Genomic DNA, 100,452 nt, shown 5'->3' with positions numbered 1-100,452 from the left:
GGCTTAACCGGAGCAACAGGTCCGCAAGGAATACAGGGAGATCCAGGACCGCAAGGGCCAATAGGTTTAACCGGAGCTGATGGTCCACAGGGACCAATAGGCTTAACCGGAGCAACAGGTCCGCAAGGAATACAGGGAGATCCAGGACCGCAAGGGCCAATAGGTTTAACCGGTGCGGATGGTCCACAGGGACCCATAGGTTTGACTGGTGCAACCGGACCTCAAGGAATACAAGGAGATCCAGGACCAACAGGACCGCAGGGGCCTATTGGTTTGACCGGTCCGCAAGGACCACAAGGCATACAGGGTGTCCCCGGGGCTGATGGAACGGATGTAAGCGGTACAGCTGGATCTATATTCTTTGCTGGCAGTGATGGTCTTATTACGGAAAATAACAACCAACTTTTTTGGGATAACACCAACTCCAGATTGGGAATTGGGACTACTTCCCCTTCCGCAACTTTGGATATAAATGGTAACACCCGAATAAGAACGCTAACTACGGCGGATAATACAGACAATATCATGTCGGTAGATGCTACTGGTGTTTTAAAAAGATCGAAGGTTAATTTCGGTGCAAGATGGTTAAACTCAAATACTACTACAAATCTAAATGTCAACAATACCCTTGCTCCAATTTTTGGAAATCTTTCTTATCGAGATGATGGCACCAATTTATATCAAAATACGACAACGACCTTGACTGTGTTAGAAGCAGGGAGGTACGACATAAGGGCAAATTTGTCTTTGGAAGGCATCAATTCCGGAGGAAACAGACAAAGAACTAATGTAAATGCAAGGATTGCCGTAAATGGAACTCCAGTAGGAGCCATAGGTGCTAGTGGGTATATAAGATGGAATAGTGGGCATGATCATTCTAGTATCCATATTAGTGAAATCCTAGAATTACCCGCCAATGCAGTTATAACAATTATTACATACAGAGAAGCAAATAGCGGTACGGTAAGATTTAGTGCAGCAAATGAATCTAGTTTTATGATTAATAAATTAAAATAATCATGAAGAATAAATTCGTATTCTTATTATTTATTAACTATTGCTCTTTAATAGTTGCACAGGAAGCCTTCCACAACTTCGGTTCTGTCCAAATTCATGAAACTGCACAAGTAGGATTACACTTAGACTTAATAAATGATGGCGTTTTTGATCAAAACCTAGGACTATTAGGGCTATATGGTATAGGAAAGTCACTGAGAATTTCAGGAGCAAACGTTGCTATTTTCAACGATATTGAAATAATCGTGGACGAAACACTAAATCTCGACACCTCCCTAGGTGCCCAAAATAATGTCAACTTTATCAGTGGAAATATAATAACACAAAAAGATATTTCTAACAATTCTTTAGACTTTTTGGATGTATCATTCTACAATGGGGCTGGTACTTCTAGCATGGTAGATGGGTTTTCTGGAATAATTAACAAAGAGACTTTTACTTTCCCAGTAGGTGATAATACCAGATATAGTCCTCTAACCATTAACTCTATTGCCATAAATTCCTCAGCCAAATGTGCCTACTATTATGAAGATCCTAATAACCCTGATTCCTTGCCTTCACAATTTGACACACAAAACACCTCTACCGAATTTCTAAGCATTAGCAATAATGAATTTTGGAAATTAGAAGGTGATCTCCCATCATATGTTACCTTACTTTGGGACTCTATGAGTAACATAGAAACTCTAGGTGAAACCCTCTCCGATTTAAAAGTAGTGGGATGGAGCAAAGCAGACAACCTTTGGGTTAACCTAGGTAATACAGAGGTTAATGGCAGCATATCTAGTGGATCTATAACTTCTGATTTATTTATACCTAATGATTATAATATTATTACCCTTGGTGGAAACAGAGATGATGACGAGGATTTAGAAGATTTAGAGCTTGGGAATTATTATGTGAATCCAAATGGAGATGGTGAAAATGATTTTCTAGTTATTGAAGGAATTGAAGAATATCCCGACAATAATATCGAAATATATAATCGTTACGGGGTCTTGGTTTATAAATTAGAAAACTATGCTAACCAGTTTGATGGGCGAGCTAATGTTAGTCTAACCATCAAGAGAGATTCGGGATTAGAATCAGGTGTCTATTTTTATATTTTGACTTTAAATGAATTAAGAAAGAAACACCAAGGATATTTATATTTAGCCAATCCCAAATAAGAAATATAATTTAAGACTAGGAGAAAAGCCACTTTCAAGGCTTCTATTTATATTGAAATACTTAGTAACTTTGAGAAGTCTTGGTTATTAAAAATTACTGATTTCCTGCATTGGTGTTTACGAAATTTTTAACTGAGTTAGAACTTTACAAGATTTCATCTAAGAAAAACGTAATGAAAAGAAGATCTTTTATTAAAAATAGCAGTTTCGCCTCACTGGCATTAACCACAACTCCTATTTCTATATTCCAACATAATTTAGACTATACCATTGAAGAATTAATGGGTAAAGCAGATATAGAATTGTTTGGTGAAGATATCAATCTGAAAGAAGAGGCCTATGATGCTTTCTTAAATATGAGGGATGTTGCTTTAGATAGTGGAATAGATATTAAAATTGTCTCGAGCTATAGAAGCTTTGAAAGACAAGCCCAAATATTCGAAAGAAAGTACTTAAGTTATACAGAAGAAAGCAATATGATTCCTCTCGATGCCATTGACAAAATAGTTGAATATTCAACAATTCCTGGCACAAGCAGACATCATTGGGGGACCGACATGGATATTATTGATGGTACAGTAGAACCACAGGGTGATGTTTTGGTAACCGAAAAATTCGAAGGCAAGGGACCTTATTCGCCTTTGAAAGAGTGGATGGATAAAAATTCTGAAAGTTTTGGTTTTTATTTAGTTTATACCGACGACCCGAAAAGAAGAGGGTTCAAATATGAACCATGGCATTATAGCTATGCGCCTCTTTCTAAACCTATGCTAACTGCTTTCCGCAGTAAGAATATTATGAAGCAATTAGAAAAAGAAGAATTTATAGGTAGCGATCAATTTACCTCGGGTTTTCTTAAAAGCTATATTGAAGATAATGTCTTGGATATTAACCCCTATTTATTATAAGAATTATTTTTTCTAGTAAGAAGCACTCCATTTAGTCTAAAAAGCATAAGATTTTTACATACTTTTTAAACACCCTAAAAGTCATAAATAATTCAAACAGCAAGCAAGAATTATTAGAAAAAGTGTTCTAAAAAGGTAAAAGTGTTCGTTAATCAGATTTCTAAAGGGACATTACCTTTTTTTTGTATATTTGATTCTACTCCAAATCTTAATACTACATATTACTTAACCCTTATAGCTTTGATTTATCACTGTAAAATGAAACTATATGGGAACGCTATTGCATTTTAAAAGTCTTTATATTGAAGCTTTTGATAATTGTAAGCCAGAGTTTGTAGTCATTCTTTTAAAGATATACTCCTTATTTTGTGTTGTTTTGTTATCAATGGCTATTTACGCATTTATCTATAGAGCCTTTACTGGATTTGAATTTTAATTTTCTATTGTTTACTCTTTTACCAGAACACTATAAGAAGTAAATCTGTTTAAATTGAAAAACCCCGGTGTTACGCCGGGGTTTTTTTGATTGATGAATAAACTTATTTTAGGTGGTAGTTTTTAAAACTGCCAATGCGTCTTGTGCATTTGATAATTCTGCAATTTTTTTAGCTGTATATCCTTTATCGCTTTTCATTTTTAAGTTTGCGCCGTTTTCAATTAATAATTCTAAAATTTCAGCCTTGTTATATCTGGCTGCAAACATTGCTGGTGTCATGCCCAAAGATTTTTGGTTTACATCTTCACCTAAGTCTATTAATTTTTTTACGGTCTCAATATCTCCCTGTAAAATAGCCTTACAAAAAGAATTTAATGCCAAAGCTTTAACCTCCGTAAATACCGTAGTTGAGGTATCGGAATAGTTTAAATCTTTTGCTTGAACTGCTGACACTACCATTAAAAATGCAGCGGACATTGTTAAAATTGTTTTTCTCATGATGATTGTTTTTAATTTGATGAATAGATTTTGTTTATATTTTAATAGACGCCTTCAATCGCATATTGTTTCAGCTTTAACACTTATATAACGAAACTTTAACAAAGTCTGCTGTTTTTAGGAGATGTTCAAACTGTGATTTCTAGTTGAAAATATCTAAAATCAAACATAGTTTATTGGTATAGCATTGTAAATCACTGTATTTTAGTGCCCAAATAATTTTGATGATATGAGCAAAAAAACCATCCTAATGATTCTAGATGGATGGGGTAAATCTCCAGACCCCTCAGTATCCGCAATTGAGAATGCAAATACACCATATATTGACTCGCTTTATAAAAAGTATCCGAACGCCAATCTTCTCACAGATGGTATGAACGTAGGCCTGCCAGAAGGCCAGATGGGTAACAGTGAAGTTGGGCATATGAATTTGGGAGCTGGTAGAATTGTATACCAAGATCTGGCTAAAATAAATCTAGCTGTGGAACAGAATACATTAAAAGAGGAGAAAGCACTTCAGGATGCATTTCAATATGCCAAAAAGAATAACAAAGATGTACATTTTCTTGGTCTGTTAAGCGATGGAGGGGTTCATAGTCATATAAATCATTTAAAAGGGCTTATTGAAGTCTGTGAAAGTTTTGGCATAGAAAACTCTTATATACATGCCTTTACGGATGGAAGAGATGTTGATCCACATAGCGGTAAACAGTTTGTAGAAGATTTGATTGATTTTTGCTCTTCGAAGAACACAAAGTTGGCATCCATTGTTGGCAGATATTTCGCTATGGATCGAGACAAAAGATGGGAGCGCGTAAAACTGGCGTACGATTTACTGGTAAATGGTAATGGCGAGAAATCAACCGATCTTCCTTTAGCCTTGGAAAATAGCTATGAAAATAATATTACCGACGAATTTATTAAACCACTATATAAGTCCGATGAAAAAGGCAACCCCTTAGCCGTTATCAAGGACGGAGACGTAGTAATTTTCTTTAATTTCCGAACCGATAGAGGCAGGGAATTAACCGAGGTGCTAAGTCAATATGACCTGCACGAGCAAAACATGCACAAGCTCAATTTATACTATGTTACCCTTACCAATTATGATGATTCTTATGAGAATATACATGTAGTTTACGATAAAGAAAATATAAAAGAAACTTTAGGGGAAGTACTGGCTAAAGCGAATAAAAAACAAATTAGAATAGCAGAGACAGAGAAATATCCGCATGTCACGTTTTTCTTTAATGGAGGCAGAGAAATTCCATTTGAAGGAGAAAACAGAATTTTATGCCCCTCACCTAAAGTTGCCACCTATGACTTAAAACCGGAGATGAGCGCCTATGAAATAAGAGATGCCATTATTCCCGAACTAAAAAAAGAAGAAGTAGATTTTGTATGTCTAAATTTTGCCAATCCCGACATGGTTGGGCATACAGGGGATATGCAGGCTGCCATAAAAGCTTGTGAAACGGTCGACGTTTGTGCCAAAGAAGTAATTGAAGTAGGTTTGAAACACAATTATACTACGATTGTTATAGCCGATCATGGAAACTGCGAAACCATGGTAAACTCTGATGGTTCACCAAATACCGCACATACCACAAATCCTGTACCCTTAATATTAGTTGACCCAGAAATTGATCACATTAATGATGGGGTTCTAGGAGATATTGCACCAACTATTTTAAAATTATTGGATATAGAAAAGCCAGCCGCAATGACTAGAAATTCTCTTATTTAAAACCTTAAGCAGAAGAAAGTGTTATGGTAATTTTAAAAACATTAGAAGAAATTGAATTATTGCGAGAAAGTGCTTTGATAGTCTCAAAGACTTTAGGAATGTTGGCTTCGGAAATTAAGCCAGGAGTAGATGGATTATATTTAGACAAATTGGCTGAGGAGTTTATTCGGGATCAGAATGCCGAACCAGGATTTTTAGGCATGTACGATTTTCCAAACACCCTTAATTTAAGCCCCAATGCCCAAGTAGTTCACGGTATTCCCAACAAGGAACCTTTAAAAGAAGGGGATATTATCTCTGTAGACTGTGGAGCTCTGAAAAATGGATACTACGGTGATCATGCCTATACTTTTGCCGTGGGTGAAATTTCACCCGAGGTTAAACAACTTCTGGAAGTAACCAAAACTTCTCTTTACAAAGGAATTGCCGAGTTTAAGGTAGGGAATCGAGTAGGTGATGTTGGCTTTGCTATTCAAAACTATTGTGAAGGGCATGGCTATGGAGTTGTTAGGGAATTAGTTGGTCACGGACTTGGCAAGAAATTACATGAAGGTCCTGAAATGCCTAATTATGGAAAAAGAGGAAGGGGTAAAAAATTTGTAAATGGAATGGTTGTTGCCATTGAACCTATGATTAATATGGGGACTAAAAGAATAAAACAACTGAGAGATGGCTGGACTATTCTAACTGCCGATAAGATGCCCAGTGCACATTTTGAACACGATGTTGCACTTATTGATGGCAAACCCCAACTTTTATCAACCTTTGATTATATCTACGAGGCTTTAGGCATAACTTCTGACGAAGAATTACCCTTTAAACAAACAAAGACATCCACATAGAACCATTGTTGAACAATATTCTGAAATCAGCCCTTAATACTATCCCAAGACCAGTTTTAATAAAATTGAGTTATTTGGCAAGGCCTTTTTTCGAACTATTCCTCAAAGGTAACAAGTATACAGATCCAATAGATGGAAAACATTTCCGGAAATTTTTACCCTATGGTTACGAATCTCCCAGAGAAAACGTGCTTTCCCCTTCTACCCTATCTTTAGAGCGTCATAGGCTTCTCTGGTTATATTTAAAAAGGGAGACTGATTTTTTTACGAAGGATTATGAGGTACTTCATTTTGCGCCAGAGCAAGCTTTCTATAAAAGATTTAAAAAATTACCTTTTAAAACCTACACCACTACAGATCTTAATTCACCTTTGGCCGAGGTTAAGGCCGATATATGTGCCCTGCCTTTTGAAGATAACTCTTTCGATATTATCCTCTGTAATCATGTCTTGGAACATATCCCAGATGACAAAAAGGCGATGTCAGAATTATATAGAGTAATGAAACCAAGTGGATGGGGAATAGTTCAAATCCCGCAAGACCTAAAAAGAGAAACCACCTACGAAGATAATTCTATAACGGATAGAAAAGAACGGGCTAAAATATTTGGGCAATACGATCACGTAAGAGTATACGGTAGAGATTATTTTGATCGCTTAAGGAATGTAGGTTTTACGGTAAATGAGGTAGACTATACCAATTTCTTAAGTCCAGAAGAAGTAGATAATTATAGACTAGCGAAAGGAGAAATTATTCCTTTAATTTTAAAATAGCTATGGCAGAATAAGCTTTTTAAAACCCCCTGTCATATATTCTGCAACAGTATTTTCATTGGTTAAATAGATAATATAGACTTCTAAATCTCTATTATTTTTTATGATTTCTTTTGACTGCTCCAAACTCATAGCCATAAATGCTGTTGCATAAGCATCTGCCTCAGCACAAGTATTAGAAATAACACTTGTAGCTAAAATTTTTCCATTCTTTGTATAACCAGTTTTCGGATCTATAGTATGTACATACTTTTCTCCTGTAAGAGAATCTATTCTATACTTCCGATAATTTCCAGAAGAGGCCATAGCTTTATCTTTCAGTTGCAGAGTTATTTTAAGCCTTCTGCCCTGTTCTATTTGTGGATCATCAATACCAACAACCCAAGGTTTTTGTTTAATTTTATTAGTTCCCTTCGCCACAATTTCTCCCCCAACTTCAATCAAATAATTCTCTATATGCGAAACCTCCATCAGCTTCGCTATTTGGTCTATGGCATAGCCTTTTGCAATGGCATTAAAATCTAAATAAATTCTTGGATCCTTTTTTACTATTCTGCCATTGTCTAAAAGTTCTACCTTATTAAAACCAGTTATCTGCAGAAGACTGTCTACCTGAGTACTGTCCATATGTATAGCAACTCCCGGACCAAATCCCCATGCATTTACCAAGCTTCCAACAGTGGGATCAAAATATCCGTTTGTTTCTTTGTATACTTTTTCAGCTAAAACAAAAACATCACGAAATAGGTCATCCACCTCTACTGTAGAATCTCCCCTATTTATTCGGGAAATATCCGAACTAGCTAAATAAGTTGACATGGAGTTATTGATGACCACAAATACAGAATCAATCTCAGTGTCCATATTTAATTCATTGCTACTGAGAAAAGTAATACTATAAGAAGTACCTAGAGCACCTCCACTGGCAACATTCTTAATATAGCTGGTTGGTGTAGTTTGGCAGGCGACGACCATAAGGGCAAAGGCCAATGTAGTCAAAGCTTTAGTACTATATTTCAATAAGTCCCTCATAATCCACAATATATGACTGGTTTAAAAAAACAGGTAAATTCTGATCTTCTGCGTTAGACAATCCAACTCCTGCATAATATGTTCTGGCTTCAAACTTCGTTGCCTGTTTCTTAACTTTTAGCATCAATTCTAAATCATATTCCTTAGGGTTTTTTGGGAACCCAATATTTCTTACTACAATAAAGTGTAAGGTCTTATCCTTTAAGCAGACAAATTGTGGATTTTTCTTAGGTTTACTATTAACACCCATAAACTCAAAACCCTCTGCCTCTAATTGTTTACCAACAATATTCATCGCTAAATTGTGCAATTCTTGTTCTGTCAGAGCCTTCATAAAACTAATATCAAAAAAACCGATATGTTGGATATCGGCTTTTTAGTGTATTTATAATGATGAAATGGTATTATCCACCGAAATCGTCAAAACGTATATGTTCGTCTGGGATACCAAAATCTTCTCCCATTTTCTGTACTGCCTTGTTCATTAATGGAGGGCCACAAAAATAAAGTTCAATATCTTCCGGAGATTCATGCGTACTTAAATAATTATCAATTACACAGTTGTGGATAAACCCAACAAATCCATCTCCAGGAGCATCAAGATTTTCTTTCACCTTCCAGTTATCCTCTTCTAATGGTTCCGAAAGGGCCATATAGAATTTAAAATTTGGGAATTCCTTTTCCAACCTTTCAAAGTGATCTATGTAGAACAATTCTCGTTTAGACCTTCCTCCATACCAATAGGTAACCTTCCTATTTGTCTTTAAAGTCTTGAATAAGTGATATAAATGTGAGCGCATTGGAGCCATTCCAGCACCTCCACCAACATATAGCATTTCGGAATCAGATTCATTTATAAAAAACTCTCCGTAAGGTCCTGAAATAGTAACCTTGTCTCCTGGTTTTTGTGCAAAAATATATGAAGAGGCTATTCCCGGATTTACATTCATCCAACCATTCTTTGAACGATCCCACGGGGGGGTTGCTATTCGAACATTTAACATTATTTCTCGTCCTTCCGCAGGGTAAGAAGCCATGGAATAAGCACGTTCAACCACCTCATTATTCTTCATAACCAGTGGCCATAAATTAAACTTATCCCATTCGTTTTGAAACTTATCAGGTGTTTCATGTTCTTCAGGGTGCGCAGTGATATCTATATCGGCATATTTAATCTCGCAAGGAGGAATTTCTATCTGTATATATCCTCCGGCTTTGTAACCCATATCTTCAGGAATTTCTACAACAAACTCTTTAATAAAGGAAGCCACATTATAATTTCGTACCACCGTACCTTCCCATTTCTTAATCCCAAATACTTCTTCAGGAATGGTTATGTCCATATCTTGTTTAACCTTAACCTGGCATGCAAGACGAGCCCCTTCATTTAATTCTCTTTTGGAGAAGTGCGGGGTTTCTGTTGGCAAGGCTTCACCTCCTCCTGCCAATACATGGCATTCGCATTGGATACAAGTTCCACCTCCACCACATGCCGAGGGAAGGAAAACCTTTTGATTCCCTAAGGTAGAAAGCAAAGAACTACCCGAGGCAACTTCTATTTTTTTCTCTCCATTTATCGTGATCGTAACAGGCCCTGAAGGAGAAAGTTTTTCTTTGGTGAAAAGCAACAAAGCAACTAATAGTAGTAATAACAACATAAAAGCAATCACCGTAATAGTAATTGTTCCAAGAGTACTGGTAGCTAAAATCATTCTTTTTCTTTTAATAAATTATTATATGACACCTCTTTCTCTTCTGGTTTGTCTCCAGCGCTTTTGTCTGCCTCATTTAACTTAGTAGCTGTAGAAGTAACTTCTTCTTCTACGGCTTCTTCCCCTCCTCCGGTTAACATTCCACCAAAACTCTGAAAACCTATTCCCATAAGTCCAGTGATAATAAATGTAATCCCCAAACCTCTCAGAGGAGCTGGCACATTTGAATATCTGATTTTTTCTCGAATTGCGGCAATGGCAAGAATTGCCAAAAACCACCCAATACCCGAGCTAATTCCATAATTTAGGGCTAAACCTAAGGTTTCTATTTCTCTAGACTGCATAAACAGTGATCCTCCTAAAATTGCACAATTCACGGCAATAAGCGGTAAAAATATACCCAGAGAATTATATAAGGAAGGGGAGAATTTTTCTACCACTATTTCAACCAACTGAACCATGGTAGCAATGGTTGCGATAAATAGAATAAAGGATAGAAAACTAAGATTATAATCTGCATATTCCGGCCCTAACCATACTAAAGCACCATCTTGCAATAAGTATTGGTCTAATAACCAGTTAAGTGGCACGGTAACGGCCAAAACAAAAATTACAGCTGCTCCTAATCCTACTGCTGTAGCAACCTTTTTAGACACCGCAAGGTAAGAGCACATGCCCAGAAATACGGCAAATACCATATTGTCTATAAAAATCGATTTGAAAAATAATTCTATATGTTCTAACATGATTCTACGAGAATTGGAGATTAATTTTCTTCTATTAGCGCCTTATTTTTGGATCGCTGTACCCATATTATTATACCGACAACAATTAAGGCTGCAGGTGGTATAATCATAAACCCATTGTTTTCGTAACCAGTTGCATAAAGTCCGGTCTTTGTAACCGGATCTCCCAAAACCTTGTATCCAAACAAAGTTCCAGAACCAAACAACTCTCTAAAAAAACCAACAATTATCAGGATAACGCCATAACCCAAGGCATTTCCAATACCATCCAGAAAAGAACGCCAAGGTCCGTTACCCAAAGCAAAAGCTTCAAACCTTCCCATGATAATACAATTGGTAATTATTAATCCAACAAAAACTGAAAGTGTTTTACTAAGCTCGTATGCAAAAGCCTTCAAAACCTGATCAACTATAATAACCAAGGTAGCAACAACTATAAGCTGTACTATTATCCTAATCTTGGAGGGAATAATATTCCTCATAAGAGAAATTACAACGTTTCCGACTCCTAACACAAAAAGCACAGAAATCGCCATTACCACAGATGCTTTTAGCTCAGCGGTAATTGCAAGTGCAGAACAAATACCTAGTACCTGTATGGTAATAGGATTATTATCCGCCAAGGGATCTAATATAAGACTGGTATCTTTCTTTGTAAGTAGTGCCATATTATTTTGCTCTTATCGATTCTAAGTAATCTCTATATAAATTTATACTCTCACTAATCATTGCCGAAACGCCATTTCCTGTAATCGTGGCTCCTGCTAAAGCGTCTACTTCATTATCGTCCTTGATTTTGTTGGCTGGGTCGTTATTCCCTTTTGCCACAGATACCCCAACAATCCTATCACTGCTTAATACGGATTCTCCTATAAAATCGTCCATGAAATAGCGCTGCTTTATATTCGCCCCTAGTCCCGGAGTTTCTCCTTTATGATCAAAGTATACGCCTTGAATTGTAAGTTCATCATCCAAAGCCATAAAGCCCCAAATGGCATCCCATAGTCCCTTTCCATACATTGGAAGGATGTAATACTTTTTACCTTCCTTCTCTCCAATAAAAACAGGAAGCTCTGCTGTTTCCCCTTTTTTTATAGCAGCGATTTGCTTTTTAAGATCTATAAGGTAGGCCTCGTCGTTCTGTGTAATTTGATCCCCACTTATAACCAACTGCTCCGTAATATATTCAGAGAAAACACCTTCCACCTCATTGGCAGGTATAAAATCAACACTACCTGAATCACTGTTTTCGTTTACCCCCATTGCATAGAGAATATTTTGCTGCTTTTCAAAACGCTCATTCTCTTTTATTTTGTCACTTAGACTAGAAGCCAGATAGGCTAGTATAGATCCTACTACCACTACCATTACTGCTGCAAAAATTACAGTATAGCCGTTATTATCCTTATTTACTGCCATATCTAAATAGTTTCAACCTTAAGTTCTTTTGCTTCTTCCCCAGAATTTGTTGGGAGGACTGTTGCATTTTTTAAACGATTCAATCTTCTTCTAATATTTCCACGAACCACATAATGATCAATTGTTGGCGCAAAAACATTCATCAGAAGTATTGCCAGAAATACACCTTCGGGATATGCCGGATTAAACACTCTAATCATTACCGAAATAAATCCTATAAAAAATCCATAAATCCATTTACCTCTATTGGTCTGTGATCCAGTCACTGGATCTGTAGCCATGTAAACTATACCAAATGCAAGACCCCCTACTAATAGATGTTTCCAAAATTCAAAACTCATTAAGCCATAAAATCCGCTACTTTGACCAATCCAACCAGCTTCTACAACACCATTGAAAATCAAGCCCATCACCAAGGCACCAATTACCGCCGAAACCATTATTCTCCAACTTGCAATTTTAGTAAAGACTAAAAATAAGCCCCCCAATAAAATTAAAAGTACAGAGGTTTCACCAACGGATCCGGGAATAAAACCAAAGAACATATCTGAAACAGTGTAAGCCATTTCATCTCCTTTGTTTTGAGCTAAATATCCTAATACTGTCTCACCGGATATTGCATCTGGTGTGCCTGCCCTTTCTACTGCTCCCTGCACCCAAACTTTATCCCCACTCATCCAAGTAGGATAGGCAAAAAACAAAAACGCCCTTATAGTTAAGGCAGGGTTTAAAATGTTCATTCCAGTACCTCCAAAAACTTCTTTGCCAATAACCACACCAAAAACCACAGCCACGGCTAACATCCAGAGGGGAGTGTCTATTGGAACAATTAAGGGAACCAACATTCCTGTAACCAAATAACCTTCTTCTACTTCATGCCCTTTAATAACAGCAAAAATAAATTCAATTAATAAACCCACTCCGTAGGAAACTATTACCAGGGGCATCACCTTTATAAAACCCAGCCAAAAGTTATCCCAGTTTAGAAAATCGTTTACTAAAGAAAAATTATCTGGAAAGCCATTAATTGCTGAATAATGCTGGTAGCCTGTATTGAAAAAAGAGAAAACAAGGACTGGTATCAGTGCCATGATCACCGTATTCATCGTACGTTTCAAATCATCTGCTACTCTTATGTGAGAGCCAGAATGTGTAGTTTCATCAGGTGCGAATAAAAAGGTATGGATTGCATTAAAAGCAGGAGCCATTTTTTTCCCTCGGAAACGATGCTTAAGAATATGTAATCTCTTCTTCAAAGTTAATTTTTTATCGCTCATATTATCCTATTTCTTTTTGTAATAAATCTAATCCTTCACGAATTATTTGCTGGTGTGGCTGTTTGGATATACACACAAACTCTGTAAGGGAAAAATCTTCGGGAATCACTTCGTATAACCCAAGTTGCTCCATTTCATCCAAGTCTTTTACCATACAAGCTTTTAGAAGTTGCATTGGATATATATCGAGTGGAAAGACCTTCTCGTACATTCCAGTAACCACAAACGCCCTGTGCTCTCCATTTGTATTAGTAGTAAGATCATATTTCTTATTAGGCTGTAACCATGAAAATGTCAACGCTCTAGTAATAGAGATTTTATCAAAAACAGGTTTATTCCATCCAAAAAATTCGTAATCATCTCCTTCTGGAATAATACTGACCGTATTATTGTAGAACCCCAAATGTCCGTCTGGTTTAGACCGTTTACCGGTTAACACATCCCCATTTATAACTCTTATCTTCTCTTCTTTTACACCACTGGCATATAAGAAGGTTGCAATTTCTGAACCTATTTTGGCGACGTAGTATTTTGGTTTTTTTACGGAAGAACCTACCAGCGCCAAGGTCCGGTCTGCATTGAATATACCCGTAAGCAGAAACTCTCCAATGATTACCAAGTCTTGGGGAGTTACTGTCCAAACAGTTTCTCCTTTATTTATGGGATCAATCTTATTTATTTGTGTTCCTACTAAACCTGCTGGATGTGGTCCGGAGACCTTATGCATCTCTATATCTTTCATTTTATCAAACATAGAGGGTACACCCTTCCCAACGGACACATGAACCTTACCCGGAGTAAGTTTAGAAAGGGCTGTCAACGCACTCTGAATTTCTTTTTCTTTCCCAACCAGGGAATAAGATATTTCAGCAGCCAAAGGAGCAGTAACATATGCAGAAATAAAAATGGCCTTCGGTGTGGCATTTGGATCTGCAATACAGTCGTAAGGTCTTTGTTTAATAAACGGCCAACATCCCGATTTTAATATGGCTTGTCGTATTTCAACTGCATCAGCATCTGCAGATACAGGGGACGTCTCAAGCACTTCTTGTGTCTTATCTGCTAAAATCTTTAATGTTAAAATTTTCCTTCTGGCTCCACGCAGAATCTCAACCAGTTCGCCGCTAACCGGAGAAACAAATAACATTTCAGAATTGTCCTTACTGTAAAAAAGTGGTTCTCCGGCCTTAACCTCAGCACCCTGTTTTACTAGCATTTTAGGGGTTATTCCATGAAAATCCTCTAAATTGATGGCGTAGACGTTACTTAAAATTGCTTTGGAGGTAGTTTGCTCTGCTGCACCAACAAGATTGATGTTTAAGCCTTTATTAATGCGGATGTCTTTAGACATAAATTATAAACCTTTAGTTTATCAAAATTTCGAGCAAAAATAGCACTTATGACACTGTTTTCATAATTATTAACCATAATTTTAGGCTTTATAACGATAGGAATTTCCTCCCTCTTCATTTTGTTTACCTTTACCGGAAAAATATGCAAAGAATGCGTTTTTTCCTTAAACATTTTTTTCTACTACTTGCGTGCCTCCAAATCTCTGCTCAGGTCCAGGAGGAAGTTAATCCGCCGGACCATATTAAAACCATAATTTTTAAAGGGCCTACAGACGATCAATTTCCTGTAATAAAGCTTGGGGATCAGATTTTTCTGCAATTTGATGACTTAACCGCAAGCGAACAAGACTACTATTATAAAATTGTCCATTGCGATTATGACTGGACGCCATCGCAATTATTAAAATCTCAATATTTAAGAGGAACGGACAATCAAAGAATAATTAACTATGAAAATAGCTATAATACTCTTGCCGCCTATTCAACCTACAAATTAAGAATCCCAAATAAAGCTTTAAGCCTAAGAGTCAGCGGAAACTATGTTTTAGAAATTTATAATGATAGAAATGAAATGCAGTTTTCAAGAAGATTTGTCGTTTTCAAGGATTTAGTAACTGTAGGAGCGACAACAAAAAATGCAAGAGATTTTACCTATATCAATAAAAAACAATCCGTACAGTTTACTATAAATGGCTCTAATTTCCAACTCATTAATCCGAAGCAAGAAGTAAAAGTTGCCATATTACAAAATTATCAATGGTCCAATGCCATTACCAATGTTCCACCCCAATTTACTGTTGGAGCTTCACTTGGCTATAAATATGATGCAGAGACCAGTTTTTTCGGAGGTAATGAATTCTTGAACTTCGATACCAGTGATTTAAGAGCCCCTACTTCCGCGGTCTCCAGAATTGAATACAAAGAACTATACCATCATTACTTATTTAGAGACGTCTATAGATATGATAGAGAATACACTTATTTCCCAGATATAAATGGCGATTTTGTTATCCGAACATTGCAAGGGGAAGATCAGGACAGGGAAGCAGAATATACCATGATTCACTTCAGTCTACCGTATACCGAGGACATAGGTTTAAGTGAAGTCTATGTTTATGGAAAATTCAACAATTATGCATTAGAGGAGCAGAATAAAATGGTATATAACGAGGGAAATGGGAACTTAGAAGCTATCATTAAATTAAAACAAGGATTTTACAACTATAAGTATGTTTTAAAAGATCCCGACGGCTTGGTTGAATTAAATGCAGTTGGAGGTAATTTTCATTTCACTGAAAATCAATATCTGATACTGGTATACTACAGAAATTTTGGAGATTTATATGATAGCATAATAGGAATAGGCTCTACTAATTCGGAAAATATTACAAACTAAAAACCTTTTTTGAGCAAACTCTATTTCTAGGTTTGCGTAGGCCTGATTACAGATTTCTCCTTTTATGCCCTAACATATCAGATCACTTTTGGGTTAGTTCATCTAAAACTTTCTATTTACATCAGAAAAATATATCGCAACAACGAAATTGAAGCATAAAGTTTTATAAATCAATTGCTTTGCAATATCTTGCCCGCAAATTGTAATTAGTACTTCTAGAAATGTCCCGATTAATACTAGATAGTATCTGAACAAAACCAAAATTGAGGCAAGAGTTTAAAAGTATTGTTAAATAGATACTTATTGAAGCCTTTTTAATTATTTTAGCTGGCACGACGGTTCGTCCGCGCCATTGTGGAAAAACCCGCGTTATGAGTACCAAAAAAATGATTACACAAGTTACCAAAGGCATAAAGATTTCAGTAAACACCAGTTTTGAAGGCACTTTCTTTAAAAACTACAAAATGCATTTTGCTTTTGGCTATACTATATCCATAGAAAACCAGAGTAAAGATTCTGTACAGTTAACTTCCAGACATTGGCAAATTTATGATGCCTTAAATGATTTTGAAGTTTTAGACGGTGAGGGTGTTATCGGAAAAAAGCCAGTAATAAAACCTGGGGAATCACACACCTACAGCTCAGGATGTCTACTTGCCTCCCCCATTGGAGCCATGAAGGGACATTACAACATGGTAAACTTTAGTACTACAGAAAAATTTAGAGTTTATATTCCTTCTTTTAAGTTTAGTGCTCCGTTTGCATTAAACTAGACTTTCTTTGTGTTTTTTTTAGCAAATTATAGCAGGTCGTTTTAGTACCTTTGCACATATTTTTAACATAATTTGTGCATTATGAACAAAGGTTTTTTTGAAGTACCGATGGCTATTAACGAACCAATAAAAAGTTATGCTCCTGGTTCCCCAGAGCGAGATGAGGTTCTAGAGCAATACAAAGAATTCTACAATGGCTCTCTGGAAGTCCCATTATACATAGGAAATAGAGAAGTTAAAACTGGGAATACCAGCACTATGGCTCCTCCGCATGATCATCAACATATTGTTGGTCATTACCATTTAGCCTCCGAAAAAGAGGTTACGGCTGCAATCAAGAATGCTTTGGAAGCAAAAGAAAAGTGGGAGACTATGGCTTGGGAGCAAAGAGCAGCCATATTTCTGAAAGCTGCAGAATTAATTGCCGGACCATACAGAGCCAAAATCAATGCGGCAACTATGCTCGCTCAATCTAAGACCATTCATCAGGCAGAAATTGATGCCGCCTGTGAATTGATAGACTTTCTTAGGTTTAATGTGTCCTACATGGCTCAAATTTACGCCGAACAACCAGATTCGGCTGAAGGTATTTGGAATAGGGTTGAATACAGACCTTTAGAAGGTTTTGTGTACGCAATAACACCTTTCAACTTTACGGCAATAGCTGGTAATTTGCCTGCAAGCGCAGCTTTAATGGGCAATGTTGTAGTCTGGAAGCCAAGCGATAGCCAAATATTCTCTACCAAAATTATAGTGGATGTTTTTAAAGAAGCTGGAGTACCTGATGGGGTTATAAATGTAGTTTATGGAGATCCAGTGATGATTACTTCTAAAGTATTAGAAAGTCCAGATTTTGCGGGTATACATTTTACTGGTAGCACCCACGTTTTTAAGTCTTTATGGAAACAAATAGGAAATAACATAGATAAGTACAAAACCTATCCAAAAATTGTTGGGGAAACAGGGGGTAAAGACTTCATAATTGCCCATCCTTCTGCCAATTCAAAACAGGTAGCGACTGCCATTACCAGAGGAGCCTTTGAATTCCAAGGTCAGAAATGTAGCGCCGCTTCCAGAGTATATTTACCGGCGTCTAAAGCTGATCAGATTCTGGAGTTTGTAAAAGAAGATTTGCAATCCTTCAACCAACCAGGATCACCTGAGGATATGGGTAATTTTATAACAGCAGTCATTCATGAGGCGTCTTTCGATAAATTAGCCTCTTTTATCGATCAGGCGAAAAATGACGTAGATGCATCTATATTCGCTGGGGGTGGGTACGATAAATCGAAAGGGTTCTTTATTGAACCAACTGTCATCTTAACCACTAATGCGCACTACAAGACAATGGAAACCGAATTATTCGGGCCAGTGGTGACAGTTTATGTTTATAAAGATTCGGATTGGGCTGAAACACTCCAATTAGTAGACTCTACCTCTGAATACGCATTAACCGGAGCGGTTTTGTCTGCCGATCGTTACGCGATAGAAGAAGCCACTATCGCCCTCAGAAATTGTGCTGGAAATTTCTATATAAACGACAAACCCACGGGTGCTGTTGTTGGACAACAACCTTTTGGGGGTGCAAGGGCCTCGGGAACAAATGACAAGGCAGGTTCTGCTCAGAATTTATTGCGATGGGTTTCTCCAAGGCTTATCAAAGAAACCTTTGTTACACCTGAAGATTATCGATATCCTTTTCTTGGATAAGAAATAATGCATTATACTATTCTAACCCCCATGCCCTCTATAGCTTGGGGGTTTTTTTAGCAAATAAGAGTTGTTTTACTATAAACCCAAAATAATGTTATATCTTTTGTATCCATTTTACTGACTCGAGAATGCGTTGTTTTATACTCTTTTTACTTACTGTCATCTGTTCACAGTTAAATTCCCAGACTACCAATTTAAAACTGGCTTCTGATATTTGGCCACCCTTCACTAATGTTGTTTCTGAAAAGGCCTTTGCCCTAGAATTGGTACAAGAAGCCTTTAAAAGAGGGAATGTCGATGTAATTACATCCATCGGGAGTTTCGAAGAAGTCTTAGACGGAATCAATTCAAAAAAATACGACGGGAGTGCTGCCTTATGGAAGACAAAAGACAGAGAAGAGTACTTACTATACTCTGAACCATATCTAGAAAACCGACTTGTTTTAGTAGGCAGAAAAGGAAGTGATGTAAGTGCAACCTCCTTTGAAGAACTAAAAAATAAAAGAATTGCGATAATTGGGGGCTATGCTTATGGGGCCTCGGTGTATACGTCACTAGACATCGTCATTATGCCAGGAAAAAGTGACCAGGAGAATTTAGAGAAACTACTCAGTTTTAAAACAGACTACATGCTGGTAGATGAACTTTTAATCTCCTATCTATTAACATATCAACTAAATGACATAACAGAATTTCTTGAAATTGGCAATACTGCTCTTATTACGAAACCCTTACATGTTGCAGTAAGAAAGAGCACACCCAATGCAGAGCAAATTATTGATGATTTTAATCAGAATATTAAAGCAATGATTAAAGATGGGAGTTACCATGAAATATTAGAATTAAATTGGATTCAATACGATGTGGATGGAGATGGCACACTGGAGCTTGTATCTAATGGCGACAATTCAGGAAAAGAGGCACCTGTTCATTATTATAGAATTATGACAACTAATTCTGTTGCAAGTGATTCAGAACATTATTTGATTGATGGTGAAATGTATAATTCATGGCAGGGTGTACCTGAGAAATATAAGAAAGATATTATGGATGCCGCAAAATTGAACAGTACTAGCGACAGTGGCTTAAAACTCAAGTTCTAATCCCTTATTTACCTTTGTATTTTACAGGCAAATAAACTAATTTTTTAGTGTTAAAAAAGTCTTCCTTAAAATAGTCCGATAAAGGTATTATTTCTGCATTTTTATACTGTTTTAACTCCTCCGACAAATCGCCTCCCTTTAAATATAGAATACCATTTTTCCTAGCATAGGACGATTTTTTCTTAATTCTACCCTGAATCCACCTTACAAAAGTGGGCATTGCGGCTACAGCTCTACTCACTACAAAATCGTATTGCTGCCCTAAATCTTCTACCCTCCCATGAATACAAACAACATTTGTAAGTCCAAGACCCGTAACAACTTCTTCTACCACTCTTATCTTTTTTCCAATGGCATCGATCAAAGTAAAGCTACAGCCTGGAAATAAAATTGCCAAAGGTATCCCAGGAAACCCGCCTCCAGTGCCTACATCCAAAACCGTAGTTCCTTCAGCAAAGGAATATACTTTAGCTATTCCCAAGGAGTGTAGTACATGTCTTAAATACAATTCGTCGATATCCTTTCTTGAAACAACGTTGATTTTTGAATTCCAATCTTTATACAAATCCTCAAGCTTTATGAATTGATCTTTTTGAATATCTGTTAAATTTGGAAAATATTTAAATATTATTTCGGCTTGCATACGTATCTTTGCATTTCATCAAATGTAAGACATTAGACCATATTTTCTTTTGTATGCATTGTTATAACGTATTATTTCATAATATTTTTCGTTATTAGTTAAAAGAATATATTTATATGGATGCACCCACAATTAAATTCTCCCGTAAAGATTCGGCACAGTTTTTTAAAACACTAAACAAAAGGGTCAATGATTATTTCAGAGAGAATAAAATAAAGAAAACCGGCAATTGGAAGCTTTATCTGAAATCAGGGGTGATGTTTGCTCTTTTTTTGGCTCCATATTTCTTAATATTAACCCTCAACCTGCCAAATTGGGCTAACCTATTGCTCACTATTACCATGGGTGTTGGCATGGCAGGTGTTGGCATGAATGTAATGCATGATGGAAACCATGGTTCTTATTCAACCAAAAAATGGGTGAATAAATTAATGGGAAGTAGCATTTATATCTTAGCAGGCAATGTTTATAATTGGCAAGTTCAGCACAATGTCCTTCACCATACCTATACCAATATTCACCATCATGATGAAGATCTTGAAGCAGGAAGAATCCTTAGGTTTTCTAAGCACGCAAAGTGGCATAGGTTCCATAAGTTTCAGCACTACTACTCTATTTTCCTCTATGGCCTGTTAACTTTTAATTGGGCCATAACTACTGACTTTCAGCAGATGTACCGATATACCAAAAGAAAATTATCTTATGGTAAATTTCCGAATCCCTTTCTTAATTGGAGTGTTCTTGTTGCAACCAAACTTACCTATATCACCATTTGGATTATTATTCCTATGGTATTTCTAGACATCGCCTGGTGGAAAATTCTGATTGGCTTTTTTATAATGCATTATGTTGCAGGGGTTATCCTGAGTGTAGTGTTTCAATTAGCGCATGTAGTGGATGAGGCAGAAACGCCTCTTCCTAATGAAGATGGAACCATGAAAAATACTTGGGCAATTCATCAGCTGGCTACTACCGTAAATTTCGGAACAAAAAATAGATTGGTAAATTGGTTTACTGGGGGACTTAACCACCAAGTAGAACACCACATATTTCCAAACATTAGTCATATTCATTATACAAAAATTGCTCAAATTGTTAAACAAACCGCGAAGGAGTTTAATTTGCCGTATAACGAATACAAAACAACTAGAAAAGCCATAATTTCGCATTTTCAACATTTAAAAGAACTGGGGAAGAAACCTAGCCTTCAATACCAATAAATTTACTGCTACAATGAGCGATTTTTTATCCGATAGAATTAAAAACATGTCTACTTCGGCTACTTTGGCAATGGCTGCCAAGGCAAGAGAGCTAAGAAACGAAGGAAAAGATATAATTGGACTTAGCCTTGGCGAGCCAGATTTTAATATTCCAGATTTTATTAAAGAAGCTGCAAAACAAGCGGTTGACGACAATTATAGCAGTTATTCTCCCGTAGATGGCTACGCAGATCTAAAACAAGCCATTTCCGACAAATTTAGAAGAGATAACAATTTAAATTACAATCTCAGTCAGATAGTTGTGTCTACCGGAGCTAAACAGTCCCTGGCTAATGTGGCAATGGTGATTTTAAATAAAGGAGATGAAGTAATTTTACCTGCTCCGTACTGGGTAAGTTACAGCGACATTGTTAAATTGGCCGAAGGTGTACCCGTAGAAGTCCCTACTACAATTGATACGGATTTTAAAATTACCCCAGATCAGTTAGAAAATGCCATTACCCCTAAAACCAAAATGTTGTGGTTTAGCTCTCCATGTAATCCCAGTGGTTCTGTTTACAGTCAAAAAGAACTAGAAGAAATTGCAGCTGTCCTTAAAAAGAATCCTGGAATTTTAGTGGTTTCGGATGAAATTTATGAGCATATCAATTTTAGGGAAAAACATGCGAGCATTGCAGGAATTGATGGAATGTATGATCGCACGGTTACCGTTAATGGTGTCTCTAAGGCCTTTGCTATGACTGGCTGGAGAATAGGCTACATAGGTGCTCCGGAATGGCTTGCAAAAGCTTGCACTAAATTTCAAGGGCAAATAACTAGTGGCGCAAACGCCATTGGCCAAAGGGCAACTATTGAAGCATTAAAGGCACCAGTGAGCAAGATACAGTATATGATAGACGAGTTTCACAAACGACGTGATATCTTGCTAGATTTACTAGGATCCATTGATGGATTTAAACTGAATATTCCGGAAGGTGCATTTTATGTTTTTCCTGATATTTCCTCTTTTTTCGGCAAAACTATTAAGGATACTACCATAAATAATGCCTCTGATTTCGCCCTCTTTCTCTTAGAAAAAGCACATGTTGCAACAGTAACTGGAGAAGCCTTTGGGAATCCTAATTGTATTCGGATTTCTTACGCTGCCTCGGAAAAAGAACTATTAGAAGCGGTAACTAGAATAAAGGCTGCTTTATCTGAGGACTAAAAACTGTTTTCAAATCCTTTTCCAAAAGTAAGGATTAAACAGTATTAGCACGGTAAAAAGCTCTAGTCTTCCAGCGAGCATAAGGAAGCCACACCACCATTTACCAAGGTCAGGCAGACCATTAAAATTACTTACTGGGTTAAGATCGCCAAAGGCTGGACCCACATTTCCTAAGGAAGATGCTGCTCCTCCAACTGCTGTTATAAAATCAAGCCCCATGGCGCTTAAGACCAAGGCCCCTATGATAAACAATAGCATATAGAGAACAAAAAAGGCAATAACATTATAGACTATATGTTCACTTACCGTTTTACCATTAAATCGAACCGGAATAATCGCACTGGGATGAAGAGTTCTTTTAAACTCTAATAGTCCATTTTTGATTATTAATATGTGTCGCATAACTTTTATGCCCCCTGCCGTAGACCCGGCAGATCCACCAATAAACATTAACCCAAAAAAGAATACCGTTAAGAAGGAAGTCCATGCGGTAAAATCCGCAGTAACAAAACCCGTAGTTGTAATTACTGCAATTACCTGAAATAGTCCATGTCTAAAGGAGCTTTCTGCAGCCCCGAAAGGCATAGGATGAAACTCTGAAATCTCCACATTAGCATTATAATAGATTACAACAGCTGTCATAGCAACAAATAGAAGTATAAATCCTGCATAGAATTTAAATTCCTCGTCCTGTAATATTCTTTGGACTTTTCCCTTAAAGGCGAAGTAACTCAATACAAAGTTAGAACCCGCCAAAAACATGAAAAAGATAACGATATATTGAATAAGTGGTTGATTGTTCCAGTGCGCAAGGCTTGCATTTTTCGTAGAAAACCCACCTGTAGACAGGGTGGCCATAGAGTGGTTTATGGCATCAAAAAAGCTCATTCCTGCCAAGCTTAAGAAAAGGGTCTCGGCTGCAGTATAACCCACATAAATTAACCAAAGCCTTTTCGCAGTATCCGTAATCCTTGGATGAAGTTTATCTGCGTTAGGTCCGGGCGCCTCTGCAGAGAACAATTGCATTCCCCCAATTCCTAAAAGAGGTAAAATAGCAATCGCCAAAACAATAATACCCATACCTCCAATCCAATGCGTAAGACTCCTCCAAAACAAAATTCCTTTAGGCAATACTTCTATATCATCTAGAATAGAAGCACCTGTGGTTGTATATCCTGAAATAGTTTCAAAAAAAGCATTTGTAAAGTCGGGTATGGCCCCACTTAGCAAGTAGGGTAAGACACCCGAAGCTGACATTACTATCCATCCTAATGTCACAATAATATAACCCTCTTTCCTTTTTACCTCTTTTTTATGCCCTCTTGTGTAAAACATGCAGAGTATTCCCAATAATTGGGTTAGAATGGCGGAAAGGGTAAGTTCCAGGGTAACACCATCGGCATAAATTCCACTTACCAGAGCGGCCATTAACATAAAGCTACCATTGAATAATAATAGTAACCCCATCAAATGGATAATGATCCTGTAGTTAAACCCCATTTTCAATCGTATAAATGGTACATAAATACGTAGATTTTTGCATATTATTTTCCAATAAAGTATACCTATATAAAGAGTCGCTCAATTTTACTAATAGAATCTGGTAAGCAACACACCACCACTCTGTCACCTTCAAGAATCTTGAAATCTCCCAGTGCTATATTACCCATATCGTTCCTTACAATTCCTCCGATAATAGCAGCTCTAGGAAAGGCTATTTCTTTTATTAATTGACCATTTACCTTAGAAGACTCTTTTACCTCAAATTCTAATATTTCTGCATTCAAATTATTAAGTCTTGTTAGTGCAACAACTTCACCTCTTCGTATATATCTAAAAATATTATTCGCCGCTAATAATTTTTTATTAATCAACGTATCTACTCCAATAGACTGAGATAGTTGAAAATAGTCCATATTCTCTACAAGAGCAATGGTCTTTTTGATATTCTTGGACCTCGCCATTAGACAAGACATAATATTGGTTTCCGAATTACCCGTAACGGCTATAAAGGCATCCATAGATTCCAAGCTTTCTTCTTCCAATAATTCCACATTCCTTCCATCCCCATTAATTACCAATGCATTAGGTAACCTATCTGCCAAATCAAAAGCCTTTTCTTTGTTCTTTTCTAGAAGTTTTACATTGAACTTTTTACCACATAAATCTCGTGCGGCATTATATCCAACCTTACTACCTCCCAATATCATTACATTCTTTATTTCTTCTTTCTTCTTTCCTGTGAGCTTGTATAGTTCATCTACACCCTTTCGGTCCGTTACAAAGTACACCTGATCTTTATCCTTGAACACCGTATCCCCTCGCGGAATAAGCGTAAATTGTGTTCCGACCCTTTGCATGGCAATAGGCATAAAATGTAATTCCGGATATATTTTTGCGGCCCCTTTTACGGTTTTTCCGATAAAGGGAGCGCCCTTGGGTAAGGTTACACCCACCATAATAAGTGCTCCATCTTCGAACTCGTAGGTATCAAAAAAGGCAGATTGATTTAGTAAGAGTTGTATTTCACTAGCTGCTAATTCTTCAGGCGAGATTAACTCATCTATTCCTAATTCATCGAACTGAATCAAATCTTTATTTACAATAAATTCCGTATTAGAAATTCGGGCAATGGTTTGTTTACAGCCCAATTGCTTAGCTAAGAGACAAAGTGTAATATTTGTAGTCTCCGAGGAAGTAACCCCAATAACCAAGTCAGATTCTTCAACTTTCGCTTCTTTTAATACGGAAATAGATGTTGCATCACCTTTTAAAACCTTAATATCTAAATGATTATCGGCATAGGTTAAGCTCTCTTTTTTTGAATCAATAAGAATAATATTCTGTGATTCATAAGACAACAATTTTGCTAAGTGAAATCCAACTTCACCAGCCCCCGCAATGATTATTCTCATCTGTAGTATTTAAATAATAAGCGTAAGTATGACGTAAAGGAGAATTGCATCTTACTGATAAGCCATCAATGCTCATAATTGTTTTATTGCAAAGTTTGCATGGACAAAATTACACAATTTTATTTTGAAAGGTCTAGGCATACCTCCCTAAATTTAAGTTGGTTATTACGCTATTATCCTGACTTCTTTAAAATTCTGTAGCAGCATTGTACTATCTTTGTCCTAAAAAATAGACGATGTCTAAAAAAGTAAAACCATATAAATCCTCTGATCTTGGCAAAAAGGAACAGGTCACCAAAATGTTCGACAACATTTCTTCTAATTACGACGGATTAAATAGGGTAATTTCTTTTGGAATAGACATTAAATGGAGAAAACGTCTGGTTAACCTTTTAAAGGCCAAAAAGCCGAATAGAATTCTTGATATTGCAACTGGAACCGGCGATTTAGCCATTCAATTAGTGGATACCGGCGCTAAAGAAATAATTGGCTTAGATATTTCTAGCGGGATGCTGGAAATAGGAAAGAAAAAAATCGCTGATAAAGAATTAGCTTCACAGATAAAGATGGTAATCGGAGATAGCGAGGACCTACCTTTTTCAGACAATTATTTTGACGCCATTACGGTAGCCTTTGGGGTACGTAACTTTGAAAACCTTGAAATAGGACTGTCTGAGATCTATAGGGTTCTGAAACCCAACGGAAATTTAGCCATTTTAGAAACCTCTGTACCAACGAAGTTTCCTTTTAAACAAGGCTATTCTATATATTCAAAATATCTACTTCCCACTATAGGACGCTTATTTTCCAATGACCGTTCTGCCTACACTTATCTCTCAGAATCCGCCGCGGCTTTCCCTTATGGTAAAGACTTCAACAATATTTTAGGCAAAATAGGGTTTATAGCTATGGAGAACCAACCTCAGACTTTTGGGGTGGCTTCCATTTACATAGCTACAAAGTAGAAAAATGAAATATTTCTTAGTTTTTTTGATTGGTTTTACCCTGGTAAAAACCCAAACTTTACAGGCTCAGTTTAACGAGAAACCGATAATTAATCTCGAAAATGAAGACAAGGCATTTTTAAACTGGGGGTATTATTTGGGATTTAATCAGTTCGATTTCAAATTTGATTATAAAAACGATTTAGACGATATTCTGGTGGAGAAATCCGTTGGTTTTAATGTTGGTCTTATTGGAGAAATGCGCATAAATGAGTTTTTTGATCTGCGTTTTGAGCCTGGCTTGTTTTATACAACAAGAACTCTAGGATATACGGGATTTGCGGAATCCAACGACGCAATTAGAGAAGTAAAATCAACCTATATTAATTTTCCACTACTCCTTAAGGCGAGCGCCAAAAGGCTAGGTAACTGGAAACCATTTATCATTGGTGGAGCTTCTGCCTCCTTAAACCTGGGAAGCAACGAAAAAAGTCTGGACGACAATAGCAGTGGTACTTTTAGAATGAAACAAACTGTTTATAACTGGGAGATTGGTTTCGGTATTGACTTCTATACAGAATATTTTAAATTCTCCCCCTCCGTGCGCGGTATATTTGCTATTACAGATGAGCTAGTTCCAGATAATGATCCTAATAGCCCGTGGACTGGAAATATTGATGGCCTAAGAACAAGGGGTGTTTTTGTGAATTTTACTTTTGAATAGTTAAAAAATGTAATTAGGATTTAGGCTGTCTTCTTATTTCATTTAAAAAAATTGCGGTGGCCGAGGCTACATTAAGACTTTCCGCTGTGGCATTTCCAAATTGGGGAATAGAAATTTCATGATCTATTTCACTGCGAAGTTCTTGAGAAATTCCATGACCTTCATTTCCGAGAATTAAGATTCCTTTTTTAGGCAGGCTTGTGTCATAAACAGACTTCCCGTCCGTAAATGTACCAAATACTTCAGAATTTCCGTTAGATCCAATCCCGGGTAAGTTCCGGTAAGAAATATTTACTCTGGCAATGGAACCCATGGTTGCTTGCAATACTTTGGGGTTAAAGCAATCTACGGTATCGTTGGAACAAACTATACTGGGAATATTAAACCAATCGCATAGTCGTATTATGGTTCCTAAGTTTCCTGGGTCTTGCAGTTTGTCCAGGACCACCACCCAATCGGAAAAATCCACGGCTTGTGGTTTTGGAATTTCGAAAACAGCTAAAATTTCGGATGGTGTTTTTAAAGAACTCATCATGCCTATTTCTCTCGAATTAACATTGAACACAGGCAGATCTTTGTCTAAAACAAGAGCTGGATTAGTACAATAAATAGCCTGAGGAACCAAGACGGAATTTAAAAGTTCAAAAACCATCTTCCTACCCTCCACTACAAATAGGCCATTTTCAATTCTACTTTTTTTTTGTTGTAGGCTTTTTATAAATTTTATTTGACTTTTTACAACCATTCAAATAATGTATTTTTGGCTCTTATGAAGACCCCTTGGTATTGTGTTAATAGTTATGCTAAAATAGGCTTATTCTTGCTTGTTACTGTATTTACTTCCTGTAATACCTTAAAGCGGGTAGATGAGGATCAACTTCTTCTTTCCAAAAATAATATTTTTGTCAATGAAGAAAAGGTAAATTCTGTCGATATAGAAAGTCTGCTTCTCCAGGAGCCTAATAGCACCTTGTTGGGTTACCCACTTCGTCTTAACTTATATAATCTGGCAAAAGAAAACCCGGATTCTACCTATCAAATATGGTTACATAAAAAACCCAATAGAGAGGAAAATTTAGCCAAGATCTTATCGCAAAAGCAAGTAAATAGACTAGGAGAATCTTTTTTGGTTAAGGGCTATAGTGATTGGTTAAAGAAAATTGGTGAGGAGCCTTCTCTGATTGATACTACAAGAGCAGTTAAGTCTTTGGAGCGATTAAGTGTTTATTATGGAAGTAAGGGTTATTTTAATAACTCAACTACTTACGACATAGATAGCACCAATAAAAAACAAAGGGCCGAAATAAATTATAGAATTAGTCTGGGCAAACCCTTTATGGTAGATACTCTTCTCAAAGATATAAGTTCAGCAGCTATCGACTCTCTATATGTAATTCATGAAGCCGAATCATATATAAAAGAAAAGAAACAATTTGATCTTGTTGACTTTAATAAAGAAAGGGAACGTTTGGCAGATTTATTTAGAGATTCTGGAGTTTACAATTTTCAGGAAAGTTCCATTTCCTATGACATCCTGAGAGATACCACTACTACCAATGATGATCAAAAAATGGAAGTTGAATTAAATATTGGGGACTTGAGAAGACGGGGAGATAGTCTTATTACCACTACAGAGTACAAGGTATTTAAAATGGGTAAAATCAATATATATGCAGATTATGCTTTTGACGACGACAAATCTACCCTTAACTCTATAGAATACGACAACTATACCATCTTTTATAAAGACAAGCTCCGGTACAAACCAAAAGCACTGACCGATGCCGTTTTTCTCCAAAAGGATAGTCTATATAGAGAAATCGATAAAACTCGGACCTATAGGCAAATAACCAATCTTAATACTTTTAAGTATCCGAATATTCTTTTTTCTGAAGACAGCACAAGAACAAAACTAAATACAGATATCTATTTGGCTACAAGGCCTAAATTCTCATGGGCTTTCGATTTTGATGTTACACATTCTAATATCCAGTCTATTGGTGTTGGCTTCAGTTCGTCTCTTATTTCTAGGAATATTTTTGGCGGAGCAGAAACACTCAGTCTTTCTGCAGGGGGTACCTTTGGTCTTTTGAGCGATGATAGCTCTACAGAAGATTTTTTTACAGAAGTAGGTGCAGATATCAATATAACCTTTCCAAGAATCTGGTTTCCCCTTGTAAATTGGAAAAAAGTAATCCCTTATTATATGCTCCCACAGACCAGAGTTTCTGTAGGAACAAGTTTTCAAAAAAATATTGGATTAGACAAGCAGACATTTAATACCATATTAGGCTACAACTGGAATTCTAAAATTTCCAGTAAAAACTCTGTAGAATTACTCAATATTCAATTTGTTAATAATCTAAATCCAGACCGCTACTACAATGTATATCAAAGTAGTTATGAGCAATTAAATGATATTGCCTCGGATCCCCTTTATGCCGACAATCCGGACCTTGGGGATTTTTATGAAATGCCAGAAGGACCAAACGGACCTGCATTAACAATTCCAGACGGAACAACCGGTTTTACAGATGCGATTTTAACAGACCAGGTACCTTCAGAGCCTGATGATCAGGACGACGTAGCCAGTATAGAGGAAAGAAGAATTAGACTTACAGAAAACAATTTAATTTTTGCCAGTAATTATACCTTTACAAAAAACAATCGACTAAATATTTTGGATGAAAACTTCTATTCATTCAGATTTAAAGTTGAAAGTGCAGGGGCATTACTCTCTGGAATTTCTAACATTATAGAATTTGATAAAAACGATAATGGGGATAGAACGGTTTTTGGCGTTCCCTTTTCCCAATACTTTAAAACGGAATTCGAATATATTAAACATTGGGACCTTTCCCGGTCTAATGTTCTAGCATTTAGAAGTTTTGCGGGTATTGCAATTCCATATGGTAATTCTAACAGTGTGCCATTTGTTCGAAGTTATTTCGGAGGAGGATCTAATGATAATAGAGCGTGGTTTCCGTATTCCCTAGGTCCTGGATCAACCAATAACATCAATGACTTTAACGAGGCAAACTTCAAAATTGCCCTCAATCTAGAATATAGATTTCCTATCGTAGGGGATTTTAAAGGTGCTATTTTTGCTGATGCTGGAAATATTTGGAACGTTTGGGATAACATAACCGATCCGGCAGCCGTGTTTGAAGGTTTTAAGTCCTTGTCTGAAATTGCCCTTGGAACAGGAATGGGGGTTCGATATGATTTTACATATTTCGTATTTAGAGTAGACATGGGATTTAAAACTCATAACCCTGCCAATTTGCCCGGTGAAAGATGGTTTCGAGAATATAACTTTTCTAATGCTGTAATCCAAATTGGTATTAATTATCCTTTTTAGTCCTTTGATTTATTTACTACATTTGCCACATCTCATATAAAAAATAAGACTTTAATTATGTCCCACAATATCAAAGCAGGAGTTGCCACAGGCGACGAAGTACAAGAAATTTTCAACTATGCCAAGCAGAAGGGTTTTGCGCTGCCAGCAGTAAACGTTACTGGCTCTAATACAATTAATGCAGTGTTAGAAACAGCGGCTTCCTTAAACTCGCCCGTGATAATTCAATTCTCGAACGGGGGAGCACAGTTTAATGCGGGTAAAGGTTTGGCCAATGAAAATCAAATTTCAGCCATCGAAGGAGCCATTGCGGGAGCAAAGCATATCCACCAGTTAGCTGAAGCATATGGCGCTACAGTAATTTTACATACAGATCATTGCGCGAAAAAATTACTTCCTTGGATTGACGGTCTTTTAGACGCAAGTGAAAAGCACTATAAAGAAACTGGGAAGTCCTTATTTAGCTCGCATATGATAGATCTTTCTGAAGAACCTATTGAAGAGAATATTGCAATATGCAAGGAATATCTCGAAAGGATGAGCAAAATGGAAATGACCTTGGAAATAGAATTGGGCATAACTGGAGGTGAAGAAGATGGTGTAGATAACACGGATGTTGATGATTCCAAATTATATACTCAACCTGAAGAAGTTGCCTACGCTTATGAAGAACTATCCAAAGTGAGTCCCAGATTCACCATAGCTGCGGCATTTGGTAATGTCCATGGGGTTTATAAACCAGGAAATGTAAAGCTAACTCCTAAAATTTTACGCAATTCACAAGATTTTATTACGGAAAAATATGGGGTTGAGGAAAATCATATCGACTTTGTATTCCACGGAGGATCCGGATCTACAGTAGAGGAAATTAGAGAAGGAATTGGATATGGGGTAATTAAAATGAATATAGATACCGACCTTCAGTATGCTTTTATGGAAGGTATAAGAGATTATTTTGATGCTAAAAGCGACTATTTAAAGGGTCAGATTGGCAATCCTGATGGAGCCGATCAACCGAACAAGAAGTATTACGATCCAAGAGTGTGGTTGCGTGAAGGTGAAAAAACATTTGTATCTCGATTAAAAAAGGCTTTTGAAGATTTAAACAATATTAATACGTTATAATATTTTGGGATCAGAATCTAAAGAAATTCCTATGACAGCTTGGTTTAAAAGAAAAGAAAAAGGCATACAGACCGCCACCGATCAAAAAAAAGATACTCCTCGAGGTCTTTGGTATAAATCGCCAACGGGTAAAATTGTTGAATCAGAAGAACTGGCTAAGAATTTTTATGTAAGTCCTGAAGACGACTACCACGTAAGAATTGGGAGTAAGGAATATTTTGAAATACTCTTTGACGACAATAAGTTTACAGAGCTAGATCCCAAATTAACTTCTAAAGATCCTCTTAAATTTGAGGATACAAAAAAATATAGCGAAAGGCTAAAGGCCGCTCAGAAGAAAACAGGCCTTAAGGATGCCGTGCGAACAGCAGTAGGAAAGTCTCTGGGTAAGGACTTGGTAATCTGCTGTATGGATTTTAGTTTTATTGGAGGTTCTATGGGCAGTGTTGTAGGCGAGAAGATTGCAAGAGGCATTGACTACTCGATAAAAAATGGATTGCCTTTTGTAATGATTTCAAAATCTGGAGGAGCAAGAATGATGGAAGCGGCTTTATCCCTGATGCAACTAGCCAAAACATCCGCCAAACTGGCACAGTTAGCAGAAGCAAAATTGCCTTATATTTCATTAAGTACTGATCCCACCACTGGAGGTACTACTGCTTCCTATGCCATGTTAGGAGACATTAATATTTCTGAACCAGGTGCCCTAATTGGTTTTGCAGGGCCCCGAGTTGTAAAAGAAGCCACTGGTAAAGATTTACCAAAAGGATTTCAAACATCAGAGTTTGTCTTAGAGAATGGTTTTCTAGATTTTATATCTCATCGCAGGGATTTAAAGACGAAAATAAATCTTTACATTGACCTTATTCAAAACAATCCAATAAGAAAGTAAAAAAAGCCTGCTGTAAAAGCAGGCTTTTTTTATTATTGAAAAAATCTCCTAAGAAATATTTCTGTTGTACTGCCATCTGGCTTTGTGATTACACCTTTAGCATCGCATGTCCCGTCACCAAAATCAATACTGTATTTAAGGTCTTTCTTATCTACCTCAATTATTCCGCTTACTAAGAAACGACAAGACCATTCTCTACGAAGGGGAGAAGTAATCATTCTATTAAAGACCTCCCCATCGGCGGTGGTAAACTGACTTTCACCAGTAATACTTACAACGTTGTCTCCCCAAAATCCATTTCCAAATCCTGCAATCCATTGTCGTGTTCTTTGCCCTTCCATTTTTCTGCTCAATCCATCCGGCCAACTACCAATAAAAGAATAATCAATAACAGAAAGAGGACCGCCACTTTCTTGCGCAGTTCTCAAAATACTGGCATAGCCTTCTACTTCTACCTCATTAAAACGAAAATTGCTAAGGTCCATTTCTATACTTTTATTTAATGCTTCAGGATTTAGAATAACATTGAAAATAATAGTCCCTGAAAGTATATTCCCTCCTGCAAATTCGCATCCATCCCCAAACGCAATACTAATTTCTTTACTATTATCACTTACAATTGTCGTTATTGTTGCGCAGTCAGGTATATATCCCGAAGTGCTGTAGGCTTTGTTTAATAAAAAAACATCTTTAGAAGCAAAAATGTCGTCTCCTATATTTACTAACTCTTCCAAAACCAGCTCGGTTTCATCGCTCAGTTGTAGTTGAACACTGGATATTTCTTCCGATTCAATTATATTATCGTCTTCTGTCTCTTCACAACCCGTTAAAAAAGACAACAATAAACTCATTGACATTAGTAACAACCAAGTCCTTTTCTCTTTATTTTTCATAGTTTGTTTATTTAAAGTTACTCCTCTAAGACCATTCTTTTTCGCAATGGTTTAATAAGGCATTAAAAAAAACTATTCTAATGAAGTCAATACAAATTATTTGCTATCTTTGCGCTCGATTGAAAATCAATCAGATACATAAAAATCATTTAAAATAATATTGGAATGTATTTAACGACAGAAGTGAAGAAGGAAATCTTCAAGAAACATGGCGGTTCGGAAGGCAATACTGGGTCTACAGAAGGACAAATTGCTCTATTTACGCATCGTATTAACCACTTAACAGGACATCTTAAAAACAATCAAAAAGACTATAATACTGAAAGATCTTTGGTAAGATTAGTTGGTAAAAGAAGAAGTTTACTTGATTATTTAAAGAAAAAAGATATCGAAAAATATCGTGTCTTAATAAAAGAATTGAATATTAGAAAGTAATTTATTGGGGAAGCTATGCTTCCCCTTTTTTTTAAAGCAAAGTCCCGGTACAGGGCAACAAAAAGCTTACACATAGTTTTTCATTGGTCTACACAACAACACAACACAAGCCATTATTTATGGCTGACCATTGTTTAACAACCTGAAAAAAATTCAGGTCTAATAAAAATTTATGATTCCAAAAACTTTTAAAGAGGTCATTGACCTTGGGGACGGTAGAGAAATTTCTATTGAAACCGGAAAACTTGCAAAACAGGCACATGGCTCTGTTGTTGTACAGTCAGGCAACTGCATGTTGTTATGTACTGTCGTATCCAATTACAAATCTAGTGACGTAGACTTTTTACCACTAACTGTAGACTACCGTGAAAAGTTTGCAGCTTCTGGGAGATATCCAGGTGGATTCTTTAAGCGAGAAGCAAGACCTAGTGACGGGGAAGTACTTACTATGCGACTGGTAGACAGGGTACTTAGACCCCTTTTCCCGAAAGATTATCACGCAGAAACGCAGGTGATGATCCAATTAATGTCTCATGATGAGAATGTTATGCCAGATGCGATGGCAGGACTAGCTGCTTCTGCAGCTATTCAATTATCTGACTTTCCTTTTGAATGTGCCATCTCTGAGGTTAGAGTTGGGCGTCTTGATGGGAAGTTTATTATTAACCCTACAAGAGCTCAGTTAGAAGATTCCGACATCGATATGGTTATTGGAGCTTCTGAAGATTCTGTGATGATGGTTGAAGGGGAAATGAGTGAAATTTCTGAAGAAGAAATGGTAGAAGCGATTAAATTTGCGCATGAAGCCATTAAAGTTCAGTGCCAGGCTCAGATTAAACTTGCAGAGGCTTTTGGAAAAAAAGAAGTTAGAGAATACCAAGGAGAAGAAGAAGATGAAGCTTTAGAAAACAAAGTACGTGAAGCTGTTTATGACAAGGTTTATGCTATTGCGAAAGCTGGATCAGCGAAACACGAGCGCAGCGAGGCCTTTGGTAGTATTAAAGATGAAATACTAGCATCGTATGATGAAGAAGAAATCCAAGAAATAGGAGATCTAGTAAAGAAATATTATTACAAGGCTGAAAAAGCCGCCGTGCGCGACTTGACTCTAAAAGAAGGCTTAAGGTTAGATGGACGTAAAACAGATGAAATACGTCCTATATGGTGTGAGGTAGACTATTTACCCTCTACTCATGGATCTGCTATCTTCACAAGAGGAGAAACTCAGGCCCTGGCTACGGTAACTTTAGGTACCTCAAGAGAGGCAAATCAGATAGACATGCCTTCGTATGAAGGAGAAGAAACTTTTTACTTACATTATAATTTCCCACCCTTTTCAACCGGAGAAGCTAGACCAATCAGAGGTACTTCTAGACGTGAGGTTGGACACGGAAATCTCGCCCAAAGAGCACTTAAGGGTATGATTCCTGCAGACTGCCCTTATACAGTAAGGGTAGTATCTGAAGTACTCGAGAGTAATGGCTCTTCTTCCATGGCTACTGTTTGTTCTGGGACCATGGCGCTTATGGATGCCGGAGTTCAACTTAAAAAACCAGTTTCTGGAATAGCAATGGGATTAATTTCTGATGCAGATTCTGGAAATTATGCAGTACTATCAGATATTCTTGGTGATGAAGATCATTTAGGAGATATGGACTTTAAAGTTACTGGAACATCAGACGGTATAACAGCCTGTCAAATGGATATTAAGGTAAAAGGTCTTTCTTATGAAATTCTAGTAAAAGCCTTGATGCAAGCCAGAGCCGGCAGACTACATATTCTGGAAAAGCTTACAGATACTATCGCCTCTCCTAATGATACTGTAAAAGCCCATGCACCTAAAATGGTTACAGCCACAATTCCTGGTGAATATATAGGTGCACTTATTGGACCGGGTGGTAAAGTTATTCAGGAACTTCAAAAAACAACAGGAACTACAATAGTCATAAATGAAGATCCTGTAACGGAAGAAGGTTTAGTGGAAATTCTTGGGACTAGTCAAGACGGGATAGATGCCGTATTAGCAAAAATAGACTCTATTACTTTTAAACCTGTAGTAGGAAGCGTTTATGAGGTTAAGGTAATTAAAATGCTAGATTTTGGAGCTGTTGTTGAATATGTTGAAGCTCCTGGAAACGAAGTGTTATTACATGTATCTGAATTGGCATGGGAGAGAACAGAAAATGTTTCGGATGTAGTTAATATGGGAGATATTTTTGATGTAAAATATTTCGGTATCGATTCACGTACAAGAAAGGAAAAAGTTTCTCGTAAGGCACTTTTAGATAAGCCAGAAGGCTATAAAGAGCGCCCCCCAAGAGAAAAAAGAGACCGAGATAGAGGCCGAAATGATCGAAATAGAGATCGAAAACCTCGAAGAGATTAAATTCTTAGACCGTCTACAAACCCCCTGAATATAGGGGGTTTTTTAATATCCAATAGTTCAGAGTTAATTTTATATTAGCTAATTGTAACATTTGAGTGATTTTTACGTATAAGTATATGCAGCCTATGCATTTTTGAACTTAATTAAAAGGAAAAACCCAAATGAGACAGCTTAAGATCACAAAACAGGTTACCAATAGGGAAACCGCTTCGTTAGACAAGTACTTGCAAGAAATTGGGAAAGTAGATCTGATTACTGCAGATGAAGAAGTAGAATTAGCACAACGCATAAAAGCCGGAGATCAAATCGCCTTGGAAAAACTTACCAAAGCTAATCTTCGTTTTGTTGTATCGGTGGCTAAACAATATCAAAACCAAGGCCTAACCCTACCCGATCTGATAAATGAAGGTAATTTAGGGCTTATCAAAGCTGCACAACGATTTGATGAAACAAGAGGATTTAAATTTATCTCTTACGCTGTATGGTGGATTCGTCAATCTATATTACAGGCCTTAGCGGAGCAATCACGTATAGTAAGACTACCCCTAAATAAAATTGGTTCCATTAATAAAATAAACAAGACTTTCGCCTTCTTAGAGCAGGCTCATGAAAGAATTCCTTCCGCAGAGGAAATTGCAAAGGAACTTGATATGACAGTAGAGGACGTAAAACAGTCTCTCAAAAATTCTGGACGACACGTATCTATGGATGCGCCGTTAATTGATGGAGAAGATTCTAATTTGTACGACGTATTACGAAGTGGAGAATCACCAAATCCAGACAAAGAACTATTACATGAATCCTTGCGTACGGAGATTGAAAGAGCGTTGGAAACTCTAACCCCAAGAGAGGCAGATGTAATCCGTCTGTATTTTGGCTTGGCTGGGCAACACTCTATGACATTGGAGGAAATTGGGGAGACGTTTGATCTAACCAGAGAGAGGGTCCGACAAATTAAAGAGAAGGCTATAAGAAGGTTAAAACACACTTCCAGAAGTAAAATATTAAAGACATATCTCGGCTAAATAGTCGAGCATCAAGTTACACAGCATTTAATTTCCCAAATTGGAAATTAATTTTAAAAATTGTAATTTGTGACTCTTAACAACAGTTTATCATGACTGTTCGTTTTTTGATTGATGAATAAACTCCGGCTGATTACCGGAGTTTTTTCATTTACACTATTTTCTTTCTAAACATCCTTTTTTCATTATTCATTTATAGTTTTGGCCTAATTAGTACTACCTTATATTACAATATATGGGAAATAAGTGCTCTTTTTTAATTAGTATAGTGACAAATCTATTCTGTATATTTATAAAAGCCGAGATACTAAACTTTACAAAATACTCTAAATCATGCACTTTACGTCTAAGATCCAGTTTGCCTTATTAACCACTCTTTCCCTTTTTTTGGTTATTTCTTGTAGTCCAAAGAAAGTAGCTGAAATGACAGGAGATGGTAATGAAGTGAAATTTAATATCCCTAAAGACTTTACGCTAACAGAAATATACCACCAAAGTGAAGAAAAACAGGGTTCTTGGGTTGCCCTTGCCGAAGATGATAAAGGAATTATATATGCCTGTGATCAAAGAGGTAAAATATATTTTTTTAAACGTCCAGAAAAAGATGGAACAGTTAATAGTAAACAAGTTGACAGTCTCAATTTAAACATTGGAGAGGCACACGGTCTTTTGTGGGCTTTTAATAGCCTTTATGTAGCCGTAAATAAAAATTGGGAAGACGCTTCAGGAGACAAAACCATTAGAGGAAGTGGCATTTACCGTATAACAGATAGCACGGGAGATGGAGCACTAAATGATGTACAAATGCTACTAAAACTAGAGGGCGCAGGAGAACATGGACCCCATAGTTTTGTCCTAAGTCCGGATGGTAGTGAAATCTATTTTATTGCAGGAAACCATGTTTTAATTCCGGAAGCCTTAAAAAAGAATAGCAAATTACCAACAAATTGGGGAGAGGATAATCTATTTCCCCCGTATTTGGATGCAAGAGGGCATGCCAATGACATCAAAGCCCCTGGAGGTTGGATAGCAAAATTCGATCAAACAGGTGAAAATTGGGAACTTATATCCGCAGGGTATAGAAATCCATTTGATTTTGCCTTTAATTCGGATGGGGAGTTATTTGCGTACGATGCAGATATGGAATGGGATATAGGGATGCCGTGGTACAGACCAACCAGACTTTGTCATGTAACTCCAGGAAGTGAATACGGATGGCGAACAGGATCTGGTAAATGGCCTGCCTATTATCCAGATAACTTGCCAGCTGTCCATAATCTAGAACAGGGATCCCCCACAGCCGTTGTATCTGCAGCAAAACTCAGATTTCCTTCTAAATACACCTCCGGAATCTTTATAATGGACTGGAGTTTTGGTACTATATACCACATAAATTTAGAACCGGCAGGAAGCAGTTATACGGGCGTAAGAGAGGAATTTTTATCCGGAACACCTCTTCCTCTAACGGATATGATTGTAGGAAAAGATGGAAATTTATATTTCGCTACCGGCGGGAGAGGACTTGATTCGCGATTGTATCGCCTAAGTTATGATGGGGATGTAAATTTAAGTGACAAAAGAGACGTAAATTCTGAAGCGGAGGATTTAAGGGCTCTCCGGCACAGAATAGAAAATTATTCAAAGATGAAGGAAGAGGAAGCAATAGCGCTTGCCTGGGAAAATTTAAACCACCCCGACCGTTTTATCCGATACGCCTCCAGGATAAGCTTAGAAAAAATGCCATTAGATTTATGGAAAGAAGCTTTTATCCATGAACCTAACGACATAAAGACTATTGAAGCAGGTATAGCAATGGCAAGACAAGGTCAAACAGACAATAAAGATCTAATTCTAAATAAACTTAATGCTATTAATTGGAATGATTTATCGGAGACACAACAAGTAGACCTTCTTCGCAATTACGCCCTAGTTTTCATTCGTATGGGTAATCCGAATTCCAGTCAAAGACGGAGTGTTCTTAACAAGTTAAAAGGTCGATTCCCTTCCCAAAACGATATAATAAATAGAGAATTAGCAGCCCTGCTCTTATATTTAAATGAAAAGAACGCCGTACTGAATTCAGTTGCCTTATTGGAAAAGCATACTATTGAAAAAACGCAGATAGATAGTGGCATGTTATCCGAAGAAGCAACACTTAGGAGCGAACAGTATGGTCCATTAATTAGAGAGGTAATTGCTAAAATGCCTCCAGGTGAGGCTATTTATTACGGCGTTTTATTAAGTCATGCAAAGGAAGGCTGGTCTAAAGAATTAAGAGAAAAGTATTTTATGTGGTTTTATGATGTCCTAAGTGCCAAAGGAGGAATGAGTTTTAAAGCATATATGGAAAACGTGCGCCTGCAAGCTATGCGTAATGTTCCGGAGAATGAGAAAGCTTATTTTGAAGAATTGTCCGGTGTTTATTCTCCCAATACAATTGTTGAAGAATTACCTCAGCCTATTGGGCCGGGTGCTAATTATAGCGGCAGCACTGTAAGTAGTTTTGTATGGGGTGATAAAATGACTAATTATAACGGTACTATAGAAGCAGGAGAAAGAGCATATAAAGCCGCTCTTTGTATTCTATGCCATAGAATGAATGGCGAGGGTGGAGCAACCGGACCAGATCTCACACAGATTAGATCAAAATTTGGAAAGTACGACCTTCTATTTGCGATTTATAGTCCAAATGATGCTATTTCTGATCAATATGCCTTTACTCTTTTTCACTTAGATACAAAGAAAAAAATTGCAGGAAGAATATTGTCCGAAACTTCCGATTCTATTAAGATAATGCCAAATCCGTTAAATACAACCTATAGCGTTCAATTAGCAAAGTCCTCGATTATAAAAAGGGAATTATCTCCAATTTCGCCAATGCCATCAGGACTTCTAAATAGGCTGAATGAACAAGAAATAGCAGATTTATTTGCCTATTTACTCGCAGCTGGAGATGAAACGGATGAAGTGTACAACTCAAATATAAATCCATAATATTATTAGCCACTTTTCCAATGGGTATAGAAAAGAGCGACTGTTTTATTTAACCAAGCTTTTGTTTTAAACAAGGCTTTTAACTGAAGGAATATGTACTTTTGCCAAATAATCTTAGTCAACAAGAATGAGTAAAGTCATAATAGCCCCCTCCCTATTAGCTGCAGATTTTGGGAATTTGCAAAGAGACGTAGAAATGGTAGACAAAAGTGATGCTGGATGGCACCATATTGATGTCATGGATGGCGTATTTGTACCAAACATATCTTTTGGGATGCCTGTTATTAAGAGTATTGCCTCAACTTCCGTAAAACCATTAGACATTCATCTAATGATAGTTGAGCCAGACAGGTATATTAAGGAGTTTGTAGACTTAGGCGCTGCTGTTCTAACAGTTCATTATGAAACCTGCCCACATTTACATAGAACCATACAACGAATAAAACATGAAGGTATTAAAGCAGGTGTTGCAATTAATCCGCATACCCCTGTTTCTTTCTTGGAAGATATTATAACGGAGGTAGACTTAGTCTGTATAATGAGCGTAAATCCGGGCTATGGCGGACAAAAGTTTATTGAAAACACCTACAACAAGGTCCGAGCTTTAAAAGAATTAATTATAAAAAAGAAGGCCACTGCACTGATCGAAATAGATGGGGGAGTAAATGCTGAAAACGCAAAACATTTGGCTAAAACTGGAGCTGATGTTCTTGTAGCCGGTAGCTTTGTCTTTAACGCTTCAAACCCTCATTCTGTAATAAGCAACCTTAACACTATAGCCAATTCTAAGTAATACTTAAAAGATATTTTATCACATCTGTGGTGGTAACCATTCCCATTAATTCACCATTATCAACCACGGGAAGGGAATGATACTCCCTTTTTACCAAAATCCTAGCCACCTCTTTAACAGGGGTATCTGAGGTCACTGTCTCTAGCTGCCAAATCATAAGTTGTTGAATAGTAAACATTTCGTAAATAGAAGATGCAATATTTTCTTCTTCTCTGTAGGCGCCATCTGCAAAGCTAATTCGCAATAAATCATTCATACTTAAAAGACCTACTAGTTTTCCTTTCTCTAATACTGGTATATGTCTTATTTTATGCTTTTTAAAGAGATATTCGGCCTGGGCCAAACCTTCATTTACTTCTAGAGTTATAAGATTAGTTGACATTATCTTTGAAACCGGAACTTCTATTTGGACATTCATGACATTGTATTTAATAATTATAGCATAAAGTTCTCTTAATTATAAGATTTAAAGAATGATAAAAATCATATGAATTCCGAGTATTTAAATTATTTTATGTGGTTAATTCTCTTTTTTAGGCTCTTATATTTCTTTCAACCAATCTCGCTCTCATGGGAAGTATTACCCCATTAATAGTAATAAATTACATAGTTTTGTGGTTTTAAAAGAAATATGGTGTTGGCATTTAAAGTGAGAATAAAATGGATAGGATAGATTTATTGATTGTTGGAGGCGGGCCTATTGGAATAGCTTGTGGCCTGGAGGCTCAGAAAAAGGGACTTTCTTATATTATTATAGAAAAAGGACCCATTGTTAATTCTCTTTTTAACTATCCGGTAAACATGCAATTCTTCTCTTCTTCTGAAAGGCTAGAAATAGACAATATTCCATTTATTAGCAATGAAGCTAAACCAAAGAGGAATGAAGCCTTAGAATACTATAGGAGAATTGTTACCTCTAATAATCTTCGAATAAATTTATTTGAAGAAGTAGAAGAAGTAAAGAAGGAAGAAGGGCTTTTTTTTATTACAACATCTAAAAACTCTTATAGAGCCAACAATGTGGTCCTTGCAACCGGCTTCTATGATCTTCCTAATTTACTTAAGGTACCCGGAGAAGGTTTGGCTAAGGTTTCCCACTATTATAAGGACCCTCATTATTATGCAGGACAAAAATTAGCAGTTATCGGAGCCAGTAATTCTTCTATAGATGCGGCACTTGAATGCTGGCGTAAAGGGGCCGAGGTATCCTTAATAATAAGAGGGGGCGAAGTAGGTAAAAGAGTCAAGTATTGGGTAAGACCCGACATTCTAAATAGAATTGAAGAAGGTAGTATTAAGGCTTATTACCACAGTGAAGTTGTTCGAATTGATCCAGGAGAAATTATCATCCAAACACCCAAGGGACAGATAACCCTTGAGAACGATTTTGTTCTGGCCCTTACCGGTTATATGCCCAATTTTGAATTTCTAAAAAATAGTGGAGTTACTTTATCCGAAGATGCTAACAAACTTCCCACGTACAATCCTGATACCATGGAAACCAATATAAGTGGTTTGTACTTGGCTGGAGTAATCTGTGGTGGAATGGAAACACATAAATGGTTCATTGAAAATTCAAGAATTCATGCAAAAATAATAGTCGACTCTATCATTTCCACCACCAAAAAAAGCAATAACAAAAAAGCCCTTTCAGATAATGCATAAAATTGCTTTAGCCATACATGGTGGCGCAGGAACCCTAGTAGAGGGAATGATGACGCCCCAATTAGAAACTAGATATAAAAAAGACTTACGTTTTGCCTTAGACAAGGGCTATAAGATCCTTGAAAATGGCGGATCTTCTATTGATGCAGTAGAAGAAAGTGTAAAAAATTTAGAGAATTCTCCTTTATTTAATGCGGGTAAAGGAAGTGTTTTTACCGCCTCTGGGAAGCATGAAATGGATGCCTCTATAATGGATGGAAGGGATAAAAGTGCAGGGGCAATATCTTTAATCGGTGGTATTCGGAATCCGATAAGTCTGGCCAGAGACGTGATGCAAAAAAGTGAACACGTCTTTTTAGCTGGTGAAGGAGCCATGCAGTTTGCAAAAGAGCTAAATTATAAATTTGAAGGGGACGAATATTTTTATGATTCTCTGCGATATAACCAGTGGCAGGAGTTAAAGGGTACAGATAATTTTCAATTAGATCATTCCCTTAAAAAAGACTCCAAATTTGGAACCGTGGGTGCAGTGGCATGTGATTTTGAAGGAAATTTAGCCGCAGCTACCTCCACCGGAGGAATGACCAACAAACGTTATGGCAGAATTGGTGATAGCTCCTTAATAGGAATAGGCAATTATGCAAATAATAAGACTTGTGCAATTTCTTGTACGGGCAGTGGAGAGTTTTTTATCAGAGCCGTTGTTGCATATGATGTATCCTGCTTAATGGAATACAAAGGTTTAAGTCTTGAAGCGGCCACAGAATTGGTAATTCATGAAAGACTCTTATCGGTTGGTGGAGACGGTGGCCTTATTGCAGTTGATAAAAATGCCAATATTGCTATGCCCTTTAATACCGAGGGTATGTATAGGGCCTCCAAATCTTTTGAGCAAAAAGAAGAAATTAGTATTTACAAAAATTAAGAGGTTAAAAAAGGAGCATCCAGAGGTAATACCTTAGCCCTTCCCTTTCTTAGATTAAAGCGATCACCATTGGCTAAAACATGTGTTTTCATGTTCACCAAAGACATGGGAGTCCCCTCATTTAAAACACTTTGATTGTTGTGTTTTAATTTACGAGGATCAAAAACAATAACCATACCAGAGCCTATTACTTCAAAAGTAGTTCCTTCCTTAATTACTAGTCCGGTATCTTCGGCCAAGCCTACACCTATTAATTTGGGATATCTGGCCACAGCTTCCGCCAGTCTGCCAAATCTGCCTCGCCTTATAAAATGAGAGTCGATTATCAATTTTGGAATGAAATCCATTCCTAGATGCATCTTAACCGCTCCTTTTATGAAAGACTCTGTACTACTGCCCCCACATATCATTTCACGAGACATACACATAGCCCCTGCACTGGTGCCGGCAATAACGAGATAATCCTCTTGATATCGCCTTAACAAGGTTTCGTGTATGGGAGTATTGCCAATTCTTTCCGTGATTTTCGACTGATCTCCTCCTGAAAACATTACACATTTAGCATTTTTTATAAGGTCTAAATTATCCTCACGTTTAGCCTCTTCCCTACTTCTTATATCCAATATATGCACATTGGAACAACCCAATTTTCTAAATGCATCAATATAATTATTACTTACCTCTCTTGGTATACTTGAAGCCGTTGGTATAACCACAATATTAGCATCTGTACCTCCACTCTCTTTTACTACTCTAGACAGAATTCCTTCTTCAATAAATTCTAGTGTAAACTGTTCGTCATTTTCTATACCCTTGTCCTCATTACCACCAATAGGAATCAGTGTTCCGTTTGCTACCATACTACTATTTTCTAGAGGCAAAAATAAAGCTATTGTACTAAAAAATGTCATATATTTATGAAATTAGTATGGCAATATACCAGCCTGAATAAACTATACTCGTATACACAGGCATTTAGCGTACAATTTTCTTTTCGAGAACTAAAACTATTAAAAACCAAACTTATGAGGATCCGAGAAATAAATGCAATGAGAGGCCCAAATTATTGGTCTATTCGAAGACATAAATTAATTGTGATGGTCCTTGATTTAGAGGACATGGAAGAAAAGCCTACCAACAAGGTAAAAGGCTTTTCTAAACGAATAAAAGAAATGTTTCCAAGTATGTATTCACATCGATGCAGCGAGGGTTGTGAAGGAGGCTTTTTTATGCGCGTAGATGAAGGCACTTGGATGGGACATGTAATTGAACACATTGCTCTGGAAATCCAAACCTTGGCCGGCATGGATACCGGATTTGGAAGAACAAGAGGTTACGGAGAAGAAGGTGTTTACAGTGTAGTCTTTTCTTATATCGAAGAGTCTGTTGGAAGGTATGCCGCCAGAGCAGCAGTTAGCATATGTGAAGCTCTGATTTCTGGAGATGAATATGCTTTAGAAGAAGACATCCAAAAAATGAGAGAACTGAGAGAGTCGGAACGCCTGGGTCCAAGCACTGGCTCAATTGTTGAGGAGGCCCAAAGCCGCGGAATCCCATGGATTCGACTAAATAAATATTCCCTGGTTCAATTGGGTTACGGGGCTAATCAAAAAAGGATACAAGCCACTGTAACTAGTGAAACAAGCAGTATTGGTGTAGAATTGGCATGTGATAAAGAAGATACAAAATTTTTGCTCGAGCAAGCAGAGGTGGAGGTTCCTAGGGGGGATATTATCAGTAGAGAAAGTAGTTTAAAAGAGGCCTGCAGATATGTTGGTTTCCCTTTGGTAATTAAACCAATAGACGGAAATCATGGTAGGGGAATAACAGTGGATATTAACACCTATGAAGGAGCATTAGAAGGGTTTAAGGCTGCTAAGGAAGTATCTAGAAGGGTTATCGTAGAAAAATATATTACCGGCGAAGATCATCGTTTGCTGGTAATAAACAACGTCTTTGTTGCGGCCGCTAAAAGAACACCGGCACATGTTATTGGAGATGGCAAGTCTACTATTGAAGAATTGGTCGAAGAGGTTAACTCAGATCCTAGAAGAGGCTATGGACATGAGAAAGTCCTTACTGCGATTACCATTAATGACTTAACAAAAACTATTATAGCAGATGCTGGATATACGCTTCAATCGGTGCTGAAGGATGGTGAAATCCTAGTCTTAAAAGACACAGCGAACCTGAGTACTGGGGGTACAGCAGAAGATGTTACGGATATCGTTCACCCAGCCAATGTGTCTATGGCAGAACGAATTTCGAAAATAATCGACTTAGACATATGTGGTATCGATATAATGACAACCGATATTAGTCAACCACTGTCCGATACCGGTGGAGCCGTTTTAGAAGTTAATGCAGGCCCCGGCTTTAGAATGCACCTGGCCCCTACTTCTGGCCTACCTAGAAATGTAGCCGCCCCAGTCGTGGATAAGCTATTCCCTCAAAAAGGAGATACCGGAAGAATACCTATAGTAGCTATTACAGGAACTAATGGAAAAACTACAACCAGCAGACTCATAGCACATATTGCTAAAATGAATGGAAAGCGAGTTGGATATACCACTAGTGACGGAGTATATATACAAAATCGCATGCTCATGAAAGGGGATTGTACAGGGCCGGCTAGCGCTGAATTTGTTTTAAAAGATCCCACAGTAAATTTTGCGGTTTTAGAATGTGCCAGAGGAGGCCTATTAAGAGCTGGCCTTGGATTTAAAAAGTGTGATATTGCTATTGTTACGAATGTCTCTGCAGATCACCTAGGATTAAAAGGAATACATACGATTGAACAACTTGCCAAAGTAAAGGCAGTAGTGCCAGAGACAGTTCTTCCAGATGGTTATGCCATCTTAAATGCTGATGATGACCTCGTATACGATATGCGAAGAAATATAGATTGTAATCTGGCTCTTTTTTCAATGGATGAGAACAATCCAAGAATTAAAGCCTTACAGAGAATAGGAGGCATTACTGCTGTCTATGAGAACGGCTTCGTAACACTGTGCAGAGGGGTATGGAAAATGCGCCTAATGAAGGCGGAAAATATTCCTCTCACCTATGGAGGAAAAGCTAGATTTATGATCCAAAACATACTTCCAGCAGTAATTGCAGCCAATATACAGGGTATTAGTATCGAAGACACCAAGGCTGCTTTAGAAACTTTTATCCCTTCTGCCTCAAGTACTCCCGGGCGTTTAAACCTGTTTAAATTCAATAACTTTAATATTCTCTTAGATTACGCACACAATCCAGCCGGAATGCGAGCGCTACAAAAATTCACAGATAATCTTGAAGCGACTGTAAAAGTTGGCATTATTGCCGGAATTGGAGATCGCAGAGAAGAAGACAACAATGAAATGGGTAGTATTGCAGCCGAGATGTTCGATGAGATAATAATAAGACAGGACAAAAACTTACGTGGTAAATCGGAAACAGATTTGATTAATATGTTAGATGTAGGAATTAAAAAGAACCATCCCGATAAGAAAACTACCATTATTCCTTCTGAGAGGGACGCCATTACACATGCAGTATCGAATGCCGAAAAAGGATCTTTGATTGTTTTATGTAGTGATGTGGTACCCGATGCTTTGGAATTAGTTAAAGAACTTAGAGAAAAAGAAAAACAAGCATAGCCTAGGACTACTTATTTATTTTATTAAAACTAAGATACTATCATAGGAGAAAAATTAGAATTTCTATTGGTAGGAGGGTTTTTATTAACAGCCTTTTCTCGACCCTAGCAGCCTTAGTCTTGTGAAGTTTTGAAAGTAAATGGGAAAGGCCCGACTGATACCATATAGAGATTTATAAATAACTTATTTTCCAATCTAATGTAAAACAAATGTCCGAACAACTTAAAAGAATTACCGAAAAACACTGCACAAACCCTCCTGCTTCTTATGAGGATCTAAATGTATTATTTCTCAATTGTACTCTGAATAGGACACCCGTACTTTCGCATACGGAAGGTTTGATAAAAATAGCACAGAGCGTTTTTGAGGCTGCAGGAGCAACCACCAAAGTAATAAGGCCAGTAGATTATGTACTCCCTGCTGGTTTGGGCATGGACATGTCCCAAACCCCTGAATGGGATAGGGACGATTGGCCCATACTACAAAAAGAGGTAGATGCATGTGACATCTTAATTCTGTGTACATCTGTTTGGCTAGGAGAAAAATCCTCTGTTTGTAATAGGGTTTTGGAACGTATGTACGGATATACGCATCAGTTTAATGAAAAAGGGCAATACAGAGACTATGGAAAGGTAGGAGCAACCTTGATTACAGGAAATGAGGATGGCGTAAAACACTGCGCCATGAATATTTTGTTTTCTCTTTCGCATATTGGTTATACTGTTCCCCCGCAGGCCGATGCTGGTTGGATGGGAGAGGCTGGACCTGGTCCGTCTTATAGAGATGAAGGCTCAGGGGGGCCGGAGAACGACTTTACCAATAGAAATACTACCTTTCTTGTTTGGAATTGTCTTCATTTAGCAAGAATGCTAAAAGATCAGGGAGGTATTCCCGCTCATGGCAATCAGCCAGATGAATGGGCCGCAGGATGTAAGGCTGGATTTGATAGCCCAGAGCATAAACGATAGTAGATTTTATAAAACCATGATTCTCATGCCAAGGGAATAAGGTAGCAGATGATTATTAACCAATTGGAAAAGACTTTACTAAGTTAAATATGGTTTATAGAATACAATTTCAACATTATATACTATCTTGTTAAAGTAAAATGAAATAGTATTAAGCTTACGAATACTTTATTAAAATAATCATATGAAAAAACTCTTAATCGCACTCCTAATAACAAGTACCATTATTTCTTGTCAATCGAAAAAAAAGGACAAAACAGACCAAATACCGACTAATCCAAATGAGATAGAAAACAGTGGAACCATTGTTACTCAGGAAAATTTTCCGCAAGCTTATACTAATATGCGATTAGCAGCCGTCCTTAAAAAAACAGGTGGTATAAATAAGTTCTTTTCAATGCCAGTACCCAGTAGTATTCCAGAAGAACAGTTTGTTGTTCGTATGAACAGGGATACGCCTTATTCTGTCTCTGTAATTGACATGTCTAGCGACAGCGTATTTGTTACAATTCCAGAAACCAATAGATATGTTACCACACAGATAGTGGATGAAAATCACGAGACCCAGCCAATGATATATGGATCGGGACGACATAAAATAACAGCCAAAACAGGTCATGCGTTTGTGATCGTTCGGGCATTGGAGGGTGATATTAGAGAAAATTTGGTAATTGAAGCTGGAAGTGCCAAGCCATTTAAAGTTAAGGAGTGGGACATGAAATCGTTTAAAGAAATAGACGAAGCAGGTAATTTAGATTTTAGTGATGGTTATGACCAGTCTAAGGCTTTTGGCAATAAAGAAAGTGGGCAGACCCCATATATGAATTACGTTGGTGCCGCAGGGGGTTGGGGAGGTGCCATGGTAGAGGATAATATATATCAAACAAGTCCTTATTTTGAGGCAGATGGCTGTTATGAAATGACATTCATTGACCCGGAATCGAAATACTTTTGGTCTGCAACCGTGTATAATGGGGATGGGCGCATGTTTAACGATGTTGCTAACGTATCTAGCGAAATGAATCCTGTAAAAAATCCAGATGGCACGTATACCCTGCGGTTTGGATGTCCGGGAGAACCCAATAATATTCCTATTGCTGAAGGTAATACTACAGGTAAATTCAATGTTTTATTACGACATTATGGTCCTAGCAAAATGGTCAGTGAAGGAGCAGATGGTTATGATCCAACCAAACAAATTACAAAGGTAGAATAGTCTCTTTTTTAAGGTGGAGGTAGGGCTGCCATTTCTTGCCCAAAAAATCCAAGAATAGTTTTCAAATTATCCAGAGAGAAGTTAACTGCTCCATAAATTGGAAGGTATTTTATGACAGAGAATACAAACTTTTTTAAACAATAGATGAATGATTAGGAGGACGATCAAAACTGAATTTATCAAAATAATTGGCCTTAGTATCATTGCAGTTGTATTGATTTTGGGATGTTCTAGCCCATTAAAAGAATCCAATCCCTATTTAGAAGAAAGTCAGGGCTACATAGATGTAGAAGGTGGTAAAATCTGGTATGGAATTATGGGAAAAGGAAATAAGACCCCATTACTTTGCTTGCATGGTGGTCCAGGTAGCACAAGTCAATACTATTATCATTTATCCGAAATTGCTAAAGAACGACCGGTGATAATGTTCGACCAATTAGGGAGTGGGCGTTCGGATCATCATAAAGACACTTCTCTCTTAAAAGTAAAGAATTTCGTAGAACAAGTGCGCGCAATAAAGACCGAATTAAAACTTAATCAATTCTATTTATTAGGCGGCTCATGGGGTACTGCCTTATCTTTGGAATACTACAATGCCTATCCCGATGGAATAAAGGCAATTGTATTTAATAGTCCCTTTTTTAGTACTCCAATCTGGACTGCCGATGCGGATACTCTTGTCGCCGCATTACCCGATTCTATCCAAACAATCATTAAGGTTGCAGAAATGGATAATAAATTTGACACTGATGATTATGCCCATGCCAATAGAATATTCTTGAGCAAACACGGGAGACGAACAGTCTATAAAAAACATCCTTACGACACAATTACATCTAGCGGGAATTCCTTTATCTATAATTATATGTGGGGGCCAAGTGAATTCACAGCCACGGGCACTTTAAAGAATTACGATATACACGAAACACTAAAAGATATATTGGTTCCGGTATTATTTACTACTGGAGAATTTGATGAAGCGCGTCCTGAGTCAGTTGTACAGTTTAGTAAGTTAGTTCCTAATTCAGAATTTGTTGTAATAGAAGCTGCCGGTCATTCAACATTGAATGATAATAGCCCTGCCATGGTTCTGGCCATCCGCGAATTCATAGGTAAAATTGAGCAATAGCCCATTTTCAACGTATTAAATGAGCAGCTTAGGCCTCTGGCTTAGTCTTTTCTGGGCAATCGAGAATCAAGCTCCGCAATCTGATAAACTAATGCCGCAATTACCGTAGCATTAATCTTCATATCCCTTTCTGGCACATATTCCAGATCATCCAAATTAGTATGATGGGTAACGGTCATATAGTTGAGTTTATCCTGAATAATCTGAAACCCTGGTATCTTGTAATAATCGAACACGTCATGATCCGTAAAATTGGTGTTTTGTATCGTAAAATTATTTACGTCTAAATGCTTATAGGGCAGTAGCATATTTTCAAAAATGGGTTTAACAGCCTCATTCCCCTGTAAATATAATCCTCGCATTTGGCCTGCACCATTATCCATGTTTATATACGCCGATACTTTTTCCGTCTCCTTTTTTCTCACAGTTTCATTGACCTTGCCAAAATGTTTTTCGGCATATGCCAAAGATCCTAAATAACCTTGTTCTTCTCCTCCCCAAAGACCTATTCTAATTGTGCGTTTTGGCCGCAATCCCGAGGCCTTAATAATACGCATAACCTCCATCATCACCGCCGTACCTGCTCCATTATCCGTAGCCCCAGATGCGGCATGCCAGGAATCAAAATGAGCACCAATCATTACTACTTCTTCTTTTAGTTTTGGATCAGAGCCTGTTATTTCGGCGAAAATATTTACATTATTTTCTGGCTTCAAATAGAGCTCAGAATCTAAGTGAAACTTTATTTTTGGAGTAATCTTTCTTTCTATCAGACGCTTTAACTTTCCAAAATTTTCGGGTGAGATAGCAAAATATGGTAACGACTTTATGTCTGTTTCACTATAGTTGTAAGTTCCGCTCGGATGAATAATTCCAGGAAAGAAAGGAGTAGTACCCAAAATACTCAATGCCCCTTCTTCCTTTAAGAATTGAAAAAAATCATTTTCTTTCCTAGTCATATTGTCGAAGATAGCGTCCACATTCGGGATAATGTCTAAACTTCCCGCCGAGGGGCCCAAAGGATTGCTAGGGGCAGGAATAATAGATTTCTCTGCCTTCTCCATTTGTTCTTCCGTTATTCTTGTAGAAAGTGGATCAAATAACAAGTTCTGTTTTGGTGCGGCGCCAAACAGAACAATGGCCCCTTCTAATTTTCCACCCCATTGTTCTTTTACCTTTTCTAAATCAGCATAGCTTTTGATCCAAACTAAATTGCCAAGCTGCACCCCTTTTGATGCCTCTGTCCAAGCATAGGGATAGGCCTGTATCTTCATATAGGAAGGTTCTGTTACCTCTATGTTAAATGACTTAACCTCCCACCCCATACAGTCTTCACAATAATTTTCAAAATACACCTTATCTATCCCCCAATTCTCCATGGTTTTTTTTGCCCATTCGGCAGCTGTATAGTACTGATCCGTTCCGGTTAACCTAGGCCCATAAACATCAGATAATTGCGATACAACCGCCATTACCTCAGATTTCTGAAAGCCTTGGGTGTTTATCCTCGCCAGAGCCTCAGAGGTAGTTTGACCATTAAGGGTTGCTCCTACCAAGAGAAGTATCCCCATAAAGATTGTAGAATAAAATTGCATACTTCTATATTAAAGTTAGAACGTAAATCTATCAAATAACAAAAGAAGATAAAAGCTTTAAAGAACAAAAATTAATCTCAACCAAAAAGTAAATTAAGCAAGCAAAAACCGTCTCTAAGAAGGCTAGAACAAAGGCTATATTAGTTAAGTAGTGGTCACAAAAAAGCGAGTCTCTTCATTGAAACTCGCTCCTATTCCACCTTCCATTGTGGTTCCTGTGTGACCCCGGAGGGATTCAAACCCCCAACCCTCAGAGCCGAAATCTGATGCGCTATTCAGTTGCGCCACGGGGCCATATTTTAGAACATTAAACCTAAATTCTTTATATAGGTCTCAAAAATAAAGAGCGCAATTTACATAAAAAGAAGTTGTTTCTATAAGATATTTAAGTAAGATGTTTCCGAACAATGGATGAAATAGTCTTACCATCAGCCTGCCCAGCCAACTCTTTAGAGACTATTCCCATAACTCTTCCCATATCTTTCATGCTTGTTGCCGAGGTAGCGGCTATTGTCGCAATTACAACCTTTTCTATTTCTTCTTCCCCTAATTGAGCAGGCAGAAACTTTTCAATTACTGCCGCCTGGGCGAGCTCTGGAGCAGCTAGGTCTTCTCTGCCTTGATCCTTATAAATGGTGGCACTATCTTTTCGCTGCTTTACTAATTTTTGTATCAGTTTTATCTCCTCTTCTTCTGAAATCCCTCCTTCGGCGGCCCCTTTATCAGTTTGTAAAAGTAGGAGAGACGACTTAATGGCTCTTAAAGATTCTAAAGCCACAGTGTCCTTCGCTTTCATGGCCAATTTCATCTCTTCCATTACTTGTTTTTGTAAGCTCATTTTGTTTTAGATTTTTTTTGAAGATAAAAAATAAACCCGAAAATGTACAACATCCTCGGGCTTCATTTTATGTGTTATTATTCCGCTAGTCTACGTTATCGTGTAAAAAGGAATTGTTGGAACGCAATTGAATTTCATCATTACTATCTTCGCCCAGTGAAGTTCTAGAGACCTTACCTTGCTTTGGTCCTTCATTTAAATCAACCCCTTGCCTTTTATAAGCCGGTTCTTTTTCTATCTCATCTATATTGCTAACATTATTCTGGAACTTATAATTAAAATCTTTGAGCTTTCTTCTCCTCTCGTCTGCTCTCGACTTTAGTATTTCTTCAATTGGAGAATTTACCGGGTCACTAGTTGATTCTGACGGAATTGCCGTAGTATCCTTCGGCTCGTTAATTGTTTTCTTTTCAAAAACAAGTTCATCCTCCATCAATTTTGGCTCAAACTCTTCCGCCTTGGACTTAGCGCCCGTTAACTTGTTTTCTAAATCCATATAGTCATCCAGGCTATATCTGGTCTCACCTTCCTTTTTATATTCCAAAACAGGAATTACCTCAATATGCTCTTCAACCTCAATTTCATTTACTGCTTCGTCTAAGGTAAATGTAATTACGTTTTCAGATTCTTCTTCCGACTTTTCTGATAATGGAAGATCAAAAAGCAATGAAGTTTGTTCCTTTTTGGTATCGGAGGAGACTATTTCTGGATCTACTACATCTATATCTCTCACATCCTTTCTGGCATCTACAATTATAAAGTCTTCTTCCTCCACTCCTTCGGCAATCACTTCTTCATAAAAAACATTAAAATTCCGAATATAATTTGTTGTAGGAATTAAGTCTATTGTTTCTTCCATGTCAAGGGTGTGCTTTATTATTGGCTCAGCTGTTTCCACCTCCATGGCCGCATCAACCAAATTCACCTCTTCTGTAAGATTTTGCTCAGCTTTTTGCTCATCCTCTAGGGTATGAATTATTTTTTTCGTTTCTGTGTTTACAATTTCATCCTGTTGATCTATATTGAATCCTGTTGCAATCACTGTTACAGCTATAGCATCTCCAAGGTTTTCATCCTCGCCAACACCCATAATAATATTTGCTCCATGGCCCGCCTCTATTTGAATATGATCATTTATTTCACCGATTTCATCAATGGTTATCTCCTGAGCCCCCGATACAATTAACAAAAGAACATTCTTGGCACCGGTTATCTTATTATCATTTAAAAGTGGAGAATCTAAAGCTTTCATAATTGCCTCTTGTGCTCTTGCCGAACCAGAGGCCGTTGAAGACCCCATAATAGCCGTACCACTGCTAGACAAAACTGTCTTGGCATCCCTTAAATCAATATTTTGTGTATAATGATGTGTAATAACTTCCGCAATTCCTCTTGCAGCCGTAGCAAGAACTTCATCGGCCTTAGAAAAACCAGCTTTAAAACCTAAATTACCATAGACTTCTCTTAGCTTATTATTATTGATAACAATTAAGGAATCTACGTTTGCTCTTAGTTTTTCAATTCCTTTTTGAGCTTGTTGGCACCTCATCTTACCTTCAAATTGGAAAGGCATTGTTACAATCCCAACGGTAAGCACATCCATTTCTTTTGCTTGTTTGGCAATAACAGGTGCAGCTCCAGTTCCTGTGCCACCTCCCATACCAGCGGTAATAAAGATCATCTTGGTTGTAGTATCCAACATCCTTTTTATCTCCTCCATACTCTCTAGTGCAGCCTGTTCTCCGACCTCTGGATTTGCCCCTGCGCCTAATCCTTCTGTCAATGAAACTCCCAACTGAATTTTATTTGGCACCGAACTATTTTGGAGCGCTTGGGCATCAGTATTACAAATAACAAAGTCGACTCCATTTATTCCGGCTTGGAACATATGATTAATGGCGTTACTACCACCACCCCCTACTCCAATAACTTTTATCACATTACTTTGGTTTTTGGGTAAATCAAAGGCGATACTTTCAAATTCAGTGTTCTTGTTCATGATTTTTGTATTTCTGATTATTACGAGCTTATTATTAGGTAAATTTTATTCTGCGTTGTCTAAAAAGTCTTTTAATTTTTCCGACCATACGTCAAAAACCGACTTTCTTTCTTTGAGGGTTTTATTTTCTTGAAGATTCTCTGCTACTTCTTCGAGAACCAATTCTTCTTCTACCTTCTCTTTCGATACGGATTTAGTGCCATTTTCTATTGCATTCATCAGTAGGCCAACGGCCGTCGCATACAAAGGACTTGCAATTTCTTGATCGGAATCACCCGCTAAGTGTTCATTTGGATAACCAATTCTTGTATCCATTCCGGTAATATACTCCACCAGCTGTTTTAGGTGTTTTAATTGACTTCCTCCACCAGTCAAGACTATTCCGGCAATTAGTTTTTTCTTTTGTTCTTCATGACCATAGTTCTTAATCTCCACATAAACCTGTTCTACTATTTCAACTACTCTGGCATGAATTATCTTGGAAAGATTTTTTAAAGTAATCTCCTTTGGTTCTCTTCCTCGCAAGCCAGGTATCGAAACAATTTCATTGTCCTTATTCTCCCCAGGCCATGCCGAACCAAACTTCATTTTTAAAAGTTCTGCTTGTTTCTCAATAATGGAGCAGCCCTCTTTGATATCTTCTGTAATTACATTTCCTCCAAAAGGTATAACAGCGGTATGTCTTATTATTCCATCCTTAAAAATGGCAAGGTCTGTTGTTCCACCTCCAATATCAATGAGCGCTACTCCCGCTTCCTTTTCCTCCTGACTTAAGACAGCATCAGAAGAGGCCAATGGTTCTAGGGTTATATTTCCAAGATCTAGACCTGCGCTTTTGATACACCTTCCTATATTCTTAATAGAAGAGACCTGTCCTACTACTACATGAAAATTTGCTTCGAGCCTACCCCCATACATTCCTATGGGTTGTTTTATCTCTGCCTGTCCATCTACTTTGTATTCCTGAGGGAGTACGTGTATAATTTCCTCTCCGGGAAGCATAACCAGTTTATATACCTGATTACACAGTTTATCCAAATCGTCCTCGTTAATTACCTCTTCCGAATTGGCTCTAGTTATATAATCACTATGCTGCAGGCTTCTTATATGCTGTCCGGCAATTCCTACAACAACCGATCCTATTTTAAAACCAGCATTTACTTCGGCCTGCTCTACTGCCTGCTGAATAGATTTAATGGTCTGGGTTATATTGTTTACAACCCCCCTATGCACCCCAAGGCTTTTAGACCGGCCTATACCTAAGACCTCAATTTTACCATATTCATTTTCCCTTCCTATGATGGCCACAATTTTGGTGGTTCCTATGTCTAATCCAACTGAATAATTACCTTGTTCCATATTTCTTAAATTTTGGTGCACACTACTTGATTATTAAACTCCAGACTTACAATGTCATAATTTTCTAAGGTCTTGTCTTTTGCCGCCTTAGTATAGAAAGCTTTAAAATTGTTGAACTTCTGTTTCAAATCAGAAATGTTACCCAGATTTACCACAAAATTCTCCATCCGGAATTTTAATTGATAACTTCCCTCTTCTTCAATATGTATTCCAATGACGTTTTTTCTCAAAAACTCATCCTCATTGATATAATCTAAAATCACATATGCGTCTTCTAGACTTTTACCGGTAATTTTGCCCGTAATAATGGGAACCCTAGCTGAGTAATTATTGGACAAGGGCATTTTCTTTCCTTGTTCATCCAAATAAAACTTTTGGTCACCTTCAATCCGACCTATAGGTTGCCTTTGACTAATTTTAGATATAAGTTCACCGTCAACAGTAAGATAAACTTGGGCACTTTTTACCATATCATTGGCCTCTATGACCTTTTCTATAGTATTCAAAACTAATTTTTCTTTGGGCAGGTTTTTGAGGACTCCATAATTTTGTATTAACAATTTATTAACCATCGAGTTGGTTATATAAAGATTGTCTTCTCCTTCGAACTGAACCGAGATTCCATTTATTTTCCTTGCTTGATTTCTATGATCAGAAAATGCATAAAGCGCTGATATAGAAACAATTAGTGCAAATAATTTAATACTGTTCCAATTACTTTTCATGGGCCAAATTTTTAGATAACTCCTTTATTTCCAGTCCAATATCTCCTGCTCCTAAGGTGATTAAAACTTCAGGATTCTGACTTTTTATTTCGTTTAATATTTCTTTTTTTGCAATAATTTTTTTAGAAGGATTAGGAATTTTGTCCATCAACCATTTTGCTGTTATTCCTTCTATTGGTTTCTCCCTTGCAGGATAAATATCGAGTAGTAGAATACTGTTAAATCGTGTCAGGCTCCGGGCAAATTCATCTCCAAAATCTTTGGTTCTTGTAAAAAGATGTGGTTGAAAAATCACCAGATTCTTTTTGTTTGGATGCATTTCCGAAATAGCCTCATAAACAGCCTCTATTTCCTTAGGATGATGTGCGTAGTCATCAATAAACACAAAATCTTCTGTTTTTATTTGGTAGGAAAATCTTCTTCTTACACCCTTAAAAGTAGCAAGTGCATTTGCAAGTTCTTCAGGTGAAGAACCAATTTGTAATGCCATAGAAAACGCCGCTAAACCATTTAAAAGATTATGTTTTCCAGGCTTGTTAAACCTCACCTTCTTAAGGGTCAAATTTGGAGTTTCCACATCAAAGACATAAACGCCATCAACTATTTTCAAATTTCGGATACAATAGTCCGAATTATCCTCAATTCCATAAGTCAACCCTTTTAACGGAAGACCATTTCTTACAACTAAGGAACCTTTGGGCTTAATTTTACCCACAAATTCAACAAATGCCTTTTTAAGTTCGGAAGGAGTCCCGTAAATATCTAAATGGTCCGCGTCCATAGAGGTTATACATGCAACATCCGGAACTAGTTGAAGAAACGACCTATCGTATTCATCTGCCTCCACAACAGAATACGTATTGCCTCCAAACCAAAAGTTGCTATTAAAATCTTCGGAAATCCCACCCAAAAAGGCAGTAAATGGCGTATTAGTTTCTTTTAACAAATGTGCCAAAATACTCGACGTAGTTGTTTTCCCATGTGTTCCGGCCACTGCAAAACAATATGTATCTCTTGTGATTAAACCCAAAACAGCAGAACGTTTTAATACTAGATATCCATTCTCCTTAAAATATTTCAGTTGCTTATGCTCCATAGATACAGCAGGAGTATATACAATTAGTGTATTTTCTTTGGCTCTAAAACTTTCCGGAAAATCATCTAAACTATCTTCATAAGTAATCGTAACACCGAGCGCAGAAATTTCTTCTGTTAGCGGAGTTTTTGTCTTGTCATAACCAGCTACTTCCTTTTCCAGAACTTTAAAATATCTTGCCAAAGCAGACATACCAATACCTCCAATACCTATGAAGTATACTCGTTGTATGTCGTTTAATTTCATTTTATTCTTTCTTTATAATAGTTTAATTATCTGATTTACTATGTCTTTTGTGGCGTTGGGTAAGGCCATGTTCTTAATATTTTTCCCAAGGCGCTCCCGTAAACTCTTATCCCTTAATAATTGATCAAAACTTTTATCAAAAGCAGATTCTAAATCTTTTTCTGCTATCATAACGGCCGCTTCCTCCCCTACAAGGCTCATAGCATTTTTAGTTTGATGATCTTCTGCCACATTTGGAGAAGGAATAAAAATTACCGGTTTTCCAACAAGACATAATTCGGATACAGAACTAGCTCCGGCTCTTGAAATGACAATGTCTGCGGCGGAAAAGCTATAATTCATGTTATTCAAATAAGATCGAATTTTAACATTGGAACTTTGGTACTCTTGGTAAGTATCAAAATACCTGCTTCCACATTGCCAGATAAGTTGCACATTTCTTTCTTCTAAAAACCCTATTTTTTGCCTTATAAGTTCATTAATACTTTGTGCTCCCAAACTACCTCCAAGAACAAGCAGGGTAATTTTGTCCTGAGCCAGACCAAATTCTTGTAAGGCCTCTTCCTTAGGAGGAAGCTTTTCAGTTAAATCCCGTCTAACAGGGTTTCCTGTCTTAACCAACTTTTCTCTGGGAAAAAAACGCTCCATATGATCGTAAGCCACGCAGATACAGGCAGCCTTCTTTGCCAGAAGTTTATTGGTTATTCCGGCGTAGGAATTCTGTTCCTGAACCACACAAGGAATGCTAGTAGCCGATGCTATTTTTAAAACCGGACCACTGGCAAAGCCCCCTGTTCCAATTACTACATTTGGTTTAAATTTTCTCACAATTTTACTCGCATCTATCAAACTGCTAATCAATTTTATTGGAAACAAAGCATTTTTAAGGGTCAATGATCTTTGCAATCCACTTATCCATAATCCTTTTATTTCATACCCAGCCTGAGGTACCTTTTCCATTTCCATTTTATCCTTAGCCCCAACAAATAAAAAGTCCGCATCCGGAAATCTTCTTTTAAGTTCGTCGGCAATCGCTATTGCCGGATATATATGCCCCCCAGTTCCTCCTCCAGATAATATGAACTTATAATTGGCCACTTAATACTTCTAGGGGATTCATTTCATTTGTACTCAGCTTATCTTCTTCCGTCTTTTCAAATTTTCTGCTGGCGCTCAAAACAATGCCTATGGCGAGGCAGGTCATCCAAATAGATGTCCCTCCACTACTAATAAGAGGTAAAGTTTGCCCGGTAACAGGAAATAATTCTACGGCAACCGCCATATTAATAAATGCCTGAAAAACAATAGGCAGCCCAACACCTACCACCAATAATTTTCCGAATATGGTCTCATTTGCATTGGCCACTACAACTATTCTAAATAACAGCAACAGGTAAAAGAACATTAAGAGAAAACCACCCAAAAGACCGTATTCCTCTATTATTATGGCGTATATAAAATCGGATGAACTTTGGGGTAAGAAATTCTTCATGACACTTTTCCCAGCTCCATTACCTACAACCCCTCCGCTGGCTATAGCGATTTTAGCTTTTTCAATCTGATAATCGGCTTCGGTATCCGCCGGGTCCCAAAAACTTTCTAGTCTGTGCATCCATGTATCTACTCGATTTGGAAACATATCTGGATAAGCCTTGGCAAAAAGCACAAAAACGGCCAGTATTAGAACCCCTGCACCGACAATCCCCATCAGATATTTTATTGGATATCCTCCCAAAAAACATAGAATAAGAACCATAAAGAAAAGTATGGCCGCCGTAGAAAAATTAGCGGGTAATATTAAGACTACTACTGCAAAAACAGGTAACCATAACGGCACTATGCTTTCCTTAAAGCTTATCGTTTTATCCTTTATTTTAGTAAGATACCGAGCAATATAGACCAGTAATACAACCGCTGCAAGATTGGAAGTCTGAAAAGTAATCCCAACCAATGGTAGTCTAATCCATCTACTGGCGTTAGCTCCGTCTATTGTAGTACCCTGGGCAAGGGTATAGACCAGCAAAACCAATACAATAGGAAGCGCAATTATGGAAAGCCCTTTAAAAAAATGAGTTGGTATTCTATGGATCCCATAAATAATCCCGAAACCTAGGATTAGCAGCATGCCATGTTTAAGTAAATGACCCATTGTTGTGCCATTACCAACTACGTATACCAGGTTGCTGCTAGCGCTGTATACCGGTAAAAACGAAAATAACGCCAGAATAGCCACTATACCCCAGATGGCCTTGTCTCCTTTGATATTTTTAAAAAATCCCAGTATTTGCATTATAAATTCTTGATCGCTTCTTTAAATTGATTCCCTCTGTCCTCGTAATTTTCAAATAGGTCAAAGCTCGCACAGGCTGGAGACAGCAATACAGTATCTCCTCGATCTGCTATTTTATACGCCACTTTTACTGCTTCCGACATGGCATAGGTTTCTACAAATAAGTCAACAGCGTTTTGGAAGGCTTGTTTCAACTTTTCATTATCCATACCAAGACATATAATTGCTTTCACTTTCTCTCTCACTAATGGCATTAACGCCTTGTAATCATTTCCTTTATCCACTCCTCCAACTATCCAGACCACAGGTGTGTTCATACTATCCAATGCGTAGTAAGTTGCGTTGACGTTTGTCGCTTTAGAATCGTTTATATATTGAACATGATGTATTTTTAGGACTTTTTCCAAACGATGTTCCGCCCCTTGGAAAGTCTGAATACTATTCCTTATGCTTTCTTTTCTAATGCCCACAAGCTTTGCCACTGTGGCTGCGGCCATAGTGTTCTTGATGTTGTGTTTTCCTTCCAATGCCAAAGAATCTGTTCTCATTTTAATTAATTTATTATGTGTCTTTATATATATCTTTTCTTCATCCATCCAAGAAGCATTTTCCATTGGCCCTTCGGATGCATAGGGTATTTTTTTTGAGTAAACGGGATGTATTTTAAAGCCCTCATTTATAGTACTGTCTTCTTGGTCATAGAGTAAATAATCCGAAGACTTTTGGTTTTTGGCTATTCTAAATTTAGAAGCAGTGTATTTTTCGAAAGAATAGTCGTATCTGTCTAAATGATCAGGCGTTATATTGGTGATAACAGCGATATGTGGTCGAAACTCCCTAATACCGTCTAATTGAAAACTACTAATTTCTAATACGTAATACTTATGCTGTTTCTCCGTAAGCATCTTGGCAAAACTATCGCCTATATTACCAGCCATTCCTACATCTAACCCAGCTTCTTTTAAAAGGTGATAGGTAAGCATTGTAGTGGTTGTTTTTCCGTTACTCCCAGTTATACCAATTAAAACAGCATCGGTATAGCGCGATGCAAATTCTATTTCAGATATAACGGGTATATTCAAGCCTAAAATCTCTTGTATTAGACTTGCGTTATCTGGTATTCCCGGGCTTTTTACCACTAAATTGGCCTTTAGAATTTCTGCTTCAGTATGCTTTTCTTCTTCCCAGTCTATTTCAAAATGTTCAAGAACGTCTCTATATTTCTTCTTAATTATACCTCTGTCGGAAACAAAGACTTTGTATCCTTTTTGTTTTCCCAGCAAGGCAGCACCAACTCCACTTTCTCCTCCTCCAAGTACCACTAGGTATTCCATTTATCGAACTTTCAGTGTCACAATAGTTATTATCGCTAACAAAATTCCAATAATCCAAAAACGCGTTACAATTTTACTCTCGTGATATCCTTTCTTCTGGTAGTGATGATGCAAAGGCGCCATCAAAAAAATTCTTTTACCCTCACCCAAAGTCTTCTTGGTATATTTGAAATAGCTCACCTGCAGCATTACCGAAATAGTTTCGGCAAAAAAGATTCCACACAGGAGAGGAATCAATAATTCTTTTCTCACAATAATCGCAATGACGGCAATAACTCCACCAATTGTAAGGCTACCCGTATCTCCCATAAAAACCTGTGCCGGAAATGCGTTGTACCATAAAAATCCAACCAAGGCTCCAACAAAAGCAGCAATAAAAACAACTAACTCACCTGCGTTTGGGATGAAAAAAATATCCAAATAGTCTGAGAAAATGATGTTACCAGAAACCCATGCAAAGATTCCTAATGTGAGGACAATTATTGCCGACGTACCTGCTGCCAATCCGTCTATTCCGTCCGTTAGATTGGCTCCATTGGAAACCGCCGTTACAATAAAAATAACAACGGGTATAAATATGAGCCAGGCGTATTCTGCAGCCCCTTCTCCCATCCAAGAAATTATATTGGCATAGTCTAATTCATTATTTTTTAAGAAAGGAATGTTAGTTTTCGTAGATTTTACAACCAGCCCTTCTACCTCTAGCACTTCATACTGCCTCGTTATAGTAGTACTACTCTTTTCTTTCATTGTAACTTCCGGATGGAAAAACAAAGTTGCACCCACCATTAATCCCAAAACCACCTGACCCATTACCTTAAATCTTCCTTTAAGGCCTTGTTTATTCTTTTTAAAAATCTTGATATAATCATCAACAAAACCAATAATGCCCATCCAAATGGTAGTTACTATTAGTAAGATCACATAGATATTATCTAGCCTTGCAAAGAGTAAAACAGGAATTAGCGTAGACATTATAATAATAAGACCACCCATGGTAGGAGTACCAGATTTTTGTTTCTGCCCTTCTAAGCCTAGGTCTCGAATAGTTTCTCCAATCTGCTTTTTCCTTAGAAAAAGAATTATTTGCTTTCCATAGACTGTGGCTAGAATTAAGGATAACAAAACTGCCATCGCGGCCCTAAAAGAGAGAAACCGAAAAAGGGTAGCTCCTGGGAATTGGTATTCATTTTCCAAAAATTCAAACAAATAATATAACATGCCTTAGGTCTGTTTTTATCTTACTTACTCAAATCGATTAATAATTCCTTTACTATTTTAAAATCATCAAAGTCATCTCTAATACCATTGGTTTCTTGATAGGTTTCATGTCCCTTACCTGCCACGAGAATTATGTCGTTAGGATCTGCTAACTGACAGGCAGTTTTAATAGCCTGTTTTCGATTTTCAATAGATAGTGTCTTTTTTACATTATGGCCCTCTACTCCTGCTTCCATTTCTTGTATGATGGAGGTGGGATTTTCCGATCTAGGATTATCAGAAGTGAATATAGCTCTGGAACTATATTCAGAAGCGATATGACCCATAACCGGACGCTTAGACCTGTCACGATCACCACCACACCCCACTACGGTGATGACGTTTTCATTTCCAGTCCTCAATGCATTGATAGTATCAAGTACATTTTTTAGTGCATCCGGCGTATGGGCATAATCAACAATAGCCGTTATTTTTTTTGACGATATAAAATATTGAAATCTTCCATCAACATTTTCTAATTCGCTTAATATTCTTAGTGTTTCAAATTTTTCAAGTCCCAAAAGATCAGCGGTAGCGTAGATTGCTAGAATATTATAGGCATTGAAGTCACCTATCAACCTGGTCCAAAGCTCATTTTCGTCTATCTTCAACAATTGTCCATTAAATTGATTTTCCAAGATTTGTGCCCTGTAATCAGCATAGGACCTTAGTGCATACGTGAATTTTCTCGCATTGGTATTTTGCAGCATTACTAATCCATTCTTATCATCAATATTGGCCAGCGCGAAAGCCCTCTTGTTAAGCTTGTCAAAAAGAATTTTCTTGGTATCTCTATACTCTGCAAAAGTCTTATGATAATCTAGGTGATCATGAGATAGGTTGGTAAAAATGGCACCTTCAAAATAAAGGCCTTCAGTTCTTTTCTGATGAATGCCATGAGAACTAACTTCCATAAAACAAAACTCTACCCCCGCCTCATTCATTTGTGAGAGGTTTTTATTTATCGTTATGGCGTCTGGTGTGGTATGCGTTGTTGGGTGCTCTATCTCATCAATCATTATTTTTATAGTGGATAGGAGGCCTACTTTATATCCTGCCTTTTTAAATAGTTGATATAACAAACTACTTACCGTTGTTTTACCGTTGGTCCCAGTAACTCCTATGAGTTTAAGATTTTTAGAAGGAACTTCATAATAATTAGAAGCCATGATTGCCAAAGCCTGATTCGTATCCGGCACAACTACATAGCATATATTGTCCACTAATTCTTTGGGCATTTCCTCACATACAACAGCACCGGCACCTTTTGATATAGCCTTCTCAATATATTTATGGCCATCGGTTATAGTTCCTCTGACTGCAACAAATACATCCTTTTCCTTTACCTCTCTAGAATCAAATTTAATGGCATTGATATTCGTCGCTGTAGACCCGCTCACCGCTCTTAAACTTACCCCAAAAAGAATATCCTTTAATGGTTTCATGAAAGTTCCAGTATTATTTTAGTGCCTTTTTTTATTGGAGCTCCTTTAGCAACGGATTGCTTTTTCACCTTCCCATTTCCCTTTACTATGACCTGTAATCCAAGGTTTTCAAGAATGGATATCGCATCCATTCCACTCATTCCCTTTACATTTGGCACCCTTTCTTGCTTCTTTTGTGATTGCGTATAATAGGCTTCAAAATTTTGATCTAGAGCCGCATTTAAGGGCTCCAAACTTTCAATTTCATCGATTAGTGGATTGTTGGCATATATCTTCCGAGCTATAGACTTAAAAACTGGGCCCGAAACATCTGCGCCATAATAGCCAACGCTTTTGTCTGGCTCATGGATGACTACAATACAAGAATATTTGGGGTTATCTGCTGGAAAATATCCTGCGAAGGTGGAAATGTATTTTAGTTTATCTGGATCTTTACTTACATAGTTCTTTTGTGCTGTGCCAGTTTTACCTGCCATAGAAAAACTAGAGGAGTACAGACCATGTCCCGTGCCATGTTTCTTCTCAACTACATTTTTAAGAAGATCTTGCACTTGCACAGCAGTTTCTTTGGAGCAAATAGATTCATTGAGAACTTCCTTATCAAACTTATAAATTGTCTTATTCCATTCCCTGACCTCTTTAATTAGGCGTGGTTTTACTAATTCCCCGTCATTAGCGATAGCATTGTAAAATGCAAGTGTTTGTAAAGGTGTTAGGGAAACCTCGTAACCATGAGACATCCAAGCCAAAGAAATTCCCGACCATCCTTTATCCCCGGGATACCGAATAACGGGGACACCTTCTCCTTTGATGGGCATTCCTAATTCTTGATGCAAGCCCATAGACATTAATCTGTCTACATATACACTTGGTTTTTCCTTGTAAGAATTGTGAATCATTTTTGCAAATGCAGTATTGGAAGACACCTCAAAAGCTTTTGCCATAGATATTTTCCCGTATCCTCCTCGCTTGGAATCTCTAACCCATCTGTCATAGATGCGCCATCTGCCTTTCTCGGTATCTACTATAGTACTGGTATCAATCTTCTTATCCTCCAATGCAGCCACCAATGACATCAATTTAAAGGTAGATCCAGGTTCATGCGACTCTCCTATAGCATAGTTGAGTCTCTCATAGTACTTTCCTTCTTGTGTTCTTCCCAGATTGGAGATTGCCTTAATCTCCCCTGTTTGAGTCTCCATTACAATTACACAACCGTGATCTGCCTTATATTTTTCGAGTTGCGTTAGCAATCCATGATGGGCAATATCTTGTATATTTATATCTATGGTTGAGGCTACGTCATAGCCATCCTGAGGTTCAATAATATTGTCTAATCCTAGAGGTTTCCACTGACCTTTGGCTATTTTTTGCTTTAATCTTTTTCCCTCTACTCCTCTGAGATAAATGCCAAAAGCCCCTTCCAGGCCTACTCTAGTAGCATAGCCATTCTCATCAAAGCGTTCATAACCAATGGAACGTTCTGCAATTTTACCTAAAGGATGTTCCCTTACTGTTTTTTGTTCTACAATAATACCTCCTCGATTAGGACCTTTTCTAAAAAGGGGGAACTCTTTAATTGCTGTATACTCTGAATAATCGAGATTACGTGATATTAAGGCATATCTATTTTTGTTAACACGGGCTTTACGCAGAACATCCTCATAATGGGCGGCCGATTTACCCAGTAAGCCTGCAAGAGCCTTGCTAAGTGGTCCAATATTCTCTTCAAAATCTTTAGCTTTAACGGTAACAGCATCAAAACGAATGGTGTATTTAGATACGGAAGTCGCTAACAAACTCCCATCGTCGGAATATAAGTTACCTCTATTGGGTGCTATCGTAAATAGTTTTTCAGTTCGTTGCATGGCCATTTCCTTGTACCTATCACCCTGCACCATCTGGATCATAACTAACTTTACTGCTACCGCAATCGCAAACAGAAAGAGACATCCAGAAATGATATAGAGTCTTGTCAGTATTTTTTTTTCGGTTATTGCCATTTACTTCTTAGCACTTTTTACTTTGATTTTTCGTGGGGGTACTTCTGAAGGGTAGAGTCCTTTTGCTTCTACCGTGGCCCCGATGGTTGACTCAAGTTTTAGCCTTTGGACATCAGACCGCATATCTACGAATTCATTTTTTAATTCTTTAATTTCTTCATTTAAAGCTGCCAACTGATGAACTTTTCGATCTGCACTATGAGAACTAGCGATCATAACTGTAGCAAGGATGGAAATAAAGATGATAAACATCCAGTTCTTTGGAGCGTCCCCGCTAACCAAAAATTTTCCTCTTAACAGGTCAACTAAATTTTTCCGCATCATTTTTACTAGCTATTATTCCTTATCTTCTAATTCCTTTCGGCTATTCTTAATTTGGCACTACGTGCTCTATTGTTAGTTTTTACTTCCCTTTCCGTTGGCACAATAAGCTTGCCTATTTTTTTAAATGGTAAATTGGTATTTCCATAAAAATCCTTTTCTATCTCACCACTAAAATTACCAGCCTGTATAAATCTTTTCACAAGTCTATCTTCTAACGAATGGTAGCTGATAAGACTAAGGCGACCTCCTTGTTTAACCACCTCTATGGTCTGGTTTAAAAACTCTTCCAAAACCAGTAATTCTTCATTTACTTCTATTCTAATAGCCTGATATATTTGAGCCAAAATTTTATTCTCTTTGAAAGGCGGTAAAAATTTCTTTAGAACCTCCTTTAATCTAGAACTCGTTTTAATAGCACCCATATCCCTATTTTCGATCAATACAGCAGCAATAGCATCTGCGTTCCGTAGCTCTCCATAATTAAAAAGCACTTTGCGAAGATCATCGTAGGAATACGCATTTATAATGTCATACGCACTTTTAGAATTCCTTTTACTCATCCGCATGTCTAATACCGCTTCAAAACGAGTAGAAAACCCCCTATCTGCCGTGTCGAACTGATGCGAAGAAACCCCAAAGTCTGCCAAAATCCCATCAACTTCTCGAATGCCATAGAACTTTAAAAACTGCTTTAAAAACCTAAAGTTTTCATTAATCAAGGTAAATCTATCATCCTCGATAACATTGTCCAGAGCCTCTTCATCTTGGTCAAAGGCAAACAACTTTCCACTACTTCCAAGTCGTTCTAGAATTGCCTTAGAATGTCCTCCACCTCCAAAGGTGGCATCTACATAAACCCCACCTTCAACAATATTAAGTCCATCGATAGACTCCTTTAATAAAACTGGATTATGATAATTCGTCTCCATCATCTCCCATTACCTCTTCGGCTAATTCGGCAAAATTCTCCGCCGTATCATCAAGCACCTTTTCATAACTATCCTTATCCCAAATTTCAATAATATTAATAGCAGAACTCAGAACCACCTCCTTCTTAATACCTGCTACAGAAACTAAGTTTTTCGGTATTAATAACCTCCCAGTTGCATCAATTTCCACTGGCTTAACTCCGGCTGAAAATCTTCTAATAAAATCGTTGTTCTTTTTCTTAAACCTGTTCTTCTTATTCATTTTCTGCATTAGCAGACTCCATTCATCCATGGGGTATAATTCCAAACAAGGTTGAAAAACAGATCGTTTAATAACAAAGCCTTTGGTAAGTACAGGGGCCAATTGGTTTTTTAGGGTTACAGGTATCATCACCCGACCCTTAACATCTGCCTTACAATCGTATGTTCCTATGAAACTTATCACTTCTAAATGGTTGGCTTTGTGTAATACAACTCAAATATATAGAATTTATTACCACAATTTACCACAATTTACCACTTTGTTGATAAAAAGTCTTTAATTTAACTTAGAAGGATTGGGAAGTTTGTCATCCGTGAGATAAGAAATAAATCATTTGTCTTATTTGTACTGAGTAAAAGTAAGTGCTGTTTATCTCTAGCACTTTTATACAAAAGTATTGGTATTCTATCGAATTGCCTATATTTGCGCACTAATGCCACAAGCATTTGTACATGAAACCCGAGATTAAAAAAGAAGGAAAATTCAGGTTTATAGAAGTAGGAGAAGGTACTCCCATGATAATACTACACGGCCTCATGGGTGGCTTAAGCAATTTTCATGGTGTCACAGACTACTTTCCCAAAAAGGGCTATAGAGTATTGGTGCCCGAATTGCCCATCTACGACATGCCCATGCTTAAAACCAACGTAAAAAATTTCGCCAAATTTCTTGAAAAGTTTATAGAGTTCAAAGAATTAAAGGATGTAATTCTATTAGGAAATTCCTTAGGCGGGCATATTGGTCTTCTGCATACAAAACTATATCCGCAAATGGTAAAAGCATTAGTAATCACCGGAAGTTCTGGTCTTTATGAAAGCGCCATGGGAGATGGATATCCGAAACGAGGGGATTATGAATTTATTAAAAAGAAAGCACAAGATGTTTTTTATGATCCCAAAGTAGCAACCAAAGAAATTGTGGATGAAGTCTTTGAAACGGTAAACGACAGGATGAAACTTGTAAAGACTTTGGCAATTGCAAAAAGTGCCATAAGACATAATATGTCTAAAGATTTACCTAAAATGAAAACTCCAACCTGTATTATATGGGGTGAAAATGATTCGGTGACCCCTCCTAATGTGGCTAGAGAATTTCATGAGTTACTACCCGATTCTGAGTTGTTTTGGATAGAAAAGTGTGGACACGCTCCAATGATGGAACATCCAGAAGAGTTTAATCAAATTCTTGATGCTTGGCTGCAGAAAAGAAAGTTCTAATAGAGCTATGAAAATCAAGTCGGCAGACTTTTTAATGAGTAATTCGAGTGTGGATAAATGTCCTTCCGCTCCTTTTCCGGAATATGCTTTTATTGGCAGGTCTAATGTAGGCAAGTCATCCCTGATCAATATGCTTACCTCAAGGAAAAGTTTGGCCAAAACTTCTGGCAGGCCTGGAAAAACTCAATTAATAAATCATTTCATCATTAACAAACAGTGGTATTTGGTAGATTTACCCGGGTACGGATATGCCAGAGTATCTAAAAAATCAAAAAAGACATTTCAGAAATATATCACGGATTATTTCTTAAAAAGAGAACAACTTATAGCTGCATTCTTATTGATCGATATAAGACATGAACCGCAGCCAGTAGACCTAGAATTTATGGAATGGATGGGCGAAAACGGAATTCCATTTGCCATCATTTTTACCAAAGCCGATAAATTAAAACCAATGGCCGTCCAAAGAAATGTGGAATCTTATATACAAGCCTTATTAGATGGTATATGGGAGGAAGCACCAACATATTTTGTAACCTCTTCTTCCTCCTCTTATGGAAGAGAAGAAGTCCTTAACTACATTGAGAACATTAACACTAGTTTAATCAAAAACAAATAGCCATTACTCGGCAGACTTACTTCCCGAATCTCTATTTTTGATAAATTGTATCAAGTCTTCCGAATCTCCAAGTTGATTTAGCTCCTCGGTTGAAATAAACACCTGAAGTTCTCCCCTTTCTTCCAAAAGAACAATCGGAAACTCAAATTTATATCCAAATTTTGATGCATATTGCTTTTTAAACTGATCGCGGTGTAAAAATTCCATTTTTCTATCGTAGTGGTTTAAAAAATCTTTCCATTTCTTTTTTTCGCTAAAAAAGCCATGGGTAATTTCACATAATTTACATGGATAGGTTTTCGGTGACAGTATTTTATGTACCCCATCTATTATAACATTCTGCCAACCATTATCTGCATTGTAAACAAAAAGCAAGGTAGAACTATTTTGATTTTCCATACTTAAAATAGGAGGACTTTAATTTAAGGTGAATTGTGACATCGTATTAGTAGTAGGTCTATCGATATAAAAGAAACTTACAGCCCTAAGGCAAGAATCTGTTTTAAATATACATCAGGAATCTTCCACTGCTTGATTTCCAGTCTACTGATTATCCCCGGTTCTGGTCTAGATTCACATGATGGCATATGTTAATCCAGAGATCCATTCCCAAGGGAACAGGAACGACCTACTAATGCCTAACAAGCAAGATAAAGAAACTACTTCTGAATCCTGGCCGGAATACAGCTAGCTAGGTCTAAAAAACTTTAATGTCGGAAGGAAGGCCTATAACGAAACCCTAAGACTAATCTTTAGAAAGTTCTAATTTCTCTGCGAAATAGGCACAAAAGTCTTTCATAGTTGCTGTCATTTTTTCGTCTTGTGTAGCCTTCATAAAAGTGTCGGACAATGCCAAAAGGGTTTGGTGAAAAAATATTTTCATTTCATCTACGGGCATATCCTTGGTCCACAGGTCAATTTTTAGAGACTCCTGATTTTTACTATCCCAGACAGACAAAAGCATAGCCTTGGCTTCTTCATTCTCTATCCCACCATCTTGTGCAGACCAGTTTAGTTTTTCAGGTACTCGATTTTCATCTAGTCCAACGGTTAGGGTAATTTCTGATGTATGTAATTTTTTCATTTTTATTTTCTAGGTTTATATTTAGACCTCTTAAATATCTCATCCGCGGGCAGGTCCAACAATTGAACAAGGCTTACTTCATTATTATTCATAAAAGAACTTACAATTTGCCAACCCATAAATCTTCCTATTCGTCCAGGGGATTCATTATCCAATTCCAGACCAAATTTTGAAAACGGTGCTGGATCTAAAAAACGAGCGGCCAACTTGTTATCTGTACTGTACAATAGTTCTCTTTCAATAAAATATCTCCAAATCTGCTCTTCATTTTCTTGAGCCCATAGTAATTCTGTTTCAGAATATCCAATTTTGAGAGCATCCGACTGCCATGGCATTAATTTCTCCTTAATATATAATTCCTTCCCATAATACATCATTTGCGCTAAAAACATCCGATCCCTCGGAAACTTAATAAGTTTTTTACAAAAGGCACTACTTACATCGCTAATCAAATTTTCTTTCTCTAAACCAGAGGCAATATATCTGTCCATACCCCCATAAAATCTATGGTCTTCTCCTAGATAATTGTCTAAACCTATCAATAAGAGTGAATCCGTGAGAATTACTCTATTTTGGTAGTCTACGTCTGAAATCAAAGTAATAACCCATGGCAGAGGGTAGTTTGGAAAGTAATAGGTAATGTGTTTAAAAAGAAGCTCTAACTCTTGTGCCTCTTCTATGAAATCAGGAAATTCAGCTTCTACCTCTTTATAGAGTTCCAGCTGCAAAGAGTCTTGCTGCTTAGCAAGCCATACACTATCGGAATATTGTTGTGCGAAAAGAAAAGGATATTTCTCTTTTAACAAATCGAATTCATTCGGGGCAATTTCCATAAACTCCCGGTCAAAACGGGAAATTCTTAAGTCGATTTCCTTGTCGCTTATTTCTGTAGGAATTTTATCTGCATTCTTGCAAGAGGAAATTAACAAAACAGCCAATAATAGGATAATAATTGTTCCTTTCATATAAAGTATTTACGCTTCTATTTTCTTATTAACGCCCTAGGTTTTATTTTTAACCCAGCAAAGTTACTATTTCCAAATAAAAATTCGTCTTATGCAAGCAGAAAAGGTAGTAGACCATATAGTGGACTGGCTCAAGTCCTATGCAAACAATGCAAAATGTAAAGGTTTTGTAATTGGTGTTTCAGGAGGTATAGATTCTGCTCTTACCTCAACCTTATGTGCAAAAACTGGGTTACAACTGTTGTGCGTAGAGATGCCAATACATCAAGGTGCTAAGCAGGTTACCAGGGCAACCAACCATATTGAATGGTTGATGAAGCATTTTGATAATGTTTCGCGGGTAGAAGTAAATCTGACTCCGGTCTTTGACAATCTTATTTTAGCCTTACCTGAGGTAGATAATGAAGAAAGTAGGATGATGTCTTTAGCCAATACTAGAGCTCGACTTAGGATGACTTCACTTTATTATTTTGCAGGACTTAAGGGCTATTTAGTAGCTGGAACCGGAAATAAGGTTGAAGATTTTGGCATTGGATTCTACACTAAATATGGTGATGGAGGAGTAGATCTGAGCCCCATTGCAGATTTATTAAAAACAGAAGTATATGAAGTTGCTAAGTTTTTAGGAGTTAACCACGAAATTCTAGTAGCCCCTCCTACAGATGGTTTATGGGGCGACTCCCGAACGGATGAAGATCAAATTGGTGCTTCATACCCGGAATTAGAGTGGGCAATGCGCATGAAGGATGAAGGAAAAACTACAGAAGATTTTGAAGGAAGAGAAAAAGAAGTATTTACCATTTATAGCCGATATAATACCGCTAATCGACATAAAATGATTCCTATTCCGGTTTGCGAAATTCCTGAAGAGTTAAAATAAACCTCTTAACTAAGAATCAGTTAATTAAATCGAATAATCGTCTTATTGTTCTCATTTTTAGGGAAAAAAAGTAGAATTTTGTTTAAGAAATTAGATATTTTAACCTTACATTGCATGTCAGTATTTTTGGACAATGCGACTCGTTAAATTCTAGAAACCAATCCTTATGATAAAAGTTTTAATTGCCGATAATCATCCCGTAGTCCGCTTGGGAATTAGACAAGTGCTTAGCAATACTTCCCAATTTGATATTATAGATGATGCTGCAACTACCAACGAACTATTCAGAAAGCTAGAGAAGCTAAGTCCGGATGTAGTAATCTTAGAAATGGATATCCCAGAAATAAATGGGATCGCTACCCTTAGAAAGTTAAAACAAGAGCATCCGAACGTAAAGGTTCTTATATACAGCGGGCAATCAGAAGATGTTTATGCCTTAAGTACAATTAGGGCTGGAGCATTTGGCTATCTGTCCAAAACAGCAGATTTAGACTATATTATTTCAGCAGTTAGAAAAGTCAGTGAAGGAAGCATGTTTATTACGAATGAATTAGCACAGAGACTGGCCTTTGACGAAGGCACACAAAAACCACGAAGATTCTTTAGAAAACTTTCTACAAGAGAAATTGAAGTATTGAAATTATTGGCAAGTGGCAAAAGAAATAAAGACGTGGCCCTTGGTCTCAACCTTAACGAAAAAACCGTTAGTACGTATAAGGCTCGTCTTATGAAAAAGCTAAATGTAGACAATTTGGTAGATTTGTTACAACAGGCTAAAGCCTTAGAATTATATTAAAAACTGAATATTTTACCATAAAAAAAGGTCCTAATTAGAGCAATTAGGGCCTTTTCTTTTTCTTCTTTAGAAGAAGTATTAGGAAAGTACTCGGTTTAATTTTTTATTCAACAGTTTATTCAATTGCAGGTAATTCATTATTTCCTCGAGCAATTCCTTATTGTTATCTGCTCCTTGGGTATTATTTTGTAAGGAGGAAATTCTCTTTTTAACCAAAAAACACCTCAGGGTTAAAATAGTCTCACTAACCAATTGCGATATACTCTTTTCCTTTTCTTTGGGATAAATATCCTTTCTTGCCCATTCATGTAATTCATATTTCTCTTCTTCCATTAAAATGGAAGATACTTGTGAGCCCATCTCATTGTCGAGATCATTTAGAAATAATTGAATTGAAAAATCCTCTTTTTGACTTAGAGCTTCAATTAATTTATAATAAATAGCCCTAAAATTATCATCGGTGAGTTCAATCTCGTCCTCTTGTAGATCTAGGAATACCTTTTCATAAACCTTTACTTCCGTATTCTCTGGTTCAAGGACCAAATCACCTGATTCGTTTTCTTTTAGCACAAGATCCTCAAATTCCTGTAGTAGATCTCCATAAAGCAAGAGCATTTCAATAATCTTTTTCTCTAGTTCGAATTGCAGATTTAGCTTCTCCTGTTTTGGACTGTGCTTTAGAACTTCAAAGGCCTTGTTTTCGGGAATATTGGTTTTCTTTAAGTCTTCCCTCCTCTTTTTATTTGTAATTTGGGCCAGAGCATTAAACAAGACTTCTTCTGAAATACTCATGATGCGAGCACATTCTTGTACATAGACCTCCTTCTTTATCCGGTCGGGAATTTTAGATATGCTAGATACTATCTCCTTAATGGTGTCCGCTCTTTTTATTGGATCATTCGCCGCTTCCTCATTAAGAAGAGAAGTTTTAAACTGTATAAAATCTTTAGAATTATCCTTTAGATAGTTCTCAATTTCTTCTTTAGAATTTTTTCTAGCAAAACTATCGGGATCCTCGCCCTCTGGAAAGGTACAAACCCGTACGTTCATTCCTTGTTCCAAGATTAAATCTATACCCCTAAGAGAGGCTCTTAAACCTGCTGCATCTCCATCAAAAAGCACAGTGATATTAGAGCTCAGTCTATTTATTAACCTTATTTGTTCGGGAGTAAGTGCAGTCCCGCTTGATGAGACTACATTGTGGATTCCGCTTTGGTATAACTGTATAACATCTGTGTAACCTTCAACCAGATAGCAATTATCTTCCCTGGCAATTGCCTGTTTGGCATAATAAATCCCATAAAGCACCTTACTCTTATGGTAAATATCACTTTCCGGAGAATTCAGATATTTGGCTGCTTTCTTATCATTGGTCAGGATTCTTCCACCAAAACCAAGTACTCGCCCACTCATAGAATGAATAGGGAACATAACTCTTCCCTTAAACCTGTCAAAACGTTTGGTTAATTCAGGATTCGCCGAATTCTCTTTTAATATAGTAAGCCCGGTTTTAACTAAAAACTCTTCCTTATACCCTTTTCCGAGGGCATGTTCAGTGAAAGCTTCCCATTGATCAAGGCAATATCCCAACCCAAACTTTTTTATACTTTCATCGCTAAAACCTCTTTCTTTATAATAACTTAAGCCAATTGCCTTGCCCAACTCCTGATTCCAAAGGACATTGGCAAAATACTTTTGCGCAAATTCAGACACCAAGTACATGCTTTCGCGCTCATTTGCCATTTCTTTTTGAGCATCTGTTCTCTCCGTTTCTTCAACTTCTATATTATACTTCTTAGCGAGATATTTAATGGCTTCGGGATAAGTAAAATGTTCGTGCTCCATTAAAAAAGCCACTACATTACCTCCTTTCCCACTACTAAAGTCCTTCCATATTTGTTTTACAGGCGATACCATAAAACTTGGGGAACGTTCATCTGTAAAAGGACTTAGGCCTTTAAAATTAGAACCAGATTTTTTGAGCTGCACAAAATCCCCAATCACCTCTTCTAAGCGAGCGGTTTCATATACCTGATCTATAGTAACTTTTGAAATCAAATTGTAAATGCTAGTCTGTAAAAATACGAAAATAGAAGGATGCAATATAAAGTAATTTCAGCTCGATTTTGAAACTAAAAATTTGCGCAAGAAAATCATTGGGAAAGAAAAACTTCCGGAGGTTTTGAACCCCGGAAGCTTCGATATTTCAGCTTTATGAAGCAAATACTTTTATGATTTTTATTTGGATTTACTACAAGGTAAATCGTAATCCAAAAGATATATTTCTTTGCTCGGGAGTATAATCCCTAAAAATTGGATTTAGGTCGTATTTTACATAAACCAGAAAGCAATCTACTCCCATATAACCAGATAAACCGTATATAAACTGACTACTGTTAATACCACCCTTTAGTTTCTCCTTGACATTTTGACCGTCCCTGTTGTATTTTAACTTCTGACGGGTCCCTAAATTAAATCCGCCATAGCCTCCGAGACCTATCCTAAATTGGTTATTCAGAGAATACCGTATACTATTCTGACTAACTTTGGTCTTTGAAGGACCAAATTCAAAATATACTGGAACCACCAGATTATCCATTCTAAGTTTTGACTTACTTAAATCATAAGGAAACTGTTCATAAACGGTTTCCCCAAGCTCGTTGGTGGTGTAGTAAAAATTATTTTTGGATTTTAATCCGTTAAACTGAAAAGAAAAGCCATAGTGGAATCTTAAAAAGTTTGAATTATTAAAAACCCTTGTTCTCCAGTTCCAACCAATTTCAAAAAATCTACTTCCCCAAACTTTATACGGTGTATCTTCCAAGGATTCACCATCTATAATTGCATTATTTAATCCGAATGCTATTACAAAATCAGAGTATGTTCTCCTATCATACTTCGACCATCCATTCTCATTGTAGAATAAATCCCAATCATCTCGATCTATTTTTATCACAGTTGTCTTTTCCTCCTTTTCTTCCTTGTCTTCTTCTATGGCTAATTCTGAGGGATTTTCTAAGCCGTTCCTTTCTAAAATTGCAATTTTATTATCAATAATGCTAAGTCTATCTTCGATATTAAGAGCCCGTTTTTTTGCCGCTTCCTCTTTAAGTTCGTCGGCTTCTTCTTTGGTCAAGGTTCCCTTTTCTAGTCTGCTGTTAATCGCTTCAACTTCGCTTTTTAGAGCCTTTTTTTCTTGTAATGTTACCCGTTCTCTTTCCAATTTTAACTCCTGAATCTGTTGGTCTGCAGTTTCCTGAGCCATCAGTGTGGTAGTAAAGATGCATAGTGAAAAAACGACTAAATAATTAATGATTGTTCTCATGATTGTTTTGATTTGTTATTGATGAATAAACTCCTTTCAATTCCTCCATTGAAAAAAATTAAAAATAGAATAAGTGTTCTGGTATTACTTAATTATTTCGATCTGCTACAGCAGTTCTAACTTTCTTAAAACCTGTTTTAAGCTTATCGAAGATTTGGTCTCTAAAGGACTGATCCAACTCATTTTCTACTTGTGACAAAAGTGTATTAGGATCAATAGAATGGTCTGGTCTAAAAAGTGCATCATCTAAGATTTCCTTTTGTGCTTTAACTAAAAGCGCCTCAACTTCTATGTCGGACAACTCATTTTTATTACTCTCTAAAACCATTACCTCGGCCATTACTTCCTCTATTTTTCTATCAATTAGAAGATCGGTTTTATCCTTTGGCAACTCTTTAATTACATTCTGCGCTTCCTTAGTATTAGTCCTTGTCACCTCTGTATTTTGAGGATGCGGATTCGATTTTGATGAAACCTTTATCTTAGTAGGATTCGCACTTGATTTTATTGGTTTCTCAATATCCTCGGCAACAATATTCCCTCTAGTATCTTCCCGCTTTTGTTTCTCTATAGGGGTATGCTTGTCGGCATCAGAATTCACAATAGTCTCTTCGAGATTATGGTTAGCGGGTATAATAAACTCCTGAGTATTTTGTTTATCAAAATAGAAGACTGCGCCAAAAACAAATAAAACAATAGCCGCAGCACTAGCATATCTCAACCAGGGCAAATTCGCACGAGTCTTGTCCTTCTTTATCTCATTATTAATCTTATGCCAAGCCTCCGGAGAAGGTTGTATTTCTCTTTCCGCAAACGTCTTTCGAAAATGTTTTTCTAGTTTATTCGGTTCCATAACCCAACACATTTTGTTTTCTTAATTGTTCTTTTAAAATTCTTCTCGCCTTAAACAATTGTGACTTGGAAGTACTTTCAGAAATATTTAACATAGAACCAATTTCGTTATGCTTGTAACCCTCTATGGCAAATAAAACAAATACCATTCTATAACCTTCTGGCAATCTATCTATCATTCTTTGTAAATACTCTGCGTCCAAATCACTGGAAAGCGCGTCCTCAGATCCAATATGGTTATCAATTGCTTCTTCATCAAAAACAACAAATTGTTTTTTCCTTAAAAAGGAAATACACTCTCTAACCATTATTTTTCTAATCCATCCTTCAAAACTTCCTTCCTGTCTAAAGGAGTCTATTTTATCAAAGACTTTTACAAAACTTTTAATCATTACATCTTCAGCAAAATGTATATCCTTAATATATTGTCTGCATACACCAAGCATTTTAGGAGAGTACTTTTCAAAAATAACACGCTGAGCATTGTTATTTCCCTTCGCAGCTTTACGAATTAAACCCTTTTCGTTATTGTAAAATGATATGATTTTCAAAGCTTTCATTCTAGTCTTCTAATTAGATAGACGCTTTTGCTTTTAGAAAGGTTGCCTGAAGATAAAATAAATTATTTCTTCCTATCTACTACATAATTAACCATAAGACGTAAGGCATCTTTATATGGAGAATCTGGATATGTATTTAATAGTTCAAGAGCTTCGTTTTTAAAGGCATTCATCTTTTGTTCTGCATATCGCAGTCCTCCTCTTTCCTTTACAAGGGAGATTACCTCTTTTACTCTTTTTTTATCTTTATTATGATTCTTGACTGAATTAATTAGCCACTTCTTCTCTTTGGACGAGCAATTGTTTAGGGTATAAATTAATGGTAAAGTCATCTTCTGTTCCTTAATATCTATACCCGTAGGCTTCCCAATTTTTTCTGTCCCATAGTCGAATAAATCATCTTTAATTTGAAAAGCCATACCGCACAGTTCACCAAACTTTCTAAAGGCCTCCACTTCCTTACTCTCAGGTTTAACGGAGCACGCTCCTAAACTACAACATGCAGCGATTAAGGTAGCGGTTTTTTGCCTAATGATCTCGTAGTAGACCTCCTCTGTTATATCTAATCTTCGGGCCTTATCAATTTGCAATAATTCTCCTTCACTTATTTCTCTTATAGCCACAGAAATAATTTTCAACAGATCAAAATCTTCGTATTCCACAGAAAGGAGCATTCCTTTAGAAAGTAGATAATCGCCTACTAAAACTGCAATCTTATTTTTCCACAAGGCATTTATGGAAAAAAATCCTCTTCTCTTATAACTATCGTCTACAACATCGTCATGCACTAAAGAGGCGGTATGAATTAATTCAATCACGGAGGCTCCCCTATAAGTTCTTTCATTTACTTCCCCATTGTTAACCAGTTTTGCCGTAAGGAACACAAACATAGGGCGCATCTGTTTCCCCTTTCTATTGACAATATAGTACGTAATTCGATTTAGTAGCGCAACATTAGTTAACATAGATTCCCTGAACTTTCTTTCAAAAAGTTCCATTTCCATGCTTATGGGTTCCGAAATTTGTGCTACAATTTTCAAGAGGTGATATGTTTCTTCTTTTTGCTAAAATTAGGCAAAATATAAAGGGGAAAGAAGTCTGAAATAGGAAATAAAGGATTTCCTGAATTAATAAATCGTCTTGTGACGCCTTTCTCTAAGAATTAGCCTTATCCTAAGTAGTTTTGTTGGCAAGTTGTCCACAGGCGGCGTCTATATCTTTTCCTCTTGACCTTCTTACAGTTACCGTAATTCCTTCCTCCTCTAATGCTTTTACATAAGCCTCAATAGCCCTAGAGGAGGCCTGCCGAAATCGTTCATCATCAATAGGATTGTACTCAATTAAATTTACTTTTGCAGGCGCGAACTTACAGAATTTAATCAAAGCTTCAATATCCCTAGGTTTGTCATTAATACCCTCCCAAACTACATATTCATAAGTAATTCTGCTTTTGGTTTGCTTATACCAATAGATCAAGGAATCTCTTAAATCTGTTAGACTAAAGGTGGCATTAAAGGGCATGATAGATGTTCTTACTTCTTCTATGGCCGAGTGTAAGGAAACGGCCAGATTAAATCTAACTTTGTCATCAGCTAATTTTTTAATCATTTTTGGCACTCCAGAAGTAGATACTGTTATTCTTTTCGGAGACATTCCTAAACCCTCTGGAGAAGTTATTTTATCAATTGCCTTAAGTACGTTATTGTAATTCATTAAGGGTTCCCCCATCCCCATAAAAACAATATTTGTGAGAGGTCTGTTAAAATATAGAAGGCTCTCATTGTGAATTGCCACTACCTGATCATATATTTCATCTGGATTTAGGTTTCGCATCCTTTTCAGTCTGGCTGTAGCACAAAACTGACAATCTAGACTACATCCAACCTGACTAGAGACACAGGCCGTTGTTCTGTCTTTAACAGGAATCAATACAGATTCTACAATTAAATCATCATGTAACCTAACTGCATTTTTAATGGTACCATCAGAACTTCTTTGCAACTGATCTACCTTAATATGGTTAATTACAAATTGTTCTTGGAGTTTGGCCCTAGTAGCTTTAGAAATATTAGTCATGGCATCAAAAGAATGAACAGATTTTTGCCACAACCATTCATAAACCTGATTTCCTCTAAATGCCGGCTGCCCTATCTCTTCGAAAAAACTCCGTAACTGTTCTTTGGTAAGCGCCCGTATGTCTTTTTTATCACTCATCCTTAAAAAAAATCCTGTCTAACCATTAAAGAAAAGACAGGATATACATTATAGTAAAGGCTATCCATTATATGATCAGCATAGCATCACCGTATGAATAAAACCTGTATCCTTCTATTATGGCTTCTTTGTAAGCCCTTTTCATTAAGTCGTGCCCCATAAATGCCGACACCATCATTAAAAGAGTGGATTTAGGCAGATGAAAGTTAGTGACCATTGCGTTGGCTATACTAAAATCATATGGAGGAAAAACAAACTTATTGGTCCAACCGTCAAAAGTATTTAAAGTATGTTCCGAAGAAACTGCACTCTCTAAACCTCGCATGGCAGTTGTTCCCACAGCACAAATCTTACGCTTGTTCAACTTGGCCGAATTTACAATTTCTGTAGCCTTCTCTTCGATAACTAATTCTTCGCTATCCATCTTATGCTTAGAAAGATCTTCCACTTCTACAGGACTAAAAGTACCCAATCCTACATGTAAAGTAAGTTCGGCAAAATCTATACCCTTAATTTCCAGGCGTTTCAAAAGGTGTTTAGAAAAATGCAATCCTGCTGTAGGCGCTGCAACCGCTCCCTCGTATTTAGCATAAATAGTTTGGTATCTACTTTCATCCTCCGGTTCTACTTCTCGCTTAATATATTTAGGCAAGGGAGTTTCGCCCAGTTCTCTTAATTTTCTTCTAAAATCTGTATAGGAACCGTCGTATAAAAAACGAAGCGTTCTACCTCTGGAGGTTGTATTATCTATCACTTCAGCGACCAGAGTCTCATCTTCTCCAAAATACAACTTATTACCGATTCTTATCTTCCTTGCCGGATCTACCAAAACATCCCAAAGTCGTTGTTCTTCATTTAATTCGCGTAATAAAAATACTTCAATTCTTGCGCCAGTTTTTTCTTTATTCCCATAAAGTCTTGCAGGAAAAACTTTGGTATTGTTAAGGACCATTACATCACCTTCATCGAAGTAATTTATAAGGTCTTTGAACATTTTGTGTTCAATTTTTCCAGTTTCTCTATGGACAACCATCAATTTAGATTCATCTCTATTCTCAGCGGGATATTCTGCCAATAACTCTTTTGGCAATTCAAAATTAAAGTGTGATAATTTCATATAGGTGTTTTAGTGAGTCTTTTTTGCGGTGGCAAATATACGATAGTGGTATAGGCGAAGTCAAGTAAATGCAAGTTTAAATATGGATTAAACCTCCTTTGTAATAAATCCTATTTGTTGAAAGTCCTTCCAAAAGTTAGGATAAGACTTAGAAACAACTTCGGCATCGTTTATTTTTAAAGGTCTTAGGAGTGCCAATGGAGCAAATGCCATGGCCATTCGATGATCGTTGTAGGTATTAATACTAACCTCTTCCGAATGTATTTTGGAAGCGGCAAGGGTGAGAGAAAAATCTGTGATGCTGACCTTGGCCCCAAGTTTTGTCAGTTCGTTTTCCATGGCCACCAACCTATCTGTCTCCTTTATTTTTAGGGTATGTAAACCTATTAAATTACAGGACATACCTAATCCAAAACAAGTAGCAGCAACTGTTTGAGCCAAATCCGGAGCGTTGGTAAGATCATAGCTAAAAGAGTCCTTTTCTGGGCTCTTTTTTTTGTGAATATATAGAAGGTCGTCTTCAAATACGGTTTCTACACCAAAGAAAGTATATAGTTCCGTTAAAATACTATCACCCTGCAGACTATCTGTTTTATACGACGACAAACAAATGTTACTCCCCACATCGCTCATAGCGATTAAGCTGTAGAAATACGAAGCAGAGCTCCAATCAGATTCTACTGTTATGGTCAGGTCTTTTACACTTTTACAAGGGAGTACTTTGATTGAATTACCGCTAAATTGACTGCTAACTCCTATTTGATCTAAAAGAGCCAATGTCATTTTTATATACGGTACAGAGGTTATCTTTCCAATTAATTCTAATTCCAAACCCCTTTGCAAACTAGGTGCAATTAACAAAAGAGCAGAAATGTACTGACTACTAATATTGGCTGGGAGACTTACTTTTTTCTTGCTTAGGTTTTTTCCAACAATCTTAATAGGTGGAAAACCATCGTTTTCCACATAATCAATTTCAGCACCTAATTGAATTAATGCCTCCACTAAAACCTTAATTGGCCGCTCCTGCATTCGTTTAGACCCGGTAAGAATAATTTCTTTCCCTTCCTGTGAGGCAAAAAATGCCGTTAAAAAACGCATAGCAGTTCCTGCATGATGGATATCAACGGTGCCAGATTCAATTCCTAACCCCTTAGCCATGGCCTCTCCGTCATCAGAAACGGAAAGGTTTTTGAGACTGAGGTTAGGATAAATTGCCTGAAGCAAAAGAAGCCTATTCGTTTCGCTTTTAGAGCCGGTTATATTAAGCTGAGTGTTGAGGTTTTTATTTTTAGGGCCTCTAAGGAGTAAATTCAAAAGTATTGATTTTTAGCAAAAGGTAAAGATACAAACTATTTCAGTTTAGGATTATTTTGATGCCTCTGATGATCTCTTTTCGCTTTTAGGTCCATTTTTTTTTCCAATGCCTGTTGCAAATCAATTCCGGTTTGATTGGCAAGGCACAATACCACAAAAACAACGTCGGCCAATTCTTCTCCTAAATCTTTACTCTTATCAGAATCTTTTTCGCTTTGCTCTCCGTATCGTCTGGCAATTATTCTCGCTACTTCTCCTACTTCCTCAGTAAGTTGCGCCATATTGGTTAATTCATTGAAGTACCGAACCCCATGCTCATTTATCCAATCATCCACCGCCTTTTGTGCATCCTTAATATTCATAATTCTTTATTTTTTGTATCCAAAAGTATGGTAACGGGGCCGTCGTTTAACAAGCTAACTTTCATATCAGCACCAAATACCCCCGCCCCAACTTGTTTTCCTAGGTCTGCTTCTATCTGTTTTAAAAACTGCTCGTATAAAGGTATAGCTAAATCCGGTCTCGCCGCTTTTACATAAGAAGGTCTATTTCCTTTCTTGGTTGCCGCATGCAATGTAAACTGGCTCACTACTAGAGTCTCTCCATTAATATCTAAAAGAGATAAATTCATGACTCCTTCCTTATCATTAAAAATCCTCATGTTTATTATCTTCTTAGAAAGCCATTGAATATCTTCGGAGGTATCGGCATCTTCAATCCCCAATAAAACTAACAAACCTTCCTGTATGGCAGAAACCACTTTATGGTCTATCGTTACAGAACAATGCTGCACTCTTTGTATCACTGCTCTCATTGCTCTTCGTAATTATCAATTCTATAGGTATCTTCATCACCGCTAAGTATTTGCAAATAGCTTTGGTATCTGCTCCAAGAGACTTCATCATTTTCCAAAGCCGCCTTTACCGCACATTTGGGTTCATCTACATGCAAACAATTATTAAACTTACAATTCTCTTTTAAAGCAAAAAATTCAGGAAAATAATCCCCTATTTCATCTTTCTCCATATCCACAACACCAAAACCCTTTATTCCAGGGGTATCTATTATCTTGGCTCCAAAACTAAGATCATACATTTCTGCAAAAGTAGTGGTATGCTGTCCTTGATAGTGCTGGGTAGATATTGCATTCGTTTTAAGCTGAAGTTCTGGCGCAATAGTATTGACTAAGGTAGACTTCCCAACACCAGAATGACCTGAAAAAAAATTGACTTTATCTTTCATAAGATCACTAACCTTTGACACGTTTTTTCCTGTTTTTGCTGAAATACCTATACATTCATAGCCTATTTTTCTATAAATGCCAGCAAGATATTTTATCTCATCTAATTCTTCCGTACTATATATATCTAATTTATTAAAAAGAAGTATTGTCTTAATATCATAGGCTTCACATGTTACCAAAAACCTGTCGATAAAGATGGTGGAAGTTCTAGGATTATTCAAAGTAACAAGAAGAAATACCTGATCTAAATTGGCTGCCAGAATATGAGTTTGTTTAGAAAGATTTACCGATTTTCGGATAATGTAATTCTTTCTTTCCTGTATTTCTGAAATAACGCCAAACGTCTCATCCCCAATAGTTTCAAGCTGAAATATCACATGATCCCCAACAGCAATTGGGTTGGTACTCTTAATGCCCTTTAAACGGAACTTACCTCTTATCCTACATTCATGGGTAGTACCTTCTTCGGTCTTCACAGTATACCAACTGCCAGTAGATTTGTAAACCGTACCCTTCATGCGATCTTATTTGTCTACAAAGAAACAATATTAGTTTTATTCGCAAGAATACCATTAGAAAAATCCCGAACATAAAAACTATGTTCGGGATTAATATTGTATAAATTAAATAGTAGACTAATCCTTGAAGACAATTCTTCCACCTGCCAAGGTGTTTTTATTCACAGTTTTGGGGTTTCCGTAGACGAATACATCTCCTCCTGCCTTTACATTTACATCAACTTGTTCTGTTGCATACAATTCTGCCTCACCTCCGGCAGAAATTTTGATACTGGCGACTTCCGACTTTAGTCCTCGCCCATCAAATACGCCTCCAGTATTAATCACTACAATTTGATTCTTTGCCAAACCAGAAGCTTCAACCACTCCACCGGTTACGGCACGAATATCTACATCTTTCACTTCCATCCCCACAACAATTTTAGCGCCCTCTTGCGTTTTCAAAGTAAGATTGTTCTGTTGGATAAGTTCATTACATACTATTCTGGCACCTTCATTACCATCTATTACAGATAATGAAGTATAATAAACCTCCACAAAAGTATCTTCTCCTTGAAATTTGCTATCGGCATCCATTCGGAGTTTTAAAACCCCATTTTTATTTACAAACTTAACATCGTATACATTATGTCCTTTAACCATAATTTTGTTAACGTCAGACTTGATGAGATTTACTTCAATCAAGTCATAAACTTTAATCTCGCTAAAAGAACCCACATCTTTATTTACTATGTTTTGTGCAAAACTAATAGCGGTAACCAAAACAAAGCAAAGGCTTATAAGATTTTTCATTTTTTTGAATTTTTACATTTAAGAAAAGATAGTCTTTTATCTAATGTGTTACACTTTTCGAATAGTTAAATGAAAATTTAACAAGAATCTTAGCCAGCATTGATTATTTTTTCTTGATGGTTTATAGATTCCTGATGAATAGCCTTAAATAATTTTAGAACAAACTCTTCGCTTAAGCCTTTGGTTTCTCCTTCTAAAATCATTTTTCCAAGGATAGAATTCCACCTATTGGTCTGTAAAACGGCAACATTTCTTTGTTTTTTAAGCTCCCCTATTCCGTCAGAAACTTTCATTCTTTTACCTAAAAAATCTAATAATTGGTTGTCGATAATATCAATCTGTGCTCTTAGATTACTTATTTTCTGATTGTAATCTGCTTCCTCGTCGGTCTCTTTTCTAATTTTTAAGTCTTCCATGATTTGAACTAAATTTTTTGGCGTAACCTGCTGTGCAGCATCGCTCCAAGCATTATCAGGATCGTGATGTGTCTCAATCATTAATCCATCAAAATTCAAATCCAAAGCAGTTTGAGAGACATCAAAAATCATATTCCTATTCCCAGTAATATGGGAAGGGTCGTTAATTAATGGTAAATCTGGAAATTTAGTTTGTAGTTCAATTGCCATCTGCCATTCAGGAATATTTCTGTATTTTGTTTTTTCATAACTAGAAAACCCGCGGTGGATTACCCCTAACTTTTTAATATCCGCAGTGTAAAGTCTTTCAATAGCGCCCAACCAAAGGGATAAGTCTGGATTTACCGGGTTCTTAACTAGAACAACTTTATCGGTGCCTTCCAAAGCATCTGCTATTTCTTGAACAATAAAAGGACTTACTGTAGAACGTGCTCCGATCCACAATAAATCTACGTCATGCTCAAGGGCTAGATCTACATGAGCTCTATTGGCAACCTCTGTTGCAGTTTTTAAGCCCGTTTCGGCCTTAACTTTTTGCAACCATTTAAGGCCGATGGCTCCAACGCCTTCAAAATTACCCGGTCTGGTTCTAGGCTTCCATATACCGGCCCGGTAATAATTTACATCGGTATCTTTTAAATCATGAGCAATTCCTAATACCTGTTCTTCTGTTTCGGCACTACACGGACCTGCAATTACTAAAGGATGAGCCAAGTTCATCTCATCTAACCAAGATCTTAATTCTTTTTTATTTTCCATTCTTATTTCTCTTTACTTTGTTGCGGTATTCCAATTAATATTTCTTTTATTTTATTTGTATTCGCCATTTCTTCAAAAACAGCCTCATAATTATCCTGCACTAGCAAGTCCTTAAAATCTTCTAAATTCTGAATATAAGCCTCTAAAATTTCCACAATATTACTCTTATTTTGTTGAAATATAGGAGTCCACATGGCCGGAGAACTTTTTGCTAGTCTAACGGTACTTTCAAAACCACTACCTGCCATATCAAAAATATCTCTTTCATTCTTTTCCTTCTGAATAACTGTTTTTCCTAACATAAAAGAACTTATGTGCGATAAATGAGAAACATAGGCAATATGCTTATCGTGAGACTCCGGATTCATATAGCGAATTCGCATCCCCATATTTTTAAAAATATCCAAGGCTTTCTCTTGTAGTCTAAAGGCAGTTTTCTCCACTTCACAAATTATGTTTGTCTTCCCTTTATAAAGTTCTAAAATTGCTGCTTCCGGGCCAGAGTATTCTGTACCTGCGATAGGGTGACATGCCAAAAAGTTTCTTCTTTTAGGATGCTGATCTACTGTTTTACATATTTCCAATTTTGTAGAACCAGCATCTATTACCAAGGTTTCCTCGCCTACCTTATCTAAAATTTTTGGAAGGTCTTGGACAATGGCGTTAACCGGAATACAAACAAATACAATGTCGGCCTCCGCCAAATCGGTGTCTGTTGCCAAACCATCCATTAATCCTAATTCAAGAGCTTGTTCTAAATACTCCTTATTAATATCAACTCCTTTAATACTAATATTGGAATACCCTGCTTTTAAGTCTCTTGCAATAGAGCCTCCGATTAGCCCAACACCAACGATTACTACTTTCATTTTTGCTTTACTTAGTTCGCGAAACGTTTTATGGCTTCTTCAATCTTCTCCTCACTAACACAGAGTGAAAACCGTATATATCCTTCGCCATTGGTTCCAAAAATGGTACCAGGGGCAATGAAGATATCCTTCTCTTTCAATATTCTATCAATAAACTGCTCGGAACCTTCCTTCGCTTCGGGTAATTTGGCCCAAACAAACATTCCGGCAGCTTCTTTGTCGTACGAGCACCCCAAAAGATCTGCTAAATGAAACATTTTATTCCTTCTAGACTTATAAAGTTCATTTAGCGAATTATACCAATTCTCCGCACTATTTAATGCGGCAATAGCTCCTTTCTGGATCCCATAAAACATACCTGAATCCATATTGCTTTTTACTTTAAGAATGGCGTTAATATTATCTGCACCTCCTAAAACCATTCCTACACGCCAACCCGCCATATTAAAGGTCTTACTCAATGAATTTAATTCTAAAACAGAATTCTTGGCGGCAGCAATACTTAAAAGGCTTGTTGGATTTTCGCATAAAACAAAGCTATACGGATTATCATTCACCAATAAAATATTATGCTTCTCAGCAAATTCAACCAACTTTCTTAAATCCTTTAAATCTGCCGTAGCGCCTGTTGGCATGTGTGGATAGCTTGTCCACATCAATTTAACTTTTGAAAGGTCTTGTTTTTCCAAGGCAGATAAATCTGGTAACCAGGCATTCGATTCTAATAAGTTGTACTCTCTAATTTTAGCCCCAACTAATTTTGAAACAGAAGTATATGTAGGATATCCCGGATTAGGAATCAAAACCTCGTCCCCTGGGTTTAAGAAGGCAAGACTTATATGCATAATCCCTTCTTTAGATCCCATTAGGGGAAGTACTTCAGCAGCAGCATCCAGACTAACCTCAAACTGTGTTTTATAAAACTCTACTATAGCCTCTCTAAGCTCGGGCAGGCCCTGATAACTCTGATATTGATGTGCTTTAGGGTCGTGCAATGAACTTTTAAGTGCCGAAATAACTTCCTCTGAGGGAGGCAGATCCGGACTTCCAATTCCCATGTTTATTACGGGTTTCCCAGCTTGTACTAAGGCGCGAACCTCTCTCAGCTTTTTTGAGAAATAGTATTCTTCTACCGTTTGCAGTCTTTTTGCCTTTTCTATCATAACCGGGCATTTTTATATTCTCCTAAGACTTTAAAATCTTCTAACATTATAGCCAAAAGCGCCTTCGATTTAGCAAAGTCCTCGTATTTTTCGAAAGTGACATCAACAAAAAAAGCATATTTCCAAGGTGTCTCAATTATGGGTAAAGACTGGATTTTGGTTAAATTCAAATTACAATCGCTCATTACATTTAAAGCGGTAGCCAAACTTCCTCTTTTGTGGTCTGTTATAAATCGGAGAGATGCTTTGTTTATCTCTTCAATGGGCAGTTCTTTATTCTGTGTTTTTACGATTATAAAGCGAGTAGAATTATTGTGAATGGTCTGGATATTATCTTTTACGATTTTAAGATCGTACAAGTTGGCAGCTACTTTAGGGGCAATCGCGGCAACTCCTTTTAAAGAATTCTCATGGATGTTCCTAGCTGTTTCTGCAGTATCCACATCCTCAATCATCTTCATTTGAGATTGGGTTTTTAAAAATTCCCTACACTGTAAAAGAGCCATTGGATGGGATCTCACTTCTTTTAAATCTGAAAGACTCTGTCCTTCCAATGCCATAAGGTGGTGGTGAATATTTAAATAATACTCACCAATTATGTGAAGGTTATTCTCGTAAACTAGGGCATAATTTGGGATAATTGAACCAGCAATTGAATTTTCTATTGCCATTATTCCTTTATCGGCCTTTTTATTCAACAATTCATCCACCAATTTATGAAAAGACAAACATTCCACTAAGTTGATTTCATTTCCAAAATAGTCCAGAGCCACCTGATGATGGTTAGATCCTTTAATTCCCTGTATTGCTATTTTAAGACCCATTCAGTCAATCTATTGCTAAAAAAAAGTCCCGTATTTTACGGGACTTACTTTAATATCTTGTTAGTAACAATCTAAAACAGTCCCCTTACTTCTTTGAAAAAGAAGTAAAAATAAAAGCTGTTCCAAAAATAGTTACGCGTCATTTCAGTATAATTGAATGGCTAAGGTAAATATTAAAATTAAAAAACAAAGACAAACTGTATCTTTTTAAGAATATTCATGATATAAATTAATTCCTTGCATTTTCTTTTTAAAAAGAAGTCGATTTGTGCGGATTCACTATTGCTCTAAAGTCCTTTATTTAAAATAATCTAAAATAAAAATGCTCCTCTTACAGGGATAAACACACAATGTTTATTTTTACAAAAAAATACTTATGTCCTTAAGTGTTCAAAATATTACCAAATATTACGGAGAACAAAAAGCTTTAGATAAGGTTTCCTTTAAGGTTTCCAAAGGAGAAATCGTAGGCTTTCTGGGTCCGAATGGGGCTGGCAAATCTACCATGATGAAAATTCTTACGACTTACCTCCTTGCGGATGATGGTACAGCTGAAGTAAATCAACACGACGTCGTTAAAGATGCTCTGGCCGTTAGAAAGAGTATTGGCTATGTTGCAGAACACAATCCATTGTACAACGAAATGTATGTAAAGGAATATCTAGGCTTTAATGCAAGTCTTTACGGGGTATCAAAAGTTAGAATTTCTGAAGTTATTGATCAGGTAGGTTTAGTGTCCGAAGCGCATAAGGTTATAGGGGCACTTTCCAAGGGATACCAACAAAGAGTAGGCCTGGCTGCGGCTCTGTTACACAACCCAGAAGTATTAATTCTCGATGAACCTACTACCGGCTTAGATCCAAACCAACTCATAGAAATACGCAAACTGATTAAGAGTATAAGTAGTGACAAAACTATTTTATTATCTACACATATAATGAAAGAGGTCGAAGAGATCTGCAATAGAGTAATCATTATCAATAAGGGCGTTCTGGTAGCCGATAAAGTTCTAAAAGATTTAAGGCCAGAGGAAGAGCAAATAATAGAAGTGGAATTTGATTACCGCGTTGAAGAAGCTTTTCTTCAAAAACTACCCTACGTATCTGAGGTCGTAAACCGGTCGGGATTCTTCTATGAAATAACTTTTAAAACCTCAAAAGATATGCGACCGGTAGTATTTGATTTTGCTCATGACAATAAATTAAAGACTCTCCAACTAAACCGAAAAAACAAAAATTTAGAATCTTTGTTTACGGAACTTACGCAAACGAAAAATCTTTAAGAATACCTCTATAGAAATTGATCGATTACAGCGTCTAAGTTCTTCTGGATTTTTGGATCTGTACAATTAATAAGAATAGCTATGACCGTATTTTTATCTGGATAGATAAAGAAGTTAGAATACGCTCCAACGCCATTGCCTTGATGTCCGTAATATTTTCTATTCTTCCTGTCTACGCTGACCTCCCAGCCCAAACCATAGTAGGTTGGATTTCCCTCGATAATTTGTGAAGTGAGGAATTCCCTTAAAATCTCTTCTGATACCAGCGTGGGTTTTAGAATCTCTTGGCCTAATTTTATTAAATCAAAGACAGTAGACAGGTATCCTCCTCCAGCCAATTTATAGGTGTTGTTTACCGGAATAGAATCTACAAAATTAGACCCTTTGGAGGTGTAAAAGTTTACCTGGTCTATATGGCGCCCTTTTGTATCTTCCGGAAAGGTATGAAGCATATTTAGAGGGTGTAAAATCTTCTCCTTTACATACTCAGAAAATGGAAGTCCTGTAACTTCCTCTATGGCCAAGGAAATCATCACCCAACCATAGCTATTATACAAAAAGGAGGTTCCAGGGGCAAATTGTAAGGGATCGTCTTTAAAAAGCGCTAAACCCTCCTTAATACTCAATGGTAAATTTAGTCCATATTCTTTTCCGCGATAAGCTCTGATACCTGCGGTATGAGAAGCCAAATGTCTAATTGTAAAATCGAATTCTTTGAGAGGGAAATAAGACACATAATCATAGAATGATGCATCAAGATCGATTATTCCGTCCTGCACTGCTCTGGCAAGAGCCATTGCGGCAATTGGTTTTGACACGCTGGCTATTCTAAAGAGGCTACGTGTAGGATCAATAAGAAGTTTACTCTCTATATTAGAATAACCGAAGCCTTGCAAGTATTGTTGGCCATTTTCTTGGCTAACACCAATCGCCAGTCCTGGTATTTCACCTTCGTTAATCAAAGAACGCAATAAGCTATCGGCCCGCAAAAGTCACTTTTTAATATAGATTATTAATGATTAATCAAGGTAATACTTTATGAAGTATTACCTTGATTAATCCCTGTATAAGAGCTTTCCCCTATATATTTCTTCTACTTCAACAATTTCTGGTCTAGTAAAACTCACTACATCCCCGGTGCCAGAAATACTTCCCCTAAGCGATGCTTGAGGACTAATAAGCATATCATTACTACCTCTGTGACTAATTACTAATTCTTCCACGGTAAATAATTCCGCTTCTATTCTGGAATCCCCGGCAGCAATTGTAAATTGGGCCTCTTGGGCCCTGCCGCTTATTTTAAAATAAGCAATACCATTAACTACGATAGTTAGATTCTCCATATCCACTTCCATATCGAAAGAGCCGTCGGTAGTTAGATTATCAGGGTCAATGAAACTTTCGGAAATAAGTGTAAGACTTGGAAATCCGAGTATTCCATCGCTTTCAATAGAAAAGCCCGTATTGCTTCTGATCTCTACTAAATGAGGCGTGGTAATATAGAAGGTGGTTAGACCATAAGGCCGTACAAAATTACAACTGTTTGTATCGAAAAGAGAAATTCTGCCATCCGTAACGGAGGCAGTTACATCACTTCGTAGATTTTTACCGGTCTCAACTTCAACTTTTTGCACCGCTCCTTCTCGAACAACTAAACGGATATTTTCATTTACAAGAATCCTGTCAAAGCTATCTACTTCCAATTCTTCTCGTATAATTTCTCCACTAGTTTGAAAACAGTCAGGAGCATTTTCACTATTGCATGCGCTTAATAAGACTAACAAACAGACTTCCAATACCAGGCAGTATGGTTTTAACCGTTTTTTCATTGAATTAATCTTTTCTTCTATTTCTCTCATAATCTTATGCCAATACCAAATTCCACTGCCTCAGCCGCTGCTCCATGAGACTTTAAGGTAATCGCCCCATGAAGGTTTTTCCCAAAATAATACTTGAAACCTACTCTATTATACACTCTTCCCTCAAAATCGAAGGGGTAATAAACATAATATCCCAATTGTGCCAGAATACTTAATTTAGATATATAGAGCTCGTATCCGGCGAACAAACCCACTCTTTTGTAATCCGCATTTTGATCCACTTCTAATTCTGGAAAGGAAATAGACTGATATCTTATAAGTTCTTTCAGGAAATTCGAAAAGAACAGATCTGCTCCTATTTGTATGCCGCTTTTTCTTGAGACTCGTTTATCTGCGTATGCAGACAATATATAAAAAGCGTATTGGCCAGAATTAATTACATCACTTTCGTTAATACCGGTTCTAAAGACAGCATTAAAATGAATTGGTTCCGAGACTTTAAGTTTTTCCGCATTATAAATATAGTTCACCTCTTCTTCCCAATTTAGGTCATAGACTAATCCGGCGTTAAAGGCAAAAGTATTGGTAGAAGTATTTGGTGCTTTTACATTGGCATTTGAATAATGAATCAGAGATATTCCCGCCTTAAGTCCAAGTCCTTTGTAAAATCTGTCCTTTTGAAAATTTAGCATTAAAAAGGTAGAACTCATAATACTGGACCCATAGGCGTTGTTTCTAAAATTTACATTTTTATCATAGGGATTCGTATTATAAGCAATACCCTGTCCTATGCGAAACTGCATATATCGTTTAAAGAAATAGAAATTGTAATGGGCATATATACTATAGTTCTCTCCCAGCGTCTTATTTCGCATATCTTGGTAGATAAAAGAAACCCCTGTATCAGGATAATTATATGCCTGATGCCATTCTTTTTGCCCGTAGTTACGCTTATTAAGACCCAAAATGAATCCTACGGGATGTTCTGTTATTAAATGAGAGATATCTGTATTGTGTAATAGGATAGATCCGTAGAAAGCATTGGCATCTATGGTATACATATTTGATTTTTCCTTTTCCTGAGAAAAACAACAAAATGAATAAAGTAAAGAAACAACAAGGAATTTGTAGTTCATGGGATGCAAAAATAGGAAATTTAAGTGGTAAAAAAAGAAGTGAAATACAGTATATAGGTCTACTAAAAGAGTCCCCGTTTTCCTATTTTACAGGGAAATTTATATGTTTTTTCCGTGGCTAAATTGTTAGAAGACTGCCCGTGCAATGGTCTTAATATTATCAGATTTTCCCATGGAATAATAGTGCAGAACAGGAACACCTGCATCTCGTAACTCCTTAGATTGTGTAATAGCCCATTCTATTCCTACCTGCCGAACTTCTTTGTTCGACTTGCTGGCATCCACAGCTTCTATAAGGTCTTGTGGCAGGTCTATTCTGAATACTTGGGGTAACAATTGAAGGTGCCTTTTAACAGCAATAGGTTTTATTCCGGGTATAATTGGTACTGTGATACCCATAGCTCTCGCAGCTTCGACAAATTCAAAATATTTAGTATTATCAAAGAACATCTGCGTAACTACATAGTGAGCCCCTTCATCAATTTTTTTCTTAAGCCATTTTAAATCCGTTTTTAAGGAAGGGGCTTCCATGTGCTTCTCGGGATAGCCGGCCACACCAATACAAAAGTCGGCACAGTTATCCGTTTCTATTACTTCATGAAGATACTGACCTGAATTTAAGTGATTAATCTGTCTAACTAAATCGGCTGCATATATATGGCCTCCTTTTGAAGGCTCAAAATATTTTTCTTCCTTCATAGCATCCCCTCTCAATGCCATAATATTGTCTATTCCCAAATAATGACAGTCTACCAAAAGATACTCTGTTTCTTCTTTTGTAAAGCCACCACATAAAACATGAGGAATGGTATCCACATCGTATTTGTGCTTAATGGAAGCGCAAATACCAACGGTACCTGGACGCATCCTTGTAAGTTTCTTATCGAGGAGTCCATTTCTATCAATATAGACATATTCCTCTCTTGAAGTGGTAACATCAATGAAAGGAGGACTAAACTCCATCAATGGATCAATATTATCATAAAGTTCCTTAATATTTCGTCCTTTAACTGGAGGTATTATTTCAAAAGAGAAGAGGGTTTTTCCCTGCGCTTTCTTAATATGGTCGGTCACTTTCATTTTCTATTCTATTAATCCTTAGTAAACATTTAATTTCTTAGTCCACATTCTTTTTATCTAGATCTCCTCTCCCAGATTTGGAGCTAACCATCGCTCCGCTTCTTCCTTGGGTATGCCTTTTCTAGATGCATAATCTATGAGTTGGTCCATTTTAATTTTACCCAATCCGAAATATTTTGCTTTTGGGTTTGCAAAGTAATACCCACTTACACTTGCTGCGGGATACATGGCTAAACTTTCCGTTAATTCAACTCCAATTCTTTCCTTTACATTTAACAATGACCAAATAGTGTTTTTTTCGGTATGATCCGGACAAGCTGGATAACCTGGTGCGGGCCTTATACCTCTGTAGTTTTCTTCAATTAATGCCTGATTAGAAAGAGCTTCTTTGGGCGCATAGCCCCAGTGGTTAATTCTAACTTCCTGATGCAGGTATTCCGCGAAAGCTTCTGCCAATCTATCTGCTAACGCTTTTACCATTATAGCATTATAATCGTCTAATTCCTTTTCAAATTGTATCGCTTTCTCCTTAACGCCAAAACCAGTGCTTACACAAAAACAACCTATATAATCTTGAATACCCAAAGTTTTTGGAGCTATAAAATCCGAAAGAGCAATATTGGCCACCCCAGACTTTTTCTTCGTTTGCTGTCTAAGTGTTCTAAATATTTGTGACTCTGTGATATTTTCTTTATCCGGGGCCGCATCATTCTGATAAACCACTTCAATATCGTCTTTGTTTACAGAATTAGCTTTAAAAAGTCCGAATACGGCTTTAGCCGTAAACCACTTTTCTTTGATAATTTTGTCCAATAGAACTTGGGCATCTCCAAACAATTCTGAAGCCTGTTTCCCTACTACGGAGTCTTCCAATATGGCAGGATACTTTCCGTGTAAATCCCAGCTCCTAAAAAATGGAGTCCAATCTATAAAGTCTACTAAAGTATTTAGATTCTGATATTGTATTTCTTGAATTCCGAGCTTATTTGGTTGCTTAATTTGTTCTAGAGACCAGTCTATTTTAAAGTAATTATCTCTCGCCAATTCTATAGTAAGATATTCTTTTTGTTTGCTTCGATTTAAAAACTTTTCTCGGAAATCCTTGTAATCCTCTTTTAGCTTCGCTTTGTAGTCTTTGGCGGTTTCTTTTTGCAAAAGATTTCCTAAAACCGTAACCGCTCTTGACGCGTCATTAACATGCACAACAGAAGCTTTGTACTTCGGATCAATTTTTACTGCCGTATGGGCTTTGCTTGTTGTTGCTCCGCCAATTAATAATGGAATATTAAAACCCTTACGATCCATTTCATTTGCAAGATGAACCATTTCATCTAAAGAGGGAGTTATAAGTCCACTTAACCCAATAACATCAACTTCTTCATCTATTGCCTTCTCTATAATTTTTTCGGGGGGTACCATAACACCAAGGTCAATAATTTCATAATTATTACAGGCAAGAACTACCCCAACGATATTTTTCCCTATATCATGTACATCTCCTTTTACTGTAGCCATTAGAATCTTTCCAGCAGATTCTACGGCATTTCCTTTGTCCTCTTCAATAAAGGGCAGTAAATACGCCACTGCTTTTTTCATAACCCTAGCAGATTTTACTACTTGAGGCAAAAACATCTTGCCACTTCCAAAAAGGTCCCCCACGACGTTCATCCCGTTCATAAGATGGCCCTCAATTACCTCAATAGGTTTATTTACTGAAAGTCTCGCTTCTTCCACATCAGCTAGAATATAGTGGTCAATCCCTTTAACCAGAGCTCTGGTTATTCGCTGCTGTATAGGTTCTTCTCTCCAAGATTCGTCTACTTGTGTATTTTTAGACTTGCCAACCACGGTCTCGGCAAAATCTAGTAACCGCTCGGTTGCATCTTCTCTCCTGTTTAAAATTACGTCTTCAACTTTTTCCAGTAAGTCTTTAGGAATATCGTCATAAACCTCCAACATAGTTGGGTTAACAATTCCCATATTCATACCTGCTTTAATCCCGTGATATAGAAAGACAGAGTGCATAGCTTCACGAACGGTATTATTGCCTCTAAAAGAAAATGAAACATTACTAACTCCACCGCTGACATTCGCATAGGGCAAATTTTCTCTTACCCATTTTGTAGCGGCAAAAAAGTCAGTGGCATTTTCTTTATGTTCCTCCATCCCGGTTGCGACGGGGAAAATATTCAAATCAAAAATGATATCTTCTGGTGGAAATTGTAAGCTGTTCACCAAGATATTATAGGACCTTTTTGCTATGTCTATCCTTCTCTGATAATTGTCTGCCTGTCCAATTTCATCGAATGCCATTATTATCACTGCGGCACCATAGCGTCTAATTAGTTTGGCCTGTCTTAGGAACTCTTCCTCTCCTTCTTTTAGACTTATTGAATTAACAACGCATTTGCCTTGAATTAATCGTAGTGCGGCCTCAATAATTTCCCATTTGGAGCTATCAATCATTATCGGGACCCTGGCAATGTCTGGTTCCGCCATTATTAAATTAACAAAACGAATCATGGCTTCTTTTCCATCAATAAGGCCGTCGTCCATATTGATATCAATTATCTGAGCCCCACCCTCTACCTGATGACGAGCAATATCGAGAGCTTCTTCAAACTTTTCTTCTTTAATAAGACGTAAAAACTTTTTAGACCCTGCCACATTGGTTCTTTCGCCCACGTTAATAAAGTTACTCTCTGGTGTGACCACCAAAGGTTCCAATCCGGAAAGTTTCAGAAACCTTTTAGGATCTGATTCTGACCCTAGCCCGTGATTTAGTGGAGTATTATCCTTTAACACTTTCGCTTTATTATCCATGGCTATAGAAAAAGTGGTTTACTTAGTTGGTATTCTATATTCCTTGGCCTGTAATCTTTTGCAATATTAGCGATAGCTGTAATATGCTCCGGAGTAGAGCCACAACATCCTCCAATAATATTTATGAGGTCTTTATCTAGATACTCCTTTATTTGGTTTGCCATATCCTCCGGACTCTGGTCGTATTCTCCGAAAGCATTTGGTAATCCAGCATTAGGATGCGCCGAAATACCTATATGTGTTTTTCTCGCTATGGTTTCCAAATACGGCACCAACTGTTTGGCACCTAAGGCACAATTAAATCCAATAGACAACAAGGAGATATGATCTATAGATACTAGAAATGCTTCGGCCGTCTGTCCAGATAATGTTCTTCCCGAAGCATCCGTTATAGTTCCACTTACCATAACTGGAGTATTTATATTTCTTTCTTCTTTTACTTCGGCAATGGCAAAGAGGGCTGCCTTTGCATTTAAGGTATCAAATACCGTCTCTACTAATAATATATCTACCCCACCATCTACTAAAGCTTCTACCTGTTCTTTATAGGCCAGGCGAAGCGTTTCAAATGATACGGCTCTAAAACCTGGATCATTAACATCAGGAGACATACTAGCCGTTTTATTGGTTGGCCCAATACTGCCAGCAACAAATCGGGGCTTTCCTGGTTCTTTTGCAGTGAATTCAGATGCAACTTTTTTCGCAATTCTGGCCGATTCAAAGTTCAGTTCGTATACCAAGTCTTCTAAATGGTAGTCTGCCATGGCAATAGAGGTTCCAGAGAAGGTATTCGTTTCTACTATATCCGCACCTGCTGCAAAATACTTCCTATGTACCTCTTCAATAGCTTTTGGTTGGGTTATAGACAGCAGATCATTATTACCTTGTAGAGGATGTTCCCAGTCTTTAAAACGTTCCCCTCTAAAATCGGCTTCCTGAAACTTATAGCGTTGCAACATAGTCCCCATTGCTCCATCTAACACCAATATTCTACTTTTTAACAACTCTTGGATCATGACCTTTCTATTACTTATATCTTAAACTAAATTCCATTAGTTCTATAAAATACGCTTTAAAAATAATGCCCTTGTGGCTCACGATTAATTTTAAAGTTTACTTCAAATAAAAAATATGTAATCAAGAAAGGTAGACTAAAAACTACTGTTTTTAGTTTGTGTTATCTAGCCTTGGTCTAATAAATTAGAAAATTGGTAGAATGTAGCACCTTCTTTAAAGTAAAGGGTTGCTAAGGTTTCAACGGGTCTATTCCCTCCACCTTTCTTGATAACAATAACATTTTATAAATGAACTAGCGCAAAGTAAGGCTACACACCTATGAAATACAAGGAAAATTTGAATTTTTTCATTTTAGAGAAAACTGTTTTCCCCGACCATTATTAAAATTTCCCTGAAGTAGACTAATATTCAAATAAGATTATGCCAGTATACTCTGAATAACTTCCTTTTTTGCTTCCTTTTTTGTTCCATCAAATCCGGTAACACCTCCGACGGTAGTATATTTCATCATATATCTTTTTCCAGGGTTTACAATTTGATACGCACTCTGACACATTACAGCGGCCTCATGAAACCCAGAGAGAATCAACTTCAGTTTTCCAGGATAGGTATTCACATCACCTATGGCATACACCCCTTTTATATTGGTCTGATAATCGTAGGAATTATTTACTTTTATGGCATTTTTTTCAATTTCCAATCCCCATCCGCCTATTGGGCCTAACTTGGGTGACAACCCAAATAATGGAATAAAATAGTCTGTTTCTAAGTAATGTTCCCTCTTATCAGGATCGGTAAATCCGATTCCAACTGCGCTCAATTGATCCTCCCCATATAGGTTCTTTACCTCCGCTTGTGTAAAAAGCTTTATTCTCCCAGCTTTGGCCAATTCTGCAGCCTTTTCAACAGAGTCTAAAGCCCCACGGAATTCATTTCTTCTATGCACTAAAGTAACCTCAGAAGCTACATCGCTCAGGAAAATTGCCCAATCTAAGGCAGAGTCTCCTCCTCCGGCAATCACTACTTTTTTATCTCGATATTG

The 100,452-nt window shown here is 37.1% G+C and carries 90 protein-coding genes, 1 tRNA gene, 1 pseudogene and 1 riboswitch (1 of these 93 running past the window's edge); of the genes and pseudogenes, 34 read left to right on the top strand and 58 right to left on the bottom strand.

Annotated elements, in window-relative coordinates; translation table 11 throughout:
* The 4 genes and pseudogenes from PXG98_RS06830 to PXG98_RS16475 form a co-directional block, all read left to right on the top strand.
* Window positions 1-1,017 (top strand): annotated as a pseudogene (locus tag PXG98_RS06830) (hypothetical protein); the annotation flags it as partial.
* Window positions 1,018-1,019: 2 nt separating this feature from the next.
* A complete protein-coding gene (locus PXG98_RS06825) occupies window positions 1,020-2,186 on the top strand; it encodes a T9SS type B sorting domain-containing protein (RefSeq protein ID WP_276389821.1) in 1,167 nt (388 codons plus the stop codon).
* A gap of 173 nt (window positions 2,187-2,359) precedes the next feature.
* Entirely contained in the window at window positions 2,360-3,094 is a 735-nt protein-coding gene (locus PXG98_RS06820) for a M15 family metallopeptidase (protein WP_276389820.1), read from the top strand.
* A 268-nt stretch (window positions 3,095-3,362) separates the two neighbouring features.
* A complete protein-coding gene (locus PXG98_RS16475; protein WP_338150229.1) occupies window positions 3,363-3,530 on the top strand; it encodes a DUF6747 family protein in 168 nt (55 codons plus the stop codon).
* 108 nt (window positions 3,531-3,638) lie between these two features.
* Here the strand turns inward: PXG98_RS16475 and PXG98_RS06815 are convergent, their stop codons facing one another.
* On the bottom strand, window positions 3,639-4,028 hold the full coding sequence (locus tag PXG98_RS06815; protein WP_276389818.1) for an ankyrin repeat domain-containing protein: 390 nt from the start codon (window positions 4,026-4,028) through the stop codon (window positions 3,639-3,641).
* Between the two features lie 229 nt (window positions 4,029-4,257).
* Here PXG98_RS06815 and gpmI point away from each other — a divergent pair, with 229 nt between their 5' ends.
* The 3 genes from gpmI (at window position 4,258) to PXG98_RS06800 (ending at window position 7,390) form a co-directional block, all read left to right on the top strand.
* Complete coding sequence (gpmI, locus tag PXG98_RS06810) at window positions 4,258-5,775, top strand: 2,3-bisphosphoglycerate-independent phosphoglycerate mutase (RefSeq protein ID WP_276389816.1); 1,518 nt, start codon at window positions 4,258-4,260, stop codon at window positions 5,773-5,775.
* Window positions 5,776-5,798: 23 nt separating this feature from the next.
* Complete coding sequence (gene map, locus PXG98_RS06805; RefSeq protein ID WP_276389814.1) at window positions 5,799-6,617, top strand: type I methionyl aminopeptidase; 819 nt, start codon at window positions 5,799-5,801, stop codon at window positions 6,615-6,617.
* Between the two features lie 74 nt (window positions 6,618-6,691).
* Entirely contained in the window at window positions 6,692-7,390 is a 699-nt protein-coding gene (locus PXG98_RS06800; protein ID WP_420909557.1) for a class I SAM-dependent methyltransferase, read from the top strand.
* Here the strand turns inward: PXG98_RS06800 and PXG98_RS06795 are convergent, their stop codons facing one another.
* The 8 genes from PXG98_RS06795 to PXG98_RS06760 form a co-directional block, all read right to left on the bottom strand.
* Complete coding sequence (locus tag PXG98_RS06795; protein ID WP_276389812.1) at window positions 7,391-8,422, bottom strand: FAD:protein FMN transferase; 1,032 nt, start codon at window positions 8,420-8,422, stop codon at window positions 7,391-7,393.
* Window positions 8,400-8,756, bottom strand: coding sequence for a Na(+)-translocating NADH-quinone reductase subunit F (locus tag PXG98_RS06790; RefSeq protein WP_276389811.1), 357 nt, complete (start codon window positions 8,754-8,756; stop codon window positions 8,400-8,402). The genes PXG98_RS06795 and PXG98_RS06790 overlap by 23 nt, the downstream gene beginning before the upstream one ends.
* Before the next feature lie 70 nt (window positions 8,757-8,826).
* Window positions 8,827-10,134, bottom strand: a complete 1,308-nt coding sequence (nqrF, locus tag PXG98_RS06785; protein ID WP_276389810.1) for an NADH:ubiquinone reductase (Na(+)-transporting) subunit F — start codon at window positions 10,132-10,134, stop codon at window positions 8,827-8,829.
* Complete coding sequence (gene nqrE, locus PXG98_RS06780; protein WP_276389809.1) at window positions 10,131-10,880, bottom strand: NADH:ubiquinone reductase (Na(+)-transporting) subunit E; 750 nt, start codon at window positions 10,878-10,880, stop codon at window positions 10,131-10,133. The genes nqrF and nqrE overlap by 4 nt, the downstream gene beginning before the upstream one ends.
* A 20-nt stretch (window positions 10,881-10,900) precedes the next feature.
* The gene (locus tag PXG98_RS06775) at window positions 10,901-11,548 is read right to left on the bottom strand and encodes an NADH:ubiquinone reductase (Na(+)-transporting) subunit D (protein WP_276389808.1); all 648 of its coding nucleotides are present in this window, start codon (window positions 11,546-11,548) and stop codon (window positions 10,901-10,903) included.
* Window position 11,549: 1 nt separating this feature from the next.
* Window positions 11,550-12,299, bottom strand: coding sequence for a Na(+)-translocating NADH-quinone reductase subunit C (locus PXG98_RS06770; protein ID WP_276389806.1), 750 nt, complete (start codon window positions 12,297-12,299; stop codon window positions 11,550-11,552).
* A gap of 2 nt (window positions 12,300-12,301) precedes the next feature.
* A complete protein-coding gene (locus tag PXG98_RS06765) occupies window positions 12,302-13,576 on the bottom strand; it encodes an NADH:ubiquinone reductase (Na(+)-transporting) subunit B (RefSeq protein ID WP_276389805.1) in 1,275 nt (424 codons plus the stop codon).
* 1 nt (window position 13,577) lies between these two features.
* The gene (locus tag PXG98_RS06760) at window positions 13,578-14,927 is read right to left on the bottom strand and encodes a Na(+)-translocating NADH-quinone reductase subunit A (RefSeq protein WP_276389804.1); all 1,350 of its coding nucleotides are present in this window, start codon (window positions 14,925-14,927) and stop codon (window positions 13,578-13,580) included.
* A gap of 152 nt (window positions 14,928-15,079) precedes the next feature.
* On the opposite strand from PXG98_RS06760, the gene PXG98_RS06755 reads away from it, so the two are divergent.
* The 4 genes from PXG98_RS06755 to PXG98_RS06740 all read left to right on the top strand — a co-directional run bounded on the left by PXG98_RS06755 (window position 15,080) and on the right by PXG98_RS06740 (window position 19,913).
* Window positions 15,080-16,324, top strand: a complete 1,245-nt coding sequence (locus tag PXG98_RS06755; protein WP_276389803.1) for a type IX secretion system plug protein — start codon at window positions 15,080-15,082, stop codon at window positions 16,322-16,324.
* Window positions 16,325-16,710: 386 nt separating this feature from the next.
* Window positions 16,711-17,097, top strand: a complete 387-nt coding sequence (gene apaG / locus PXG98_RS06750; RefSeq protein ID WP_276389845.1) for a Co2+/Mg2+ efflux protein ApaG — start codon at window positions 16,711-16,713, stop codon at window positions 17,095-17,097.
* Between the two features lie 81 nt (window positions 17,098-17,178).
* Entirely contained in the window at window positions 17,179-18,807 is a 1,629-nt protein-coding gene (gene pruA, locus PXG98_RS06745) for an L-glutamate gamma-semialdehyde dehydrogenase (protein ID WP_276389802.1), read from the top strand.
* Between the two features lie 131 nt (window positions 18,808-18,938).
* The gene (locus PXG98_RS06740) at window positions 18,939-19,913 is read left to right on the top strand and encodes a substrate-binding periplasmic protein (RefSeq protein WP_276389801.1); all 975 of its coding nucleotides are present in this window, start codon (window positions 18,939-18,941) and stop codon (window positions 19,911-19,913) included.
* A gap of 4 nt (window positions 19,914-19,917) precedes the next feature.
* On the opposite strand, the gene rsmG is transcribed toward PXG98_RS06740, so the two are convergent.
* Entirely contained in the window at window positions 19,918-20,556 is a 639-nt protein-coding gene (gene rsmG / locus PXG98_RS06735; RefSeq protein ID WP_276389800.1) for a 16S rRNA (guanine(527)-N(7))-methyltransferase RsmG, read from the bottom strand.
* Window positions 20,557-20,672: 116 nt separating this feature from the next.
* Between rsmG and PXG98_RS06730 the strand changes: the two genes are divergently transcribed.
* Complete coding sequence (locus PXG98_RS06730; RefSeq protein ID WP_276389799.1) at window positions 20,673-21,776, top strand: fatty acid desaturase family protein; 1,104 nt, start codon at window positions 20,673-20,675, stop codon at window positions 21,774-21,776.
* 13 nt (window positions 21,777-21,789) lie between these two features.
* Entirely contained in the window at window positions 21,790-22,983 is a 1,194-nt protein-coding gene (locus tag PXG98_RS06725; RefSeq protein WP_276389798.1) for a pyridoxal phosphate-dependent aminotransferase, read from the top strand.
* Between the two features lie 9 nt (window positions 22,984-22,992).
* Here the strand turns inward: PXG98_RS06725 and PXG98_RS06720 are convergent, their stop codons facing one another.
* Together PXG98_RS06720 and trkA are read right to left on the bottom strand one after the other, a co-directional pair.
* Window positions 22,993-24,483 (bottom strand): TrkH family potassium uptake protein, encoded by a 1,491-nt coding sequence (locus tag PXG98_RS06720; protein WP_276389796.1) that lies wholly within the window; start codon window positions 24,481-24,483, stop codon window positions 22,993-22,995.
* A gap of 65 nt (window positions 24,484-24,548) precedes the next feature.
* Complete coding sequence (gene trkA, locus PXG98_RS06715) at window positions 24,549-25,898, bottom strand: Trk system potassium transporter TrkA (RefSeq protein WP_276389795.1); 1,350 nt, start codon at window positions 25,896-25,898, stop codon at window positions 24,549-24,551.
* A 236-nt stretch (window positions 25,899-26,134) separates the two neighbouring features.
* Here trkA and ubiE point away from each other — a divergent pair, with 236 nt between their 5' ends.
* A complete protein-coding gene (gene ubiE, locus PXG98_RS06710; protein WP_276389794.1) occupies window positions 26,135-26,863 on the top strand; it encodes a bifunctional demethylmenaquinone methyltransferase/2-methoxy-6-polyprenyl-1,4-benzoquinol methylase UbiE in 729 nt (242 codons plus the stop codon).
* A gap of 4 nt (window positions 26,864-26,867) precedes the next feature.
* The gene (gene porT / locus PXG98_RS06705; RefSeq protein WP_276389792.1) at window positions 26,868-27,566 is read left to right on the top strand and encodes a type IX secretion/gliding motility protein PorT/SprT; all 699 of its coding nucleotides are present in this window, start codon (window positions 26,868-26,870) and stop codon (window positions 27,564-27,566) included.
* A gap of 13 nt (window positions 27,567-27,579) precedes the next feature.
* On the opposite strand, the gene PXG98_RS06700 is transcribed toward porT, so the two are convergent.
* Entirely contained in the window at window positions 27,580-28,311 is a 732-nt protein-coding gene (locus tag PXG98_RS06700) for a TrmH family RNA methyltransferase (RefSeq protein ID WP_276389791.1), read from the bottom strand.
* Window positions 28,312-28,335: 24 nt separating this feature from the next.
* On the opposite strand from PXG98_RS06700, the gene tamL reads away from it, so the two are divergent.
* From tamL to accD, 3 genes are read left to right on the top strand one after another with little or no spacing between them, the layout of a single operon-like run.
* Window positions 28,336-30,927: a translocation and assembly module lipoprotein TamL gene (tamL, locus tag PXG98_RS06695; RefSeq protein ID WP_276389790.1), complete on the top strand. Its 2,592-nt coding sequence runs from the start codon at window positions 28,336-28,338 to the stop codon at window positions 30,925-30,927.
* A 57-nt stretch (window positions 30,928-30,984) separates the two neighbouring features.
* A complete protein-coding gene (gene fbaA, locus PXG98_RS06690) occupies window positions 30,985-32,052 on the top strand; it encodes a class II fructose-bisphosphate aldolase (protein WP_276389789.1) in 1,068 nt (355 codons plus the stop codon).
* A gap of 31 nt (window positions 32,053-32,083) precedes the next feature.
* Window positions 32,084-32,944: an acetyl-CoA carboxylase, carboxyltransferase subunit beta gene (gene accD / locus PXG98_RS06685; protein WP_276389788.1), complete on the top strand. Its 861-nt coding sequence runs from the start codon at window positions 32,084-32,086 to the stop codon at window positions 32,942-32,944.
* Between the two features lie 32 nt (window positions 32,945-32,976).
* Here accD and PXG98_RS06680 read toward each other — a convergent pair whose 3' ends face one another.
* The gene (locus PXG98_RS06680; RefSeq protein WP_276389786.1) at window positions 32,977-33,837 is read right to left on the bottom strand and encodes a hypothetical protein; all 861 of its coding nucleotides are present in this window, start codon (window positions 33,835-33,837) and stop codon (window positions 32,977-32,979) included.
* Between the two features lie 165 nt (window positions 33,838-34,002).
* On the opposite strand from PXG98_RS06680, the gene rpsO reads away from it, so the two are divergent.
* The 5 genes from rpsO (at window position 34,003) to rpe (ending at window position 41,470) form a co-directional block, all read left to right on the top strand.
* Window positions 34,003-34,272 (top strand): 30S ribosomal protein S15, encoded by a 270-nt coding sequence (gene rpsO / locus PXG98_RS06675; protein ID WP_276389785.1) that lies wholly within the window; start codon window positions 34,003-34,005, stop codon window positions 34,270-34,272.
* Between the two features lie 172 nt (window positions 34,273-34,444).
* Window positions 34,445-36,658 (top strand): polyribonucleotide nucleotidyltransferase, encoded by a 2,214-nt coding sequence (locus PXG98_RS06670; RefSeq protein ID WP_276389783.1) that lies wholly within the window; start codon window positions 34,445-34,447, stop codon window positions 36,656-36,658.
* Window positions 36,659-36,819: 161 nt separating this feature from the next.
* Window positions 36,820-37,683: a sigma-70 family RNA polymerase sigma factor gene (locus tag PXG98_RS06665; RefSeq protein WP_094997794.1), complete on the top strand. Its 864-nt coding sequence runs from the start codon at window positions 36,820-36,822 to the stop codon at window positions 37,681-37,683.
* A gap of 333 nt (window positions 37,684-38,016) precedes the next feature.
* On the top strand, window positions 38,017-40,677 hold the full coding sequence (locus tag PXG98_RS06660) for a c-type cytochrome (protein ID WP_276389779.1): 2,661 nt from the start codon (window positions 38,017-38,019) through the stop codon (window positions 40,675-40,677).
* Between the two features lie 127 nt (window positions 40,678-40,804).
* Window positions 40,805-41,470 carry a ribulose-phosphate 3-epimerase gene (rpe, locus tag PXG98_RS06655; RefSeq protein ID WP_276389777.1) on the top strand — a complete coding sequence of 222 codons (666 nt, stop codon included), beginning with the start codon at window positions 40,805-40,807 and terminating at the stop codon, window positions 41,468-41,470.
* Here the strand turns inward: rpe and PXG98_RS06650 are convergent.
* On the bottom strand, window positions 41,463-41,888 hold the full coding sequence (locus PXG98_RS06650; protein WP_276389776.1) for a CBS domain-containing protein: 426 nt from the start codon (window positions 41,886-41,888) through the stop codon (window positions 41,463-41,465). The genes rpe and PXG98_RS06650 overlap by 8 nt on opposite strands.
* A 242-nt stretch (window positions 41,889-42,130) precedes the next feature.
* On the opposite strand from PXG98_RS06650, the gene PXG98_RS06645 reads away from it, so the two are divergent.
* Both PXG98_RS06645 and PXG98_RS06640 read left to right on the top strand, forming a co-directional pair.
* Window positions 42,131-43,135: a YpdA family putative bacillithiol disulfide reductase gene (locus PXG98_RS06645; RefSeq protein ID WP_276389774.1), complete on the top strand. Its 1,005-nt coding sequence runs from the start codon at window positions 42,131-42,133 to the stop codon at window positions 43,133-43,135.
* Window positions 43,128-44,060 carry an isoaspartyl peptidase/L-asparaginase family protein gene (locus PXG98_RS06640; protein WP_276389772.1) on the top strand — a complete coding sequence of 311 codons (933 nt, stop codon included), beginning with the start codon at window positions 43,128-43,130 and terminating at the stop codon, window positions 44,058-44,060. The genes PXG98_RS06645 and PXG98_RS06640 overlap by 8 nt, the downstream gene beginning before the upstream one ends.
* Here PXG98_RS06640 and PXG98_RS06635 read toward each other — a convergent pair.
* Window positions 44,057-44,920 carry a cyanophycinase gene (locus PXG98_RS06635; RefSeq protein WP_276389844.1) on the bottom strand — a complete coding sequence of 288 codons (864 nt, stop codon included), beginning with the start codon at window positions 44,918-44,920 and terminating at the stop codon, window positions 44,057-44,059. The two genes, PXG98_RS06640 and PXG98_RS06635, sit on opposite strands and share 4 nt — an antisense overlap.
* 165 nt (window positions 44,921-45,085) lie before the next feature.
* Here PXG98_RS06635 and cphA point away from each other — a divergent pair, with 165 nt between their 5' ends.
* From cphA to PXG98_RS06615, 4 genes are all read left to right on the top strand, one after another.
* On the top strand, window positions 45,086-47,704 hold the full coding sequence (gene cphA, locus PXG98_RS06630; protein ID WP_276389843.1) for a cyanophycin synthetase: 2,619 nt from the start codon (window positions 45,086-45,088) through the stop codon (window positions 47,702-47,704).
* 209 nt (window positions 47,705-47,913) lie between these two features.
* Complete coding sequence (locus tag PXG98_RS06625) at window positions 47,914-48,672, top strand: flavodoxin family protein (protein ID WP_276389770.1); 759 nt, start codon at window positions 47,914-47,916, stop codon at window positions 48,670-48,672.
* 184 nt (window positions 48,673-48,856) lie between these two features.
* Entirely contained in the window at window positions 48,857-49,888 is a 1,032-nt protein-coding gene (locus PXG98_RS06620; protein ID WP_276389769.1) for a DUF1254 domain-containing protein, read from the top strand.
* A 148-nt stretch (window positions 49,889-50,036) separates the two neighbouring features.
* Window positions 50,037-51,017 (top strand): proline iminopeptidase-family hydrolase, encoded by a 981-nt coding sequence (locus PXG98_RS06615; RefSeq protein WP_276389767.1) that lies wholly within the window; start codon window positions 50,037-50,039, stop codon window positions 51,015-51,017.
* 41 nt (window positions 51,018-51,058) lie between these two features.
* Here the strand turns inward: PXG98_RS06615 and PXG98_RS06610 are convergent, their stop codons facing one another.
* The 16 genes from PXG98_RS06610 to mraZ all read right to left on the bottom strand — a co-directional run bounded on the left by PXG98_RS06610 (window position 51,059) and on the right by mraZ (window position 68,905).
* A complete protein-coding gene (locus PXG98_RS06610) occupies window positions 51,059-52,612 on the bottom strand; it encodes a M20/M25/M40 family metallo-hydrolase (RefSeq protein WP_276389766.1) in 1,554 nt (517 codons plus the stop codon).
* 220 nt (window positions 52,613-52,832) lie between these two features.
* Window positions 52,833-52,906: transfer RNA gene (locus tag PXG98_RS06605), tRNA-Arg, on the bottom strand.
* A gap of 91 nt (window positions 52,907-52,997) precedes the next feature.
* On the bottom strand, window positions 52,998-53,450 hold the full coding sequence (locus tag PXG98_RS06600; RefSeq protein ID WP_276389765.1) for a GatB/YqeY domain-containing protein: 453 nt from the start codon (window positions 53,448-53,450) through the stop codon (window positions 52,998-53,000).
* Between the two features lie 85 nt (window positions 53,451-53,535).
* Window positions 53,536-55,449 (bottom strand): cell division protein FtsZ, encoded by a 1,914-nt coding sequence (gene ftsZ, locus PXG98_RS06595; RefSeq protein ID WP_276389764.1) that lies wholly within the window; start codon window positions 55,447-55,449, stop codon window positions 53,536-53,538.
* A gap of 45 nt (window positions 55,450-55,494) precedes the next feature.
* The gene (gene ftsA / locus PXG98_RS06590; protein ID WP_276389762.1) at window positions 55,495-56,808 is read right to left on the bottom strand and encodes a cell division protein FtsA; all 1,314 of its coding nucleotides are present in this window, start codon (window positions 56,806-56,808) and stop codon (window positions 55,495-55,497) included.
* A 5-nt stretch (window positions 56,809-56,813) separates the two neighbouring features.
* Entirely contained in the window at window positions 56,814-57,533 is a 720-nt protein-coding gene (locus tag PXG98_RS06585; protein WP_276389760.1) for a cell division protein FtsQ/DivIB, read from the bottom strand.
* Window positions 57,523-58,875, bottom strand: coding sequence for a UDP-N-acetylmuramate--L-alanine ligase (gene murC, locus PXG98_RS06580; RefSeq protein ID WP_276389758.1), 1,353 nt, complete (start codon window positions 58,873-58,875; stop codon window positions 57,523-57,525). The genes PXG98_RS06585 and murC overlap by 11 nt, the downstream gene beginning before the upstream one ends.
* A gap of 12 nt (window positions 58,876-58,887) precedes the next feature.
* Window positions 58,888-59,973: an undecaprenyldiphospho-muramoylpentapeptide beta-N-acetylglucosaminyltransferase gene (gene murG, locus PXG98_RS06575; protein ID WP_276389757.1), complete on the bottom strand. Its 1,086-nt coding sequence runs from the start codon at window positions 59,971-59,973 to the stop codon at window positions 58,888-58,890.
* On the bottom strand, window positions 59,960-61,159 hold the full coding sequence (locus PXG98_RS06570) for an FtsW/RodA/SpoVE family cell cycle protein (RefSeq protein WP_276389841.1): 1,200 nt from the start codon (window positions 61,157-61,159) through the stop codon (window positions 59,960-59,962). Before PXG98_RS06570 ends, murG begins: the two co-directional genes overlap by 14 nt.
* Window positions 61,160-61,164: 5 nt before the next feature.
* Window positions 61,165-62,499 (bottom strand): UDP-N-acetylmuramoyl-L-alanine--D-glutamate ligase, encoded by a 1,335-nt coding sequence (murD, locus tag PXG98_RS06565; protein ID WP_276389756.1) that lies wholly within the window; start codon window positions 62,497-62,499, stop codon window positions 61,165-61,167.
* On the bottom strand, window positions 62,500-63,720 hold the full coding sequence (gene mraY / locus PXG98_RS06560; protein ID WP_276389754.1) for a phospho-N-acetylmuramoyl-pentapeptide-transferase: 1,221 nt from the start codon (window positions 63,718-63,720) through the stop codon (window positions 62,500-62,502).
* A gap of 20 nt (window positions 63,721-63,740) precedes the next feature.
* Entirely contained in the window at window positions 63,741-65,204 is a 1,464-nt protein-coding gene (locus PXG98_RS06555; protein WP_276389753.1) for a UDP-N-acetylmuramoyl-L-alanyl-D-glutamate--2,6-diaminopimelate ligase, read from the bottom strand.
* Window positions 65,201-67,207: a penicillin-binding protein gene (locus PXG98_RS06550; RefSeq protein WP_276389750.1), complete on the bottom strand. Its 2,007-nt coding sequence runs from the start codon at window positions 67,205-67,207 to the stop codon at window positions 65,201-65,203. The genes PXG98_RS06555 and PXG98_RS06550 overlap by 4 nt, the downstream gene beginning before the upstream one ends.
* Window positions 67,208-67,528 carry an FtsL-like putative cell division protein gene (locus PXG98_RS06545; protein ID WP_276389839.1) on the bottom strand — a complete coding sequence of 107 codons (321 nt, stop codon included), beginning with the start codon at window positions 67,526-67,528 and terminating at the stop codon, window positions 67,208-67,210.
* 29 nt (window positions 67,529-67,557) lie between these two features.
* Window positions 67,558-68,460 (bottom strand): 16S rRNA (cytosine(1402)-N(4))-methyltransferase RsmH, encoded by a 903-nt coding sequence (gene rsmH / locus PXG98_RS06540; protein WP_276389838.1) that lies wholly within the window; start codon window positions 68,458-68,460, stop codon window positions 67,558-67,560.
* Window positions 68,441-68,905 (bottom strand): division/cell wall cluster transcriptional repressor MraZ, encoded by a 465-nt coding sequence (gene mraZ, locus PXG98_RS06535; RefSeq protein WP_276389748.1) that lies wholly within the window; start codon window positions 68,903-68,905, stop codon window positions 68,441-68,443. The genes rsmH and mraZ overlap by 20 nt, the downstream gene beginning before the upstream one ends.
* Before the next feature lie 269 nt (window positions 68,906-69,174).
* Here mraZ and PXG98_RS06530 point away from each other — a divergent pair, with 269 nt between their 5' ends.
* The gene (locus PXG98_RS06530) at window positions 69,175-69,939 is read left to right on the top strand and encodes an alpha/beta fold hydrolase (RefSeq protein WP_276389746.1); all 765 of its coding nucleotides are present in this window, start codon (window positions 69,175-69,177) and stop codon (window positions 69,937-69,939) included.
* A gap of 7 nt (window positions 69,940-69,946) precedes the next feature.
* Window positions 69,947-70,558, top strand: coding sequence for a ribosome biogenesis GTP-binding protein YihA/YsxC (yihA, locus tag PXG98_RS06525; protein ID WP_276389744.1), 612 nt, complete (start codon window positions 69,947-69,949; stop codon window positions 70,556-70,558).
* A gap of 3 nt (window positions 70,559-70,561) precedes the next feature.
* On the opposite strand, the gene PXG98_RS06520 is transcribed toward yihA, so the two are convergent.
* From PXG98_RS06520 to gldB, 3 genes are all read right to left on the bottom strand, one after another.
* Window positions 70,562-70,957 (bottom strand): GTPase, encoded by a 396-nt coding sequence (locus tag PXG98_RS06520; RefSeq protein ID WP_276389743.1) that lies wholly within the window; start codon window positions 70,955-70,957, stop codon window positions 70,562-70,564.
* 346 nt (window positions 70,958-71,303) lie between these two features.
* The gene (gene gldC, locus PXG98_RS06515) at window positions 71,304-71,642 is read right to left on the bottom strand and encodes a gliding motility protein GldC (RefSeq protein ID WP_276389742.1); all 339 of its coding nucleotides are present in this window, start codon (window positions 71,640-71,642) and stop codon (window positions 71,304-71,306) included.
* 2 nt (window positions 71,643-71,644) lie between these two features.
* Complete coding sequence (gene gldB, locus PXG98_RS06510; RefSeq protein ID WP_276389741.1) at window positions 71,645-72,607, bottom strand: gliding motility lipoprotein GldB; 963 nt, start codon at window positions 72,605-72,607, stop codon at window positions 71,645-71,647.
* 91 nt (window positions 72,608-72,698) lie between these two features.
* Between gldB and nadE the strand changes: the two genes are divergently transcribed.
* Window positions 72,699-73,487 carry an NAD(+) synthase gene (nadE, locus tag PXG98_RS06505; protein WP_276389739.1) on the top strand — a complete coding sequence of 263 codons (789 nt, stop codon included), beginning with the start codon at window positions 72,699-72,701 and terminating at the stop codon, window positions 73,485-73,487.
* 166 nt (window positions 73,488-73,653) lie between these two features.
* A complete protein-coding gene (locus tag PXG98_RS06500; RefSeq protein ID WP_276389738.1) occupies window positions 73,654-74,283 on the top strand; it encodes a response regulator in 630 nt (209 codons plus the stop codon).
* Window positions 74,284-74,361: 78 nt separating this feature from the next.
* On the opposite strand, the gene dnaG is transcribed toward PXG98_RS06500, so the two are convergent.
* The 16 genes from dnaG to PXG98_RS06420 form a co-directional block, all read right to left on the bottom strand.
* Window positions 74,362-76,341: a DNA primase gene (gene dnaG / locus PXG98_RS06495; protein WP_276389736.1), complete on the bottom strand. Its 1,980-nt coding sequence runs from the start codon at window positions 76,339-76,341 to the stop codon at window positions 74,362-74,364.
* Window positions 76,342-76,534: 193 nt separating this feature from the next.
* Window positions 76,535-77,608 carry a coiled-coil domain-containing protein gene (locus tag PXG98_RS06490; protein ID WP_276389734.1) on the bottom strand — a complete coding sequence of 358 codons (1,074 nt, stop codon included), beginning with the start codon at window positions 77,606-77,608 and terminating at the stop codon, window positions 76,535-76,537.
* Between the two features lie 88 nt (window positions 77,609-77,696).
* Complete coding sequence (locus PXG98_RS06485; RefSeq protein ID WP_276389732.1) at window positions 77,697-78,461, bottom strand: hypothetical protein; 765 nt, start codon at window positions 78,459-78,461, stop codon at window positions 77,697-77,699.
* Window positions 78,448-79,011 carry an RNA polymerase sigma factor gene (locus tag PXG98_RS06480; RefSeq protein ID WP_276389836.1) on the bottom strand — a complete coding sequence of 188 codons (564 nt, stop codon included), beginning with the start codon at window positions 79,009-79,011 and terminating at the stop codon, window positions 78,448-78,450. The genes PXG98_RS06485 and PXG98_RS06480 overlap by 14 nt, the downstream gene beginning before the upstream one ends.
* Window positions 79,012-79,082: 71 nt before the next feature.
* The gene (locus PXG98_RS06475; RefSeq protein WP_276389730.1) at window positions 79,083-80,060 is read right to left on the bottom strand and encodes a polyprenyl synthetase family protein; all 978 of its coding nucleotides are present in this window, start codon (window positions 80,058-80,060) and stop codon (window positions 79,083-79,085) included.
* Between the two features lie 133 nt (window positions 80,061-80,193).
* Window positions 80,194-81,234 (bottom strand): dual-specificity RNA methyltransferase RlmN, encoded by a 1,041-nt coding sequence (rlmN, locus tag PXG98_RS06470; protein WP_276389729.1) that lies wholly within the window; start codon window positions 81,232-81,234, stop codon window positions 80,194-80,196.
* Window positions 81,235-81,301: 67 nt separating this feature from the next.
* The gene (gene queA, locus PXG98_RS06465; protein WP_276389727.1) at window positions 81,302-82,351 is read right to left on the bottom strand and encodes a tRNA preQ1(34) S-adenosylmethionine ribosyltransferase-isomerase QueA; all 1,050 of its coding nucleotides are present in this window, start codon (window positions 82,349-82,351) and stop codon (window positions 81,302-81,304) included.
* A gap of 87 nt (window positions 82,352-82,438) precedes the next feature.
* The gene (locus tag PXG98_RS06460; RefSeq protein WP_276389726.1) at window positions 82,439-83,668 is read right to left on the bottom strand and encodes a 3-phosphoshikimate 1-carboxyvinyltransferase; all 1,230 of its coding nucleotides are present in this window, start codon (window positions 83,666-83,668) and stop codon (window positions 82,439-82,441) included.
* A 35-nt stretch (window positions 83,669-83,703) separates the two neighbouring features.
* Window positions 83,704-84,030: a nucleotide pyrophosphohydrolase gene (locus PXG98_RS06455; RefSeq protein ID WP_276389724.1), complete on the bottom strand. Its 327-nt coding sequence runs from the start codon at window positions 84,028-84,030 to the stop codon at window positions 83,704-83,706.
* A complete protein-coding gene (gene dtd, locus PXG98_RS06450; RefSeq protein WP_276389723.1) occupies window positions 84,027-84,482 on the bottom strand; it encodes a D-aminoacyl-tRNA deacylase in 456 nt (151 codons plus the stop codon). The genes PXG98_RS06455 and dtd overlap by 4 nt, the downstream gene beginning before the upstream one ends.
* Entirely contained in the window at window positions 84,479-85,429 is a 951-nt protein-coding gene (gene rsgA / locus PXG98_RS06445) for a ribosome small subunit-dependent GTPase A (protein WP_276389721.1), read from the bottom strand. The genes dtd and rsgA overlap by 4 nt, the downstream gene beginning before the upstream one ends.
* A gap of 117 nt (window positions 85,430-85,546) precedes the next feature.
* Entirely contained in the window at window positions 85,547-86,221 is a 675-nt protein-coding gene (locus tag PXG98_RS06440; RefSeq protein WP_276389720.1) for a head GIN domain-containing protein, read from the bottom strand.
* An 89-nt stretch (window positions 86,222-86,310) separates the two neighbouring features.
* A complete protein-coding gene (locus PXG98_RS06435) occupies window positions 86,311-87,396 on the bottom strand; it encodes a bifunctional 3-deoxy-7-phosphoheptulonate synthase/chorismate mutase type II (RefSeq protein WP_276389719.1) in 1,086 nt (361 codons plus the stop codon).
* A 2-nt stretch (window positions 87,397-87,398) separates the two neighbouring features.
* A complete protein-coding gene (locus tag PXG98_RS06430; protein WP_276389717.1) occupies window positions 87,399-88,265 on the bottom strand; it encodes a prephenate dehydrogenase in 867 nt (288 codons plus the stop codon).
* Window positions 88,266-88,276: 11 nt separating this feature from the next.
* Window positions 88,277-89,428 (bottom strand): pyridoxal phosphate-dependent aminotransferase, encoded by a 1,152-nt coding sequence (locus PXG98_RS06425; protein ID WP_276389715.1) that lies wholly within the window; start codon window positions 89,426-89,428, stop codon window positions 88,277-88,279.
* Window positions 89,425-90,252, bottom strand: coding sequence for a prephenate dehydratase (locus PXG98_RS06420; protein WP_276389713.1), 828 nt, complete (start codon window positions 90,250-90,252; stop codon window positions 89,425-89,427). The genes PXG98_RS06425 and PXG98_RS06420 overlap by 4 nt, the downstream gene beginning before the upstream one ends.
* A 376-nt stretch (window positions 90,253-90,628) precedes the next feature.
* Between PXG98_RS06420 and gldA the strand changes: the two genes are divergently transcribed.
* Complete coding sequence (gene gldA / locus PXG98_RS06415) at window positions 90,629-91,534, top strand: gliding motility-associated ABC transporter ATP-binding subunit GldA (protein ID WP_276389711.1); 906 nt, start codon at window positions 90,629-90,631, stop codon at window positions 91,532-91,534.
* An 8-nt stretch (window positions 91,535-91,542) separates the two neighbouring features.
* On the opposite strand, the gene PXG98_RS06410 is transcribed toward gldA, so the two are convergent.
* From PXG98_RS06410 to PXG98_RS06380, 7 genes are all read right to left on the bottom strand, one after another.
* Window positions 91,543-92,523 carry a serine hydrolase domain-containing protein gene (locus PXG98_RS06410; protein ID WP_276389709.1) on the bottom strand — a complete coding sequence of 327 codons (981 nt, stop codon included), beginning with the start codon at window positions 92,521-92,523 and terminating at the stop codon, window positions 91,543-91,545.
* A gap of 66 nt (window positions 92,524-92,589) precedes the next feature.
* Window positions 92,590-93,363: a head GIN domain-containing protein gene (locus PXG98_RS06405; protein WP_276389708.1), complete on the bottom strand. Its 774-nt coding sequence runs from the start codon at window positions 93,361-93,363 to the stop codon at window positions 92,590-92,592.
* A gap of 26 nt (window positions 93,364-93,389) precedes the next feature.
* Entirely contained in the window at window positions 93,390-94,490 is a 1,101-nt protein-coding gene (locus PXG98_RS06400; protein ID WP_276389706.1) for an acyloxyacyl hydrolase, read from the bottom strand.
* 126 nt (window positions 94,491-94,616) lie between these two features.
* Window positions 94,617-95,570, bottom strand: coding sequence for a methylenetetrahydrofolate reductase [NAD(P)H] (metF, locus tag PXG98_RS06395; protein ID WP_276389705.1), 954 nt, complete (start codon window positions 95,568-95,570; stop codon window positions 94,617-94,619).
* 57 nt (window positions 95,571-95,627) lie between these two features.
* A complete protein-coding gene (gene metH / locus PXG98_RS06390) occupies window positions 95,628-98,393 on the bottom strand; it encodes a methionine synthase (RefSeq protein ID WP_276389704.1) in 2,766 nt (921 codons plus the stop codon).
* A gap of 2 nt (window positions 98,394-98,395) precedes the next feature.
* Window positions 98,396-99,409, bottom strand: a complete 1,014-nt coding sequence (locus PXG98_RS06385) for a homocysteine S-methyltransferase family protein (protein ID WP_276389703.1) — start codon at window positions 99,407-99,409, stop codon at window positions 98,396-98,398.
* 158 nt (window positions 99,410-99,567) lie between these two features.
* Window positions 99,568-99,684: riboswitch (SAM riboswitch) on the bottom strand.
* 144 nt (window positions 99,685-99,828) lie between these two features.
* A protein-coding gene (locus tag PXG98_RS06380) for an NAD(P)/FAD-dependent oxidoreductase (protein ID WP_276389702.1) crosses the window boundary here: on the bottom strand, window positions 99,829-100,452 show its 3' portion. It continues 441 nt past the right edge of the window; the window shows 624 of its 1,065 coding nt (coding positions 442-1,065); the start codon falls outside the window, past its right edge; the stop codon is at window positions 99,829-99,831.

This window comes from Eudoraea chungangensis, from assembly GCF_029360665.1.
In the GTDB taxonomy this organism is placed as follows: Bacteria; Bacteroidota; Bacteroidia; order Flavobacteriales; family Flavobacteriaceae; genus Eudoraea; species Eudoraea chungangensis.
Note: the sequence above shows the minus strand (reverse complement) of the source record. Positions and strands in the feature narration are given on the sequence as shown.

Excerpts from the sequence above, each read along its gene's own strand:
- PXG98_RS06825 (WP_276389821.1), top strand. The coding sequence starts at position 1,020 with ATGAAGAATAAATTCGTATTCTTATTATTTATTAACTATTGCTCTTTA.
- PXG98_RS06820 (WP_276389820.1), top strand. The coding sequence starts at position 2,360 with ATGAAAAGAAGATCTTTTATTAAAAATAGCAGTTTCGCCTCACTGGCA.
- PXG98_RS16475 (WP_338150229.1), top strand. The coding sequence starts at position 3,363 with ATGGGAACGCTATTGCATTTTAAAAGTCTTTATATTGAAGCTTTTGAT.
- PXG98_RS06815 (WP_276389818.1), bottom strand. The coding sequence starts at position 4,028 with ATGAGAAAAACAATTTTAACAATGTCCGCTGCATTTTTAATGGTAGTG.
- gpmI (WP_276389816.1), top strand. The coding sequence starts at position 4,258 with ATGAGCAAAAAAACCATCCTAATGATTCTAGATGGATGGGGTAAATCT.
- map (WP_276389814.1), top strand. The coding sequence starts at position 5,799 with ATGGTAATTTTAAAAACATTAGAAGAAATTGAATTATTGCGAGAAAGT.
- PXG98_RS06795 (WP_276389812.1), bottom strand. The coding sequence starts at position 8,422 with ATGAGGGACTTATTGAAATATAGTACTAAAGCTTTGACTACATTGGCC.
- PXG98_RS06790 (WP_276389811.1), bottom strand. The coding sequence starts at position 8,756 with ATGAAGGCTCTGACAGAACAAGAATTGCACAATTTAGCGATGAATATT.
- nqrF (WP_276389810.1), bottom strand. The coding sequence starts at position 10,134 with ATGATTTTAGCTACCAGTACTCTTGGAACAATTACTATTACGGTGATT.
- nqrE (WP_276389809.1), bottom strand. The coding sequence starts at position 10,880 with ATGTTAGAACATATAGAATTATTTTTCAAATCGATTTTTATAGACAAT.
- PXG98_RS06775 (WP_276389808.1), bottom strand. The coding sequence starts at position 11,548 with ATGGCACTACTTACAAAGAAAGATACCAGTCTTATATTAGATCCCTTG.
- PXG98_RS06770 (WP_276389806.1), bottom strand. The coding sequence starts at position 12,299 with ATGGCAGTAAATAAGGATAATAACGGCTATACTGTAATTTTTGCAGCA.
- PXG98_RS06765 (WP_276389805.1), bottom strand. The coding sequence starts at position 13,576 with ATGAGCGATAAAAAATTAACTTTGAAGAAGAGATTACATATTCTTAAG.
- PXG98_RS06760 (WP_276389804.1), bottom strand. The coding sequence starts at position 14,927 with ATGTCTAAAGACATCCGCATTAATAAAGGCTTAAACATCAATCTTGTT.
- PXG98_RS06755 (WP_276389803.1), top strand. The coding sequence starts at position 15,080 with ATGCGTTTTTTCCTTAAACATTTTTTTCTACTACTTGCGTGCCTCCAA.
- apaG (WP_276389845.1), top strand. The coding sequence starts at position 16,711 with ATGATTACACAAGTTACCAAAGGCATAAAGATTTCAGTAAACACCAGT.
- pruA (WP_276389802.1), top strand. The coding sequence starts at position 17,179 with ATGAACAAAGGTTTTTTTGAAGTACCGATGGCTATTAACGAACCAATA.
- PXG98_RS06740 (WP_276389801.1), top strand. The coding sequence starts at position 18,939 with ATGCGTTGTTTTATACTCTTTTTACTTACTGTCATCTGTTCACAGTTA.
- rsmG (WP_276389800.1), bottom strand. The coding sequence starts at position 20,556 with ATGCAAGCCGAAATAATATTTAAATATTTTCCAAATTTAACAGATATT.
- PXG98_RS06730 (WP_276389799.1), top strand. The coding sequence starts at position 20,673 with ATGGATGCACCCACAATTAAATTCTCCCGTAAAGATTCGGCACAGTTT.
- PXG98_RS06725 (WP_276389798.1), top strand. The coding sequence starts at position 21,790 with ATGAGCGATTTTTTATCCGATAGAATTAAAAACATGTCTACTTCGGCT.
- PXG98_RS06720 (WP_276389796.1), bottom strand. The coding sequence starts at position 24,483 with ATGGGGTTTAACTACAGGATCATTATCCATTTGATGGGGTTACTATTA.
- trkA (WP_276389795.1), bottom strand. The coding sequence starts at position 25,898 with ATGAGAATAATCATTGCGGGGGCTGGTGAAGTTGGATTTCACTTAGCA.
- ubiE (WP_276389794.1), top strand. The coding sequence starts at position 26,135 with ATGTCTAAAAAAGTAAAACCATATAAATCCTCTGATCTTGGCAAAAAG.
- porT (WP_276389792.1), top strand. The coding sequence starts at position 26,868 with ATGAAATATTTCTTAGTTTTTTTGATTGGTTTTACCCTGGTAAAAACC.
- PXG98_RS06700 (WP_276389791.1), bottom strand. The coding sequence starts at position 28,311 with ATGGTTGTAAAAAGTCAAATAAAATTTATAAAAAGCCTACAACAAAAA.
- tamL (WP_276389790.1), top strand. The coding sequence starts at position 28,336 with ATGAAGACCCCTTGGTATTGTGTTAATAGTTATGCTAAAATAGGCTTA.
- fbaA (WP_276389789.1), top strand. The coding sequence starts at position 30,985 with ATGTCCCACAATATCAAAGCAGGAGTTGCCACAGGCGACGAAGTACAA.
- accD (WP_276389788.1), top strand. The coding sequence starts at position 32,084 with ATGACAGCTTGGTTTAAAAGAAAAGAAAAAGGCATACAGACCGCCACC.
- PXG98_RS06680 (WP_276389786.1), bottom strand. The coding sequence starts at position 33,837 with ATGAAAAATAAAGAGAAAAGGACTTGGTTGTTACTAATGTCAATGAGT.
- rpsO (WP_276389785.1), top strand. The coding sequence starts at position 34,003 with ATGTATTTAACGACAGAAGTGAAGAAGGAAATCTTCAAGAAACATGGC.
- PXG98_RS06670 (WP_276389783.1), top strand. The coding sequence starts at position 34,445 with ATGATTCCAAAAACTTTTAAAGAGGTCATTGACCTTGGGGACGGTAGA.
- PXG98_RS06665 (WP_094997794.1), top strand. The coding sequence starts at position 36,820 with ATGAGACAGCTTAAGATCACAAAACAGGTTACCAATAGGGAAACCGCT.
- PXG98_RS06660 (WP_276389779.1), top strand. The coding sequence starts at position 38,017 with ATGCACTTTACGTCTAAGATCCAGTTTGCCTTATTAACCACTCTTTCC.
- rpe (WP_276389777.1), top strand. The coding sequence starts at position 40,805 with ATGAGTAAAGTCATAATAGCCCCCTCCCTATTAGCTGCAGATTTTGGG.
- PXG98_RS06650 (WP_276389776.1), bottom strand. The coding sequence starts at position 41,888 with ATGAATGTCCAAATAGAAGTTCCGGTTTCAAAGATAATGTCAACTAAT.
- PXG98_RS06645 (WP_276389774.1), top strand. The coding sequence starts at position 42,131 with ATGGATAGGATAGATTTATTGATTGTTGGAGGCGGGCCTATTGGAATA.
- PXG98_RS06640 (WP_276389772.1), top strand. The coding sequence starts at position 43,128 with ATGCATAAAATTGCTTTAGCCATACATGGTGGCGCAGGAACCCTAGTA.
- PXG98_RS06635 (WP_276389844.1), bottom strand. The coding sequence starts at position 44,920 with ATGGTAGCAAACGGAACACTGATTCCTATTGGTGGTAATGAGGACAAG.
- cphA (WP_276389843.1), top strand. The coding sequence starts at position 45,086 with ATGAGGATCCGAGAAATAAATGCAATGAGAGGCCCAAATTATTGGTCT.
- PXG98_RS06625 (WP_276389770.1), top strand. The coding sequence starts at position 47,914 with ATGTCCGAACAACTTAAAAGAATTACCGAAAAACACTGCACAAACCCT.
- PXG98_RS06620 (WP_276389769.1), top strand. The coding sequence starts at position 48,857 with ATGAAAAAACTCTTAATCGCACTCCTAATAACAAGTACCATTATTTCT.
- PXG98_RS06615 (WP_276389767.1), top strand. The coding sequence starts at position 50,037 with ATGATTAGGAGGACGATCAAAACTGAATTTATCAAAATAATTGGCCTT.
- PXG98_RS06610 (WP_276389766.1), bottom strand. The coding sequence starts at position 52,612 with ATGCAATTTTATTCTACAATCTTTATGGGGATACTTCTCTTGGTAGGA.
- PXG98_RS06600 (WP_276389765.1), bottom strand. The coding sequence starts at position 53,450 with ATGAGCTTACAAAAACAAGTAATGGAAGAGATGAAATTGGCCATGAAA.
- ftsZ (WP_276389764.1), bottom strand. The coding sequence starts at position 55,449 with ATGAACAAGAACACTGAATTTGAAAGTATCGCCTTTGATTTACCCAAA.
- ftsA (WP_276389762.1), bottom strand. The coding sequence starts at position 56,808 with ATGGAACAAGGTAATTATTCAGTTGGATTAGACATAGGAACCACCAAA.
- PXG98_RS06585 (WP_276389760.1), bottom strand. The coding sequence starts at position 57,533 with ATGAAAAGTAATTGGAACAGTATTAAATTATTTGCACTAATTGTTTCT.
- murC (WP_276389758.1), bottom strand. The coding sequence starts at position 58,875 with ATGAAATTAAACGACATACAACGAGTATACTTCATAGGTATTGGAGGT.
- murD (WP_276389756.1), bottom strand. The coding sequence starts at position 62,499 with ATGGAATACCTAGTGGTACTTGGAGGAGGAGAAAGTGGAGTTGGTGCT.
- mraY (WP_276389754.1), bottom strand. The coding sequence starts at position 63,720 with ATGTTATATTATTTGTTTGAATTTTTGGAAAATGAATACCAATTCCCA.
- PXG98_RS06555 (WP_276389753.1), bottom strand. The coding sequence starts at position 65,204 with ATGAAACCATTAAAGGATATTCTTTTTGGGGTAAGTTTAAGAGCGGTG.
- PXG98_RS06550 (WP_276389750.1), bottom strand. The coding sequence starts at position 67,207 with ATGGCAATAACCGAAAAAAAAATACTGACAAGACTCTATATCATTTCT.
- PXG98_RS06545 (WP_276389839.1), bottom strand. The coding sequence starts at position 67,528 with ATGCGGAAAAATTTAGTTGACCTGTTAAGAGGAAAATTTTTGGTTAGC.
- rsmH (WP_276389838.1), bottom strand. The coding sequence starts at position 68,460 with ATGGAGACGAATTATCATAATCCAGTTTTATTAAAGGAGTCTATCGAT.
- PXG98_RS06530 (WP_276389746.1), top strand. The coding sequence starts at position 69,175 with ATGAAACCCGAGATTAAAAAAGAAGGAAAATTCAGGTTTATAGAAGTA.
- yihA (WP_276389744.1), top strand. The coding sequence starts at position 69,947 with ATGAAAATCAAGTCGGCAGACTTTTTAATGAGTAATTCGAGTGTGGAT.
- PXG98_RS06520 (WP_276389743.1), bottom strand. The coding sequence starts at position 70,957 with ATGGAAAATCAAAATAGTTCTACCTTGCTTTTTGTTTACAATGCAGAT.
- gldC (WP_276389742.1), bottom strand. The coding sequence starts at position 71,642 with ATGAAAAAATTACATACATCAGAAATTACCCTAACCGTTGGACTAGAT.
- gldB (WP_276389741.1), bottom strand. The coding sequence starts at position 72,607 with ATGAAAGGAACAATTATTATCCTATTATTGGCTGTTTTGTTAATTTCC.
- nadE (WP_276389739.1), top strand. The coding sequence starts at position 72,699 with ATGCAAGCAGAAAAGGTAGTAGACCATATAGTGGACTGGCTCAAGTCC.
- PXG98_RS06500 (WP_276389738.1), top strand. The coding sequence starts at position 73,654 with ATGATAAAAGTTTTAATTGCCGATAATCATCCCGTAGTCCGCTTGGGA.
- PXG98_RS06490 (WP_276389734.1), bottom strand. The coding sequence starts at position 77,608 with ATGAGAACAATCATTAATTATTTAGTCGTTTTTTCACTATGCATCTTT.
- PXG98_RS06485 (WP_276389732.1), bottom strand. The coding sequence starts at position 78,461 with ATGGAACCGAATAAACTAGAAAAACATTTTCGAAAGACGTTTGCGGAA.
- rlmN (WP_276389729.1), bottom strand. The coding sequence starts at position 81,234 with ATGAGTGATAAAAAAGACATACGGGCGCTTACCAAAGAACAGTTACGG.
- queA (WP_276389727.1), bottom strand. The coding sequence starts at position 82,351 with ATGAAATTATCACACTTTAATTTTGAATTGCCAAAAGAGTTATTGGCA.
- PXG98_RS06455 (WP_276389724.1), bottom strand. The coding sequence starts at position 84,030 with ATGAATATTAAGGATGCACAAAAGGCGGTGGATGATTGGATAAATGAG.
- dtd (WP_276389723.1), bottom strand. The coding sequence starts at position 84,482 with ATGAGAGCAGTGATACAAAGAGTGCAGCATTGTTCTGTAACGATAGAC.
- rsgA (WP_276389721.1), bottom strand. The coding sequence starts at position 85,429 with ATGAAGGGTACGGTTTACAAATCTACTGGCAGTTGGTATACTGTGAAG.
- PXG98_RS06440 (WP_276389720.1), bottom strand. The coding sequence starts at position 86,221 with ATGAAAAATCTTATAAGCCTTTGCTTTGTTTTGGTTACCGCTATTAGT.
- PXG98_RS06435 (WP_276389719.1), bottom strand. The coding sequence starts at position 87,396 with ATGGAAAATAAAAAAGAATTAAGATCTTGGTTAGATGAGATGAACTTG.
- PXG98_RS06430 (WP_276389717.1), bottom strand. The coding sequence starts at position 88,265 with ATGAAAGTAGTAATCGTTGGTGTTGGGCTAATCGGAGGCTCTATTGCA.
- PXG98_RS06425 (WP_276389715.1), bottom strand. The coding sequence starts at position 89,428 with ATGATAGAAAAGGCAAAAAGACTGCAAACGGTAGAAGAATACTATTTC.
- PXG98_RS06420 (WP_276389713.1), bottom strand. The coding sequence starts at position 90,252 with ATGGGTCTTAAAATAGCAATACAGGGAATTAAAGGATCTAACCATCAT.
- gldA (WP_276389711.1), top strand. The coding sequence starts at position 90,629 with ATGTCCTTAAGTGTTCAAAATATTACCAAATATTACGGAGAACAAAAA.
- PXG98_RS06405 (WP_276389708.1), bottom strand. The coding sequence starts at position 93,363 with ATGAAAAAACGGTTAAAACCATACTGCCTGGTATTGGAAGTCTGTTTG.
- PXG98_RS06400 (WP_276389706.1), bottom strand. The coding sequence starts at position 94,490 with ATGAACTACAAATTCCTTGTTGTTTCTTTACTTTATTCATTTTGTTGT.
- metF (WP_276389705.1), bottom strand. The coding sequence starts at position 95,570 with ATGAAAGTGACCGACCATATTAAGAAAGCGCAGGGAAAAACCCTCTTC.
- metH (WP_276389704.1), bottom strand. The coding sequence starts at position 98,393 with ATGGATAATAAAGCGAAAGTGTTAAAGGATAATACTCCACTAAATCAC.
- PXG98_RS06385 (WP_276389703.1), bottom strand. The coding sequence starts at position 99,409 with ATGATCCAAGAGTTGTTAAAAAGTAGAATATTGGTGTTAGATGGAGCA.